General features: G+C 40.7%; 118 protein-coding genes, 1 other RNA gene and 6 other annotated features (2 of these 125 cut by a window edge). Of the genes, 15 read left to right on the top strand and 104 right to left on the bottom strand.

Annotated features, from left to right (window positions below):
- From recD2 to gshAB, 9 genes are all read right to left on the bottom strand, one after another.
- Nucleotides 1–5 carry the start of an SF1B family DNA helicase RecD2 gene (recD2, locus tag ACTVAI_RS01440; protein WP_443473749.1) on the bottom strand. 2410 nt of this gene lie to the left of the window's left edge, so the window shows 5 of its 2415 coding nt (coding positions 1–5); it begins with the start codon at nt 3–5; its stop codon lies beyond the left edge, outside the window.
- A 139-nt stretch (nt 6–144) separates the two neighbouring features.
- On the bottom strand, nt 145–1269 hold the full coding sequence (gene mnmA / locus ACTVAI_RS01445) for a tRNA 2-thiouridine(34) synthase MnmA (RefSeq protein WP_443473748.1): 1125 nt from the start codon (nt 1267–1269) through the stop codon (nt 145–147).
- 105 nt (nt 1270–1374) lie between these two features.
- Nucleotides 1375–1968 (bottom strand): TraX family protein, encoded by a 594-nt coding sequence (locus ACTVAI_RS01450; protein WP_443485723.1) that lies wholly within the window; start codon nt 1966–1968, stop codon nt 1375–1377.
- Between the two features lie 18 nt (nt 1969–1986).
- Nucleotides 1987–2781, bottom strand: a complete 795-nt coding sequence (locus tag ACTVAI_RS01455; RefSeq protein WP_443473746.1) for a formate/nitrite transporter family protein — start codon at nt 2779–2781, stop codon at nt 1987–1989.
- Between the two features lie 270 nt (nt 2782–3051).
- Nucleotides 3052–3252 (bottom strand): hypothetical protein, encoded by a 201-nt coding sequence (locus ACTVAI_RS01460; RefSeq protein ID WP_443473745.1) that lies wholly within the window; start codon nt 3250–3252, stop codon nt 3052–3054.
- Between the two features lie 152 nt (nt 3253–3404).
- Nucleotides 3405–3746: a cysteine desulfurase gene (locus tag ACTVAI_RS01465; RefSeq protein ID WP_443473744.1), complete on the bottom strand. Its 342-nt coding sequence runs from the start codon at nt 3744–3746 to the stop codon at nt 3405–3407.
- A 16-nt stretch (nt 3747–3762) separates the two neighbouring features.
- Nucleotides 3763–4908 carry a cysteine desulfurase family protein gene (locus ACTVAI_RS01470; protein WP_443485724.1) on the bottom strand — a complete coding sequence of 382 codons (1146 nt, stop codon included), beginning with the start codon at nt 4906–4908 and terminating at the stop codon, nt 3763–3765.
- Between the two features lie 24 nt (nt 4909–4932).
- Complete coding sequence (locus ACTVAI_RS01475; protein ID WP_443485725.1) at nt 4933–6021, bottom strand: hypothetical protein; 1089 nt, start codon at nt 6019–6021, stop codon at nt 4933–4935.
- Nucleotides 6018–8297, bottom strand: coding sequence for a bifunctional glutamate--cysteine ligase GshA/glutathione synthetase GshB (gene gshAB, locus ACTVAI_RS01480; RefSeq protein WP_443473741.1), 2280 nt, complete (start codon nt 8295–8297; stop codon nt 6018–6020). The genes ACTVAI_RS01475 and gshAB overlap by 4 nt, the downstream gene beginning before the upstream one ends.
- 152 nt (nt 8298–8449) lie before the next feature.
- Here gshAB and ACTVAI_RS01485 point away from each other — a divergent pair, with 152 nt between their 5' ends.
- The 4 genes from ACTVAI_RS01485 (at nt 8450) to ACTVAI_RS01500 (ending at nt 10909) form a co-directional block, all read left to right on the top strand.
- Entirely contained in the window at nt 8450–9718 is a 1269-nt protein-coding gene (locus ACTVAI_RS01485; protein WP_443485726.1) for a replication-associated recombination protein A, read from the top strand.
- A 97-nt stretch (nt 9719–9815) separates the two neighbouring features.
- A non-coding RNA gene (gene ssrS, locus ACTVAI_RS01490) (6S RNA) lies at nt 9816–10006 on the top strand.
- A gap of 64 nt (nt 10007–10070) precedes the next feature.
- Nucleotides 10071–10355 (top strand): hypothetical protein, encoded by a 285-nt coding sequence (locus ACTVAI_RS01495; protein ID WP_443473739.1) that lies wholly within the window; start codon nt 10071–10073, stop codon nt 10353–10355.
- A 74-nt stretch (nt 10356–10429) separates the two neighbouring features.
- Nucleotides 10430–10909 carry a universal stress protein gene (locus ACTVAI_RS01500; protein WP_443473738.1) on the top strand — a complete coding sequence of 160 codons (480 nt, stop codon included), beginning with the start codon at nt 10430–10432 and terminating at the stop codon, nt 10907–10909.
- 112 nt (nt 10910–11021) lie between these two features.
- Here ACTVAI_RS01500 and ACTVAI_RS01505 read toward each other — a convergent pair whose 3' ends face one another.
- The 22 genes from ACTVAI_RS01505 to ACTVAI_RS01610 all read right to left on the bottom strand — a co-directional run bounded on the left by ACTVAI_RS01505 (nt 11022) and on the right by ACTVAI_RS01610 (nt 32717).
- A complete protein-coding gene (locus ACTVAI_RS01505) occupies nt 11022–12221 on the bottom strand; it encodes an acetate/propionate family kinase (RefSeq protein ID WP_443473737.1) in 1200 nt (399 codons plus the stop codon).
- A 50-nt stretch (nt 12222–12271) separates the two neighbouring features.
- Nucleotides 12272–13276, bottom strand: coding sequence for a class I SAM-dependent methyltransferase (locus ACTVAI_RS01510; RefSeq protein ID WP_443473736.1), 1005 nt, complete (start codon nt 13274–13276; stop codon nt 12272–12274).
- Between the two features lie 113 nt (nt 13277–13389).
- Nucleotides 13390–13674: a 50S ribosomal protein L27 gene (gene rpmA, locus ACTVAI_RS01515; protein WP_443473735.1), complete on the bottom strand. Its 285-nt coding sequence runs from the start codon at nt 13672–13674 to the stop codon at nt 13390–13392.
- 31 nt (nt 13675–13705) lie between these two features.
- Entirely contained in the window at nt 13706–14044 is a 339-nt protein-coding gene (locus tag ACTVAI_RS01520) for a ribosomal-processing cysteine protease Prp (RefSeq protein ID WP_443473734.1), read from the bottom strand.
- A 14-nt stretch (nt 14045–14058) separates the two neighbouring features.
- Nucleotides 14059–14367 carry a 50S ribosomal protein L21 gene (gene rplU, locus ACTVAI_RS01525; protein ID WP_443473733.1) on the bottom strand — a complete coding sequence of 103 codons (309 nt, stop codon included), beginning with the start codon at nt 14365–14367 and terminating at the stop codon, nt 14059–14061.
- A 15-nt stretch (nt 14368–14382) separates the two neighbouring features.
- Nucleotides 14383–14455 (bottom strand) — a sequence feature (ribosomal protein L21 leader region).
- A 52-nt stretch (nt 14456–14507) separates the two neighbouring features.
- On the bottom strand, nt 14508–15731 hold the full coding sequence (locus ACTVAI_RS01530; protein ID WP_443485727.1) for an MFS transporter: 1224 nt from the start codon (nt 15729–15731) through the stop codon (nt 14508–14510).
- Between the two features lie 85 nt (nt 15732–15816).
- The gene (locus ACTVAI_RS01535) at nt 15817–16491 is read right to left on the bottom strand and encodes an amino acid ABC transporter ATP-binding protein (protein ID WP_443473731.1); all 675 of its coding nucleotides are present in this window, start codon (nt 16489–16491) and stop codon (nt 15817–15819) included.
- Between the two features lie 11 nt (nt 16492–16502).
- Complete coding sequence (locus ACTVAI_RS01540; RefSeq protein ID WP_443473730.1) at nt 16503–17138, bottom strand: amino acid ABC transporter permease; 636 nt, start codon at nt 17136–17138, stop codon at nt 16503–16505.
- Nucleotides 17139–17152: 14 nt separating this feature from the next.
- Nucleotides 17153–17920: an amino acid ABC transporter substrate-binding protein gene (locus tag ACTVAI_RS01545; RefSeq protein WP_443485728.1), complete on the bottom strand. Its 768-nt coding sequence runs from the start codon at nt 17918–17920 to the stop codon at nt 17153–17155.
- 19 nt (nt 17921–17939) lie between these two features.
- Nucleotides 17940–18737 carry an amino acid ABC transporter substrate-binding protein gene (locus ACTVAI_RS01550; RefSeq protein WP_443473728.1) on the bottom strand — a complete coding sequence of 266 codons (798 nt, stop codon included), beginning with the start codon at nt 18735–18737 and terminating at the stop codon, nt 17940–17942.
- 123 nt (nt 18738–18860) lie between these two features.
- Nucleotides 18861–19114: a binding site (T-box leader), on the bottom strand.
- A gap of 76 nt (nt 19115–19190) precedes the next feature.
- On the bottom strand, nt 19191–19718 hold the full coding sequence (gene mreD / locus ACTVAI_RS01555) for a rod shape-determining protein MreD (protein ID WP_443473727.1): 528 nt from the start codon (nt 19716–19718) through the stop codon (nt 19191–19193).
- Complete coding sequence (gene mreC / locus ACTVAI_RS01560) at nt 19718–20572, bottom strand: rod shape-determining protein MreC (protein ID WP_443473726.1); 855 nt, start codon at nt 20570–20572, stop codon at nt 19718–19720. The genes mreD and mreC overlap by 1 nt, the downstream gene beginning before the upstream one ends.
- Before the next feature lie 32 nt (nt 20573–20604).
- The gene (locus ACTVAI_RS01565; RefSeq protein ID WP_443485729.1) at nt 20605–21624 is read right to left on the bottom strand and encodes a rod shape-determining protein; all 1020 of its coding nucleotides are present in this window, start codon (nt 21622–21624) and stop codon (nt 20605–20607) included.
- 250 nt (nt 21625–21874) lie between these two features.
- Nucleotides 21875–22075, bottom strand: coding sequence for a cold-shock protein CspD (gene cspD, locus ACTVAI_RS01570; RefSeq protein ID WP_443473724.1), 201 nt, complete (start codon nt 22073–22075; stop codon nt 21875–21877).
- Between the two features lie 141 nt (nt 22076–22216).
- Nucleotides 22217–22903: a RadC family protein gene (radC, locus tag ACTVAI_RS01575; protein ID WP_443473723.1), complete on the bottom strand. Its 687-nt coding sequence runs from the start codon at nt 22901–22903 to the stop codon at nt 22217–22219.
- Nucleotides 22904–22978: 75 nt separating this feature from the next.
- Nucleotides 22979–23623, bottom strand: coding sequence for an HAD family hydrolase (locus ACTVAI_RS01580; protein WP_443473722.1), 645 nt, complete (start codon nt 23621–23623; stop codon nt 22979–22981).
- 2 nt (nt 23624–23625) lie between these two features.
- On the bottom strand, nt 23626–24927 hold the full coding sequence (locus tag ACTVAI_RS01585; protein ID WP_443485730.1) for a bifunctional folylpolyglutamate synthase/dihydrofolate synthase: 1302 nt from the start codon (nt 24925–24927) through the stop codon (nt 23626–23628).
- A gap of 57 nt (nt 24928–24984) precedes the next feature.
- Nucleotides 24985–27630 (bottom strand): valine--tRNA ligase, encoded by a 2646-nt coding sequence (locus tag ACTVAI_RS01590; RefSeq protein WP_443485731.1) that lies wholly within the window; start codon nt 27628–27630, stop codon nt 24985–24987.
- Between the two features lie 95 nt (nt 27631–27725).
- Nucleotides 27726–27950 (bottom strand) — a binding site (T-box leader).
- A gap of 33 nt (nt 27951–27983) precedes the next feature.
- Nucleotides 27984–28475 (bottom strand): thiol peroxidase, encoded by a 492-nt coding sequence (tpx, locus tag ACTVAI_RS01595; RefSeq protein WP_443473719.1) that lies wholly within the window; start codon nt 28473–28475, stop codon nt 27984–27986.
- 71 nt (nt 28476–28546) lie between these two features.
- Nucleotides 28547–29755: a tRNA uracil 4-sulfurtransferase ThiI gene (gene thiI / locus ACTVAI_RS01600; RefSeq protein ID WP_443473718.1), complete on the bottom strand. Its 1209-nt coding sequence runs from the start codon at nt 29753–29755 to the stop codon at nt 28547–28549.
- Nucleotides 29756–29769: 14 nt separating this feature from the next.
- The gene (locus ACTVAI_RS01605; RefSeq protein WP_443473717.1) at nt 29770–30909 is read right to left on the bottom strand and encodes a cysteine desulfurase family protein; all 1140 of its coding nucleotides are present in this window, start codon (nt 30907–30909) and stop codon (nt 29770–29772) included.
- A 71-nt stretch (nt 30910–30980) separates the two neighbouring features.
- Nucleotides 30981–32717 (bottom strand): septation ring formation regulator EzrA, encoded by a 1737-nt coding sequence (locus tag ACTVAI_RS01610; RefSeq protein WP_443485732.1) that lies wholly within the window; start codon nt 32715–32717, stop codon nt 30981–30983.
- Nucleotides 32718–33070: 353 nt separating this feature from the next.
- Here ACTVAI_RS01610 and rpsD point away from each other — a divergent pair, with 353 nt between their 5' ends.
- Both rpsD and ACTVAI_RS01620 read left to right on the top strand, forming a co-directional pair.
- Complete coding sequence (gene rpsD, locus ACTVAI_RS01615; protein WP_443473715.1) at nt 33071–33682, top strand: 30S ribosomal protein S4; 612 nt, start codon at nt 33071–33073, stop codon at nt 33680–33682.
- Nucleotides 33683–33867: 185 nt separating this feature from the next.
- Complete coding sequence (locus ACTVAI_RS01620) at nt 33868–34170, top strand: hypothetical protein (RefSeq protein ID WP_443485733.1); 303 nt, start codon at nt 33868–33870, stop codon at nt 34168–34170.
- Nucleotides 34171–34468: 298 nt separating this feature from the next.
- Here the strand turns inward: ACTVAI_RS01620 and ACTVAI_RS01625 are convergent, their stop codons facing one another.
- From ACTVAI_RS01625 to ACTVAI_RS01635, 3 genes are read right to left on the bottom strand one after another with little or no spacing between them, the layout of a single operon-like run.
- Complete coding sequence (locus ACTVAI_RS01625) at nt 34469–35161, bottom strand: 5'-methylthioadenosine/adenosylhomocysteine nucleosidase (RefSeq protein WP_443473713.1); 693 nt, start codon at nt 35159–35161, stop codon at nt 34469–34471.
- 17 nt (nt 35162–35178) lie between these two features.
- Nucleotides 35179–35373, bottom strand: a complete 195-nt coding sequence (locus ACTVAI_RS01630) for a hypothetical protein (protein ID WP_443473712.1) — start codon at nt 35371–35373, stop codon at nt 35179–35181.
- A 1-nt stretch (nt 35374) separates the two neighbouring features.
- Nucleotides 35375–35926, bottom strand: coding sequence for an NUDIX domain-containing protein (locus ACTVAI_RS01635; protein WP_443473711.1), 552 nt, complete (start codon nt 35924–35926; stop codon nt 35375–35377).
- Nucleotides 35927–36090: 164 nt separating this feature from the next.
- On the opposite strand from ACTVAI_RS01635, the gene ACTVAI_RS01640 reads away from it, so the two are divergent.
- From ACTVAI_RS01640 to ACTVAI_RS01650, 3 genes are all read left to right on the top strand, one after another.
- The gene (locus tag ACTVAI_RS01640; protein ID WP_443473710.1) at nt 36091–36792 is read left to right on the top strand and encodes a 5-bromo-4-chloroindolyl phosphate hydrolysis family protein; all 702 of its coding nucleotides are present in this window, start codon (nt 36091–36093) and stop codon (nt 36790–36792) included.
- Nucleotides 36793–36803: 11 nt separating this feature from the next.
- Nucleotides 36804–38003: a toxic anion resistance protein gene (locus tag ACTVAI_RS01645; protein ID WP_443473709.1), complete on the top strand. Its 1200-nt coding sequence runs from the start codon at nt 36804–36806 to the stop codon at nt 38001–38003.
- A gap of 123 nt (nt 38004–38126) precedes the next feature.
- The gene (locus ACTVAI_RS01650; RefSeq protein ID WP_443473708.1) at nt 38127–38378 is read left to right on the top strand and encodes a GlsB/YeaQ/YmgE family stress response membrane protein; all 252 of its coding nucleotides are present in this window, start codon (nt 38127–38129) and stop codon (nt 38376–38378) included.
- A gap of 112 nt (nt 38379–38490) precedes the next feature.
- On the opposite strand, the gene cspD (ACTVAI_RS01655) is transcribed toward ACTVAI_RS01650, so the two are convergent.
- The 43 genes from cspD (ACTVAI_RS01655) to ACTVAI_RS01865 all read right to left on the bottom strand — a co-directional run bounded on the left by cspD (ACTVAI_RS01655) (nt 38491) and on the right by ACTVAI_RS01865 (nt 80088).
- Nucleotides 38491–38691, bottom strand: coding sequence for a cold-shock protein CspD (gene cspD, locus ACTVAI_RS01655; RefSeq protein ID WP_443473707.1), 201 nt, complete (start codon nt 38689–38691; stop codon nt 38491–38493).
- A gap of 200 nt (nt 38692–38891) precedes the next feature.
- Complete coding sequence (locus ACTVAI_RS01660; RefSeq protein WP_443485734.1) at nt 38892–40082, bottom strand: MalY/PatB family protein; 1191 nt, start codon at nt 40080–40082, stop codon at nt 38892–38894.
- A complete protein-coding gene (locus ACTVAI_RS01665) occupies nt 40075–41169 on the bottom strand; it encodes a PLP-dependent transferase (protein ID WP_443485735.1) in 1095 nt (364 codons plus the stop codon). Before ACTVAI_RS01665 ends, ACTVAI_RS01660 begins: the two co-directional genes overlap by 8 nt.
- 13 nt (nt 41170–41182) lie before the next feature.
- The gene (locus ACTVAI_RS01670) at nt 41183–42100 is read right to left on the bottom strand and encodes a homoserine O-succinyltransferase (protein WP_443485736.1); all 918 of its coding nucleotides are present in this window, start codon (nt 42098–42100) and stop codon (nt 41183–41185) included.
- Between the two features lie 336 nt (nt 42101–42436).
- Nucleotides 42437–43024: a 3-isopropylmalate dehydratase small subunit gene (gene leuD, locus ACTVAI_RS01675; RefSeq protein ID WP_443473703.1), complete on the bottom strand. Its 588-nt coding sequence runs from the start codon at nt 43022–43024 to the stop codon at nt 42437–42439.
- A complete protein-coding gene (gene leuC / locus ACTVAI_RS01680; RefSeq protein ID WP_443473702.1) occupies nt 43011–44399 on the bottom strand; it encodes a 3-isopropylmalate dehydratase large subunit in 1389 nt (462 codons plus the stop codon). The genes leuD and leuC overlap by 14 nt, the downstream gene beginning before the upstream one ends.
- Before the next feature lie 15 nt (nt 44400–44414).
- A complete protein-coding gene (leuB, locus tag ACTVAI_RS01685) occupies nt 44415–45461 on the bottom strand; it encodes a 3-isopropylmalate dehydrogenase (RefSeq protein WP_443485737.1) in 1047 nt (348 codons plus the stop codon).
- A 12-nt stretch (nt 45462–45473) separates the two neighbouring features.
- On the bottom strand, nt 45474–47030 hold the full coding sequence (locus ACTVAI_RS01690; protein WP_443485738.1) for a 2-isopropylmalate synthase: 1557 nt from the start codon (nt 47028–47030) through the stop codon (nt 45474–45476).
- 875 nt (nt 47031–47905) lie between these two features.
- Complete coding sequence (gene ileS / locus ACTVAI_RS01695) at nt 47906–50671, bottom strand: isoleucine--tRNA ligase (protein ID WP_443485739.1); 2766 nt, start codon at nt 50669–50671, stop codon at nt 47906–47908.
- Between the two features lie 61 nt (nt 50672–50732).
- Nucleotides 50733–50950: a binding site (T-box leader), on the bottom strand.
- Nucleotides 50951–50967: 17 nt separating this feature from the next.
- Entirely contained in the window at nt 50968–51597 is a 630-nt protein-coding gene (locus tag ACTVAI_RS01700; protein WP_443473698.1) for a DivIVA domain-containing protein, read from the bottom strand.
- Between the two features lie 25 nt (nt 51598–51622).
- Nucleotides 51623–52405, bottom strand: coding sequence for a YlmH family RNA-binding protein (locus ACTVAI_RS01705; protein WP_443473697.1), 783 nt, complete (start codon nt 52403–52405; stop codon nt 51623–51625).
- Nucleotides 52406–52423: 18 nt separating this feature from the next.
- Nucleotides 52424–52711 carry a YggT family protein gene (locus ACTVAI_RS01710; RefSeq protein ID WP_443473696.1) on the bottom strand — a complete coding sequence of 96 codons (288 nt, stop codon included), beginning with the start codon at nt 52709–52711 and terminating at the stop codon, nt 52424–52426.
- A 44-nt stretch (nt 52712–52755) separates the two neighbouring features.
- Nucleotides 52756–53199 carry a cell division protein SepF gene (locus tag ACTVAI_RS01715; RefSeq protein ID WP_443473695.1) on the bottom strand — a complete coding sequence of 148 codons (444 nt, stop codon included), beginning with the start codon at nt 53197–53199 and terminating at the stop codon, nt 52756–52758.
- A 20-nt stretch (nt 53200–53219) separates the two neighbouring features.
- Nucleotides 53220–53900, bottom strand: coding sequence for a YggS family pyridoxal phosphate-dependent enzyme (locus ACTVAI_RS01720; protein WP_443473694.1), 681 nt, complete (start codon nt 53898–53900; stop codon nt 53220–53222).
- A gap of 2 nt (nt 53901–53902) precedes the next feature.
- Nucleotides 53903–55162: a cell division protein FtsZ gene (gene ftsZ, locus ACTVAI_RS01725; RefSeq protein WP_443473693.1), complete on the bottom strand. Its 1260-nt coding sequence runs from the start codon at nt 55160–55162 to the stop codon at nt 53903–53905.
- A 32-nt stretch (nt 55163–55194) separates the two neighbouring features.
- Nucleotides 55195–56550: a cell division protein FtsA gene (ftsA, locus tag ACTVAI_RS01730; protein WP_443485740.1), complete on the bottom strand. Its 1356-nt coding sequence runs from the start codon at nt 56548–56550 to the stop codon at nt 55195–55197.
- Nucleotides 56551–56735: 185 nt separating this feature from the next.
- Complete coding sequence (locus ACTVAI_RS01735; protein ID WP_443473691.1) at nt 56736–57512, bottom strand: cell division protein FtsQ/DivIB; 777 nt, start codon at nt 57510–57512, stop codon at nt 56736–56738.
- A gap of 23 nt (nt 57513–57535) precedes the next feature.
- Nucleotides 57536–58633 (bottom strand): undecaprenyldiphospho-muramoylpentapeptide beta-N-acetylglucosaminyltransferase, encoded by a 1098-nt coding sequence (gene murG / locus ACTVAI_RS01740; protein WP_443473690.1) that lies wholly within the window; start codon nt 58631–58633, stop codon nt 57536–57538.
- A gap of 1 nt (nt 58634) precedes the next feature.
- The gene (gene murD, locus ACTVAI_RS01745; protein ID WP_443485741.1) at nt 58635–60014 is read right to left on the bottom strand and encodes a UDP-N-acetylmuramoyl-L-alanine--D-glutamate ligase; all 1380 of its coding nucleotides are present in this window, start codon (nt 60012–60014) and stop codon (nt 58635–58637) included.
- Between the two features lie 13 nt (nt 60015–60027).
- On the bottom strand, nt 60028–60993 hold the full coding sequence (gene mraY / locus ACTVAI_RS01750) for a phospho-N-acetylmuramoyl-pentapeptide-transferase (protein WP_443485742.1): 966 nt from the start codon (nt 60991–60993) through the stop codon (nt 60028–60030).
- 56 nt (nt 60994–61049) lie between these two features.
- Nucleotides 61050–63200, bottom strand: a complete 2151-nt coding sequence (locus tag ACTVAI_RS01755) for a penicillin-binding protein (RefSeq protein ID WP_443485743.1) — start codon at nt 63198–63200, stop codon at nt 61050–61052.
- The gene (gene ftsL / locus ACTVAI_RS01760) at nt 63197–63580 is read right to left on the bottom strand and encodes a cell division protein FtsL (RefSeq protein ID WP_443473686.1); all 384 of its coding nucleotides are present in this window, start codon (nt 63578–63580) and stop codon (nt 63197–63199) included. The genes ACTVAI_RS01755 and ftsL overlap by 4 nt, the downstream gene beginning before the upstream one ends.
- A 25-nt stretch (nt 63581–63605) precedes the next feature.
- Nucleotides 63606–64565, bottom strand: a complete 960-nt coding sequence (rsmH, locus tag ACTVAI_RS01765) for a 16S rRNA (cytosine(1402)-N(4))-methyltransferase RsmH (protein WP_443485744.1) — start codon at nt 64563–64565, stop codon at nt 63606–63608.
- A 10-nt stretch (nt 64566–64575) separates the two neighbouring features.
- Nucleotides 64576–65007, bottom strand: a complete 432-nt coding sequence (mraZ, locus tag ACTVAI_RS01770; protein WP_443473684.1) for a division/cell wall cluster transcriptional repressor MraZ — start codon at nt 65005–65007, stop codon at nt 64576–64578.
- Nucleotides 65008–65166: 159 nt separating this feature from the next.
- Entirely contained in the window at nt 65167–66198 is a 1032-nt protein-coding gene (locus ACTVAI_RS01775; RefSeq protein WP_443473683.1) for a glycosyltransferase, read from the bottom strand.
- A gap of 19 nt (nt 66199–66217) precedes the next feature.
- The gene (locus tag ACTVAI_RS01780; protein ID WP_443473682.1) at nt 66218–66595 is read right to left on the bottom strand and encodes a DUF3397 family protein; all 378 of its coding nucleotides are present in this window, start codon (nt 66593–66595) and stop codon (nt 66218–66220) included.
- Between the two features lie 196 nt (nt 66596–66791).
- A complete protein-coding gene (rpmF, locus tag ACTVAI_RS01785) occupies nt 66792–66971 on the bottom strand; it encodes a 50S ribosomal protein L32 (RefSeq protein ID WP_443473681.1) in 180 nt (59 codons plus the stop codon).
- 48 nt (nt 66972–67019) lie between these two features.
- Complete coding sequence (locus tag ACTVAI_RS01790; RefSeq protein ID WP_443473680.1) at nt 67020–67577, bottom strand: YceD family protein; 558 nt, start codon at nt 67575–67577, stop codon at nt 67020–67022.
- A gap of 95 nt (nt 67578–67672) precedes the next feature.
- Nucleotides 67673–68836: a nucleotidyltransferase gene (locus ACTVAI_RS01795; protein WP_443485745.1), complete on the bottom strand. Its 1164-nt coding sequence runs from the start codon at nt 68834–68836 to the stop codon at nt 67673–67675.
- Nucleotides 68837–68858: 22 nt separating this feature from the next.
- A complete protein-coding gene (locus tag ACTVAI_RS01800; protein ID WP_443473678.1) occupies nt 68859–69593 on the bottom strand; it encodes a class I SAM-dependent DNA methyltransferase in 735 nt (244 codons plus the stop codon).
- Complete coding sequence (rsfS, locus tag ACTVAI_RS01805; protein WP_443473677.1) at nt 69590–69949, bottom strand: ribosome silencing factor; 360 nt, start codon at nt 69947–69949, stop codon at nt 69590–69592. Before rsfS ends, ACTVAI_RS01800 begins: the two co-directional genes overlap by 4 nt.
- Nucleotides 69950–69953: 4 nt before the next feature.
- Nucleotides 69954–70541, bottom strand: a complete 588-nt coding sequence (gene yqeK, locus ACTVAI_RS01810; protein ID WP_443473676.1) for a bis(5'-nucleosyl)-tetraphosphatase (symmetrical) YqeK — start codon at nt 70539–70541, stop codon at nt 69954–69956.
- The gene (locus tag ACTVAI_RS01815; RefSeq protein ID WP_443473675.1) at nt 70534–71112 is read right to left on the bottom strand and encodes a nicotinate-nucleotide adenylyltransferase; all 579 of its coding nucleotides are present in this window, start codon (nt 71110–71112) and stop codon (nt 70534–70536) included. Before ACTVAI_RS01815 ends, yqeK begins: the two co-directional genes overlap by 8 nt.
- Nucleotides 71113–71203: 91 nt before the next feature.
- Nucleotides 71204–71515, bottom strand: coding sequence for a ribosome assembly RNA-binding protein YhbY (gene yhbY, locus ACTVAI_RS01820; protein WP_443473674.1), 312 nt, complete (start codon nt 71513–71515; stop codon nt 71204–71206).
- Nucleotides 71516–71529: 14 nt separating this feature from the next.
- On the bottom strand, nt 71530–72645 hold the full coding sequence (gene yqeH, locus ACTVAI_RS01825; protein ID WP_443473673.1) for a ribosome biogenesis GTPase YqeH: 1116 nt from the start codon (nt 72643–72645) through the stop codon (nt 71530–71532).
- Nucleotides 72638–73165 (bottom strand): YqeG family HAD IIIA-type phosphatase, encoded by a 528-nt coding sequence (locus tag ACTVAI_RS01830; protein WP_443473672.1) that lies wholly within the window; start codon nt 73163–73165, stop codon nt 72638–72640. Before ACTVAI_RS01830 ends, yqeH begins: the two co-directional genes overlap by 8 nt.
- Nucleotides 73166–73256: 91 nt before the next feature.
- Nucleotides 73257–74132 (bottom strand): homoserine kinase, encoded by an 876-nt coding sequence (thrB, locus tag ACTVAI_RS01835; RefSeq protein WP_443485746.1) that lies wholly within the window; start codon nt 74130–74132, stop codon nt 73257–73259.
- A 13-nt stretch (nt 74133–74145) separates the two neighbouring features.
- Nucleotides 74146–75363, bottom strand: coding sequence for a homoserine dehydrogenase (locus tag ACTVAI_RS01840; RefSeq protein WP_443473670.1), 1218 nt, complete (start codon nt 75361–75363; stop codon nt 74146–74148).
- A gap of 68 nt (nt 75364–75431) precedes the next feature.
- Nucleotides 75432–75662, bottom strand: a complete 231-nt coding sequence (locus tag ACTVAI_RS01845) for a YkuJ family protein (protein ID WP_443473669.1) — start codon at nt 75660–75662, stop codon at nt 75432–75434.
- 78 nt (nt 75663–75740) lie between these two features.
- Nucleotides 75741–76610, bottom strand: coding sequence for an NAD(P)-dependent oxidoreductase (locus ACTVAI_RS01850; protein ID WP_443473668.1), 870 nt, complete (start codon nt 76608–76610; stop codon nt 75741–75743).
- Between the two features lie 143 nt (nt 76611–76753).
- A complete protein-coding gene (locus tag ACTVAI_RS01855) occupies nt 76754–77950 on the bottom strand; it encodes a glycosyltransferase family 4 protein (RefSeq protein WP_443485747.1) in 1197 nt (398 codons plus the stop codon).
- A 141-nt stretch (nt 77951–78091) separates the two neighbouring features.
- On the bottom strand, nt 78092–79822 hold the full coding sequence (gene ptsP, locus ACTVAI_RS01860; protein WP_443485748.1) for a phosphoenolpyruvate--protein phosphotransferase: 1731 nt from the start codon (nt 79820–79822) through the stop codon (nt 78092–78094).
- Nucleotides 79822–80088 carry a phosphocarrier protein HPr gene (locus ACTVAI_RS01865; protein ID WP_443473665.1) on the bottom strand — a complete coding sequence of 89 codons (267 nt, stop codon included), beginning with the start codon at nt 80086–80088 and terminating at the stop codon, nt 79822–79824. The genes ptsP and ACTVAI_RS01865 overlap by 1 nt, the downstream gene beginning before the upstream one ends.
- 300 nt (nt 80089–80388) lie before the next feature.
- Between ACTVAI_RS01865 and ACTVAI_RS01870 the strand changes: the two genes are divergently transcribed.
- Nucleotides 80389–82584 carry an AAA family ATPase gene (locus ACTVAI_RS01870; protein ID WP_443473664.1) on the top strand — a complete coding sequence of 732 codons (2196 nt, stop codon included), beginning with the start codon at nt 80389–80391 and terminating at the stop codon, nt 82582–82584.
- A gap of 126 nt (nt 82585–82710) precedes the next feature.
- The gene (locus ACTVAI_RS01875; protein WP_443473663.1) at nt 82711–82998 is read left to right on the top strand and encodes a DUF1827 family protein; all 288 of its coding nucleotides are present in this window, start codon (nt 82711–82713) and stop codon (nt 82996–82998) included.
- 421 nt (nt 82999–83419) lie between these two features.
- Here ACTVAI_RS01875 and ACTVAI_RS01880 read toward each other — a convergent pair whose 3' ends face one another.
- From ACTVAI_RS01880 to ACTVAI_RS01890, 3 genes are all read right to left on the bottom strand, one after another.
- The gene (locus ACTVAI_RS01880) at nt 83420–84997 is read right to left on the bottom strand and encodes a peptide chain release factor 3 (RefSeq protein ID WP_443473662.1); all 1578 of its coding nucleotides are present in this window, start codon (nt 84995–84997) and stop codon (nt 83420–83422) included.
- 100 nt (nt 84998–85097) lie between these two features.
- A complete protein-coding gene (locus ACTVAI_RS01885; protein ID WP_443473661.1) occupies nt 85098–86477 on the bottom strand; it encodes a hemolysin family protein in 1380 nt (459 codons plus the stop codon).
- 130 nt (nt 86478–86607) lie between these two features.
- Nucleotides 86608–87993, bottom strand: coding sequence for an FAD-dependent oxidoreductase (locus ACTVAI_RS01890; RefSeq protein ID WP_443473660.1), 1386 nt, complete (start codon nt 87991–87993; stop codon nt 86608–86610).
- A 239-nt stretch (nt 87994–88232) separates the two neighbouring features.
- Between ACTVAI_RS01890 and ACTVAI_RS01895 the strand changes: the two genes are divergently transcribed.
- Nucleotides 88233–88670: a GNAT family N-acetyltransferase gene (locus ACTVAI_RS01895; RefSeq protein ID WP_443473659.1), complete on the top strand. Its 438-nt coding sequence runs from the start codon at nt 88233–88235 to the stop codon at nt 88668–88670.
- Nucleotides 88671–88720: 50 nt separating this feature from the next.
- Here the strand turns inward: ACTVAI_RS01895 and mgtE are convergent, their stop codons facing one another.
- The 5 genes from mgtE to ACTVAI_RS01920 all read right to left on the bottom strand — a co-directional run bounded on the left by mgtE (nt 88721) and on the right by ACTVAI_RS01920 (nt 93494).
- Nucleotides 88721–90112, bottom strand: a complete 1392-nt coding sequence (mgtE, locus tag ACTVAI_RS01900) for a magnesium transporter (protein WP_443485749.1) — start codon at nt 90110–90112, stop codon at nt 88721–88723.
- Nucleotides 90072–91004, bottom strand: a complete 933-nt coding sequence (locus ACTVAI_RS01905) for an RluA family pseudouridine synthase (protein WP_443473657.1) — start codon at nt 91002–91004, stop codon at nt 90072–90074. Before ACTVAI_RS01905 ends, mgtE begins: the two co-directional genes overlap by 41 nt.
- A gap of 63 nt (nt 91005–91067) precedes the next feature.
- The gene (locus ACTVAI_RS01910) at nt 91068–92012 is read right to left on the bottom strand and encodes an NAD(P)-dependent oxidoreductase (RefSeq protein ID WP_443473656.1); all 945 of its coding nucleotides are present in this window, start codon (nt 92010–92012) and stop codon (nt 91068–91070) included.
- A 1-nt stretch (nt 92013) separates the two neighbouring features.
- The gene (locus ACTVAI_RS01915; RefSeq protein ID WP_443473655.1) at nt 92014–92841 is read right to left on the bottom strand and encodes an NAD kinase; all 828 of its coding nucleotides are present in this window, start codon (nt 92839–92841) and stop codon (nt 92014–92016) included.
- Nucleotides 92842–92852: 11 nt separating this feature from the next.
- The gene (locus ACTVAI_RS01920; protein ID WP_443473654.1) at nt 92853–93494 is read right to left on the bottom strand and encodes a GTP pyrophosphokinase; all 642 of its coding nucleotides are present in this window, start codon (nt 93492–93494) and stop codon (nt 92853–92855) included.
- Nucleotides 93495–93650: 156 nt separating this feature from the next.
- Between ACTVAI_RS01920 and ACTVAI_RS01925 the strand changes: the two genes are divergently transcribed.
- The gene (locus tag ACTVAI_RS01925; protein ID WP_443473653.1) at nt 93651–94232 is read left to right on the top strand and encodes a CYTH domain-containing protein; all 582 of its coding nucleotides are present in this window, start codon (nt 93651–93653) and stop codon (nt 94230–94232) included.
- 245 nt (nt 94233–94477) lie between these two features.
- A complete protein-coding gene (locus ACTVAI_RS01930; protein ID WP_443473652.1) occupies nt 94478–95179 on the top strand; it encodes a DsbA family protein in 702 nt (233 codons plus the stop codon).
- 49 nt (nt 95180–95228) lie between these two features.
- Here the strand turns inward: ACTVAI_RS01930 and pepF are convergent, their stop codons facing one another.
- The 5 genes from pepF to spxA form a co-directional block, all read right to left on the bottom strand.
- Nucleotides 95229–97040, bottom strand: a complete 1812-nt coding sequence (gene pepF / locus ACTVAI_RS01935) for an oligoendopeptidase F (protein WP_443473651.1) — start codon at nt 97038–97040, stop codon at nt 95229–95231.
- A gap of 63 nt (nt 97041–97103) precedes the next feature.
- A complete protein-coding gene (locus tag ACTVAI_RS01940) occupies nt 97104–98123 on the bottom strand; it encodes a competence protein CoiA (protein WP_443485750.1) in 1020 nt (339 codons plus the stop codon).
- Between the two features lie 81 nt (nt 98124–98204).
- Entirely contained in the window at nt 98205–98627 is a 423-nt protein-coding gene (locus tag ACTVAI_RS01945; protein WP_443473649.1) for an HIT family protein, read from the bottom strand.
- A gap of 87 nt (nt 98628–98714) precedes the next feature.
- Nucleotides 98715–99371 (bottom strand): adaptor protein MecA, encoded by a 657-nt coding sequence (locus ACTVAI_RS01950; protein WP_443473648.1) that lies wholly within the window; start codon nt 99369–99371, stop codon nt 98715–98717.
- Nucleotides 99372–99543: 172 nt separating this feature from the next.
- The gene (gene spxA, locus ACTVAI_RS01955; RefSeq protein ID WP_443473647.1) at nt 99544–99945 is read right to left on the bottom strand and encodes a transcriptional regulator SpxA; all 402 of its coding nucleotides are present in this window, start codon (nt 99943–99945) and stop codon (nt 99544–99546) included.
- A 329-nt stretch (nt 99946–100274) separates the two neighbouring features.
- Here spxA and trpS point away from each other — a divergent pair, with 329 nt between their 5' ends.
- Nucleotides 100275–101258, top strand: a complete 984-nt coding sequence (gene trpS / locus ACTVAI_RS01960; RefSeq protein WP_443473646.1) for a tryptophan--tRNA ligase — start codon at nt 100275–100277, stop codon at nt 101256–101258.
- 250 nt (nt 101259–101508) lie between these two features.
- Here the strand turns inward: trpS and ACTVAI_RS01965 are convergent, their stop codons facing one another.
- The 14 genes from ACTVAI_RS01965 to coaE all read right to left on the bottom strand — a co-directional run.
- On the bottom strand, nt 101509–101916 hold the full coding sequence (locus ACTVAI_RS01965) for a secondary thiamine-phosphate synthase enzyme YjbQ (protein WP_443473645.1): 408 nt from the start codon (nt 101914–101916) through the stop codon (nt 101509–101511).
- Nucleotides 101917–101928: 12 nt separating this feature from the next.
- Nucleotides 101929–102942 (bottom strand): lipoate--protein ligase, encoded by a 1014-nt coding sequence (locus ACTVAI_RS01970; protein WP_443485751.1) that lies wholly within the window; start codon nt 102940–102942, stop codon nt 101929–101931.
- Nucleotides 102943–102965: 23 nt separating this feature from the next.
- Entirely contained in the window at nt 102966–103688 is a 723-nt protein-coding gene (locus ACTVAI_RS01975) for an MBL fold metallo-hydrolase (protein ID WP_443485752.1), read from the bottom strand.
- 87 nt (nt 103689–103775) lie between these two features.
- On the bottom strand, nt 103776–105200 hold the full coding sequence (locus ACTVAI_RS01980; RefSeq protein WP_443485753.1) for a protoporphyrinogen/coproporphyrinogen oxidase: 1425 nt from the start codon (nt 105198–105200) through the stop codon (nt 103776–103778).
- A 130-nt stretch (nt 105201–105330) separates the two neighbouring features.
- Nucleotides 105331–106800, bottom strand: a complete 1470-nt coding sequence (locus tag ACTVAI_RS01985; RefSeq protein ID WP_443473641.1) for an NAD-dependent succinate-semialdehyde dehydrogenase — start codon at nt 106798–106800, stop codon at nt 105331–105333.
- Nucleotides 106801–106906: 106 nt separating this feature from the next.
- Entirely contained in the window at nt 106907–107266 is a 360-nt protein-coding gene (gene rplT / locus ACTVAI_RS01990; protein WP_443473640.1) for a 50S ribosomal protein L20, read from the bottom strand.
- Nucleotides 107267–107320: 54 nt separating this feature from the next.
- Entirely contained in the window at nt 107321–107521 is a 201-nt protein-coding gene (rpmI, locus tag ACTVAI_RS01995; RefSeq protein WP_166062168.1) for a 50S ribosomal protein L35, read from the bottom strand.
- A 27-nt stretch (nt 107522–107548) separates the two neighbouring features.
- A complete protein-coding gene (infC, locus tag ACTVAI_RS02000) occupies nt 107549–108070 on the bottom strand; it encodes a translation initiation factor IF-3 (RefSeq protein WP_443473639.1) in 522 nt (173 codons plus the stop codon).
- Between the two features lie 26 nt (nt 108071–108096).
- Nucleotides 108097–108231, bottom strand: a sequence feature (ribosomal protein L20 leader region).
- A gap of 57 nt (nt 108232–108288) precedes the next feature.
- Nucleotides 108289–109476 carry an amidohydrolase gene (locus ACTVAI_RS02005; RefSeq protein ID WP_443473638.1) on the bottom strand — a complete coding sequence of 396 codons (1188 nt, stop codon included), beginning with the start codon at nt 109474–109476 and terminating at the stop codon, nt 108289–108291.
- Between the two features lie 426 nt (nt 109477–109902).
- Nucleotides 109903–111837, bottom strand: coding sequence for a threonine--tRNA ligase (gene thrS, locus ACTVAI_RS02010; protein WP_443473637.1), 1935 nt, complete (start codon nt 111835–111837; stop codon nt 109903–109905).
- Between the two features lie 64 nt (nt 111838–111901).
- Nucleotides 111902–112116: a binding site (T-box leader), on the bottom strand.
- Between the two features lie 49 nt (nt 112117–112165).
- Nucleotides 112166–113092 carry a primosomal protein DnaI gene (gene dnaI, locus ACTVAI_RS02015; RefSeq protein WP_443473636.1) on the bottom strand — a complete coding sequence of 309 codons (927 nt, stop codon included), beginning with the start codon at nt 113090–113092 and terminating at the stop codon, nt 112166–112168.
- Nucleotides 113092–114486, bottom strand: a complete 1395-nt coding sequence (locus ACTVAI_RS02020) for a replication initiation and membrane attachment family protein (RefSeq protein WP_443485754.1) — start codon at nt 114484–114486, stop codon at nt 113092–113094. Before ACTVAI_RS02020 ends, dnaI begins: the two co-directional genes overlap by 1 nt.
- Entirely contained in the window at nt 114483–114965 is a 483-nt protein-coding gene (gene nrdR / locus ACTVAI_RS02025; RefSeq protein WP_443473634.1) for a transcriptional regulator NrdR, read from the bottom strand. The genes ACTVAI_RS02020 and nrdR overlap by 4 nt, the downstream gene beginning before the upstream one ends.
- A 54-nt stretch (nt 114966–115019) precedes the next feature.
- A protein-coding gene (gene coaE, locus ACTVAI_RS02030) for a dephospho-CoA kinase (protein ID WP_443485755.1) crosses the window boundary here: on the bottom strand, nt 115020–115343 show its 3' portion. The gene runs 273 nt beyond the window's last position; 324 of the gene's 597 nt are visible here — the last part of the coding sequence; the start codon falls outside the window, past its right edge; the stop codon is at nt 115020–115022.

Here is a 115343-nt window from a genome sequence, read left to right on the forward strand (position 1 = left end):
TCCAATCCATCTATCTCCTTTCTACGTTAATCTCTATGCTCTATCATAACATTTTCTAGAGCTTTGCAGAACAGAAAACTGGATAGTTTGTACAACGTGAATAATCAAAAAGCGTACTTCCGTTACGGGAGTACGCTTTTTGAATTATACATATTGTAATTCTGTTGTCGCTTGGAAAGCTTTATCGATTGTTCCGCCGCCCAAACACTCCAAACCGTCGTAGAAGACAACTGCTTGTCCTGGTGTAATGGCACGAACTGGTTCATCGAAAACAACTGTTGCTTCTGTTTGATCTTCATTCAACGTTACCGTTACACCCGTATCTTTTTGGCGATAACGGAATTTAGCCGTACATTTGAATGTGGTTGGCATTTTTTTATCTGTCGTAAAATGAACATCGGTCGCAAACAAGCTTTCTGCGTAAAGACGCTCGTGGTGGTAACCTTGACCAACATACAATGTATTAGTTTCCAAGTCCTTACCGATCACGAACCACGGATCAGTGGAATCCCCACTACCCCCGATTCCCAACCCTTTACGTTGCCCGATTGTGTAATACATCAAACCGGCATGGTCGCCCATTTTTACGCCGTCCAACGTCATCATAGGGCCTGCTTGAGCTGGCAGATACGTAGATAGAAATTCCGTAAAGTTCTTTTCACCAATGAAACAAATACCGGTTGAATCTTTTTTCTTGGCCGTTGCCAAACCAGCTTCTTCCGCAATGCGGCGAACTTCAGATTTTTGCATACCACCAAGTGGAAAGAGTGTCTTGGATAATTGCTCTTGCGATAATTGATTCAAGAAATAGGTTTGATCCTTGTTATTGTCGAGCCCTCTGAGCATACGTGTTGTACCATCTTCGTTACGTTCAACTTGGGCATAGTGACCCGTTGCCACATAGTCGGCGCCTAAATCAACAGCGTAGTCCAAGAATGCACGGAACTTGATTTCTTTGTTACACATAACATCAGGGTTAGGAGTGCGACCTTTTTTATATTCATCCAAGAAATATTGGAACACTTTATCCCAGTACTCTTTTTCGAAGTTAACAGAATAATAGGGAATTCCGATTTGTTGTGCAACAGCTTGGACGTCTTTATAATCTTCTGTTGCCGTACAGAATCCAAATTCATCTGTATCGTCCCAATTCTTCATAAAAATACCGATCACATCATAACCTTGCTCTTTCAATAATAAGGCAGTAACAGAAGAGTCAACGCCACCACTCATTCCCACAACAACTCGTGTCTTTTCTTTTTCTGTCATTGTCACAGTCTCCTTTCGTTCTTTCTCAATCACTTCTTAAAAATAAGTGATTAATATACAAATAAAGATGATACACTAAAAACGTTTATATTTCAAGCCCTTTACTTATTTGATAAAGGAGCCTAGCCAAAACAGGATAACCTGGTGGATGGGATAATAAAGATAACCAAGCCATTTGGGAAATCTCGGTAATCGCCATTCCATCGGTAACAACATGAAAACAACCGCTATGAGGGCAAAAAATTGAATCGAACCAAAATACAGGCCCAAATGCAAGGCTAGGATAAAAACTATCCCCTGGATTCGATCCTTATCCAGCATGATTTTTATAGCCCAGCCCAACAAAAAGCCATACACGCTATATTCGGTAAAATAACTCAAAAAAAGCGTTGGCAGAAAAAGCCGCTTATCCTTCAAGGAAAGTGCAAATATCGCCAACGAAAAAAGAATATTCCAATAAATACGAATGGGACTCATCAGGATGACACTGATAAGTGCCATACCCAAGAGCCGCAAGAAATACATAGGGAAATTGGCGGTTTGTTTAACGCCTTGAATCGTGGTAAACAAAAAACAGGGAAAAGCCAGCCGACCAATCAAGCGTAAAATAATATATTCCGGAAATACATAATACCCAATATGGTCAATGGTCATGGTTACCATTGCCAGCCATTTAATCGTATTTGTTTTCAGATTCATATTTCCCCTCCTACTCCGCTAATCAAAGTATACCGTTTCACCTTTGTTTAACCAAGCATAGGTACAACCAATTACCAATCCGCCTCCGATGTAATTACCGATAGTGGCGAAGAACCAGTTACTTAAAACAGCCGTTGTCGTCATTTCCGGAACGCCACCTGCGAAGAATACCATTGCAAAGGATGAAAAATTCGCAATAACGTGTTCGTAACCCAGGAAAGCGAAGAATGCGATAATGAATTGGACAGCCAACAATTTACCAGCATCGTCCTTCATACGCGCAGACGATATAATTGCTGTATTTACAATGATATTTGCAAATATCCCTTCAATAATGACCTGAAATCCCGGCTTCAACAACTTGGCCGAGACTGTTTCCGCCAGATAATGGCTTGAAGAAAAGTCCAGAAAAGGACCCGTTTGAACGATTAATAATCCGGATAAAGCACCACCGACTAAGTTACTAAATATACAAACTAATAGAATTTGGAGGGCTCTTCTTGCTTTCAAGGTCTTGCGGTTAACCCCGACGGTTAAGTACATCATGTTACTCGTTCCGAGTTCAGCATCCATATAAATAATCATAATAAGTGCCCAACTGAACAAAATCGCATAAACAAATTTCCCTAAATCGGGATGAATATGGTTGGCCTTTTCAGCTGCTACGACTGAGATTGCCGTTCCTATTGTCAAGTACATCCCCGCAAACATGGAGCGGACAATATACTTCGGGATTGAATTCTCGAATAAATGTGTTTTCTTGATGGCATTTTTATCGATCATCCCCATGAGTCCCTGATTATCAAGTTCCAAAACATTCAACTCCTATAATGTGATTTACTGAACTATTATAGCATGAAAACCAAAGAGGGGGAACGTGAAATAAATTGATTAATTTTATGACAAAAACGACGATTAGCTGTTGAGAAAATAGCCAATCGTCGTTTTTTTATGAGTTCGTGCCTGTTAGCTAACCGCCCATTTCCTGATTGTCGCTTTTTGGCGAAATCACGACGATTAGCTCAACTAACAAAACCTAACAGACGTCCAAGAACTTTTCCAACCTAAAACTTATAATGTTTGTCAGTCACACATGTAATAGAGCTCAAGTTCTTTTATCTTAAATTGCTCCATCAGGGCTCTGATGAATTTTTCATCATTATCTGTTGTGATTTCAAAAACTGTTTCTTGTGTTTCATTTGCAATGATTTTATAGCTGTGAGGGTCTTTCTCATCTTGGTAGTCGAGTTCCATCAGGTTATCTTTCAACATAGCTTTTCTCAACGAATTTACCTCCACGGAGTAAAGTTCATTGAATTCTTTTAATGTAAGTATTTTATTCTTATTGTTCACATATTTTCCTCTTTTCGTTATAATGGCCCTGTCATTTATGGTATTAAACAAAAAAGCTGGATAAAATCCAGCCTTTTTCACCGTTATGCTTTTTCGAAAATATTTTCTTCGATGAAATGGTTCATGATATATTCCAAATGTTCAACCAATTGGCTCATATGCGGATTGCCATAAACATCTATTGCTTTCAATCCGTTGGCGGATGTTGTCGATATTTTGAACCCTGAGAAATCACCTGCTATAACGATTTTTAATAACGCACCTGTTTTATTGTCTTTGTCCGTATTTAGGCTACGAACATATTGGAAGTTTCCTGATTTTGTTTCCTGGAATCCATGGTCACGCAACGTATAACGTTTTACCGTTGGATTAAGTCGATACTGCTTGGTTGCACCTTTTAAACCTGTTACTTGATCATATGCCATTTGAAATCCTCCTGAACTATTTTGTGGTACTTTTATATTTTTCTTGCAAGGCTGCAATCATTGCCACAAATTCATCTACTTCCTCAAGCGTATTATCTGCGCCAAAGGAGATACGGACAGACTCACCAATTCGGGCTTGTCCTTTTCCAAACATTGCAGTTAGCACGTGGCTTGGTTCCAGACTGCCTGCCGTACAAGCGGAGCCTGCAGAAATCATGATTCCCTTTAAATCACATTGAATCAAAAATTTATCGGATTGCAAATAAGGGAACCAAACATTCAAAATATGGGGCACGCCACTCTCTGGGCTCCCATTAAGGGAATAAGTTATCTTCTTTTCTTTTAATGATGTCAAAAAATGCGTCCGTAAAGATAGTTTGTGGGCATTATTTTCATCACGGCCTGCTACCATCTTTTCAACCGCCTTCGCATAACCACGAATATAAGGTGTGTTTTCTGTTCCGGCGCGGTGATCGTTCTCTTGTGTCCCACCATGCAGATAATTTGGTAAGTGTAGGTCGTTGCGACGATACAAGAAACCTATACCTTTGGGACCATTTAATTTATGGGCGGTCGTTGAAAGCATATCTATCTGTTCAGCCACTACATCAATTTCCAAAGTTCCATAGGCTTGCACCGCATCGGTATGGAAGTAAGCGGGATGCTCCGCCACCACTGCTCCTATTTCACCAATTGGATTTATACTACCCACTTCATTGTTGACATACATGATGGAAACTAAAATCGTATCCTCCCGCAAGGCTCTTTTTACTTGGGTAGCTGTAACGCGACCTGTTTCATCAACCGGAAGATAGGTCACTTCAAATCCCAATGTTTCCAAATACTGCATTGGATGCAAGACGGAATGATGCTCTACCTCTGTGGTGATGAGGTGTCTGCCTTTTTCTTGCATCGCTAGGGCTGTTGCGATAATTGCGGTATTATTTGATTCTGTTGCACCACTGGTAACAATCAAGTCAATTGGTTTCGCATTGATTGAACCAGCGAAGATGCGTCGTGCTTCATCCACAATTTGACGGGCTTCCCTACCCTTTTGATAAAGACTGGATGGGTTCCCGTAATTATGGGTTAACGTGTCTGTAATGATTGCTACCACCTCTGGATCGACCGGTGTCGTTGCCGCGTGGTCAAAATAAATCATTTGTTTTCCTTCTTTCTATTATGCCTACAAGCCCATGAAGCTACCAAGCCAATCATGTAGCGTTTTTTGTAGGGCTAATTCTGCCTCATTAAGATTTTGATCGATTGTGTCTGACTTTTGGACAAGAATGGCTTTGGCTTCTTTTACTTTCATCTCAACAAAAAATTTGTAAGCCACTTGTGTGCGTTGGGACCGATTATAATACCCCAACAGAACAGGGTAAGCCTTTATCTGTTCCATCAATGTCTCCGCTGCTTCTTTTCTACCAAAAATAGCATGGCAAAATAGTAACTCACTGGCTAACATCTGTCTATAAGGTGAAGATAGATAATGCCACTTTTCTTGATAAGCACCCAATAGTTGGTCTGCCCTTTCAAAATTCAATTCCGATAAGGCGCGTTGATAAGCAATCAAGAGAACATATTCTCCTAATCTGGATTGGCCGTAAGTACCGTCCTTAACTTCTGAAAAATACTCCTCAGGAATTTCTGAGAAAGTTTTGCCCTCCTCGAACAAAGCGGAAAGTTCTAATTGTTTGAAATACAGCTTTTTTGAAACTTCAGATTTTCTGATTTCGCGAATCACACTGCCATCGGTAAAACCCAGCGGAACAATATTCATCAGGAATAACAGAAACGGCGGCAAACTCAAGGCAAATAAAGTGAAGCTGATTGGAACAGGTAAGATAAATGAACCCAAATAGAATAACATGGCAGTTAGAAAGTTGACAATTAATCCGCCCGCTAAATAAAGAAAATAAGGTTTTTCATTGTAGTTACCTTTTATCGGTGGCTTCATCAGACATTGCCCCATAAGTCCCGGTACACGTGTTGATAATTTTTGGAACTGCTTTGTCTTCACCTCATAACGAAAGTTGGGCATTTGAAAGTAGACGAGTTCGTATCCAGTCATTTTCCCGAACACATAATGTCCAAACTCATGTAAAAAGATATGCACATATCCGGTATACACGGCTATCAAAATCACAATGACCATTTGAACGAACGGAACATTGTCAGCCAAGGTTTGGAAAGTAAGCCCATTCCCATAGAGATAGCCCACACCAAGAGCCAACATCGCAATTAAAACAAAGAGTCTATGGATTCCTCTCATATTGGATCCCCCTTAATATTCATTTCGGGGAATAACAAATCCAATACATCCAATGTCAAACGTTGTCCTTCACCTTCATGCGGGTAAATATGCATCATCATGGCTGGGTTGAAGTTTGCTTCGATTACACCATAACCAGGCGCCTCTTTCGTTGAGGGTTGACGATAGTCAGGAATCATCATATCTACCCCTGAAAACGTCGCGCCTACCGCTTTAGCAATCCCCACCGCAATCTCTTTATAGCTCTCATGCATTGCTGCCGTCATGTCAATGGAATCGCCACCTGTGCTGATATTGGAGTTATCACGCAAATACACAGTCGTGCCTTCAGCCGGAATATCCGTCATCACATATCCCTGTTCCTCCAAAGCCAATTGTTCGATTTTACCAAGCTGAATCAAGGTCAACGGTGTACGATGATTCATCCCGCGTAAGGGATCCTGATTCTTGATTTCAACCAATTCTTCAATCGTATGAGTGCCATCTCCTATTACATTCGCTGGAATACGCAATAGAACCGCTTTGGTTTCATCTCCGGCTACGAAGAAGCGATATTCCGTTCCTGGAACAAAGTCCTCTACTAAAACAGTTGAATCTTCCTCAAATGCGATTTCAATCGCTTTACGATAATTCTCTTCACTTGCGCCCTCTTTGAAAATAGAAATGCCCAGCCCATAATTCGTGGACTTTGGCTTCACAACAAAGCGTTTAGCTTTAAATAGACCATAGTCGCGCAAAGCTTCCGCTACATGATGGTATTCTTTGCTTGCCGGTACAATATAGCCATTATTTGCCAATATTTTTTTGGTTACCACTTTATTCGCCATGACTAATGAAGAAATATAAGTATCTAAAGAAGTCATATTTCCATTCTTTACATACTCTAAATGTTCTTGGTATTTAAGGGACAGGAACTGGTCCTCAACATCCAAAACATCGACTTTCAAGCCTTTTTGGATTGCATCAAAAATCAGGATTTGGGTGGAAAGCTCCATCGTCTCAAAGCCACGTAATGCGTATGGTCGTTCTTGAGCGGCCTTCTTGTAGGCTTTTGCCTGTTCGATCACCCAACCTGTGTAGTCTGCTTCGTAAATTGCGGCTAGTTGCCCTGCCAAGGTCAATTCCGGATTATTAAAAGCGGCTATTTTTTGGTCAATGATTGGTGTTTCCAAATTCAATTGTGTCAACATTTCTTGTATGCCACTAAGAATTGCAAGACCTTCCTCATAGTAAGCCGACTTACTGTGTGGGTGCTCCAATGCTGTGTTGAAGTTCATTTGTTTACCAATTTCCAAATCCGCTACCGTAGCTTCATCATCCATCCAAATTAAATACATTAAGAAATAATGTATAAAATGTATGTCGTCGGCTTCAATACCAAATTCAGCGAAAGGATTCAAGTCCAGCAAACGGAATTCCAGATAAGAAATACCATTTTTGAGTATTTCGCGGGCATTTTTGCCACCGCGGAACCGGACTGTTGAATAAAATTCTTTTTCTTCAATCAGTTTTCCATCTTTAACCATCTGTTCAATCGTCTGAACATAATCTTCCATGGATTCAAAAGAAACTTTTACATCGTCATTATTGACATAACCATGGTGGCTACTACGAATACTGCGAATCAAGCCTTCAGGAATATCACTGGGTCTTTCTTCATTTTTGAAAAATTCCGGCTTCGCTTCAATGGAAGCACCTAATAAATAAGTTAATAGCCATTGATAGCGGAAAAAATTGTGGGCCAGTTTTAAATAAAGACGCGACTGGAAGTCCTTGAAGGCCATCTCGCTGGCTTGTTCTTCATACAAGGCATGTACAAAATCTGGATGGAATTCGAAATTATAATGAATACCACTCACCATTTGTTTTCTCTTTCCATAAACGTCCACTAAATACTCCCGGTAGGCAACGTCATCCGCATTATCTAATTTTGCGACATGGATTTCATCCTCTGTCGGCATAAAAAGTGGTGAACTTGTTGGCAATAAATATTCGTTTTCGGGTATCGTCCGCAAAGAAACATCATGAATAGCTGCAAGCCAATTCATGACTTCTTCGACACTATTTAACGGTGGCGTAACCAGCTCCATCTGGGTTTCTGCGAAATCTGTCTGGATATAAGGATGGAAGTTCCGATTGCCGAACTCATCGGGATGGTCAGTCGTCGTAATCGTACCATCGGCAAGAATTCGTTGCGATTCTTTTTCAATCCCAAAAATTGCTTGGGTAAATAAAGGTTCTAAATTACTGCGTTTAATATTTTCTTTAATGTTCATTCGGTTTGCTCGCTTTCGTCGACAATTTTCACTATTCTCATTATACCTGTATTCCGGTACTTTGATAAGAAGATAGCTTCATTTTACCAAACGAATGTTTGTTCCTTTTTGTTGAATGGATTATAATGGTGAAGACAAAGGAGCGAGTATATATGAAAAAGCCATTAGCCTATCGGATGCGCCCTAAAAACATTGATGAAGTTGTTGGCCAGCAGCATCTTGTTGGCCCTAATAAAATAATTCGCCGTATGGTGGACGCAAAGATGCTTTCTTCCATGATTCTCTATGGACCACCGGGTACCGGTAAAACGAGTATAGCCAGTGCCATTTCGGGTTCGACGCATTCCGCATTCCGACAATTGAACGCTGCGACCGATTCAAAAAAAGATTTACAAATTGTGGTCGAGGAAGCGAAGTTCTCCGGGCAAGTTATTTTGCTCCTGGATGAAATTCACCGATTGGACAAACCGAAACAAGATTTTTTACTGCCCCACTTGGAGAGCGGTCTAGTCATTTTAATCGGGGCCACAACCGAGAACCCTTATATTAGTATCAGTCCGGCCATTAGGAGCCGAACGCAAATATTCGAAGTGAAACCACTCAGTATCGATGATATGGTTATTGCGATTAAACGTGCAATGACAGACGAAGTAAATGGTTTAGGCGCTATGTCCGTTGAAATGGATGAGAATGCGTTGCTTCATTTCACCCGAAGTTCGATGGGCGATTTACGCGGTTCGTTGAATGCTTTGGAGTTGGCAGCTTTGTCCACGCCGAAAGATGAAGACGGAATCGTGCGTATTTCTTTGGAAGTCGCTGAAGAATGCTTGCAACGCAAGGCATTGGTCCATGATAAAGATGGTGATGCGCATTACGATGTGATTTCGGCTTTTCAAAAATCCCTTCGCGGGAGTGATGTAGATGCATCTCTTCACTATTTAGGCCGCCTCTTGGAGGCTGGGGAACTGATTGTGGTTTGTCGGCGTCTATTAGTGATTGCCTACGAGGATATTAGTTTTGGCAATCCGGCAGCGGCAGCGCGGACGGTATCGGCCGTCCAGGCTGCTGAGAAGCTCGGATTACCCGAAGCCCGTATTCCTTTGGCCCATGCAGTGATCGATCTGGCGCTGTCCCCGAAATCAAATTCAGCTATTGAAGCCATTGATGCTGCGATGAGTGACATTCGTGCCGGCAATGCTGGTGAAGTGCCAATTCACTTAAAAGATGCACATTACAAGGGAGCTGAAGCCTTGGGCCGTGGGGTTTCCTACAAATACCCACATGCTTATGAAGGGCATTGGATTGCGCAACAATATTTGCCCGACAGCATCAAAAATGCTTCTTATTATAAACCTGTTGTGACCGGAAAATACGAACAAGCATTAGCCCAACAGTTAAATAAGTTGACAAATAATAATTGATGTGCTCGCTTACAATGCTGGTTTAAGTGCGTTCTTGGTATATTTTTTTGAGTTTATTTGTTGCATAACCGAATACGATATGCTACTATACTTATAAGAAGTTCTGAGGTGTACGATATATTCTCAATGTGTTGACCGAACAAATAATTACTACATTGGGATCCTTGATAAATGCTTGGATAGTAAGCCACAACATTTGGAAACTAGAAAACATTTTGTGGAGCCCACCTGCTTATATCGCGGGTTCAAAACTAGTAGAATACTAAAAACGGCACCACCGGAATTTTAAATAAAGTATTAAACTTTAGAAGCCGCTCATTCGAGCGGCTTTTAATTTTGTAGGTGAAAACAGATGATAAAAATTTTAATGGGACTCTTTGCCCTGTTGTTAGGGATTGTCTCCTGGTTTTTCTTTAATAAGGCATCGGAGGCTTTCTCCGTGTTGTTGCAGAACAAACCAAAACATCGCTTGAATGGTTTCTGCCGATTAAACGGTTGGGTTTATTTAGTCTTTGCCCTTTTCTCTGTTTCCGGTATCGTGTGGGACACAATGCCTTTCATTGCCATTATTTTGGTTGTGGTATCTGTTTACACGGCAAGTGTTGCTTGGCGCTTAGCGGCCTTCCTTAAAAATTAACACAATCCTTTATAATTTTTGTGAATTCGGTTACAATTAGGGTGTAATCAACATTTATGAATGGAGTGGTTAAAATGATGGAAGATTATAAAACAATCCTTTCACCGGTGGATGGTTCAGAAGAATCGGAACTGGCTTTCAGAAAAGCAATCCATGTAGCAAAAAGAAATAATGCTAAATTATTAATCGTGCATGTTATTGATACGCGGGCCATCCAAACGCCTTCCGGTTTCGAGGGGAATTTCACTGATGAAATTATTCGCCAAACTAAAATCATGATGGATCGTTACGTAGAAATCGCACGCGAACGTGGCGTAGAGAACATTGAAACGATTATTGACTATGGCTCTCCAAAAGTTATGATTGCCAAGGAAATTGCTGTTGAGCATCATGCTGATTTGATCATGATCGGGGCGACGGGGCTAAACGCAGTAGAAAGACTATTCATCGGTTCGGTGTCTGAATATGTTATTCGTAACGCACCATGTGATGTTACAGTTGTGAGGACGGATTTAGAAAATCATCGTCTCCATAGTGAAATAAATAAAAAATAGACAAGGGGCGGTCTCACGTAGCATACAAACAACCATTTCCTTTACCAACACCAATTAAAAAAGCCATCTCAAAACCGAATTTCATTCGGATTTTGAGATGGCCTCTTTTTTATTAAGCTAAATTACCTAAACGCAATACATCGCGTAGAATAACTAATTCTTCGTCAGTTGGGATAAGTACAACTTTAACTTTAGAATCATCCGTTGAGATAACGCGTTCTTCACCACGGACATTGTTTTTCTCGTCATCGATTTCACAACCGAACCAAGTCAAACCGTCAATAATAATTTTACGTGTTGGAGCGGAATTTTCACCGATACCAGCTGTGAAGACGATAGCGTCTACACCATTCATAACTGCAACGTACTGACCGATGTATTTTTGTACACGGTTATAGAAAATGTCCAACGCAGTTTGTGCTTGTTCATTTCCTTCTTCAGCTGCTGTTTCGATATCACGCATATCACTGGAAACACCAGACAAACCTAGTAAACCAGATTTTTTGTTTAGGATATTAACCATTTCCTTAATATCTGTGATTTCCAATTTGTCCATCAAATATGGCAACAAGGAAGCATCGATGTCACCAGAACGCGTTCCCATTGTAACACCAGCTAATGGTGTGAAGCCCATTGATGTATCGACAGATTTTCCGCCATCTACAGCAGTAATGGAAGCACCATTACCTAAGTGGCAAGTGATGATTTTTAAATCTTCTAATGGTTTACCTAACAATTCAGCTGCACGTTGTGCTACATATTGGTGGCTTGTTCCATGGGCACCATATTTACGAGCCGCAAAATCTTCATAATATTCCATTGGAATACTGTATAGATAGTTTTCTTTAGGCATTGTTGTATGGAATGCAGTATCAAATACAGCAACACTTGTAATTTCTGGCAACAATTTTTTGAAAGCGCGAATCCCTGTAGCATTTGCTGGGTTATGAAGTGGTGCTAAATCGCCCAAGTCTTCAATTTTAGCTAGCGCATCATCATCAATTAGTGTGGACTCTTTAAAATGTTCTCCACCAGCAACAACACGGTGACCAACACCCGTAATTTCGTTGAAGTCCGTAATAATTCCTAAATCTTTCAATTGCGTCATTAATTTTTCAACGGCAATTTCATGATTATCAATGTCTTCTACCACATTGAATTTTTGGCCTTCACCATATTTAATTGTAAAAATGGAATCTTTCAAACCAATTCTTTCAATAATCCCAGATGATACTGTTACTTCTCCTGGCATTTGGTATAAAGTAAATTTCAAACTAGAACTACCAGCATTAATCGCTATAATTTTAGACATCATTTTCGCTCCTATCAGGTTTTGTTAATACACATAAAATATTATAGCATTTATTTCGCCCAATTGTTGAATTGAGATAGAAATCCTTGCATTTTTCTTGCATCTTTTATGTCCGGAATAGTGCCCAAGAGGACTTCTTTTACTTGTTTCGCACCATTGCCTGTTTTTTGTAAAATAAGGATGGATTTTTGCAATTGCTCGGATTGGAATAATGTTTCAGGAAGTTCCAACATGCCTTGCAAATAAGCATGGCCTTTTAACCATTTCATAAAGACGCCTTTCTTATCGCTTTCAATTAAATTCTTCGGAACGATAAAGAAGCCCCAGCCACCTTCTTTTAGATACTTCACATGTTGTTCAATAAGCAAGAAGTGTGCAAAGGAATGTCCGTCTTCGTAGGCCGTCTGGAATTTTTCAGCCCGATTATCCATTGGATAGTAGCCAATAGGTAAATCGGAAACCGCTATGTCACTGGGTCTGATCAACAATTCTTGTAAACTATCAGAATGAGTAAAAGTTAATGCTTCACCCCACTTTTGCAAGTGGCTACTATTTGAAGCCAAAGCTACCAACAAATCATCGTTGTCAACGGCTTCTGCTGTTACTTTATTACCTCTTTGTTCCAAGTAGTCCATAATGACCATCAACAGATTACCTGATCCAACAGCTAAATCATGGATATGGAGTTCTTCTTTTTTATCTTGTTTAATGGCATCAATGAAATATGCCATCAAGAAAGCAATGGTGTCAGGCGTCATCTGGTGATTGGATTGAATTTTATCCGATTTAATGGCTTTAATAAAACCGAGTTGAATCAATTTACGAATTACTTCTCGCGATTCTTCTTCAAGATGTAATTTACGATAGAATCGATTCAATTTTGCTACAGTCTCATCCGATGGCAAACCATCCAATTGCTGTGCCTTACCCTCATAAGCCAGATTTTGAATTGTTTCTGTCAGTGCTTCAACATATGAAACATCCAAATCATTCTGCAATAAGGTTACAGCTTCATCCAAAATCTGAAATAATTTTTCTAGCTTTGATGTATTCATTACAGAACCCTTCCTTCTGAACGCTTTTACTAAAAAAAAAACTTGCGTTAGGTTAATCCCTTCGCAAGTCTTTGTGTGTATGAAAATGGGTTGATTGGTAAAACCAATCGTTATTATTGAGCTGCTGGGTAAACAGATACTTGTTTTTTGTCGCGGCCTAGACGTTCGAAACGAACGATTCCGTCAACTTTAGCGAACAATGTATCGTCGCCACCTCTGCCTACGTTAACACCTGGGTGAATTTTTGTTCCGCGTTGACGGTACAAAATTGAACCACCGGATACGTGTTGTCCGTCTGCACGTTTAGAACCTAAACGTTTGGATTGAGAATCACGACCGTTTGAAGTAGATCCACCACCCTTTTTAGTAGCGAATAGTTGTAGATTAAGTTTCAACATGAGTTGCACCTCCCTGGTACATATTTTCTGATTAAATGGTCTCAATAGTTACATAATCAGGATAGGTATTAGCCACATCCTCAAGTGAGAAATACAAATGCTTCAACAAAATTTGTGTTACCTGCGCTTGTTCTGCTGAAAGATTTGGCTTGATTTGGGCAAATAGATATCCGCCTTCGTCATCCGCTTCTTTAACAGTCATCTGATGGGAAACCATCTTGTCAATACTGTTCACTGTTTCAATTGCTAAAACTGAAACCGCCGCACAAACAATGTCTTCTCCCGCCTCAGCGTAACCAGCATGGCCAGTAATTTCAAAGGAAAGAATCGCTTCATCTTCTGAATCGATAATAAATTTTGTATTAATCATTGCTTTCACATCTCTTATGCGTTGATTGCGTCGATCATAACTTTTGTATAAGGTTGACGATGACCTTGTTTACGGTGAGAATCTTTTCTTCTCTTGTATTTGAAGGTTGTAACTTTTTTCTCGCGGCCTTGTTTTTCAACAGTTCCTACGACAGTTGCGCCTTCTACGAATGGAGCACCAATTTTAGTGTCATCTCCACCTACGAATACAACTTCCTCAAAAGTTACTTGGTCACCAGCTTCAACGTTCAATTTTTCAACGAAGATTGGTTGTCCAACTTCAACTTTCAATTGTTTTCCACCTGTTTTGATAATAGCGTACATATTCTTGCACCTCCTCATTAGACTTAGACTCGCCGACCAGAGTGTCCTTTGGGAACTTAAGACTCCTTACGTGCGGTTGTAGCTGTGGTGCGCACATTTACAACATGAGTATTATACCAAACCTACTCATAGACGTCAAATTATATTTTTACATTTTCTGGTGTTTGGTGATAACGCGTTTTAGCGAATTCCTTGATAGTCATCATGACTACGAAACTTGCCAAATAGCTGAATGATAAGTAGGTCATAACCGTTGTTACATTCCCAACATCCATCAAGAAACCGATGATAATGGATGAAAAGCCACCGATTGCACGGCCGACATTGATAACGAGGTTATTTGCCATAGAGTGAATATGTCTTGGATAGAGTTTACTGACGATAGCCCCGTAACCAGCGAACATACCATTTACGAAGAAACCAACCAACGCCCCACCCAATAGCATGGCAAACTCGTTTTTAACCAAAGTGAAAAGGAAAACAGCTGAAGCTGAAGCCAGTAAGAATAACCCATAAGAAAAGCGTGGACCAAAGTTATCCAGAATGCGTCCAAAGAATAGCATACCCAATGACATTCCGAGAATTGTGGAAATCATCCATAAAGAGCTTCCGGACACGGATAAACCAAGACTTTGTTGCATGATTTGTGGCAACCAGTTCATCAGTCCGAAGTAACCCCCGATTTGAACGATAGCCATAAACATCAAGGAAACTGTTTGGCGTGCTAACTTTGGCGTTTTGAAAAGTTCCCCGTAGGATGGCTTTTCTGTTTTTTCCACTGTACCGTGTGACTCCAGTGATTTTTCCAATACGTCATCTGTGACATTGAAATGAACCCATGCCACAATCAATAGTGGCAATAGACCTAATAAGAAGAGATAGTTCCAACCTAATGTTGGCAGGATGATGCTGGCCAGTAAGGCTGCGAAAATATTTCCGACCATGCCGGCAACACCGTTATACGCTGACATCTTTCCCATTTTGCTGGCAGGTGTCACTTTTGCCAATAAACTGATGGCGATGCCGTATTCCCCACCGGTTCCGATTCCCGCCAAGAAACGAAGCACATAAATGGTTGTCATATTCGTAGCGAAAAACATGCTTGCGGTAGCCAGGGAAAACAATAACAAAGTAATCTTGAATAATTTCAAAGTCCCGTATTTGTCTGCCAAGTAACCAAAAATAAGTCCGCCTAACAACATCCCAAAGTTCGTGATGGTTGAAATGGATCCAGCCTGTGTATTGCTAATACCCAGGTCAACGATAATTGAAGACAAAGAAAGGGACAGAAACATATTCGTTAAATCGTCTGTTCCTGACCCAATGATTGCAGCACGCTGCACAAGTATTTTATTTTTTTCCATAATAATCTCTCCTTAAAATGAATGCTCTCGTCATTCGTTATTTTAGTTCTTCATCATTATACAAGTATCTGTTTTATTTGCAAGGTTATTTGACAAATTCTGAAGAAGAGATTAATCGGGTTCCATATTTTTCTCCGAAAGGTGTATCATGGGTAACGATCAAAATGCCTGTTCCCTTTTCCGCAATCCCTTGAATGAGATTACCGATGCTGTCAGCTGATTCACGGTCCAAAGCAGAAGTCGGTTCGTCAAAACACAATACTTTAGGATTCAACATCATGGCACGTGCAATCGCAACCCGTTGTTTTTGGCCGCCTGACAATTGTGATGGCATCTTATCCAACTGATCTGCGATACCCATTTCCGCCAGCAATGCTTCTGCTTTGGCATTCAATTCAGCCTTTGTCCCTAACTTTTGGGAGAGTGGCGCTTCCAACAAGTTCTCACGAATCGTGAAATTCGGGAACAAAGCATAGTCCTGGAAAACCATGCCGATTTTACTTTGGTACAATTTACGCTTTTTACGGGAAACATAGGCTGCACCGCGCTCCGTATCTTCAAATAAGGGCGTATCTTCAATAGTAAGACTACCACTATCTGCCGATTCCAAATTATTTAAAATGCGCATCAAGGTCGTTTTACCGGTACCAGAGCGACCAGTCAAAACAACGATGTCCCCCGCATCGATTGTGAAGGAAAAATTTGCAATGACTGCTTGATTATGATATTTTTTGGAAATATTTTTTGCTTCTAATAACATCCGGTACCCTCCTAAAACTTCCTTTTTGCTTCAAGCGTATTTAAGATAATCGTGATAATCCCTGTAACGGACAAGTACAAAACACCAACCCCAAGGAACGGCACGAGCGAGGCATAGGTATTAGCTGCAATTTGCCCTGCCCGTAATAATTCCCCGATTCCCAGGATATAAACCAAAGATGTATCTTTAACCAAGGAAATAATTTCATTACCAACTGATGGCAATACAATGCGGAAAACTTGTGGCACGATAATTCGCACAAATCCGCGTAATTTCCCAATCCCCAAAACCGTGATGGATTCAAATTGATCACGCGGAATTGCCAAGATACCCCCACGGAATATTTCCGCATAATAAGCTGCATAGTTAATAATAAAGGCTAAAATCGCTGCCGTGAACCGATCCATAACGATACCAACAAAAGGGAGGCCAAAGAAGAAAAACATTAACTGTAGCAGCAATGGCGTTCCCCGCATAATGAAAATATAAACTTGAATAAGTGACCCGATCCAACGTGGTGCATATACCCGGATGATCGCAATCAAAAATCCTAAAGGGATACTCGTTATAGCCACGATAAAGAAAATTTGCAAAGAAATGAGGAAGCCGTCCCATAATGATGGCCAAATCGTTTGAATAAGTTCCATTTTAACCCTACTTTCTATTCAGAGAAGAACCAATCATCATATATTTCATCAAAGGTTCCATCTGCTTTTATTTCTGCTATTGTATCATCAATTTCTTGTTTCAATGCTGTATCTTCTTTACGAAGAGCTACAGCCATTTCGTCTTGCCCGAAGTCATCTTCCAGAACGCGGAAAACATCTTCTTTCCCGGCTTGTTTCACATAATAACGCCCATATTCTGAACCGACTACTATGGCATCCACCCGACCTGCTTCCAAATCCATGAAACTATTATTATTCGATGGATAAAGAACCAAATCTCCGCCCAACTTATCATAAATACCGGAAGGATCTTCCTTGATTTTATCGATTGAGCTAGAAGATTGTTGTGTTGATAAAAGTTTACCTTCTAAATCACTCTTTTTTTGAATGTCGCTGTCTTTACGTACAAAGATAGCTTGGGATGATTCCAAATAAGGTTCACTCAACAATACTTTTTCAGCCCGTTCCGGTGTCACAGCATAACCATTCCAAATTAGGTCAATATTTTTCGTATTCAATTCTGTTTCCTTCATCGACCAATCGATTGATTGAAATTCCACTTCGTAACCAAGTCTATTCATTGTTTCTTTAGCCAGATCAACATCAAAACCAATCACTTCATTATTTTCATCCAGAAATCCCATTGGGGCAAACGTTTCGTCCATACCAATTATGATGGTTTCTTTTGTTTCGGCAGTCTTTTGATTGCCACAGCCTGCCAAGAATAGGGATGCCATTAAGAAAAAGATCTTTTTTTTCATCATCATTCTCCTCCTTCGCTTATTCAGCAAACCATTTCGCATAGATTTCATCATACTTGCCGTTTTCTTTCAATTCTGTCAAACCGTCATTAATTGCTTCCTGAAGTGCTGTATCTTCTTTTCTCATACCAACACCATATTCTTCATCACCGAAATCCTCATCCAGAACTTTAAATTTGTCGGAGCCCTTTTGTTTCATGATGTAACGACCTAATACTTCATCAACAACGATGGCATCACTACGGCCACTTTCCAAATCATTGAATACATCATTAAAGGTTGGGTATAGAATCGGCTCGCCACCGTCAAATTCTTGTACAATGCCTGTTTCATCAGCATTCATGGCATCTAAAGTCGCGGAAGCTTGTTGCGTTGCTACTGTCGCCCCTGCCAAATCTGATTTCGTTTCGATATCGCTATCAGACAGTGTTACAATGATTTGAGAATTTTCCAGGTAAGGATCACTGAAAGCAACTTTCTCTTTACGCTCTTCGGTAATCGTATAGCCATTCCAAATCAAATCGATATTGCCAGCATTCAATTCTGTTTCCTTCATTACCCAATCAATCGGTTGAAATTCAAATTCAACACCCATAATTGCGCCAATTTCTTTCGCCAAGTCAACGTCAAATCCTACAATTTCACCATCTGTATCACGAAAACTCATAGGTGCAAAGGTTTCATCCAATCCAACCGTATACGTCTCTTTCAAAGTCTCATTTGTCTCTGTAACAGTTGATGATTCATTTGTTGCAGTTTCAGATCCACATGCTGCTAACAGTGCACTGGATGCTAATAATAAGAATAATTTTTTCATGATTGGTTCCTCCCAGATCTTTCATCATTTTTTATCCCTATTCGAAATGACATGATTTTGCCGACGTTCTGTTGGCTGCAGTCCAACAAAAAAACGCCCCTTGATTCTCTATGATATAGAAAATCAAAGGACGATAGCTTAATTGCTTCGTGGTTCCACCTTTATTTGTAATGCCCTCACGAACATTACCTTATCGCGTTCATTGTTAAAACGCTAGTGCTGTAACGGGCACCCCCGAGTCTACTTACTCGCGAATAAATTCTTTTCAGTAGTCTTGCTCCGAGATGTGTTTTCATTTTCTCCATACACCTGCTTTCACCGACCGCAGGCTCTCTACCGAATGAATGAAAATTACTTTTTCTCTTCTTCGCATTTCTTTTAGGTAAAATCATAATAACACAGAATTTTTTAAAAACAAGTATTTAAACAATTTTTTTTAATTTGTTTCTCATTTTAGACACTGTACATCCATTTGCTCAATTTAAGCAAGGGAACATAAAGCAAAGCTAAAAAGAAGAAATTCAAAAGAACAGTTGGGCCAAGACGGGTGGCGATAAAAGTGCCAAACGACAAATCAGCCATTCCTAATAAGGAATAGACGCCAAACACGAAAATTTCCACATAGCTGATGCTAAGGAAGTAAACAATAAAGACTGCGACCGGTGCAGTTGTCAAAAACCTCTGACTCCGTTTCACTAAATAAATGCATGAAGCAATGGCAGTCACATAGATACCCAGTATTCCCGTGTAGTAACTGTCGTACATAATGCCAAACAATAAAGCATAGAGAAATAATGGTTGTTTGGGAAAAAGTAAAGTAAATACAACAAACAACAGTAACAATATCCTTGGAACTAATACATAGTTTTGATCCAAAAAACTGGCGGAAAAAATATTCATGACAATACCATCCATGACCAATCCCAAAAAAAGAAGGATAGGAATCAGATAAACATGATTAAGCGTACGATTTTGCACCATTACCGGGAAACCTCGCTTCCCCTTTGGATGATAGTCACGTAAAGAATTTCAGCTATATTACCAGCTGGTTCGATTGTAACTTCCTGGAACAAACCAAACTCATCCATGCGCACTTCCTTTACAACTCCTATCAATAAAGATGCCGGTGATACACCACCTAAACCAGAAGTGATGACTTGCTTCCCAACCTCTATTTTGGCTTTTGGATCAATTTCGGACATGATCAATAGTCCATTTTCCGTTTCATAGTCATCCACAATACCATGAACTGGTGTATCGGGCATTTGTATTTCTGCCGACACACGATTTACCGATTGATTGGCCGTAGACAATAACAAGATTTTAGCAGTAGTTGGACTAACTTCGGCTACACGACCAATCAAACCATTGCCGGACATGACAGACATATCGACTTCCACACCATCTTCGCTACCTTTATCAACCACAATTTGATCGATCCAAGTGTCAGGATTTCTGGAAATGACGGTTGCGTTAATATTGGAGAATTCGGACAGACTACTTTGTAATTCTAACTCTTGCTTCATGCTTACATTTTCTTGCTCCAGTTTGGATATTCGCGCTTGCATGTTATCCATAGCATCTATTTTTTGTTTCAATTGTTGATTTTCTTCGTAGGTATGAAGCAAATTATCAACAGAATCGACAAATCCATTTACCGTTTCGGCTGGCTTCGACATAACGTTCGCTGCTAGACCGGTCACATCATTTATGAACAATTGCGGAAGCGATGCGTCCTCACGGTTTCGCGACATAGAAAAGGCAATTGTACTGATAAAAATGATCACGGAAATCAGCAACACAATCATTCTTTTATTATTGAAAAACTGATTCACCTTAAAACCTCATTTCCTTTCCTTTTCCCCCATTAGTAGGTGTTATGTTTCTTTAATTGTTTTATATTTTTTAGATTTTCACCAATGCCTGCTACAATACTATCCAGGGGATTTGTTACAACAGTAACGGAAATTCCCATTGCTTTGGAAATTACTGTATGAATGTCATTTAACAAGGCGCCCCCACCGGTCAAGAAAATCCCATGGGTAATGATATCCGCTGCGATTTCCGGTGGTAAATGTTCCAGGACTGAAGTGATGGTTGCAATAATTTCCTGCAATAATGGCTGGAGGGCTTCGGAAATATCTCTTGCTTCTATTGTAAGTTTTCTGGGGAGTCCTGTTTTTACATCCCGGCCTTTAACTTCTTTATTTTCATAGTAAGAGGCTGCTTTCAAATCTGCTGAACCACTTTTCATCTTGAGGGTTTCAGCAGTGCGAGACCCGATTGCTAAGGCATACTTTTCCCCAATATAGTTACGGATGGCTTCATCCATTTTGTTTCCTGCTATAGGTATCGCTTTACTGGCTATGACTCCTCCCAGAGATAAAACAGCAATACAGGTTGTCCCGCCTCCTATATCAACAATAAAATATCCCGTTGGTGTATAAATGGGCAAACCCGCGCCAATTGCTCCAGCAAAAGGCTCATCCAGTAAAAAAGTTTCTTTGCTCCCTGCTTCCAGTGACGCCTCAATAATAGCACGTTTTTCAATTCCCGTAATACCTATTGGGGTACAAATCATGAGATATGGTCTTTGAAACGAATATTTTGTCGTTTTTTTAATAATATTCCTAAATAGCGCAACCGTCGTATCATAATCAGCAATCATACCTTCTTTTAAAGGCCTTGACGAAACCACATTTCCCGGTTGTTGTTCCAAAAGCTGAATGGCTTCATCACCAATGGCCACTATTTTTCCATCTTGAAGATTACGGGCAACAATTGCGGGTTCTCTATAGACAATACCCTTGCCTTCCATCCAGACAACAATATTTGTCGTACCTAAATCAATACCAATTCTTTTGGCTCTTAAACTTATTGCCGACAAAAGATTCATCCTTCCATATGCTCATCGTATATCTTCAATATTTTACCACAAATTGAAATCCGAAAAAATCGAAAGCTAAAAATATTTGAAAATGTAACATTTTCTTAAAAAAAGGTTCTTGGTTATCTGGAATTGGTGAAGGAAATGCCTACCAACACCATAAATAATAGAACTAAAAAAATAGAAAATGAGATAACAAAAAAGCTGAGACAAATGAATGTCTCAGCTGTTTATTATCAACTAGGAAAAATTAGATTTTTTCTACGTTTGATGCTTGAGGTCCACGGTTACCTTCAACGATGTCGAAAGAAACTGCTTGTCCTTCTTCTAGAGATTTGAAACCGTCACTGTTGATTGCTGAGAAATGTACGAATACATCATCTCCGCCGTCGCGTTCGATAAATCCAAATCCTTTTTCTGCGTTAAACCATTTTACTGTTCCATTTTCCATGAAAAATTCCTCCTCGTGCAATTTGCACAAATATTCTGTTATTGCAAATGGTACGATCGGAATGTTCATGACATAACTTTCTTCCCTTACAAAAACGTACCCTTATTATAACCAGACTTTTAAATTATTGCAAGTCTTTTTCTAAATTATTCCATATTCCTTTAAACTGATGTAATTTTGGTCGCCGATAATAAAGTGATCCAGGAGCTCAATCCCCATCATCTCGCCACATTCGACCATCCTCCGCGTAAATATCAAATCTGCTTCCGAGGGCTCCGGATTTCCAGAGGGATGGTTGTGACCCAAAATAATCCGGGCAGCAGAAAAACGAACGGCTTCCCGAAATATTTCTCTCGGGTGAGCGACACTACTATTTAGACTGCCGATAAAAATGGTTTTCTTTTTGATGATTTCATTTTTAGTATTTAAATACAATGCGATGACATGTTCTTGTTGTAGATCGCGCATTTCTTGTTTAAGCAAAGCCCCTGCCGTTTTAGTTGAAGTAATGACGCCACTCTTTAACTGTGTCGTCTGAGCAAGGCGTAACCCAAGTTCAATGCAGGCTTTGATTTCAATCGCCTTCGTTTCTCCTATGCCATTAATCGTCATTAGTTCCTCAACGGAAGCCATTTTCAAGGAATGGAGGTCTTCGAATTCATTCATCACCCGCATCGCAAGCTGTAAAACGTTACTGTCTTTAGGGCCGGTGCGTAACAAGATAGCTAACAGTTCATGTGTTGCCAAAGCTTTCTCGCCGTATTGTGCGAGCCTTTCCCTCGGTCGGGATGATTTTGGGACTTCTCTTACTAATGTTGTTTCTTGCATACTATCTCTCCTTTTTACTCACTATAGATATATACGCAAAAAAACCGCAAAAGTTTTATTTTATTTCCCAAAACCTTAAAATAATGTTCTAATTTCGTCCAAGTCGTTCACAATTGCGATGGTTTTAGCTCTTGCTTCTTCATTTGGAGCAATTAAATCTGGCACCATGATGACATCAATTCCCGCTGAAAAAGCTGAACGGACACCATTCAGTGAATCTTCCAAAATCAGACAGGCTTCTTTTTCATGGTTTGTCAGTGCGTGTGCTCTTTCAAAAATAGCGGGATGCGGTTTGGCAAACTCAACATCTTCTCCACTAATTTTCCTTGAGAAATAATGAGAAAGCCCTTCTTTCTCTAGGAAAAAGTTTATATCGTAATGGCGATTGGACGAAGCAAGAATTAATTCCTTATCCAACTCTTTAAAATGATGCAGTAAAGCTTCCAAACCCTTTTTATGGGGAACACCATTCAATTCTATCAAACGGTGTAACTCTGCCCGATAATCATTGCTCAACTGGTAAGCAATGTCATAATCACCAAAATCCTCCGTATACTTTACTAAACAGTCTTTATCGGACATGCCTACTGATTCTAAATAATAATCTTCTGTAAAGGGGACACCTAACTTTTTAGCGATACTCATTTGAGCCTGGCAAACTAATTTTTCTGTATCAAACATTAAACCGTCCATATCAAAAATAATAACTTTTTTATCCATGTCTATCCCTCCATAAGAAAGTGGCGTACTTCGGATAAGAAGTATAAGGATCCCGTCACCAACAAAATTTCATCTGAGGCTAATTTTCCTTTTAATTGTGTCAGTGTTTTTTTCCAATCTTCATGGTAAGTTGCATCAGAAACGCCAAGGCGTTCTTTTAAATCTTTCAATGTTGCGACCAGTGGAAAATCAAAGGTCGTTAAATGAATATCGTGATTAGGAATACGCATTAACCAAGGGCCTATTTTTTCAAGTTCCTTGGTTGTGAGTGCCGCAAACAGGACTTTTATTTTTTTATCGGAAAAATTCGTATTGATGGCATCCAGCAATACGGCCATTGCCGGTTCGTTATGAGCGCCATCCAGGATGATAAAAGGATCCTGCGAGATAATCTCCATTCGAACTGGCCAAAAGGCTTGGCGGAAGCCGGCCAAAATCGTCTTTTCTGAATAGTTTAATTTTTGGGCCTTACAGAATGTCATAAAGGCCATGAGTGCTGTTGCTGCATTGTCGATTTGGTGATGGCCCATCAAAGCAATTTCGATGTCATCCAATTTTAATTCGGGCGCTTTAAAATCGAAGTGTTCATGGAAGTCTCTGGTAGTCGGCTGATTCACGGCAATGAAATCATCTTGATAAGCCAAAACAGGACTTTTTTTCTCTTTTGCCATGTCTAAAATGACTTTTTTGGCAGCACCCTGGATATTCCCGATCACCAGTGGTACACCGTTTTTGATGATACCTGCTTTTTGAAAGGCAATTTCTTCTATCGTATTTCCAAGTATCTGCAAATGATCCATTCCGATTGTCGTAATCATGGTCAGTTTCGGTGCAGCTACATTCGTACTGTCGAATAAGCCACCCAATCCTACTTCCAGCAAGACAACATCTGGTTGAATGCGGGCAAAATGAAGAAACATCATCGCCGTCACCACTTCGAACTCTGTTAAAGGACCTAACTCCGTTTCCGAAATTTCAGTGTACAGTGGTTGAATCGCATTCGCCAATTCCAAAACTGCATTGTCGGAAATCTGTTCCCCATTTATACTGATTCGCTCATTGAAACGCATAATATGCGGTGATGTGAAGCTTCCCACGGTGTGTCCAGAGGCTTTAAACAAGCTGGTTAAATACGCAACAGTAGACCCCTTCCCATTGGTTCCGGCAATATGAATGGCCGGAAACTTTTTCTCGGGATGGTCTAATTTCTCCATTAGCCATTCCATTCGTTTTATTCCTGGTTTAGGCCCCATTCCTTTACGGGTATGAATCCAGTTCATTGCTTCTTCATAAGTTGTAAACATGCTTCCACCCTTTGCAAAAAGATGGCTGGGAATACTTCTCAGCCATCTTCATCTTTTTTATAATTGTGCTTTTAAGCTAGCGATGCGTTCGTTGACAGTCGCCAATTTTTCACGGTAATCTTTTTCTTTGGCACGTTCACCTGCAACAACAGCTTCAGGTGCTTTGCTTACGAATTTTTCATTACCCAGTTTTTTTACAACCCGGTCCACTTCTTTTGCAAGCTTCTCTGCTTCGCCTTCCAAACGAATAATTTCGTCTTCCAGTTTAATCAGGCCTGCTAATGGCATCCGAACTTCCCCACCAGAAATAATCGCTGTAACAGCCTCTTCCGTTGTTTCCAGAGTTTGGCCGATTTCTAAACTTTCTGGATTACAGAAGCGGATGATATAAGCTTCGTTCGCAGTGAAAATGTTTTCTGTTGCATCATCATTTACATTGATCTGCATCGGTACTTTCTTCGATAATGGTGTATTCATTTCATTACGGATATTCCGTACCCCACGAATCAAACCTATCAATTTGTCCATGGCCGTTTCCGCTGCATCGTCGACCAAATTTGCATCCGCAACTGGATACTCAGCCACCACGATTGAATCACCTTGATGTGGTGCATTTTGCCAAATTTCTTCTGTAACAAAAGGCATGATTGGATGCAACAAACGCAGAATGTTGTCCAATACATGTGCCAAGATGCTACGCGCTGTCAATTTAGCCGCTTCGTTATCACCTTGAAGCACTTCTTTGGTCATTTCGATGTACCAGTCACAATACTCATCCCAAATAAAGTGATAGAGCAATTTACCGGCTTCACCAAATTCAAATTTCTCAAATAATTCGGTTACTTTCGCAATCGTACGGTTCAATTTAGACAGAATCCATTGGTCAGCCAATGTTTTCTCACCTGTTAAATCAATTTGATCATAGGTTAATCCGTCAAGGTTCATCAATACATAACGGCTTGCGTTCCATATTTTATTGATGAAGTTCCATGATGCATCCATTTTTTCATAACTGAAACGCACGTCTTGTCCTGGGGAGGAACCATTTGATAGGAACCAACGCAAAGCATCAGCACCATATTGATCAATAACATCCATTGGATCAATTCCGTTACCTAGGGATTTACTCATCTTACGGCCTTGTTCATCACGAATCAAACCATGAATCAACACATTTTCAAATGGGCGTTTTTCAGTAAATTCCAAAGATTGGAAAATCATCCGGCTTACCCAGAAGGAAATAATGTCATAACCCGTTACTAATGTGCTAGTCGGGAAATACCGTTTGAAGTCTTCTGATTCCTCATCCGGCCAACCCATTGTTGAAAATGGCCATAGGGCAGAACTGAACCATGTGTCCAATACGTCTGGGTCTTGTTCCCAATTTTCGATATCGGTTGGGTCTTCCATGCCAACATACATTTCGCCAGTTTCTTTATGGTACCAAGCAGGAATACGGTGTCCCCACCATAGTTGACGGGAAATAACCCAGTCATGGATGTTTTCCATCCAGCGTGTAAACGTATTTTCGAAACGTTCCGGGAAGAACGATACTTTATCATCCGTACCTTGATTTTCGATTGCTTTTTCAGCAAGAGGTGCCATTTTTACAAACCATTGTGTCGAAATAAGCGGTTCGACCACCACATCAGTACGCTCAGAGTGACCAACACTGTGGACCATCTCTTCAACCTTAACCAAGAAACCTTCTGCATCCATATCTTTAACAACAGCTTTGCGTGCTTCGAAGCGATCCATACCTTCGTATTTACCCGCTTCTGCATTCATTGTCGCATCGTTGTTCATAACATTGATTTGGGGCAAGTTATGACGCAAACCTACCTCAAAGTCATTTGGATCATGGGCTGGTGTAATTTTAACAACGCCGGTTCCGAAATCTTTATCAACGTAGTCATCGGCAATAATTGGAATTTCACGATTCATCAACGGTAACATAATTGTTTTTCCGATTAAGTGAGCATAACGCTCGTCTTCAGGGTGAACGGCTACTGCTGTATCTCCCAACATTGTTTCGGGACGTGTCGTTGCCAATTCAACGAAGCCAGAACCATCAGTCAGTGGGTAACGGAAGTGGTAGAAAGCACCATTTACATCTTTATGGATGACTTCGATATCCGACAATGCTGTTTGCGCTTTTGGATCCCAGTTGATCAAATAAGCACCGCGGTAAATCAAGCCTTTTTCATAAAGGGTTACAAACACTTTGCGAACGGCGTCCGACAATCCGTCATCCAAAGTGAATCGTTCGCGTTCATAGTCAACGGAAATCCCCATTTTTTCCCATTGGTCGCGGATGAAGCCAGCATAATCTTCCTTCCATTCCCAAACCTTATCGACAAAAGCTTCGCGTCCTAAATCATGACGGGAAATACCGTCTTCAGCAAGTTTAGCTTCAACTTTTGCTTGGGTTGCGATACCTGCATGGTCCATTCCCGGCAACCACAATGTGTCATACCCTTGCATGCGTTTCATCCGAATCAACATATCTTGCAAAGTAACGTCCCACGCGTGACCCAAGTGCAAACGTCCTGTAACGTTTGGAGGCGGGATAACGATGGAGTAGGGTTTCGCATCTTTATTTCCGCTTGGACGGAATAATTTGGACTCCACCCATTTTTTATATTTTCCTTTTTCAACTTCTTGCGGTTGGTATTTTGTAGACATTTGGTCTAACTGTGACATACTTTCATTCCTCTCTCGTGTTTAAATGAAATGCAGTGGTGGCGTCAATTTGGTGGAATAAACGCCGCTTTAAACAAAAAAATCGCCCTGCAAAATTGCAGGACGAATAAATTTCGTGGTACCACCTGAGTTTATGGGCATAATAATCCCATGTCTCGTTTTGATAACGGAGCTATCTCCGAGTAGGACTACACAGCACTGCCTTCATCCCACTTGCTCCTGGGCTACCTTCATCCAGCCGGTTAAAAAAGCTTTCACCATCCGCTTTTCTCGCTATGTAACCGTGCTGCGATTACTCTTCCCAGTTCAATCGCATTTTTCTCTCCAATAGTCTACCATCAAAACCCAAAATTTTAAAGTAAATCTTTTGCAGCTTCTACTGCTGCATCGTAATTTGGTTCTTCAGCCATTTCCGGAACCAATTCACGGTATGCTACTTCATTATCTTCTGTTAAGACAAATACACTACGCGCTAATTTATCCAATTCTGGCATCAAAACACCAAATGCTTTAGCAAATTCACCGTCTGTATCAGTCCACATATCGATATCCAAACCTTTTGCAGCACACCATTCATTTAATTCTTCTGCTGTATTTTTAGAAACATTCACTAAACGAATGCCTTCGATGTTGGATGCTACCTCGTTGAAGGAACGTGTTTGTTGATCACATACACTTGTCGCGATGTCTGGGAATACGCTCAAAATAGTCACTTGACCTTTAATTGTTTCGTCTGTAACTGTTTCACCCTTAATATTTTTCAAAGAGAAAGTTGAAACAACATCCCCTACAGCTGGCAATGGACCTTCTACTAATGTTGGTTTACCTTTTACTGTAATTTCCATCCTTATTCCTCCTATTAATTTGATATCTTCATTATACCAATGTTAAGTGGAAAAGTAAGCGATATGATTTATTATAATAAACTACTGAACAAAGTTTCTTCCTCAATGAGTGTTTCCTGGCTAATGCGGGTTACCACAATGCCAGCAACGGCACGCGCAACCAAACCTTCAATATCCATATTTCCTTCGAACCTGTTAACTTTATCCAAATGCGGTTTCGTTTTTGGAGCAGCCGGTGCAAAAATGGTACAGCAATCTTCAAACGGCTGGATTGATAAATCAAATGTATCGATTTTTTGCGCGATATCGATGATTTCATTTTTATCCATTGTGGCTACTGGGCGGATAATTGGCGTTGAAGTAACGGCATTGATTGCCACCATACTTTCCAACGTTTGTGAAGCAACTTGGCCCAAGCTTTCACCGTTAAAAATTGCCAAGGCTTTCCGTTGTTCCCGGATAGCATCCGTAATACGAAGCATCATGCGACGCGTAACCGTCATACCATATCCCTCAGGAATTTTCGCTTTTATTTCTTCCTGAATTTCGGTAAACGGTACTTCGATAAATTGAATAGAACCTGAAAAACGGGTTAATTTCGCTGTTAAATCTTTAGCTTTTTTCAAAGCTTGTGGACTTGTATACGGAGGGCTGTGGAAGTGAAGAGCTTCAATTTCAACGCCCCGCTTCATTGCTAAATACCCTGCAACTGGCGAGTCAATACCACCCGATAACATTAAGATACCCCGGCCACTCGAACCAACTGGTAACCCTCCTGCTCCTTGGTAAGTTTCCGTACTGATCAGGAAGTTTTCATTTTTAACATCAACGCGAACGGTGATATCGGGTTTTTTCACTTGAACGGTGATATTGGGAATATTTTGCAAAACGGCTGCCCCAAATTCAGCATTCAACCAGTTCGTATCGTGTTCATAAGAATGGTCGGAACGGCGCGTTGCTATTTTGAATGTTTTATTTTCTGTGTCTAGTTTTTTCATTAAATCAATAATGAAAGTACGTGCGGTTTCAAAGTCACGTGGCACGACATAAACTGGCGAGAAATTTTGAATCCCGAAAATATCTTGCAGGCGTTCAATAATTACTGCCTCTTCAGCGTCATTTAAGTTCAAGAAAATGAAATCGTGCTCCGCATGAATTTTAATCTGCGGAAAGTCATGAGTCGCTGCCCGGATATTTTGAGATAATTTTTGGATGAATCTTTTTTTATTTTTACCTTTAGTCGAGAGCTCACCAAAGCGGATTTGAATACGTGTTTCCATGGATAGTTCCTTTCTTATTTCTGAATTTTTTTGAATTTTGTATGTAATTGAGCGAATACGGATTTAAATGTTTCTACTTCTGCCAGCGTATTTTCCGACGATAAACTGATGCGGACTGCACAACGGGACCATTCGCTCGGAACGTGCATGGCTTCCAATGTAGCAGGGACATCCCCTTTTTTACTGGAGCATGCACTGGTCGTGGAAAGAATAATGTTTTCATTCTCAAAAGCATGGACCATGACTTCACCACGAACATCTTTCATGGCAAAGCACAAGATGTGTGATGCACCTTCAGCCGTACTGAAAATTTTAACATCATCATATGATTGTAAAAATGACATTAAATGGTTTTTGAGCGTAAGTTCCGATTGGTGTGCGGTGTTCCGCTTTTCCAAAGCCATGCGCAAAGCTTTGGCGGTTGCGGCAATACCGGGAACATTTTCGGTTGAGCTACGTTCTCCGGATTCCTGCCCACCACCTGTCAAGAGGGAGGCGATGCGCTTCCCAGCTTTATGGTAAACAATACCGACACCTTTGGGACCGCGGAATTTATGAGCGGAAAGAACCAAGAAATCAATACGTGGATGCTGAATGACCGTGTCGAATTCCGTCAACCCTTGTACGGCATCAACATGATAGTGAATAGTGGGATAGTCTTCCAAAATATCTCCGACTTCCCTTATCGGTTGGATGGCGCCTACTTCGTTATTTATTGCCATCAACGAAACCAGGATGGTATCTTCGCGAATCGCCTCTTTTACATCACTTGCGGATACGACACCCGCTTCATCAACCGGAATGACTGTTATTTCAAAACCCAACTTTTTGAGTTGTTGCATCGTTTTGGAAACCGCGGGATGTTCAACGGCTGAGGTGATCAGATGCTTCCCATAGACCGCTTTTTCAATAGCGGTTCCTTTTATGACCCAATTGTCCCCTTCTGTTCCACCGCTTGTAAAAAATATTTCCTTCGGTGTTACGTTCAATAAGTCAGCTACTTGTTTACGGGATTGTTGAAGCAACTGGTCAGCCATCACTCCCAATTTGTGCAAACTTGAGGGATTGCCGGTAATGGCCTGGCTAACTTTTATATATGTATCCAATGCTTCAGGGAAGATGGGCGTCGTTGCGCTGTTATCAAAATAAATCATTATTTCACTCTTTCTGTAATTTTTTACAAAGTTAAAGCTGAGACATAAAATTAATGTCTCAGCCCTATTCATCATTTAGTCGATTGTTGCGGTGTAAAGGAACGACGATTTTTATCTTCCAAGTAGTTATCTTCAACCTTTTTGCTAGCACCTGGTTCCACTTTATTCAATATATTTTTCATGACGTTCATTGCATTTTCGTAGTCATAAGCATTTTGGAATAAGTCGAGTGCTTCACGCGTTGCTGCTTCAACTTCTGGATTATCACGGTAACGATTTGCATATTGAATCAAGGATTCAGTCATGTTAGCTTGGTCGAGGATTTCTTCGGTACGTTTATCCAATAGTTGGATATCCTCTTCACACATGACCACCAGATTTTCGATTTCTTCCATATCGATTTTTACGCGATTTAATTTAGCTGAAATTTCTTCGATTCTTTGGGAAACTGCAAAGAAAAGATCCAGGTAAGCAGGTGCCAAGCCTGGCAAATGTTGTTTTTCCAAAGTACGCTTCATGTTACGCATATCCATCTCAAACAAATCGACAGCATCTTTCGCATCTTTCTCGCGATTCTTTAAATTACTCAATTTCGCCACTAATTCCGATTGTTCTTTATCAATTTGGCTCAGTTTTTGAGTCATTTTTTCATAACGGGCTTTCGTTGCAGAATAAGAAATCTGATGCTCTTCCAATAATTTATCATGGTAACGCAGAGCTTCGTTTTCAGCAAGCAATTGTTCTTCATATTCTTGGGAACGACCAAGCTCGTTATGATTCAAGAAGAAGTTTTGAGAGACACGATCAATCTCTAATAACACATAACGGTTACTTTGCATGACATGTTCCATTTTACGGGATAAGTTCGACTGGTGGCGATCCACAAAATCTTTTGCATCCATTTCCTTTTCCATGATGATGTATGTATTTTCAATCGCGCGTTCCGCTTTATCCATTTTCTTGCGTGCTTCTCCAATATCCGCCAACGCAATAGAATCTTTTGCCTCTTTCAAGATATCTTCGATTTCCACAATTTTCTCTGGGATATTCACATTATCAAAAACGTAGTTTTCTGTAATCAAGCGTTGGTAGCCTTCGCGTAAATCCGCAATTTGTTCTTCATATTCTTCTTTGATTTGTTTATTCAATTCAGGAATTTTTTCGACTACTTCTTCCATTACTGTTAAATCTTGACCAATACGATCGAGAACTTCTTTCGCTTCCATATGATCGCCTTCATTAGTTAAAGAGTTGAATTTTGTGAAATCAAGCTCCATATAATTCAAGTTCTTTTCAAGTGTTTCAACTGCTGGTCCGAAAGTAAAGCTATGAGCCAAGAGTTGTTTACGGATTTTGTTGTAACGTTCTTGATTTTCTTCTAGTTCTTTGCGGTTTTCCTGCGCACTTTCCAAAAGTTTTTCAAGCGCTTTGTTTACCTTGATAACACTCGTTTCAGTTTCTTGGATCAAATTTTCTGCATTTTCAATAGCTTGCTTTGCTTTAATGAAATTGTATTGTTGAATACTTTGCTCTGCACTCACAAGCGCAGCCTCAATTTCAGGATATTGGAAACGCGTGATTGTTTGCCAAGTCGCTTGCCAACTTTCATAGGTACGTTTTGTTTGGCCTGTTAAATTCAAATTTTTCAAAGTATATAAATTGTCCGCAACCGGAATTGCCATCATTTTATGTTTTTTATCATCAATTTCTTTAATACGATTCGCTTGTTTACGGTTCAAATAGTATACGACGCCATATCCAACTAGAATGACAATGAATATACCCGCTAACCAATAAAATAAGTCCATTTAAGAATCCCCCATCTACTCAACTGTTGTCATACTGTCCAAGACATGCTGACCATAATATCATCATTCAGTATAGCACAGAAAATTTTATAAAAAAAGCAAGTCTCAGTGGATTAGGCGAAAGTTTTCCTTAGATGGAAAGCTTGCATCTTATCTATTACTATGTTAAGATGACTGACGTGTAAAATAATGCAGCGGAAATAGTGTACCCGCGTCAACATTTCATCGCCTCCTAGAGGTTCAATTGTGTACCCTTGCGGCTGCATAAGGTGAAGATTGAAGGATGAAATGCACGTACTACAACATTTTCATTATTATTTTACTCCAAAACATATTATTGGAGGAATAAAATTATGTCTCGTTATACTGGCCCAAGCTGGAAAAAATCTCGTCGTTTAGGAATCTCTTTAACAGGTACTGGTAAAGAAATCGAACGTCGCCCTTACGCACCTGGACAACACGGTCCTAACAGCCGTCGTAAAATGTCTGAGTACGGTCAACAATTGCAAGAAAAACAAAAACTACGTTTGATGTATGGCATGAACGAACGTCAATTTGCTACTGCTTTCAAAAAAGCTGGTAAAATCCAAGAAGGTAAACATGGTGAAAACTTCATGATCATGTTGGAACGTCGTTTGGATAACGTTGTTTACCGTCTAGGTTTGGCAACTACTCGTCGTCAAGCGCGTCAATTAGTAAACCATGGCCACATCACTGTTGATGGCAAACGTGTGGATATCCCTTCATACGAAGTTTCAGTTGGACAAGTTATCGCAGTTCGCGAAAAATCAAAAACTATGACAATCATCACAAGTGCTGTTGAAGGATTGTTCGGTCGTCCAGACTTCGTAACATTCGATACAGAAAAACTTGAAGGTTCTCTAAACCGTCTACCAGTTCGTGACGAATTGACAGCAGACGTTGATGAGTCATTCATCGTTGAATACTACAACAAACTTGGCTAATAAGTCATTTGAACAGAATCCTTCGGGGTTCTGTTTTTTTGTGTCAAAAAATCCCCAATTTCGTTGCGCAACAAATTGTAGCACGTTGCTATGACAAGGTTCCTCATTTTTTTGCTCATCTGCTTTCTTTTACTTTGCTATACTAAAAGCATGAAGGAGCTGATGAGGTTGAAAACGAAGCCGGTTTGCGCCCTTCCGACTTGGTGGATTCGACTTGGCAATTGCACCTTGATCCTTCCAAGACCTTCCCGGATTCGTTCACTTCATTCGGGAAACAGGACATGCTTGTCTTGAATGAGTTCAGTGTTTGGATTCTTCCCTTCATGGATCCAGACGAGATTCAGGAAAAGCAGGATGAGTTGGAAGAAAAAGGTCTAGAAAATGGTCTAACCGAATACAAGTTATTGACCATTGAAACCAAAGACAACAAATACATCGTATCCGCCCATGATCTGTTGCACTCCATGGTTGACCAGATGGAATTATGATACTACTCAGCAAGAACTGATTACTCAAATTGGAATTCTACTTTGAGTAATCACTCTCTTCCCAAAAGCGATTACTCAAACCGAAAAACGACTCTGAGTAATCACTTTCTCCCCAATAGCGATTACTCAAACGTAAAAATGACTCTGAGTAATCACTTTCTCCCCAATAGCGATTACTCAAACGTAAAAATGACTCTGAGTAATCACTAGAGGGAAAATAGGCCTAACAAATAGACTGTTATGAAGATTCGAGACAATATAAAACACCTTCGAAATACTTTTTCGAAGGTGTTTCTGGTTATTTTTGATAATTTCGAATAAATGCCAACACTAATTCAGCTGACTTTTTGCCTGCTTCGATAATAAATTCATCGAATGTAACAGATGCTTCCTCATCGGCACTGTCTGAAATTGAGCGGACAACCACAAATGGCACGCCCATTACATGACAAGCTTGAGCAATGGAAGCTCCTTCCATTTCAGTTGCACCCGCTTGCGGAAACTCGGAAATAATACGTTCGACTTCCACTTTATCAGCTATAAAAGAATCGCTTGAAACAATCAATCCTTGATGCGGTGTTAAACCAACTGTATTGGCGGCCGCCATGATTCCGGCAACAGCTCGGGCATCACTTGGATAAGTCGCCGGCATCTGCGGAACTTGTCCTTTCACGTAACCGAATGCCATAGCATCCACATCGTGATAAGCCAATTCATCGGCAACCAATACGTCTCCTACTTTCAAACCAGGCAATAAGCCACCAGCGGAACCGGTATTAATAATTAATTCCGGTTGATAACGATCAATCATGAATCCTGTCGCTAAAGCAGAATTAACTTTCCCAATTCCAGACTGTGCAATTACCACCGCTTGCCCATCAACGAGACCGCTGATATATTCTAGGTGGTGCACCTTTTCAACCTTTTGATCTGTCATATGCGCTAAAAGGACACGCGTTTCCTCTTCCATTGCGCCAATAATACCTATCATCTTTTACCCTCTTTTCATTAAATAACAAATGCTAAAACAAATACCAGAACAATCGCTATTGCTACGATAATAATGGCCCAGTTATAAAAAGTATCCAGCTTGCGACCCTGTTCTTTTTCAAAACTACGCTTGCCCGCTCCTACTTCTTTATCTAATTCATCTTTAGCACTTTGATACGTTTTTCTAGTAATAATTGGTTTCTTTTCAGTCATGTTAACCCATTTCCTTTAAGCGTAGTTGCCAATACAACAACGCATATAATGTTTTGGAATCGCAAATTTCGCCGCTTGCTTGAAGTGCCAAAGCTTCTTCATAAGTGCATTCCAGTACCTCAACAAATTCATCTTCATCCAATGGACGTGGATTCTCCACAATCGATAAATCCTCTGCCAGATAAATAGTGAATTTTTCGTCCAGATAAGCCGGTGTTGGGTACATCGTCACGAGCGCCTCCCATTTTTCAGCATGGTAATGCGTTTCTTCTTCCAACTCACGTTTGGCAGCTTCCAAGGGATCTGTGTCCGAAACTTCCAATTTCCCAGCGGGAATCTCCACAACGGTTCGGTCCAACGGCTTTCTGAATTGGCGCACCAATACCATTTTCCCTTCGTTCGTAAAAGGAATCATTGCCACGGCGCCAGGATGCCGGATAATTTCTCGTACGGAAGTGGAACCATTTGGCAATTCCACATCTTGCCGTTCCAAATGAACCAGAACACCATCGAATATAACTTCTTTAGTCAGCGTTTTTTCTTCAAATTCCATTTCATTAGCCCCTATCCTGATTCTTCTTCAATCATGATACACCATTTATTTAACAGATTACAACCACGTTAACAAAAATCATCCTTTTGACCGATAGGTGCCGCCTCTTCTATTATGCTAAAATAGAGACAAATGAAATCGTAAATTCATGAGGAGGAAATATAATGCTGAAGAACATAATAGAAGTACTGAAATTCACCTTTACCAACGCCATTTGCTTGATTGCGTTAATACTGATGTATTTCTTGTTAGGCTACGATTTAGTTACTTCCCTTATTTTAACAATGGTACTAGGGGCGATTATTTACTATCAAAAAAATCGAAAAAGACAAAAAGGAAATATGGTCCTGAATCGTGTAAGCAGCGATAAAGAAGCATTCTACCGGGAACAAGGTCTTACGAAGGATGAAATGAATCTATTCCGGAATACGATGCATGCAGCACGTAACAACATCCATGATATTGAGGAAAATGTTAAGAGCCGTACAAAACTTACAGCCATCACGAACCGTAACTACACGTTGCCTATCCTGAAAGATTTCTTTAAACATATTGTGGAACAACCACAACGCTTACACGACGTGAACAACTTCCTTTATACACAATTACCAAACTTGAAAGAGTTGACGGATAATTACGTAGAAGTTGACAGTCATGTGACCAAAACAAAAGAAACATATCAGTCTCTGGACAGCAGTGCAAAAGTCATAGATGCCCTCTGCCAAAAAATCCAGCAATCTTATACAGATTTCATGGAGAATGACATCGATAATATGGAAATCGAGATTGAACTTGCGAAACAGGGTGTATCGGGTGATAATGATAATAAGAAAACCGTTACAGAACCTTCGGACACAGAGATATAGGGGGTATTTAATTGGATAACGAAAAAAAAACCGACGTAAATAAAGAACTGGATGACCTACTGGCAAACCCGTTTGCCGATCCATTTGCCAATGCTGCCACAACCCAACCTGATAAAGGGGAGTTGGCGGAGGAGATTCAAAATAACCAATTGATTTCACGTTTGCCTGCAGAACGCCAGGAACAAGCGCGAGCTTTGGCATCACAAATCGATGAAAATAACATGTCTGCCATCATTAGCTATGGAGCAGCCGCTCAAAAACAACTGGGTGACTTTTCCAATTCTATGCTGGATCATGTCCAAAATCAGGACACAGGTGAAATCGGTGATTCCCTGAATGAATTGATGTTCAAATTAAATGAAACCAGCCCTTCTGATCTTCGGGCTGAGGATAATAACATCTTCAGAAAAATGTTTGGAAAAGTTAAACAGAGCGTCTATGAAATGACAGCTAAATACCAACAAATTGGGGCCCAAATCGATAAAATCGCCATCAAGTTAGACCGCGAGAAAAATGGTTTGTTGAACGACAATATCATGTTGGAACAACTTTACAAAAAGAATGAAGATTATTTCAACGCCTTGAACATCTATATTGCAGCGGGCGAAGTGAAGCTGGACGAGCTTAAAACAATAAAGATTCCTGAAGCGATTGCGATTGCTGAGAGAACACAGAGTCAGATGGATGTGCAATCGGTTAATGATTTGAATCAATTTATGGATCGTTTGGAAAAACGGACGCACGACTTACGTCTGACACGTCAAATGACAATCCAGCAAGCACCTCAAATTCGTTTGATTCAAAATACAAACCAAGCGCTAGCTGAAAAAATCCAGGCATCCATTCACACCGCCATTCCTTTATGGAAGAACCAAGTCGCCATCGCCATGACCCTACTCCGTCAAAAAGATGCTGTTACGGCTCAACGACAAGTTTCTCAAACAACCAACGATCTGATGCTGAAAAATTCAGAAATGTTGAAAATTTCTGCTATTGAGACCGCCAAGGAAAATGAACGGGGCGTGATTGATATCGAAACGTTGGAAAAAACACAGCAAGATTTGGTTGAAACCCTTCAAGAAACCATCAAGATTCAAAAAGAAGGCCGTTCTAAACGTCAAGAAGCCGAACGCGAATTATCAGCTATGGAAGGCGAATTGCGCGTCCACCTACTCGAATTGCAAAAAGAAGAATCAAAACTATACGACTAATATTGACCCCTATCCAGATATGGATAGGGGTTATTGTTTTGTTTCAATGAATATATCTATTATAATAAAACCATAGCAAGAGTTAGAGCTATACAAATCATTCTTTTTAAGGAGGAATAAAAGATGGGATTAATTTGGTCTCTAATTGTCGGTGGTGTTCTAGGTGCAATCGCAGGCGCAATCATGGGTAAAGACGTCCCTGGCGGTATCATTGGTAACATCATCGCTGGATTCTTGGGCTCTTGGTTAGGTACTTCTCTACTAGGAGAATGGGGTCCTGAAATTGGTGGTTTCTACATTGTACCAGCTTTAGTTGGGGCAGTCGTTTTAATCTTTATTGTATCGTTAGTGTTACGGAACACACGGTCACGTTGAGGAAGAAATTATTAAGCAGTACTAAGGCCGGGATTTCTCCCGGCCTATTATTATAAAAAAAACAGGCCGGGAGAAATCCCGGCCTGTTTAACTATATAGTTTTAACTTGCTATTATAGTTTGATTACGTTAGCTGCTTGAGGTCCACGGTTTCCATCGACAATGTCGAATTCAACTTCTTGACCTTCTTCTAGAGACTTGAATCCGTCACCTTGGATTGCTGAGAAATGTACGAATACGTCTTCTCCGCCTTCTACTTCGATGAATCCGAATCCTTTTTCGCTGTTAAACCATTTTACTTTACCTTGTTCCATATTATGTAATACCTCCAAAAAATTTGTTTTCTGGTAATCCGTTCATATAAATTCAAATTTATTCTTGTTTTATAACGATAATTCAAAAAATAACTTAACTTTATAATTACAAATTACTAATTTAATTATAAAGAAAATGATAAATAAATGCAAGCCCTATTTTACAAACGTTTTCAAAACATCTATTTTAAATCATTATTTTAATTTTTCAACAACTTTGCCTCACGAATAATAGACGCAATAGCCTGGTTAACCAGTTCGAATTTGGTTGCTAAATTGATGCGGATATACCCCTCGTACTGTGATCCGAACCATTCCCCATAATCAATCGCAACACCGCATTTCTTTTGCATGAACTCTCTTGAAGACATCCCTTTCAAAATCGGGTTCAAATCCATGAACATTAAATAAGTCCCTTGTAAAGGTGCTACAGTCACTTCAGGCAATTCCTTTTTCAGTTTATTTAAAGCACAGTCATAGTTCTCTTCAATTATGGACTTTACTGTATCTAACCACGCTTGGCCACCTTTATAAGCAGCTTCTGTGGCCAGAACCCCCATAATGTTCAACTCTGTCTTAATAACGGTATTTGCATAATCGTCATATATTTTCCGCAGATTCTCATCTGGAATAATAATATGCGCATGTGTTAAGGCAGCTAAATTAAATGATTTAGAAGCAGCATTTGCGGTCACGATTCGATTGCGGAAGCGACCATTTGCAACCATTGCACTCGGGATGTGTTTAGCTCCGCCAAAAGTGAAATCTTGATGTATTTCGTCAGAAATAATTAAGACATCATATTTTTCACAGATTTCAAACAGACGCTGTTGTTCTTCTTCACGCCAAACCCGCCCTGCTGGATTATGGGGGGAACAATGAATATACATTTTCACTTGGTCAGTAATGATTGCTTCTTCAAATGACTCAAAATCTATCCCAAACTGACAAGCTTCATTTTCTAATCCCAATGTGACCAATTTTCTCCCCGTATCCGTCACAGCGTCATGAAACGGGTAGTAAACAGGAGTTAAAATCAAAATTGCATCGTCTGCTTTCGTGAAAGCATGAATAAAATGATGCAAAGCTTGGACAATTCCCGTTGTGTAACGAATCCAATCTTTTTTTAAATTAAAACCAAAATGTTCGGTCATCCAATTGTTGAAAGTATTGAAATAAGCTTCATCGGTGAAGCTATACCCATAAATACCGTGTTCCACTCTGGCCTGGAGCGTTTGCGTAATCGCATCGCTGACCTTAAAGTCCATGTCGGCTACCCATAACGGCAATAGATTTTCATCCTTGAATCGCTTGCCGACTAAATCCCATTTTAGTGAGCGGGTATTGAAACGATCTGTGTAGTATTTTTCGATAAATGTCTGTTTATCCATTGTGACCTCCCAGCGCGTTTTTCAAGTCCATAATTAAGTCCTGAGCATCCTCCAGCCCAATCGATAAACGCAATAGTTCTGGTGTCAGGCCATATGATTCACGTAATTCTTGTGGAATGTCTGCATGGGTCTGAGTAGTTGGATAGGTAATCAAGCTCTCAACACCGCCCAAGCTTTCCGCATAGGTGAAAAGCGTAAGGGCTTCAAGAAAAGGCCCCACTTTCTGCTCATCTGCCAACCGAATACTCAGCATCGCCCCTTTTCCCGGATAAAGAACTTCTTTGACCTGGGGATGTTTTTCTAAAGCTGCCACTATTTCTTTAGTTGTTTCTTCTTGCCTTTTAATACGCAGTGGCAACGTTTTTAAACTTCGGATGAAGAGCCAACAGTCAAAAGGGGATAAAGTGGGACCTGTTGTATTGGCTATCCAGGCTAAGCGTTCGCCAAATTCTGGATTGTTGGTGACAACGACACCGGCTAAAATATCATTGTGGCCCGCTAGATATTTGGTCCCGGAATGGACGACGATATCAGCTCCCAGTTCCAGCGGTCTTTGAATGATTGGGGTTAAAAGCGTGTTATCCACAACCATCACAGCTCCAACTTCTTTGGCCCATGTGGCTATCTTTTCGATGGATACTTCCTGCATCAATGGATTGGTTGGTGTTTCGATATAAACGGCTGTAATTTGCGCCGATAATTTTTCTTGTAGATCTTCTTCAGTTTCAAAATAGTGGAAATGAGCCAATTGCTGGCGTTCGAGTTCCTGAAAATATCGGAATGAACCCCCATATAAATCACGTGAAACCAAAAAATGGCTGCCACTATCAAACAATTGAAAAACCAGCTGGATAGCACTCATACCTGAACTCGTTGCAATGGCATGAGTTCCCCCTTCCAAAGTTGCCAATCCTTCTTCCAGAACAGAGCGTGTTGGGTTTTTCGTGCGTGTATAATCAAACCCGGTGCTTGCTCCTAAACCTGGATGAGCATATGTCGTTGATAAATGAATGGGTAAACTAATCGCCCCTGTTTCTTTGTCCCATCGATTTCCTAATTGGGCTAAATAAGTGTGTAAATGTGTCATGTTCGTCGCTCCTTTAATTTAGTAGTTCACGTAAATCATAGAAAGTATTTTGATATGTTTCGTTCAACCAGTTCTGATAGAGTAAGTACCCATGGCTCTTCCAATTATTTTGTGGCGTTCGCTCCGGATTATTATCCGGGTAATAATTTTCTGGAATTTTGATTAATAAACCCCGACTGGTATCACGATCATACTCTTTCTTCAATGTATCTCGGTCGTATTCCAAATGCCCCAAAACAAATAAATCTCTTTGATCAGTTGAACAGAGAATATCAGGTCCAAATGCTTCGTGGGCAGTCAAGATTTGTAAGTCCCGTTGTTCGGAAATTCCGTCGGTTAAAATTTTGGTATGTCGGGATTGCGGCACGTTATACATTTCATCGAATCCGCGTAAAAATGGGTGTTCCGGCAATCGTGTTTGATAGGGAAAAATCCCGAATAGTTTTTCTCCCAATGCTTCCTTTTCTATACCATATAAAAAGTTGAGGGCGAATTGTGCCCCCCAACAAATATACAAACGTGAATAAACATGGTTGCGGGCCCACTTCATCACTTCAATCAGTTCAGCCAGATAATCAACTTCAGTAAATTTCAATTGTTCAACGGGTGCGCCCGTAATGATTAAGCCATCATAAAAATCATTCTGTATTTCTGAAAAAGTTTTATAATATTTCTGTAAATGACTGGTCGGTGTATTCTCACTCGTGTGCGAAGAAGTGTGCAGAAAATCCACATCGATTTGAAGCGGTGTATTCCCCAACAAGCGCAACAGTTGTAATTCAGTTGTTTCCTTTATCGGCATGAGATTGAGTATTAAAACCTTTAGCGGTCTGATATCTTGGCTGATAGCCCGGGACGCTTCAATGGTATAGACTCCTTCCAGCTGCAACTGCTTTTGAACCGGCAATCCTTCAATTACTTTTATCGGCATTTTTTTCACATCCTATTTTTTATAAAAAAAGAAGCATCCACCCCTCTACCTATTGATTAATCAATAAGTAAAGGGACGAATACTTCGTGTTACCACCCTTTTTCACATTGCCCTTACGGGAAAATGTCTCATCAGCACCTGTTGATGCCTAGCAATCTATCGGTTGCGGCCGTCCGGATAGCGTGAACCATCCGAAAACTCAGAGTTCATCTTCACCAATTTGCGCAATACCCTTTCTCACCATCCGGGCTCTCTTTATTTTTGCTCATCAGCTACTCTTCTCATCAAAGTTTCATATATATTTAATAATATACCCATTAAAAGGTGGAATGTCAATTAGCTGTATACTAAATCCCACTGCGCTTCATAAGCAGAAATTGCTTCTTGATAAGTCATGGTTTCCGTGATGTCATCAATACCATTTATCAATTTATGTTTCCAGGTCGGATCGATTTTGAATGGGAATTCATTGCTGTCGGTCTTGACCACTTGGTTCGGTAAATCAACTTGGATGACGGCATCCCCAGGCAATTGTGCCAGAACGTCACGTACATCTTGCGCCAGCTCAATCGGCAATAACCCATTTTTCAATGCGTTCATATAGAAGATATCACTGTAACTTCCTGCTATGATTACCCGGAATCGGTAATCCTTCAGTGCCCAAGCCGCATGCTCACGGGACGATCCGCATCCGAAATTATCACCCGTAATCAGGATGGTTGCTTCCTGCCTGTCCCCATCATTCAAGGGGAATTCGGGATTGGGTTTGCCATTCTTCAAGAAACGCCACTCATCAAAAACAAATGCGCCAAAGCCCGTTTTTTCGATACGCTTCAAAAATACTTTGGGAATGATTTGATCAGTATCGATATTGTCATTCATAAGCGCGACGGTTTTCCCGTTGTGTACTTTAATTGGCTCCATGCGCCACCCCTACCTTTCTGATGTCCACAAATTTTCCGTTTATTGCTGCCGCTGCCGCCATGGCTGGGCTGACCAAATGCGTCCGCGCCCCTTTTCCCTGACGTCCTTCAAAGTTTCGGTTGGAAGTCGAGGCACAGTGAACGCCGGCTGGTACTTTATCAGGATTCATGCCCAGACATGCTGAACAGCCTGGTTCGCGCCATTCAAATCCGGCTGCGATGAATATTTCGTCTAACCCTAGTTCTTGTGCGGCATCACGCACGCTACGGCTACCTGGGACTACCAAGGCCCGAATATGATCCAGAACTTTTCCTCCTTGGATGTATTTCGCTGCTTCCATTAAATCGGAGAGTCGTGAATTCGTACAGGATCCGATAAAGACATACCCCAAGGGAATATCTTCCGCTGTTTGACCTGGCTTGAGATTCATATAATGATAAGCGCGTTCGTCATTTTGATCCATGGCGGGAGGAAACTGTTCGCCGAAAGGCACACCCATGCCCGGATTTGTCCCCCAGGTCACATAAGGTCCCAAATCGGAAACATCAAGGGAAATAAGCGTATCATAGGTAGCTTCTGGATCACTCTTCAAGGTTTCCCAATCCGTTATGGCTAGCGCGATGTTTTCGGGCGCATACTGGCGACCCCGCAGATAATCATAAGTGGTTTGATCGGGCGCCATCATCCCGATTTTGGCCCCGAATTCGATGGACATGTTACAGATGGTCATTCTTTCTTCCATCGACAAGCCTTCAACCGTTTCACCGAAAAACTCAATCGCATATCCACTCCCAAAAGCCGTTCCGTAGGTCGCAATCAAATGCAAGATAATATCTTTCGCGTAGACGCCAGAAGCTAATTTGCCAGTAATTTCGACTCCAAGCGACATTGGTTTCTTTTGCCAAATGGTTTGGGTCGCAAAAACATGCTCCACCTCAGAACTGCCAATCCCGAAGGCCAAAGCCCCAAAAGCACCGTGCGTAGCCGTATGCGAATCCCCACAGACCACAACTTTTCCCGGCTGGGTTGCGCCTAGTTCGGGTCCGACCATATGGACAATGCCTTGATTGGCAGTCCCGATGTCCATCAACGGGATGGTGAATTCCTTACAATTTTTCTGCAAGGTCTCAATCTGATTTTTTGATATTAAATCCTTGATATTGAAGATATCTTCCGTTGGTAAATTGTGGTCAACGGTTGCGATTGTTTTGTCAGGTCGTCTAACTTTCCGATTCGCTTCCCGTAAACCGTCGAACCCTTGCGGAGAGGTCACTTCATGAATCAGGTGCAAATCCACATAAAGTAATTGTGGTTCACCTTCGATACCGGCTATGACATGTCTGTCCCAAACTTTATCAAAAAGGGTTTTACTCATGCTGTGAATCCTCCTTTAATTTTCTAAAATAGCTTTCACTTGCTCGGTGAAGGCGGTGGTCGTCGTCGTGCCGCCCAAATCCGCGGTCAAATAGTCCGCATCCATCGCTTGTTTCGCTGCTTCCTCGAGTGCTTGCGCTTCCTCGTTTAGATTGAAACTTTGGCGGAGCATCATGGCGACGGATAAAATCATCGACATCGGATTGGCCATATTTTTTCCCGCAATATCCGGTGCTGAGCCATGGATTGGTTCGTATAACGATGGCCCCGAAATGGCATGACTGCCTGATGGCAGCATGCCCAAGGAACCCGTGATGACAGAAGCTTCATCACTCAAAATGTCACCGAACATGTTTTCCGTCACGATGACATCGAAAGCGGTCGGATTTTGAATCAGTTTCATGGAAGCGGCATCCACATACAAATGGTCCACTGTCACTTCCGGGTACCAGGCTGCCAGCTCATTGACCGTCTTGCGCCACAGTTTACTGCTGGCCAATACGTTGGCTTTATCGACGGATGTCATTTTTTTCTTGCGCGTCATCGCCAGTTCGAAAGCCTGGCGGACAATCCGTTCGATTTCGCTCTTTTTATAAAACAAGGTGTCCGTGGCTTCATCATCATTCCAGTACTTCGGTTGTCCGAAATACAACCCACCTGTCAGTTCCCTGACAACGATGAAGTCCGTTCCTTTCACCCTTTCCGTTTTCAACGGAGAAAGATGGGCAATGCTGTCACTGACGACAATGGGACGGATATTTGAAAAAAGGCCCAAGGATTTCCGCAATTGTAAAAGCCCATCCTCAGGGGTTTTTTCCGCCTGTTCCCATTTCGGACCGCCAATCGCCCCTAAGAGAATAGCATCTGCTCCAGTGCAACCCTTGATTGTTTGCGTGGGAATGGGGTCACCCGTCTCGTCAATACCCGCCCCTCCGAAAGGGTAAACTGTCACATTGAATGAATGTTGAAATTTTTTACCGATTGATTCCAACAGGGTCAATCCACTTGCCATAATTTCCGGTCCAATGCCATCTCCGGGCAATGCCGCAATCGTGTAATTCATGTTTTTGCCTCCTTAGAAATAGGTCAGGATTTTTTCATTCACTTGTTTTTTTTTCGCTTTTCCACTTGCTTGAATATATGCTTTCGCAGAAGCTGTTAAAACATCGTAGTCAATGCCTGTACCGTAGTAACGTTTGCCTTCCTCATCTTCAACCACGACATGGACTACAGCCTGAGCATCTTTCCCGCCTGTGATTGCTTCTATATTGTATTCTTTCAAGATGATTTCCTGTTCCAGGATTCGGTTGATTGTATTGTAAATGGCTTCAATACTCCCTGCCCCCGTCGCGGAATCCTGCAGCTGAACTTGTTGGTTTTCTTTGTCACGAATGTCAACGATCGCCGCTTGCACCCCGTCTGTCACATATTGTAGTTGCAGACGCGTCAATTCATATTGAGACTCTTCCTCTATGGTTTTTCCGACCATCAGTGCATGTAGATCCTCATCGGTAACATTTTTCTTTTTGTCCGCCAATTCTTTGAAACGGGAAAACAGCACTTTTATTTCCTCAGGGTTGTTAATGTCATAACCCATTTGTTGAATTCGATCTACAAAAGCGTGGCGGCCTGAAAGTTTACCGAGTGGCAAGCTGTTTTGCGCGACCCCAACTAATTGTGGGGTGATGATTTCGTAAGTCTCAGGATTCTTCAATACGCCATCTTGATGGATACCCGACTCGTGTGCATAGGCATTGCCACCAATGACCGCTTTATTGCGTGGAACGGGCATTCCTGACAGTCGGCTCACCAAGTCACTCGTCCGTTTAGTCTCGTTCAGGATGATGCCACATTCTTTTTGGTAATGGTCTTTACGGATATGCAGCGCCACAGCTACCTCTTCCAAGGCTGTGTTACCTGCTCGTTCTCCGATTCCGTTGATGGTCCCTTCTATCCGTAGCGCACCGTTTTCGATTGCCGCCAATGCATTCGCGGTTGCCATTCCCAAATCATCATGACAGTGTGAGGAGAAAATGACATCATCGAAACGAGACACATTTTCTTTCAGGAACTTGAACAAATTGCCGAATTCGGTTGGATTCGTGTAGCCGACCGTATCCGGCACATTGATGATGGTTGCCCCATTTTCAATCGCGACATTAATCACCTTCACGAGAAAATCCCAATCGCTGCGGGTAGCATCTTCTGGTGAGAACTGCACTTTTTCGAATTTCTTTTTTGCATATGCAACGTGGTGAGCAATTGAATCCAAGACTTCTTCTTGGTTCATTTTCAATTTGTCTCGCATATGAATAGGGCTCGTGGCCAGGAAGATGTGAATTTGCGGATCAACCGCATCTTTTAAAGCTGTATAGCACGTATCAATGTCTTCTTCGTTACACCGGGCCAACCCGGCCACTGTCATCGTTTTTACAGCTTGTGCAATCGCCTGGACAGCTTCGAAATCTCCCTCGGAAGAAATCGGGAACCCTGCCTCGATCACATCGATGCCCCATTTTTCCATTTGCAAAGCGATTTGGACTTTTTCTTTCGTGTTAAAATTTACACCCGGTGTCTGTTCACCGTCCCGCAGTGTCGTATCAAAAAATTGAATGTATTGATTTTTTGTCATTTTCCGTTCCTCCAGTTCGTGAATTTCTATTAGATATTTTTCACAAAAAAAGCACCCATAAATAATGGGTGCTTTGGAAGGTCGTATGTTTTCGCTTCAGCCCCATTATTTATCAATGCTAAACAGGGCCTAAACGACTGGTATGCCAGTGTCCAAGCCCTGCTACAATAATAAGTTGAAGAAAGAAGAAATTGCCGCTTCACATTTAGTTGTTGATTTTATAAACTGTTTCATGACAACCCCTCCTTTTTCTAATTATTTTCTAATAATTTTTAACTTTATCTCATTTTAGAGGATTGCCATTCCTTTGTCAATATCTTTTTTGTATGAGAAGCGCATTCAATTTTATGAGTAGGCTTTTTTTGAATAAAAAGCTCACTCAGGTGAAATATTTATTTTGAGTGAGCTTTATTGTGAAAAAAGGCTCACTCATAGTCGATTTTTTATTTGAGTGAGCTTTTTGAACGACTAGGTTTACTCAGTTCTTTCTAGTGAGCACCCATAGGAAAATTTTGAGCAAACAATCGATGCTTTTTAACTTTCTATGTTGGATACTTCTGAAGAATTAAACTACCAGCAACAATAACAGGCTTTACAATTATGGTGTTGGTAGGTATTCTTCGCGGAAATCCCGAAGGACGGTGTGGTTGCTTGTGGCCGTGTACTGGATGCAATGCGAAAGTAGGGACCGTTGACGCTTCAGCGTCTACGGTCCCTTTGAGGCTTGCAAGCCCGGAGACTGTAGGCTCCGGGCGGTCCCACGGCAGTACACAAGCAAACCCGCAGACCGGAGGGCATTTCCTTCACCGATAACAAAGAAAAAACTATAATAAGAAAAAGAGCACATCCCAGCCGGGACGCACTCTTGTAAAAATTTATTCTACTTCAGGAACCAATGCTTCCGGGAATTCTTGGCGTACGATGTTGGCACAACGTTCACATAATGTAGGTGCATCTTCGATTGTACCTACTTCTGGTTTGATGGCGCGACAACGTTCACAGGTTTCGCCTTCTGCATGTTTTACTTCAACACGGATTGCTTCTTCTTGCTCTCCTTTAAGAACTTCCAATTGTGAAACAATTAAGAGTTGCGCTAAATCGGAGTCTTTGTCAATCAATTCAAGCAATTCAAAGACTTCTTCATTTGCATGAAGCGTCAAGTGTGCTTCAAAAGATTTACCGATTGTTTTTTCATTACGTGCTTCTTCCAATGCTTTCAAGATGTCATCACGGACATCCATGAATTTCTCCCAAACAGTCAAAACTTCTTCTTTGTCAGCTGCAAATGATGCTTCAGGGAAATCAGCCAATTGTGCATATTCTTCTTCCTCTTTCAAATACTCCCAAATTTCTTCAGTTGTGTGAGGAACGATTGGCGTCAACAAGCGTGTAATGGCTGCAAGTGCATCATAGAAAACAGTTTGCATTGAACGACGAACTTTATCATTTTCACTTTCGATATAAACAACATCTTTCGCGAAGTTTAAGTAGAATGCAGATAGTTCCAATGTACAGAAGTTCATGATTGTTTGATAGATTGTTGAGAATCTGTATTCTTTATAAGCAGTCAAACATGTTTCGATCACTTCATTCAAACGGATTACAACGTATTTATCTACGGAACGTAAGTCTTCATAAGCGACACGGTGCTCAGCTGGATTGAAATCTTCGGTATTTGCTACCAGGAATCGCATGGTATTACGGATTTTACGATAAGTCTCCGATACTTGCTTCAAGATATCATCACTAATACGGACATCAGATTCATAGTCAACAGAAGACACCCATAGACGGATGATATCGGCACCCATGTTCTTGATGACTTTTTCAGGAAGAACCGTGTTCCCCACAGATTTACTCATCTTGCGACCTTCACCGTCCAGAACGAATCCTTGAGACAAGACGCTCTTGTACGGTGCAACACCATTGATGGCTACACTTGTCGTTAAACTTGAGTTAAACCAGCCACGGTATTGGTCAGAACCTTCCAAGTACATATCGGCTGGGAACGTCAAATCTTCACGTGTACGCAACACTGCCTCGTGTGAAGAACCAGAGTCGAACCAAACATCCATGATATCTGTTTCTTTAGTAAAGTGACCATTCGGGCTGCCTTCATGCGTAAATCCTTCTGGCAATAATTCTTTTGCTTCGCGTTCAAACCAGATGTTTGAGCCATGCTCTCCAATCAAAGTAGCAACGTGATCAATTGTTTCAGGGGTGATGATTGGTTCATTATTTTCTGCGTAGAAAATTGGTAATGGCACTCCCCATACACGTTGACGGGAAATAACCCAATCGCCACGGTCACGAATCATGTTATGCAAACGGACTTTACCAGATGGGTGAATCCATTCCACGTTTTCAATTTCATCCAGGATATCTTGGCGGAATTTGTCAATGGATGCAAACCATTGTGGTGTCGCCCGGAAGATAACTGGTTTTTTCGTACGCCAGTCATGTGGGTAGCTATGGACGAAGAAGTCCAACTTCAACAATTTACCCTTTTCTTCCAATAATTCAGTAATCAATTTATTCGCTTTATCGTAGAAGATACCTTCAAATCCTGGTGCTTCGCTTGTAAAACAACCACGGTCATCTACTGGTGAAAGGACATCTAAACCATATTTTCTACCGATAATGTAGTCGTCTTCCCCGTGTCCAGGTGCAGTATGGACTAAACCAGTACCAGCATCCAATGTTACGTGATCTCCGATCATTACCAATGATTCACGGTCATAGAATGGGTGTTGTGCAGTCATGCGTTCTAGGTCAGATCCTTGGAACTCTTTCAAGACAGATACATTTTCCCATCCTATTTCAGCTGTAACGGTTTCTAGTAAGCCTTGTGCTACAACAAACTTTTGACCGTCTGCTTCTACTTGTACATATTTAAAATCAGGATGAACGGAAATACCCAAGTTAGAAGGTAACGTCCAAGGAGTTGTGGTCCAAATAACAAATGAAGTATCAGTATCCAACAAACCTTTGCCATCTTTGACAGAGAAGGCCACATAAATAGATGCAGACTTCACATCTTTGTATTCAATTTCTGCTTCTGCTAATGAAGATTCACTTGATGGCGACCAATAAATAGGTTTCAAACCTTTATAAATATAGCCTTTTTCAGCCATTTTCCCGAATACACGGATTTCAGCTTCTTCATATTCCGGTGTCAACGTCACATAAGGATTTTCCCAATCCCCTGCAACACCCAGACGTTTAAATACACTACGTTGGCTGTCAATTTGTTGCCATGCATAGTCTTCACACATTTTACGGAATTCTGCCAAGCTCATTTCTTTCCGATTAACGCCTGTATTTGTTAAAGCTTGTTCAATCGGTAAACCATGTGTATCCCAACCGGGGACATATGGAGAACGGAATCCTGACATCGATTTTGAGCGAACGATGATATCTTTACTTACTTTATTAAGAGCGTGTCCCATATGAACCGCACCATTTGCGTATGGTGGGCCATCATGCAGGACAAAGGTCGGTTTGTCGGCATTTTTTTCTTGTCTCTTGTCATAGACACGATTTTCTTCCCAATCTTTTTCCCGTTCTAACTCACGAACCGGTAAATTGGCTTTCATAGGAAAAGCTGTTTTTCCTAAGAGCAATGTTTCTTTCATTTTCATGAACTGTTTTCCCCCATTAGTTTTTTTATTTTTGAGAAAGCAAAAAAAGACTCCTCCCCGGTAAAGGGACGAAGTCTTCGTGGTACCACCCAATTTTAAGCATTTAAAATATAATTGCTTTCTCTAGAAACTGTTAACGCGGTTCAGGCGATTTTGCTTACTTTTGTTCAGCAAAATATTTCATGGATGATCCGCCGATTATAGGGACTGTTGACCTCACACCTATCGTCAACTCGCTACTAGTATTTAATCTTTGGTTGTTCCAATCGTCAATTACTTAATGTATTTTACTTTGTTTAGGCTAGAATTTCAATAGCTTCTACTTGACCTTCTGATTTCTCTTGTTCAGGCTTGATAACTTCTACATCATCAAAGTTTGAAGTTTTAATCAGATCATCCACTTTATGTGTACGATTCATTAAAACTTCGTCCAAAGTCGGCGTATGAATATCATTCTCGGGAGTGGTATTTAACAAAATATCCCACTCTTCATTATTGATTAAATTCATTTGTGATTCAACCATTAATTGCAATTTTTGTCTGAAATTACGGCTTTCACGACGCACACTTGCTGTTTCTTGATTGATTTGGGCCGCTTTATCAGCTGCTTCTTTCAACAATTTATCAGCACTTTTTTCAGCTTCAAATAAAATGATTTCAGCTTCTTTACGCGCGTTTTCTTTCAAGCGATCAGCAGCATCTTGGGCCACTACAATGGATTTGTTCAGAGCATCTTGAAGCGTTTCAAAATGTTGAAGTTTTTCTTCAGCGAACTTAAGATTCTTTTCAACATCCTTATTATCCTTGATTAACTGCTCAAATTCACGTTTCATCAAATCTAGAAAGTCATCAACCTGAACTTTGTCATAGCCTCTCATTTTTGATTCAAATTCTTTGTGCTGGATATCTAACGGTGTAAGTGCCATGTCTATCAATTCCTCTCGACTGTGTTCATTTACGAAGGACGCCTAATTCTACGCGCCACTTATCTTTCTTTGACTTGCCTTCAATTTCCCTGATCTGGATTCGCCCATATCCTCGTATAGAGAGGATATCACGAATACCCAATTCAAAATCCGGGCGATCATATGCTGCCCAGTTTAATTTGACCTTTCCACCTGCTACCAATTCTTTTGCCCGTTGCCGAGAAATATTGTATACAGCTGATATCACGGTATCAATTCTCAAAGAGCTAACGGTATCATGTTCAATCGTCCAATCATCAATAGGAAGAATCAAATCGGTATATTTTTTTGTTTCCAATCGGACAGTCGTTTTGCCAATTTTTGTTACTTGAGTCAGCACATAGTCCTGAACCGACTGGGCGACAAAAAATTGCCATCTCTGGCCATCGGACATAATATCACCAAACATTTCCCTTTTGATTCCAGACCCTATTAAAGTTCCCAGAATTTGGCCATGAGATAAAGTGGTAAATTTTTCTGGATAATTTATTTCAACCAACTGTAGGTCAAAATCACCATCCTTGGGTTCAAAATAATCCGGAAAGATGAGTGCTCGTTTTCGTTCAGCAGCTTCATATCCGCCGTAAAACTGTGTTCGTACTTCCCCTCTTTTACCAATCAACATTTCAATGATGTACTGTTGACGGGGGTCAAGAAAATCGGTTAAGTAAGGCGCATACTGTTGTTGCACTTGAACCACCCATGATTCGACCATATCGATAAAAGGTTGTTCCTCTTTACGAAAATGTTGATAAACTTGTTCCATCATGTTCCCCTCCATACCTGATTATAGGACTAAGCGAAGAAGATAAATAAGGATAGCCTGTGCACCATACTCCACTAAACGCAGGAATAAAATAGCAAACAGGACGCTGAAGCTCACCATTCCTACTGAAGGAATGAGGCGACGAAATACATTTAAATAAGGCTCGACTAGTCGAGCAACAAATTGCCCGAATCTTGAATTGTAACCATTCGGTAACCATGTTAAAAGTGCATAGACAAACAACAATGTCGTGTAAGCATCAATGACTGTAGGAATTACATCCAAAAGCCAAATAATTATCTGTGCCATCCGCGACTCCTTTCTTACCATGACTTTCAAAACATGGTGGGTAACTAGTAGTAATAACTATCTCGTGGTTCTTCTGTTTCGATTTTGGCGATTTCGACATCGCGTGGTGTGCAGAGAAATATCCCTTCCCCCACTTGTTTCATATCGCCACCAATTGCATAAATGGAACCTGCGATAAAATCGACCACTTTAATTGCTTGATCCTGTTCCATTCTTCTGAAATTCAATAGGACCGACTCATTATTAATCAAGTAATTGGCTATTCTCTCAGATTCTGAATAAACACGGGGCTCGATAACATGAATACTAGCTTTTTGGGTAGTCGGCCGTTTCCCAATCGGGATGACCTTTCCACTTGCTTGATTCAATGCCTTCGAGGATGTGTGAGCGACTTCGGATTCATATTCATAAGAATGTGAATCACAATCTGATGTATCAAATTCCTCATCTAGTCCAAAAAAGGTTCGAAAACTGTCTTTGATACCCATTTTCCTTTCTCACTCCCTGCTTAATTTATTTCTTCAAAAAAAGATGAGCCGATTCGGACGAACGTTGCCCCTTCCTGGATAGCAATCGGGTAGTCACGACTCATTCCCATACTTGTTTCAGCACACGGAGCATAGGACAGTGCTTTGGCAGCAATACCTTCTTGCAAGTGTTTTAATTTTTTAAAACATCCGCGGAGCATATCTTCGTCTGCATCAATTGGGGCCATTGTCATTAAACCGATGACCTTTATCTTGGGATATTTTTCCAGCATTTCAATAAACGCATCCAGTTCATCTGGTGAAATACCATGTTTAGATTTTTCCCCACTGACATTCACTTGCACAAAACAAGAAACTTGTTTTTCTGCTCGTTTATTAATCTCTTTTGCCAGTGACTCCCGATCCAAAGAATGAAAATAGTCGATGGAATTAATGACATCTTTGACTTTACGCGTTTGTAAAGAACCAATAAAATGCCATTTAATGTCTGCCTGCTTGAAATACGCTTGTTTTTCGTGCAGCCCCTCGAGACGATTTTCTCCAAAGTGACGGAAGCCTTCCTCATAAAGAATCTCTGTTTCTTCCAGCGTACGTAATTTTGTAACCGCGACGCATGTGACAGCGTCCCGGTTACGATTTACGGTATTCAATTGTGATTCAATCGTTTTAACGATTTGACGACAATTTGAAACAATGGTCATGATTATCTACGTCTTTTACGGAAGAATGGTGGTGTTTCCAACTCATCATCACCAGATTCATCTTCGTTCGTTTGTTGGTAGCGTGGGTAATTTTCGTTTGATTGTTGTGTATTCGTGTCACGAACGCTGGATTCACGACGAATATCCCAGTCACCAAACAAATCTTTTTCAGGTTCCACGTCATTTTCATGTGCTGATTGGCGTTCTTGTCTTTCAGATTGTAGTGATTGTTGAGGTGCTACTTCTTTACGACCTCTAAATGGGCTTCCGCCACGGTTAGCTGCTTTTTTTTCTTCTTTCTTACGTTCATTATCGATACCTGTTGCAATAACCGTAACAATAACTTCGTCTCCCAAGTTTTCGTTGATAGAGGTACCGAAGATAATGTTAACTTCACTTGTGGAAGCTTGTGCAACGATATCCGATGCGTCTTGTGCTTCAAACAATGTCAAGTCTGATCCACCTGTAATGTTTAACAAGATTTGTTCTGCGCCATCGATGGAAACTTCCAACAATGGAGAAGAAATAGCTTTTTTGGTTGCTTCTGCCGTACGATTTTCACCTGAAGCAATCCCGATACCCATCAATGCGGAACCTTGGTCCTTCATGACAGTGTTAACATCAGCAAAGTCTAAGTTTACATAACCAGGTGCTGTAATCAAATCAGAGATTCCTTGAACCCCTTGGCGCAATACGTTGTCTGCTTCACGGAATGCTTCAAGCATCGGTGTTTTCTTGTCAACAATCTCAAGTAGACGGTTATTGGAGATGATAACCAGTGTGTCCACGTTTTGTTTCATTTCAGCAATACCTTCTGCAGCATAACGGCCTCTCTTAGGACCTTCGAAGCTGAACGGACGTGTTACAACTCCTACTGTCAAAGCGCCTTGACTTTTTGCAATTCTAGCAACAATCGGTGCTGCACCTGTACCGGTACCGCCTCCCATTCCACATGTTACAAAAATCATGTCAGCGCCAGCCAATGCTTCAGCTAATTGTGCTTCACTTTCCTCAGCAGCTTTTCCACCTACATCCGGAATCGAGCCTGCACCTAGACCTTTTGTCAATTTAGGTCCCAATTGAATTTTTGTTTCTGCTTTTGAAGCATTCAAAGCTTGTGTATCTGTATTGGCAACGATAAATTCTACACCTTTAACGTCTTCTTCGATCATACGATTAACCGCATTACCACCGGCTCCACCAACACCGATTACTTTAACGATTGCTCCACCACTCATGATTGAGTCAAATTCCAATTCCATTACTTTTCCTCCTACTTGTCTGTATTCCTGGATTATTCAAAGATAGATTGTATGAATTGCTTAGCTTGTTCGATAAATGATGATTTTTTAGTTCCTTCATTTTCTTTTGGCTGTTGCGTTTGAACCGGCTCTTGTTGTTGATATTGAACCGTTTCTTTTTGAACAGGCTGTTGTTGCTTTTGCTGTTTTTGTTGTATTGGAACGACTTTTGGTGCTTCCTGAACAGATTTTCCAGCCCGTTTTTTTGCAACCAGATTGATTTCATCCTGCTCGCCCATATATTTGATCAAGCCCAGGCTTGTAGCAAATATAGGGTTCCGCATACCCATTTCTTCTGGGATATAGAGTTTTACGTTTACCTCGAAGATTTCTTCAGCTAACTCCATTACTCCAGGAATAGCTGACGCTCCACCAGTCAGGACAATCCCACCCGGTAATTCGCGAGCCTCCACTTGGTCCAACGCTTTTTTGATTGTAGTGAAAATTTGGACAATTCTTGCTTCTATGATTTCTGATAAATATTTTTCATCAACCTTAACGGGATCTTCTTTGCCGATGACAGGTACTTGAAAGTATTCATCATCCGAGGCATCTTCCGGAATAGCATAGCCATATTCACGTTTGATATATTCCGCATTTTCCATCGTCGTATTTAAGATAATCGATATATCTTTGGTCACAAGATTGCCGCCTTCAGGATCGACATAAACGAATTTCAATTGATCATCATGCATGACTGAGGCAGTTGTTTGGCCGCCACCCATGTCAATCAAAATCGTTCCGAAATCGCGCTCGCCCCTGTTCATGGCAATACTTGAGATTGCCAACGGTTGGACAACCATATCTTGAATAACCAAACCTGCACGTTCCACACAACGCTTGATGTTATGGACAATCGTTTTTGGACCTGTAATCATACTTGCATATAATTCCAAACGTACACCTATCATCCCACGAGGATCACGAATTCCGTCAAAGCCATCCACGATAAATTCTTCTGGAATGACGGAAATTATTTCTCTTTCAGGTGGTAAGGATCTTACTCGTGCTGCTTCAAAAACGTTTTGAACATCCCGATCTGTGATTTCCTTATTTTCACTCGCTACAGCATACATACCGTGGCAAGGTTCAATACTGATCTGATTACCCGGGATTCCCACAATAACTTGTTGAATTTTATTTCCTGATTTTTTCTCAGCTTGCTCAACCGCTTTTTTAATCGATGCTACTGTTTCATCAATATCCACAATTATGCCACGGTTAAGTCCTTTAGATATTTCATTCCCTACTCCAATAACGTTCAATTGATTGTTTACATATTCCGCCACAACTACTTTTATTGAAGTGGTTCCAATATCCAGGCTGACAAACGAACCTTGTTTCTTCATTTTTATTGAAACCTCCATTTACTGATGCATGCACAAAACGAAAATGACCTTTGTGATATTGACGGTTCAATGTTGTTTCGTTTTTAAGTTTGCTTGTTTTTGTAAAAATGTTTATACCTTATCCATTTTAGCATAACCGCACACTATTTTTAAGTTTTTTCACAATTAATCAACGAAAAATTCAATTATTCTTGAGAATCTGTTTCGATGTCAATTTCTTCTTGAGCCTTGCTATTGAACGGGGTGAAAAATACCCCTACTTCCATATCAAAAGTCCCTTTTTTTCCATCCAACTTTTGGAGCATATCAGGGTAATAGCCAATTTTTTTTGAAAAATCCGTAATGTTGGCGATAATCTGGTTGCCATCGTTCATCATAATCGAAATTTTGTATGGATTCGTTTTTGTACCCATGTATTTAATCTCAGAAATGCTATTTTGTATATCCTTGCTTATTTCTTTGAAAGTAACAATAAGTTCATTCAAAATTGGACCCTGCTCGAATTTAGTGAGCAGTGGTTTGTTACCGATAGGAATTTTATGTGCCTCATTCACAATAAAGCCGTTTTCCAGAACACTGTTATATTCGTTGGCATCATTTAAATAGGCAATCGTTTCATAATCCTGTATTTCCAGAACTATATCATTCAATTTTTGCCATTGAACTTTTACACTTTTTACTTGCGGCAAGGCAGCTATGATCTCAGCTTCGATTGCTTCTTCGCTGACTAATGTACCGACCACCGTTTGCTTTTGTGTGATTTTTGAAGCATCCAAAATGAGTTGCTCGGGGACAATGCTGTCTCCCTCCACATACATGTCGCCTACTTTCCCATATGGAGAAATTAAATAGGCGGTTGTCATCAATCCGATTGTCAATCCTGCATACAATCCAAGATAATTTTTGACAGGCTGTTGTGGATTTTTTCTTTGATTTTCTTTGTTGGATTTAAACCATTTCAAGCTGCACTCACCTCCGACCTGAGTTACATAATTTCCTGCATGACTTTGAATAGGCGATCGGAAGCATCGGGTACTCCCAGCTCAATGGCCCGAGTAGACATTTTTTCTCTTTTTGATTGACTGGACAACAATTCATCAATCATTTCAAATAAACGATTTCCATTCAACTCGGTTTCTTCCAGAATAAAGGCTGCTCCATTTCTGGCTAAGCTTTCAGCATTTTTTAATTGATGGTTTGCCGTTACGTATGGGCTTGGAATTAAAACGCTTGGAATTCCTAGAGCCGTCAATTCGGTTAACGTTGTTGCGCCACTTCGACAAACGACTAAATCAACCTTGCGAAATAAAGCAGGCATATTATCAATGTACGGAACAACCTTTACATTGGTCGCTTGTGGAACCAAACTGCTGATTTGGGTATTGATTTTATCATAATGGGTCTCACCCGAGACCAAAATAGCCTGCATCTTTTTGCCTTCGAAAGAAGAAGCCGCTTCAATCATCGACTGATTGATTTTCTCTGCTCCTCGGCTACCGCCAAAGACAAGGACGGTTGGCAGAGTATCCTTAAGTCCATAATCCACAAGAGAGGCAATATCAATTCCTTCGGCCACTTCTTGCGCTCGGGGATTGCCCGTGTAAACAACTTTATCACCGTATTTTGAAAAATCATCCCGGACATCCTCGAAACAGATGGCAATGCGGTTTACAAAACGCGCCAAAAATTTATTTGTTACCCCGGCCACAGAATTTTGTTCATGGATAACGGTTGGAATACCCAACCTTGAAGCGGCGTACAAGACGGGAGCACATACATATCCTCCGGTACCTATAACCACATCCGGTTGAAAGTCCTTGATGATTTTTTTTGATTTTTGCACGCTGGTCAACATCAAATAAATCGTTTTAAAATTTTCCAGAGAGAGAGAACGTCGTAATCCCTGAATTTCTACAGACCGGAAAGGGACTCCCGCTTTCGGGACGATTGTGCTTTCCAATCCGCGTTCAGTTCCGACATACAAAAACTCTGCATCCGGTTGGATAGATTTGATGCGACGCATGAGGGCAAGTGCTGGATAGATGTGCCCCCCAGTACCTCCGCCTGATAGTAGAATTTTCACGTCATCTCTCCTCTTGTTTTTGTTTCAATTCAGTCACAGCTTTGATAAATACATCTCCGCGAACTTCAAAGTTTTTATATTGATCCCAGCTTGCACACGCGGGCGACAAGAGAATGACATCTCCTGGTTTACTGCTTGCAAAAGCTTCTGGGACTGCAGTTGCGACATCTTCTGTTTCAATAACGTGAGAAACACCTGCTTTTTCTGCAGCATCACGAAGTTTTTCTTTTGTTTCACCAAATAAAATCATGGTTTTTACGTTTTTTAGACTGGGTACGAGCTCATCAAAAGCATTTCCCCGGTCCAGCCCGCCTGCGAGATAGACAATCCCTTTGTCCGGGAAACTATTTAAAGCGGTTTGTGCAGCTGTGATATTCGTTGATTTGGAATCGTTGTAGAATAATCGGCCTTCTATTTCAGTTACGTATTGAATGCGGTGTTTAACGCCGCCAAATGTTGATAAGGCTGCGATAATGGTTTCATTGGAAGTACCCTTTAACTTTGCAACCGCAATAGCTGCCAAGGCATTTTCAACATTATGAGAACCAGGTACACCAATTGCTTCAACGGGCATTACTTTTTCACCCTGAAAATAAAGCCACTTATCCTGAACATAAGCACCCTTTGTTAATACCTGTGTTCTTGAAAAGGGAATAATCTGTGCCTTCGCATTTTTGGATAATTCCTGTAATTCAGCTTGATCCCAATTCAATACGAGATAATCCTCTGCTGTTTGATTCATCGTAATACGCCATTTCGCTTCAACATATGCTTCCCTGGTTCCGTGATAATCCAGGTGGGAAGAAACGATATTTGTAATCACGGCAATATGAGGGTGATAGGTATCAATCCCCATCAATTGAAAACTTGATAATTCCATAATGATATCGTCATCCATACCCGCCTCATTTGCAATGGTGGAAGCTGGAATACCAATATTCCCTGCCTTATGGGCTTTTCCTTTTTGGCGATCCGCTTTCAAGATTTCGTGAATCATTGTGGTCGTAGTTGTTTTACCATTCGAACCAGTCACGGCAACTAAAGACGCATCCATAATCTCATAGGCTAATTCTACTTCGGTAAAAACGGGGATACCCAGTTCCTGAGCACGCTTTACCATTTCATTGGAATAAGGAATTCCAGGATTTTTGACAATATAAGAAAATGACTCATCCAACAAATCGACTGGGTGATAGCCCGATATAACACGAATACCGGATGCAATTAATTCCTGTGCATCCGGATTATCAGCTAATTGTTTAGAATCATTCACTGTGACCATAGCCCCGAGCTCATGCAACAATTTTGCTGCATGAAATCCACTCAGTGCGAGTCCTAGAACTAATACTTTTTTATTTTCATAACGTGTATGTTTTACCATATGATTTCCTCCATCAAACAACTGTCAACAGACCAATGATTGCTGCTACTAAACCGACCAGCCAGAAAGTGATGACTACGCGCCATTCACTCCAACCACTCATTTCAAAGTGATGATGAATCGGGCTCATCTTGAAAATTCGCTTACCTCTCAATTTAAATGAAGTGACTTGCAAAATCACACTGGCGGTTTCGATAACAAACACCAGACCGATAAGCAACAAACTCCATTCTTGTCGAAGGGCTAAAGCAACAACTGCTAAACTTGCTCCCAGAGCAAGCGAACCGACATCACCCATGAAAATTTTGGCTGGTTTCTTATTGAAGAAGAAAAAGCCAACCAATCCACCGATAATGACTAAACAAAATAACAAAACCTCAAGTTGATTTTGTAGATAAGCGATATAAGCATAAGCGCTGTAAGCAATCGTTGCGGTTCCAGCAACCAAACCATCTAGTCCATCTGTTAGGTTAACGGCATTGGAAAAGCCGGTAATCCAAATCATGGTGAAAATAGTAAATAACACCCAGTTTTGAACGTCTCCAATAAATGGTAATGTGATGACTGGGTCTGCGCCACTCAGGGAAAACAAGAGCACAAATATTGCTGAGCCAACTAACTGTGCCATAAATTTTTGCCTGGAAGTTAAACCCTCATTTTGTTTCTTGAATACTTTAATAAAATCATCCCAAAATCCAATTAATGCAAAGAATAAAAGGACGAACAGTAGCATCATTGTCGTGAAATTAAAGACATCTTTCCAAAGAGCCATCCCAATCAAGATAAGGGCAGCTGCTAATATAAAGATGACCCCACCCATGGTTGGCGTACCACTCTTGACTTCATGCCATAAAGGCCCCTCTTCACGTGTTGTTTGCCCAAATTGGCGCATTTTCAAATAGCCAATAAAGATAGGCATGATACTGATCGTCAACGCAAAACTAAATGCTAACGGTAAAAGCATTTCGGTCCATTGCATACCGATTCCTCCTCGTTTTTAATGTAATTATCCTAAGCATTATAGCTTATCGTTGTTTATTCTAAAATGATTTTAACCGAATCTTCAGGATTTAAAACTGATCCTTGATTTAAGAATTGATGGACGACATATCCTTCTCCCTCGAATTCAAATGTCACACCAGTCACTTCAGAGATTTTTAATACATCATCCTTCGACCAACCACGGATATCCGGCATCGTCATGGCACCTTCCGTCATCAAAATAATTCTTTGATTTAGAATTGAAGTGGTATCTTCGACTGGATATTGTTGGACAACACGACTCCCGTTCCCGATGACTGTGATGGCACTAAACCCATTAGCTTGAAGCTGCTCGACCGCTTCCGTTTTGTTCATATTTGTCACCATGGGAATTTCTATTTCTACTTTATCTTCACTTGTACTCTCACCGAGTTCTGCATAGGAAATCGCCCGGGTCATCAAAGGATTGAAGACATCCGATAAATAATCGACAAATAATTTTTGTTCATTATTTTTAGGCAATTTTAAAGTAACGTACAGAATATATTCGGGATCTTCAATCGGTGCAAAACCTACAGTCGAGTAAAGATATTCATAGGTGCCTGTATAATAGTGCCCAGAGTCAGGATTAACCAATTCAGCTGTACCGGTTTTCACACCAACTTTTGCGTTGTCGATTTGGTAAGCGGACGCTGTCCCATAATCCGCATAGACAACTTCAGTCAAATATTTCAAAACTGTATCGGCCGTTTCTTTTGATATCGGTGATGATACTTCTTCAGGTTCTGTTTTTTTAACTTCACCCGTTTTTGGGTCCACGATTTTATCAATGTAATGTAATTTCATCATTTTTCCATTGTTTGCAATTGCAGTAAAGGCTTGAACCAATTGGAAAGGTGTAATCGTTACGCCTTGTCCAAAAGAAGTATTGGCCTTCTCAAGCGGGTAATTATAGTTGTAACTTCCCACTGCTTCATTTGCTAAGCCAGAGTCAGTAGGCGTTGTAATCCCAAAAGCTTTCATGTAAGATTCCCAAACATCAAAACCCATCTGTTCGATTAGCTTTACAACCGCCACGTTACTTGACCTTGCAAATCCTTCCAGATAAGAAATTTCGCCCCAACCAATCTTGTTATAGTCTGAAATAATGCCGCCTTCAACTGCGATTGAACCGGACTGATAAGTCGCATTCGGATTAAATATGCCCTCTTCAACAGCTGCTGCCACGGTCAAAACCTTAAAAGTGGAGCCTGGTTCAAAGGTTTCTTCCACTAACAGATTTTGCCATTTAAGGTCAATTCCTTCCATGGTGGTAGCGTTAAAGGTAGGTCTTTGCGTTGCAGCCATAATAGCACCGGTTTTTGGATCAACCAGCATGGCAACCATTGATTCCGGTTCTGCTTCTTCATATACTTTTGTCATTAAGGATTCCAGATAAGTTTGTAGCCGACGATCTAAAGTTAGATAAATGTCTTTTCCATCTGTCGGTTCATCTACGACCATCTCTTCACCCGGTAATGCATACCCCAAGGAATCTTGTTGTTGAATAACTTCTCCGTCCACCCCTTTAAGGATTTCATTGTAAGCTTCTTCAACACCCATTTGTCCCGTCAAAACGGCTTCACCTTCTGTTTTAGCTTTTTCATCAATAGTGGCATAGCCTACTAGATGAGATGCAAAAACCCCATTCGGATAGAGACGCGACGGCGTTTCTTCAAAAACAATTCCTGGTAATTTTTCTTCTTCAATTTTCAGTTTGACCCCATAAGATAAATCTGAACCGGCCATACCAAATTCAACTTGGTCAACATTTGGTTGGCTAATGATTCGCAGGATTTCTTCCCGACTCATATCGATATGTTTCGCCAATGCTTCTGCTGTCTTTTCTTTATCAACAATGTGATTAGGTGTATCCTCATCTTCACTCCATTTGTCGGTCAAAACGCCGATTAACGAATAAGAAGTAGCATCTAGAGCAATCGGATTGCCACCAATATCATAGATGGCCCCTCTTTTTGCAGGTAGAATACTACTCCTGGTATACAAGTCATCGATCCGTTCACTTAAGTTTTCACCATTTACCGTTTTTGTCATCATGATAAATGTAAAACGAAAAACAAACAGGAGGAACACCAATCCAGTCAGAAGCATCATCACACGCGTCATGTTGCGTCTATTTTTTTGTGGATTGTTTTGGTTCTTCATCGTGTTACATTCCTCACATTAGCTTCATTCATTTCCAAACCCATTGATTCTGCAATTTCCATAATCCGATTGTAACGTGATAGTTCTTGGACTTCTTGACTTAAGTTGTCATTCTCCGTTGAAACGATCATGTTATGGTCCTGCAAGTCCTGTAGTTGTCTGCTTTGGTTTGAAATCGTTACCTGGGTAATCAAACTAGAAAAAACGAGAATAAGTGCTGTAAACAGGATTACCGCCAAGGTAGCGATTTCTTTGGCCAAAGGACGCGTTTTGATTTTCGGCTCAGAAACGGCTGGGGAATATGGTATCTGCTGGGGATGGGGGTTTTGAACCTCTATCGCTTGGTCAAACAAATCTTTAGCATATTCTGGAGTTGCCACAGACTACACTCCTTTCTGATTTCAATTATTTATCTGATTTATGTCGGCGTTCAATCACACGTAATTTGGAGCTTTGCGAACGTCTATTTTCGTCTAGTTCTTGGTCGCTTGGTAGAATAGGCTTCCGGTTAACCAATTTATAATCCGGTTCCATTTCCGATGGAAGGATCGGCAAGTTTGCGGGAATATCTTCTTTTGAAGACGCTTCTTTAAACATGGTCTTCACAATGCGGTCCTCTAAAGATTGGAAAGTAATGACACTAATTCGTCCACCAATGTTTAAGAGTTCCAGTGCATCTTCCAGCGAGTCTGATATTGCGTCAAGTTCATCGTTTACGGCGATACGTAAGGCCTGAAAAATTCGTTTTCCAGGATGCCCGCCTTTTCTTCTGGCAGGGGCTGGGATGCTATCACGGATGATATCAACTAATTCTCCTGTTGTTTCGATTGGCTTTTCAGCTCTCAATTTTTCTATGCGACGGGCAATTTGTTTCGAGAATTTTTCTTCGCCGTAGCGATAAAATATTTTCACTAATTGTTCATAGGGCCATTCGTTTACGACTGTATACGCTGTCAACGTTTGGTCTTGGTCCATCCGCATATCCAAAGCAGCATCAAAACGGTAACTAAAACCGCGTTCTGCTTCATCCAACTGTGGGGAAGAAACACCCAAGTCATATAAAATACCGTCCACACCAAAGACATTTCGGTCTGCGAGTTCTTCTTTAATATGACGGAAATTTGATTTTATAAGGGTTACTTGCCCTTTTTCAATATATGATTTTAATTCTTTTTCAGCATTTTCAATAGCTACACGGTCCTGGTCAAATGCATACAAATGACCTTCGGAACTTAATTTTTCAAGTATCTTACGGCTGTGACCAGCACCACCAAGGGTACAATCAACATATACCCCATCAGGTTTGATTGCTAAGCCCTCGATAGACTCATCCAACAGCACACTATAATGTTCAAATTCTGACATTCTTTTCCACCTACAATCCAAAGTCAATCATATTTTCAGCAATATCTTCAAATGTCTCTTCAGCCTCTTCAGCGAAAGCTTCCCATTTATCACTGCTCCAAATCTCAATGCGATCTGAAACACCGACAACGCGACATTCTTTTTCAATCTTTGCGTAATCTACTAAATTTTTAGGAATATTGATTCGCCCTTGTTTATCAATCTCCGCTTCTATTGCGGCAGAGTAGAAAAAACGTACAAAAGCGCGGGCATCTTTTTTAGCCAGAGGGAGGTTTTTCATTTTTTCTTCGAGTATTTCCCATTGCGCCATCGGGTAGCCAAACAAACAGCCGTCCAATCCCCTGGTCAGGATAAAACGTGCACCTAACTCTTCACGGAATTTAGCTGGCATGATGATACGGCCTTTAGCATCCATATTGTGCTTGTATTCACCCATTAGCATGAGAAATCACCCCAATCCTCCAACTTGTTTTTAGTCTACCACAATCCCCCACTTCTCACCACCAATTATCTAAAAATTAACAAAAAAAAGCAACTCTGAGTCAATAAAACTCGAAGTTGCTTTATAAAATGCATATCAGCGGTGTTTAAGAGTGGTTGCTTACGTGGTGGGGCCATTTCCCAATACTTCTTCATTTTGAGCGAGTACGTGGACATAAAGTGCTGCCAATTGTTTGCCAACATATGTGATATCACGTTTTTTTACCTCAGCAAAGCCTTGATCAACCAGTGTCGGAATTTCTTTATTGAAAAGTTTTTCAATAATTTTTTCAAATCCCTCAACATTCCGTGCTTTATAGACATGCTTTTGATCCTCGTATTCTTTATAAATAGGAATATCACGAAGCAAAACATTTTGTTTCATCGCTAGAGCTTCCAAGAGGACAATGCCTTCCGTCTCTTCATAAGTGGGGAACAGAAATAAATCAGAGCCGGCGTAAGCGTTACGCAACTCTTCGGCGGGAACATATCCAGCAAAAACCAGGTTAGGTAATTTCGTTTTTACGGCTTCTTGGATTTCTCGGGGAATTTCCATCATACTGGTATATCCAAACCAGATAAACTTAACTTGGGGTAAACGTTTTGCTAAAGCGACAAAATCTAAAATACCTTTTCTCTTGATATAATGCCCAACCGCCATTACCACTTTATCCTCTTCTGTATAGTGATACGTTTCCCGGAAAGTTTGTCTCATTTTAGGAGTTGTTTCATAATAACTCAGGTCAATACCATTGGAAATGGGATAAATAGGAGGCTTAACCCCGGACTGTTCCAATAAATCTTTTGAATACTGGGTTGGGGTCACAACAACATCACCTTGGTTATAACAGTGAACAATCCATTTTTCAAAATAAGGCGCTAACACATTTGAAAAGCGGAATGAATTCCGAAAATCCTGCTCCGTAGAGTGGGCATGATAGACGACTGGGATACCTTTTCTTTTCATTTTACGGGCGAATAATAAGGATTTTGGAAAATAAGTATTGATATGGACCAAGTCAAATTCATCCTTTGACTCGATCGTGTAGGGGATGCCGGCAGAATCGAGTGCTGTTTTTTGGTGCTCGATTGCCTTTCCAAGCCCTGAGTTTTCTATTAAACGCAACCCTTCAGAATACAACAGTACTTTCACTCTAACCCTCCTCCTAAAGTTAACCGCGCGCTAACTGTATCAAGCGTGCAATTACAATAATATAGTACATTACAAACCCAACCACAAAGGCTGCTTTCATAATGATTGAAAAAACTTTCCCTTTAGAGAATTGATATGCGGATTTTTCAAAATAAAGGGCCAGGACTAATCCTAACGAAAATATCGCAAACAAATAATAAGGGAGCAAACTGAACGCTAGCCAACGAACACTGAGAATATGAATACCAACCAAAAGAATGGGGATGAGGGTATCTGCCACCGACAACCTAAAATAATCCTTGTATTGGAGATACGGCCTGAAAAATAATTGAATAAGGACGATTTGTATAATCGGAAAAACGTATAAAAATATTTCGAATAAATCAAAATTGTTCACTCAACCACTTCCTCACATATTATATCTTACTTTCATTTTACAACGAATCAGCCCTAAATTGCATCTTCTAATGTCTAAACCTGTTAAACATGTCCGCTTATATTCATTTGGGAAGTGGAATATCGCAAATTATAAACACAAAAAAGCCGGCAGACGCAATGTCCCCCGGTCCATTTTTTAAAGATTAGAAAGCTGATTAAGCTTCTTTTGAAACAACTTCTTTGCCGTCATATTGACCGCATGAAGCACACACGTGATGGCTTTTTTTGAACTCACCACAATTTGGGCAAGCTGTCATGCCTGGTATTTCCAATTTGAAGTGCGTACGTCTTCTTGCTTTACGTGCTTTAGATGTTCTTCTTTTAGGTACTGCCATTTCCTTACACCTCCCTGTATTGTTTGCCGATTTATCGACATTCAAGCATCAATCTAAGTTTTCTTCGTCTTTCAGAAGAGCTTTCAGGCCCGCTAAACGTGGGTCGATTGTTTCTTCTTTTTCCTTCGCCCTTTGTTGCTCGAGGTCGTCTTCCGTCACAACACTCCAATTACTGCCTTGTGGCATGTGGCTTGATTGGCGCTCTTCTTCACTCAAAACTTGAGTTGGAATATTGAGCAAGATATTATCTTCGATAGCTGGCACTAAGTCCACCATACCGTCCTCAATTGGAATAATGACATCTTCCGGATCATTCGATCCTTCAAAATTCATTTCATCTTCCACATACGTTTCAAAAATTGGAACATTGAACGTTACTTCCACAGGTTCCAAAGAACGAGACGAAGGTAGGGTGATCGTGTAATCGATCTGGAAATTGGCAAGTACGGAACGATTTTCATACAATAGAAAACCAGTTGCTTTAATATCTGAGACTGCCAGGATTTCTTTATCCCTCTCCATCAATGCTGCTTCCCGGTTTACTATTTCAGTGAAATATACCGGTTCACCACGATGTTCTTGGATTTCTTTTAAGGTCCACTTCATTTCCTTCACCCCTAAAATAACAAATTGAATTATACTAGTGAAAAAATTGTTTGTCAATGTATTTTCCTTTACAACCTTATGAAAAGTTTGACAGGTTAAAGAATAATAATTGGCGAACGCCTGAAATTCTGCTCTTTGTCACCTTTTAAGGCATAGACAGCATCACTACGAATTTCCACGACTAATTTTTCAGCTGTTTTTTTATTAATATTTGTAATAAAAGTAAACGTTTCTTGATTTTTTATTTGATTCAAATAACGTTTTCCGATTTCATTAAAACCCAATATCCTTACGGGCGGAATTTCACTAAAATAGTGTTCAACTTCTGCTCGCGTCACACCAAGCAAAATATAAAGACACAGCCTTTGTAACCTTACCCACGTCCAGCGTTTATTTTTAACCATATGCATAAATTCAGCAAAAGACGCAGCTTCCGAAATGAATTTTTTCAAACGGAACTCAATTCCCTCTTCCATTTGATAAATATTCCGCAGCTGATTTGTATCCTGGATAAGGAGCTGGTATTTCAAATACGGCCAGAAATCTTCCCAACTAATAGCTTTTCCCTTCCGCAACAAATGACTGTCAGGAACCCATAAATCCAGGTTACCATAATCATTTTTCAGGAGCAATGAACGGATATGGGTGCCACTTGCTTGTTTGGATTCATCTCCATCCCGATCATTATGCCCTGCCCCCATTCGCTGAATCACAAAGGGCTGCATCGGTTGCTTGTATAGAATATTTTCTTGCAAGTAAGCAAGCGCCAACTGATTATTCGGTTCAGATAAATGAATGTTTACCTTCCCAACCGCTGCTTCAATAGCATCACTCATTTGGGCTGCATAGGTCCGGCCATCATTGCGTAAATCTCGGAATTTTTCATTGATTTGACTTTGTTGTTCAACCAATTGCTTCGCTAACGCATCAAATTCATCCGAGGAACCATTTTCCGCCCCGAACGATATAAAGTTGCATCCTACTTGCTGAAGCAACCGTACGCCCGCTTTGGCAAAGAAATCCGTGGCCTGCACGCTACCGAGGATGGATTGTTCCAAAACAAGATCCGCACCATTTTCCAGCGCCGTTCTAGCACGTTGCCATTTATCGAAAATAGCCGGTTCGCCGCGTTGTGTAAAATTGCCACTCATCGCTACAACCATCACCTCTGCTCCCGAATTTTTCCGGGCAGCTTCTAATTGGAAACGATGGCCGTTATGAAAAGGGTTATACTCTGCAATAACGCCACAACTTTTCATCGCTTCCTCCTTCGTTAATGGTTTATTTTTGACAAGCAAAGAACCAACGTGGACTCGTTTCTGTAACAGCTTCGCGACCAAAGTCAGCTGTTATCTCCACTTTTTTAAAACCGGCTTTTTCAAGTAATTTTTTATAAATTTTTATTTCGAAAACACGTTCTTCATGCAATTCCTGCAACCTTTTGAAAGAGCCGTCCTCGTTCTCAACAAAAAATGTCAGGAGATGTTCAACGGAATGCGCTGTTTCCCCTTCAAAGCTCTCCCAAAGGAAAACGTCCTTTTCATCCTGATAAATATATTGATAACCAGGAAAAACGTGGTCCACCTGGAATAATGAATGAACATCAAACAAGAACAAGCCGTCCTTATTCAAATTCGCATAAACACCCTCAAAAACAGCTTCTAAGTCACTTTCTTCGCTAAGATAACATAAGGAGTCAGAAAAACACGTGCAGACATCGTACTGTCCAATATCAGCCAATTCGCGCATATCTCCCTGTAAAAGTTCAAAAGCAACACCCTCAGTTGTCATCCGTTCTTGCGCCAAGACCAACATATCTTCTGAAAGGTCGAACCCCGTTACATGGTGTCCGGCTTTGGCTAGCTGAACGGCTACTTGACCTGTTCCGCAAGCGAGTTCCAGAATATCCAGTCCTGTCGCATTTGGGCGGTATTTTTCGATATATGCCATCCAATCATCATAAACAGATTGATCCATCACCTTATCATAAAAATAGGAGAAGATTTGGTAACTCATTGTTCATTAGTCCATTCAGAAATATCCACTAATGGTGCGTCACTCCATAGTTTCTCCAAATTATAGTAGGAGCGTTCATCAGAACTGAAAACATGGACTATAACATCATTCAAATCGATCAACGTCCACGCACCTGAATCTTTTCCTTCCTGATTTTTTACTTCGATATTGTTTTTGTGAACGGATTGCACAATGCCATCAACAATTGCGCCCATTTGACGCTCGTTGCGACCATTCATCACGACAAAATAGTCCCCTAAGGAAGTCAGACCCCGTACGTCCATAACTACGATATTTTCAGCCAATTTGTCATCGGCTGCTTTAACGACAACTTCTAAAATTTGTTCACTATTCAAATTATTAACCCTCCATTTTTTGCACCCACTGATTATATACCGTCAAGGTTCCCGGGTAAATTAATTTCTCCTGGTTCACTAGATGAATCAATGTTTGCTTAATTTTATATAATGCTGCTGCATCAAGATTGGTTTCGGCCAGCTCCCGTGCCCGTTCTACGCCCGGGAATGTACGGCCCTCTTCGATGTAATCCGCGATAAACAAGACTTTCCCAACCAGGCTCATCTCAACGCCACCAATAGTGTGTTGATAAATAGCTTCCAGTACTTCAGGATTTTTAATCCCGAAAGTTTCCTTGGCAAAATATGCCCCAGCTGGTCCATGCCAGATCTCACTGCCAAATGCCAACATTTCCTCATCAATCTTGGCATTTTTTTTAATCTCTTCTATTTCCTCACGCTGCATATCCTTGGCGTAATCATGCAATAAAGCTGCTAATTGGCAGGCTTCTACATCAGCCCCGTATTGTTCTGCCAGCGCAATGGCCTTTTCTTCCACACGCAGAATATGCGCATAACGAGATTTTTTTACACGCTTAAAGACTGCCTCCAGAAGCGCCTCACGTTCCCAATTCGTATAACGGTTAGTCAAGGTACAGCCCCTCTTCCATAATGTATTGCTCGACCTCTTCAGGAACGACATAACGAATGGATTGCCCGTTTTTAACCATTTTACGAATTTCCGTTGAACTGATGGCAACTTCCGGGGAATCTACCCAAATAATCGGGTAAGCGCTCGTCTTAGGATAACCTGGTCTAGCCACGCCAACAAAGTTGACCATGGTGACCAATTCATCGATTCGATACCACTTAGGCAAGTATTCAACCATATCTCCACCGATGATGAAATAATAGTCGGTATCAGGGTTTTTAGCCGTCAGTTCTTTCATCGTTTCAAAAGTATAGCTTTTTCCGCCTCGCTTTAATTCGATGTCCTCCAGTTCAAACAAGGCGTTTCCGGAAATACTGCGCCTTACCATTTCAGCCCGGTGTTTCCCGGCGATGAATGGCTTACGATCGACATGCGGTGGCTCGGCATCGGGCATAAAACAGACTTTATCAAGCCCGAGTTGCTTCCCAGCTTGTTCAGCCATGATAAGATGACCAAGATGAGGCGGATTAAACGTCCCTCCCAAAATGCCGACACGTCTCCGTTCAGGCATTATCTCAAGCGGTTCGGTCTCGGCGAGTACAAAGAAATCAAGCTTATCGACCACGTTTAATAGATTGACCATGCCATTCACCTTTCTGATGTTAGATCTTTTTAACTTTTACAGAAATATTTTGATATTTCTCTTTAGTAGATTCACGGAAGAAAATGATTGTTTTACCGATTTGTTGTACGACAGTCGCATCAATTCGTTCCGCAACCTCAGAAGCGACGTCAGAAGCAACTTCATCTGTATTTTGCAATAGGTTAATCTTGATTAATTCACGTTTTTCCAAAGCTTCATCAATCAAACGAATGATTTCATCGGACAAACCTGCTTTTCCGATTTGGATAATAGGTTGTAGATGATGCGCTTCTTTCTTTAAAAATTGTTTTTGCTTTCCTCTTAATTCCATAATTTTCCTCAATTCTATATAATTGGTTCGCGGATAACCGCGTCAACGCCTTCCGGTACCCAAACGGCTATTTTTCCTGGTTGATGGACTGAAATCCATCCTAATCCTGAGTAGACGATATCAGATGGTTCTTTAATGAAAAATTCACGTCTAACCAATTTAGGGAAATCATCAAGATCCGCTTCACTTGGTGGCTGCAGTAAGCCACCTTTATGCTTAGCGTAGAATTCATCCGCTTTTTCCAATTTGGTACGATGGATTTTCAAATCATTTGAAAAATAGCTGGTGAATGAAGCCCGCTCTCCGGAAATATAATCAAAACGTGCAATAGCTCCCAAGAATAAAGTTTGTCCTGGATTTAATTGATAATTCATAGGTTTCAATTCTTTTTGAGGAGACACAAGATGTAAATCCTTTTCAGATAATACATGGGCCATTTGATGACGGTGAATAATCCCCGGCGTATCAATTAAACTCGTGCCATCATCCAATGGAATACGAATTTGATCTAAAGTAGTCCCTGGGAATCTGGATGTCGTAATAACATCTTCATTATTTCCAGTGGCCGCTTTAATGATTTGGTTCATAATCGTCGATTTACCAACGTTTGTAACGCCAACAACGTAAACGTTGCGTCCTTCGCGCAAATCCTCAATCATTTTCAGCAAGTCATCAATATAAGTTGCCTTTTTACCACTCACCAACATGACATCAACAGGTCTCAAACCAGCGGCATGTGCTTGTTTCATCATCCAATGTTTAACACGTGAATGTTTGACCGATTTTGGCAAAACATCCACTTTGTTCCCTACCAATAAAATAGGGTTTTTACCAACAAAACGATGCAAACCAGGAATCATACTGCCGTACATATCAAAAATATCAACAACTTTAACTACCAACGCATCTTCATCACCGATACTATTTAGCATCGCGAGGAATTCATCGTCTGTTGCTTCAACTTTTTCAAGTTGATTATAGTGACGGAGACGGAAACAACGTTGGCATAATATTTGACCTGTTTCCAAACCTTTTGCGAGCGCACTTTTAGGAGTGTATCCTCGTTCATCAGAGTTTTCGGTTTGGATTTTGGCTCCACAGCCAATACAAAATAATTCTTCTTCAGTCAAGTTCGTTCCTCCATTTCATATCAGGGTCTTTATGTAACAAATGCCGCATAATAAACCGTTCGAAAAATCTGTTAATACTGGTATTCCATGCATCCGATTCAATGATTGGTCGAACCAGAATGCTGCGGACCCCTGCGCGGTTGGCACCTTGAATATCCGTGATTAACTGATCACCAACCATAACGCAGTTTTCCAAGGGGAAATTAACTTTCTTGGCAGCTCTCCTATACCCAATTTTTGAAGGTTTAAATGCCCGGGCGATATAATATAAGCCCAAATGATCTGCTATTACCTTAATTCTCTTGTCTTTGTTATTTGAGACAATCACAACTGGAATTCCGCTTGCTTTTACTTCCTCAATCCAGGCAAGCAACTCAGGCGTCCCATTCGGATTATTCCAGGCAACCAAGGTGTTATCCAAATCTGCAAATACAGCTTTAATTTGGTGTTTCTTTAGTTTTTCTGGTGAAATTTGATAGATACTTTCCACCATCCATGTTGGTTTAAAATTTTCTAGCATATACTCTCCTCTGTCATTTCACATCAAGCATTTTATTTTACCTTTATTATAGAAGAATAGCAAAGAAATACAAGGAGAGTGAACGAAACGTTTACTCTCCTTGTACGATGCGAACGCCTTCTTTATCCACTGTCGTTTGTTGTACGAGGCAGTCAGGCAATTCATTTTTCACACGTTTTACAAATGCTTCCGTGTATTCTGGAGCAACAACCGTCAAAACCGTTGTGCCTGCACCACTCAAGTACGTGCCAAAAGCTTTTTCTTCATGACCTATTTTTCTGATATGCTCTACTTCCGAAATTAAGGTACTACGGTATGGTTCATGGAACATATCATGCTCCATCAGTTTCCCTGCCATAGCCAAATCCCCTTGTTGGAGGGAAGCCAATAAAATATTGGCAATACTGCTCGCTTGAACAGCATCCCCGAACGCTAAGTTATTCGGTAGGACCGATCTGCTTTCAGTGGTCTTTAGCTCGCGATTTGGAATGGTTGTGACCATTACCGCTTCTGGAAATGAAATTTGTTTCCAATAAACATGTTTTTCAATAATCGCTCCCACAACAAAGTCCCCCACGATAGCAGGCATGACATTGTCAGGATGTCCTTCGATTCTAGAAGCAATCTGAATTTTTTCGTCTGCTGACATATTCAGGCCATCAAGATGGTTAGCCAATTCGATCCCTGCTACAATGGCAGCTGAACTACTCCCTAATCCACGAGCTGAGGGGATTTCCGAAGTCATTTTTAATTTATGCGGTTGTAAATCCGGTGCGATTTCCAATGCAGTCTGGATAATGAGATTCGTAACATCTGTTGGAATATCACCTTCCAATTCATGAGCGATGTGCCATTCATCAGCAGGCTCCAGTATCTCAAGTTCCAAATATAAAGAGACAGCTACTCCAAACGAATCAAACCCAGGGCCCAGATTAGCAGATGTTGCCGGTACAAGAATACGTGTCATAATATCATCCTCTTTATAACTTTCTAAAAATAGCTTCTATTTCATCTAAATCCTGTAAATCTGTTAATTGGCTTTCGGAGATGCCAAATAACATAAGATAATGTTTACCGTGAGGTTTAAATGAAAGATGCGCAGATTGCAAAGCAGCAAGCAAGCTTTCATTATTTTTTACCCTTAGTAAAGCATCCAAAAATAACGTTTCCGGTTTGTGCCATTCGTGATTTTCAGAAATTAGGGGCATAAACTTCCCTGTCTGATGGCCACTTATATGATCGCTCACGGTTAAAATATCGGAGACGACACTATTGGCTGTGGGTAAACTTCCAGCACCAGGTCCGTAAAGCATGGTTTCTCCAATAGCTTCACCTTTTACAAAGACACCATTATACTCATTTTTAACCATTGCCAAAGGATGCGAAGTGGGAATCAAATGCATACCCACCCGTGCCTGGAAGTCGTTGTTCATTCTCTTCGCGGTTCCTATCAATTTGAGGGTATAGCCAAGTGCCTCTGCCGCTGCAAAATCCTCCAGGGTAGCATGCGTGATACCTTCGATGGGAAAATCGCTCATGGCTAAACGGTACCCGAACGCCAATTTAACCAAAATAATCAACTTGCGGGCTGCATCCAGCCCCTCTACATCGCCTGTCGGGTCTGCTTCCGCAAATCCGCGTTCTTGAGCTAATGCCAGCGCTTCTTGGTAACTTTCTTTTTCGTCATTCATGCGGCTGATAATAAAATTTGTCGTGCCATTAATGATGCCACTGATTTCTTGGATATTATCAGCAATGTAGCTGTCTGTTAAGGTCCGGATAATGGGAATTCCACCAGCAACACTGGCTTCAAATAATAAATCTTTTCCATTTTCTTTCGCAATTCGAGTCAACTCATCACCATATAGTGCCAAGGCGTCTTTATTGGCCGTCACCACATTCTTGCCGGCCTCAAGCGATTGAATAATATACTCCCGTGCGGTTTCTGCACTTCCCATAACTTCTACAACAATTTCGATACTGTTGTCTGCCAGAATTTCGGAAAATTCTGTGGTAATGGGTAACCCTTTTTCGATTTCTGATTGATATTTGGATATATTTCCCACTAAAATTTTACTGACTTCAAAACATACATGTTTTTTTTGCGCAATTTTTGTTTTGTTTTCAGTCAGCATGTGATAGACACCACTTCCCACTGTTCCAAAACCTAATAAGCCTATCTTTATCGTCGGTACCATGTGCATCCCCCTCCACTTTTGTATATTAAAAGGAGCGGAACCTTCGTTCCACCCCTCTTTCCAATAGTTTAGTCTTGCAACAATTCGAAAATTTCAATTGCGACTAAATCTAAATCATCAAATTGATACGTTTGATCACTTGCATGCTCTTCTAGTTCAAACATTTGGGATTCACGGTTATATTTTACAACGCAGCGCTCGTTGCCGTCTTTCTCAAAGCGACGAACTTCAATTTCTCCGTCGTCTTCCATCATCACTTCTAGTCGTCGGATGATTGCTGATAATTGTGAAGGTTTCATAATTTTTCCCCTTTCCAGACTGACTTCTTTACCATTCTAGCATTAATTCTCGGGTATCGCATTAATTTTTTTCAAAAATCACTCATCCCACCAGAGTTTAATTAAAGCTTGTGTACCGTCATTTTCGAATCCTTTGTCAGCTAATCTTTCATAGAGGTCTTTTGCCAATTTCGTGCCCGGCAAATCAACCCCTAATGCTTCAGCTTCCTCAAGTGCAATCTTGAGGTCCTTGATGAAATGTTTTACGAAAAAACCTGGTGAATAATCATTGCTTAAAATACGTGGGGAATAGTTTTCGAGTGACCAGTTTCCCGCCGCACCCGACCCCACCTGTTCAATAACACGTTCCACGTCCAAACCGGCAGCCTTCGCATATACCATCAGTTCGGTCATTCCTGTCATGGTACCGGCAATCATTATTTGATTCGCCATTTTTGTATGTTGACCACTTCCTGCTGGTCCTTGCAACATAACTTTGCTGGAAAAGACATCCAAAATATCTTTAACTTTGTCAAAAGCTGACTCATTACCACCGACCATCGTTGTCAAGGTTCCGTTCTTAGCCCCCTTATCACCACCGGAAACCGGGGCGTCCAATGATTCGACTTGTTTTTCTTTAGCAGCCTCATGAATTTTAACCGCCAAACTCGGCTTACTCGTTGTCATATCAATCAGGATGTCACCGGGTTTAGCGGCTTCAATAATGCCGTTTTCCCCAAAATAAGTCTCTTCAACATCTGTTGGATATCCCACAATCGTGATAATCACATTGGTTTGTTTCATGACCTCGCCCGGTGAATCTTGCCAGACAGCTCCTGCTTCAATCAGTGAATCCGTCTTACTTTTGGTGCGATTGTAAACATGGACTTCGTGCCCAGCATTTAGGAGATGACGAACCATCGAAGAGCCCATCACACCTGTACCGACAAAACCTATTTTTTCTCCCATCTATCCTTACCTCCTGTTAACATCTCTCATTTAGCTTTAGTATATCATTAGAGACGATGGCATCCCAACATTGATGGCCAAATAAGCATAAAAGTGTCAACTCATGGCCGCTTCCCGACCTGAGTTGACACTTCGTTTGATATTTAGCGATTAAATTGATTAAACTTCCGGAATTTAAGAATCGGCTTCTTAATTTCCGTTTCAAAGACTTCGTTTTCAATGGCGCTTCGATAATAACTAAGAACGCGCTTAGAAAAAGTTGGTGCAGAAATCTCACGGAGAAGATTTTCTTCATCCCACTGACTGTCGTGGCTGACTAGATATTGAACCATTTGTATAATGTGGTCGGCCATATCTTCATCTTTTTCAAAGAGGGATCCTAAAGCAGGGTTACGAATAATTTCGGATAAATAGTCATTACGCTTCGCCACAACCGGGCAGCCATTCGCGATACTTTCTAAATAGGTTAGCCCCTGTGTTTCTGATTCCGATGCATTGACATAAATATCCGCCATTTGATAGTAACGGGGAACGTCTTGATAAGCGACCTCACCCACAAATCTTACATAATCCTGGATATCATAGTCTTGAACCATTAATTCCAGACTATCCCGAGCTGGGCCATCGCCCACAAAAACAAGCTTTGCATGTGGATAATTTTGTAAAACTTGCGGAAATGCCTCTATGGTTTTATGCAGATTCTTCTCGAAAGCGAGACGTGACAAAGAAAGTAAAACCAAATCATTATTATCCAGACCAAGTTGGGGACGGATTGTTTCCCGAATATTCGGGATTGTTGCTGGAATCGTAATACCCGTGGGGATGACGCGAATTTCAGTCTTTACCCCGTATTCAAGCAGCATGTCTTTCATCAATTGGCTCGGTACGATAATACCGGACGTACGGTTACAGAACATCCGGGTCAGTCTTCCGACATCACTTTTACGGATGATTTTTCCTTTTGCAAAGTAATGAACATATTTTTCATACATCGTATGATAAGTATGGATGTTGGGAATATCCAGAACTTTTGCGACGTATTTTCCAGCCAAACCCAAACTGAACTCTGTATGGGTGTGTATAATATCTATTTGATATTTACGCGCTTCTTTTAAGGCCTTTGAAAACCCTTTAACAGCAATACGTCGTTCTTTAAAGGAAAAGAACGGTATACTTGTCAGACGGACTATATTTTTTTCTTCGACAGCGTTGGGATCCGTTGTTGTGAAAATTATTACTTCGTGGCCTCTTGCTTCTAACTCATCCTTCAATATTTTAATTGAAGTTGAGACACCACTTATTTGGGGGAAATACGAATCAGTGAACATCCCGATTCTCATGTTGTCACCTCAATCTCAAATTAGCAATACCATTTGTTTAAAGTATAATCAATAATTTGAAATTTGTCATTGAACTTTAGTCCCAAAATCGTATATACAAAAAAGGGTAAGACATTATGTCCCACCCTCTTTGAACTATTATCAGCTTATTGCTGCTTTTACTTCTTCAACTAAAGCAATGACTTCTTCGACTGTAGCGCATTCATTAATTGCTTTATCTGCCAATTTTTCCATTTCTTTAGAGTCCAGTTTAGCAACCAGGCTTCTTGTCTTCAAGACACTTGAAGCACTCATTGAGAACTCGTCCAAGCCAAGTCCCAATAGCAATGGCACAGCAGTTTGATCGCCTGCCATCTCTCCACACATACCAACCCATTTACCTTCTGCATGGGCAGAATCGATAACATGTTTCAATAACGTCAAAATAGATGGGTTATATGGTTGGTATAGATAAGAAACGCGTTCATTCATACGGTCTGCAGCCATAGTATATTGAATTAAGTCGTTTGTTCCGATACTGAAGAAGTCAACTTCTTTGGCAAATTGATGTGCCAAAACAGCAGCCGCTGGAATCTCAATCATGATACCCACCTGGATGTCATCAGAAACTTCAATACCATCAGCCAACAAATTAGCTTTTTCTTCTTCCAGGATGGCTTTTGCATCACGGAATTCGTTTAGAGTTGCAATCATTGGGAACATGATACGTAATGTACCATAGACAGAAGCACGCAATAATGCACGCAGTTGTGTCCGGAACATTTCTGTTTCAGCCAAGGAAATACGAACGGCACGGTAACCCAGGAATGGGTTCATTTCTTCCGGTAATTGCAAGTATGGTAATTCTTTATCGCCACCGATATCCATTGTACGGACAACAACTGCTTTACCATTTATCCCTTCCAAAACCGTTTTATAAGCTACAAATTGCTCGTCTTCAGTTGGAAAATCCTCAGAGTCCATGTACAAGAACTCAGTACGGTACAACCCGATTCCTTCCGCACCATTTTCATTGACACCGGTTAAATCTTTTGGTGTACCAATATTGGCTACGATTTCAATTTGTTTACCATCTTTAGTAAAGCTCTCAGCATCTTTCAACTTCGCCCATTCAGCTTGTTGCGCTTTGAAATCAGCTGCTTTTTGTTTATAAGCTGCAATCGTTTCTTCGTCTGGACGAATAACAATATTACCTTCTAAACCATCGATGATGACCATGTCGCCTTCAGCAACAAGTTGGGTTACTTCTTTTGTTCCAACAACAGCTGGAATTTCCAAAGAACGAGCCATGATAGCAGAGTGCGACGTACGGCCTCCGATATCGGTTACAAAACCTTTAACGAATTGACGATTTAGTTGTGCTGTATCACTCGGCGTCAAATCTTTGGCTACGATTACAACTTCTTGGTTGATTGTAGCGGGGCTTGGAATTTTAACTCCCAATAAGTGCGCCATTACACGTTCAGTTACATCTTTAATGTCTGCTGCGCGTTCTTTCATGTATGGATTGTCTTCCATAGCTTCAAACATGCTGATATACATATTAGCAACAGTGGACAGTGACGTTTCCGCATTTACCATGTTTGTTGTAATATCATTTTTAATTCCATCAAATAATTCAGGGTCTGCTAATACCATCAAATGGGCGTCAAAAACTTGCGCTTCTTCTTCCCCTACAGCCATAGCAACATGCTCACGGATACCTTGGATTTCATTTTTTGATCGCTCAAAAGAATCCAGAAGGCGTTTGATTTCGCCTTCTGGATCTGTAATTGAAACTCTATCAAAAGACAAGTTTGGCTCCGTTAGCAGATATGCTTTTCCGATTGCGATTCCATCACTAGCGGCAATTCCTACTAACTGTTTAGTCATTACTCAGCCAATCCTTCCTTTTTAAGCGTTTCTACGATACCTTCCATTGCTTCAACTTCGTCTTGTCCATCAACAGTGATTGTTACTTCAGCGCCTTGGCCTACACCAAGAGACATAACACCCATGATAGATTTTAAGTTGACAGATTTACCTTTATATTCAAGGTTGATGTCAGAATTAAATTTGCTAGCTGTTTGAACTAACAATGTTGCAGGTCTCGCGTGGATTCCTGTTTCAGCAATAATATGAAAGTCTTTTTTCTCCATTATGTTGATCCCCTTTGTTATGAATTTGGAAAGTATTCCTAAACACTATCGATTATACATCAAACGATGACTTTTAGATATAATAAAGTACGCGTGAAAACCACTATGTAAAGGAATAGAACCCTTTCATAGACTTAGATTACCATTTTTTAAGGTTGAGAACAACTGTTTTAAGATTTTTTAATACCTTACCAAGAATTTGACTATTATTAGACCAAAACGCTTGAAAGTCAAAATTGGTCAATGTATAATAATGGTGCAAGTAAAAATAAAACTTGGTACAGAAAGGATGTTTATTATATGAAATGTATGAATTGTGGGCAAAACGAAGCATCCATCCATTTATATGCATCATTGAATGGTCAAACTCAAAAAATAGACTTATGTCAAAATTGTTATCAACAACTTAAAGCATCACGTGGCCAAGGTCGCAACCCGGGATTTTTCGGAAATCAAATGAGCGGTGATCCATTTGGCGATCTCGACCAATTGTTCCGTCAAGCACAACAACAAAATCGTGGACAACAGCAACCTAATGCTCCTCGCCCTCAGCAAGGAAATGGCGGTGGAAAAGATGGTGGTTTATTAGGCCAATACGGTGTGAACTTAACTGAATTAGCACGTCAAGGCATGATTGACCCCGTCATCGGTCGTGACAGTGAAATTTCGCGTGTCATTGAAATCCTGAACCGTCGTAGTAAAAATAATCCTGTTTTGACAGGTGAAGCTGGTGTGGGTAAAACAGCGGTTGTCGAAGGTTTAGCTCAAAAAATCGTTGATGGCGACGTTCCCCAAAAACTTTTGGATAAGGAATTGATTCGTTTGGATGTGGTCTCTCTTGTACAAGGTACAGGAATTCGTGGTCAATTCGAAGAACGGATGCAACAATTAATGGATGAAGTCCGTCAAAATGACAAAATCATTTTGTTCATTGATGAAATCCATGAAATTGTAGGTGCTGGTAGCGCTGAAGGAAGCATGGATGCCGGTAACATTTTAAAACCTGCTCTTGCTCGTGGTGAATTGCAATTAGTTGGTGCAACCACTCTAAACGAATACCGCAAAATCGAAAAAGATTCGGCTTTGGAACGTCGTTTCCAACCAGTTCGTGTCAGTGAACCAACTCCAGAACAGACATTGATCATTCTGCAAGGTCTCCGTCCTAAATACGAAGATTACCACCACGTAAAATACTCGGATGAAGCTTTGGAAGCAGCAGTCAAACTTTCACATCGCTATATCCAGGATCGCTTCTTGCCCGATAAAGCCATTGACTTGTTGGACGAATCCGGTTCGAAGAAAAATCTGACTTTAAAGATTGTTGATCCAAAAGAAATAGACGAACGCATCGAGACTGCTGAAAAAGAAAAAGAGGCGGCTCTAAATGCTGAAGACTATGAGAAAGCTGCTTACTACCGTGACCAAATTGTTAATCTTCGGAATATGAAAGAAAATCCAACTTCCGGAGATGATAATAATTTAGTAACGGAAAAAGACATTCAGGTGATTGTGGAAACCAAAACCAATATCCCGGTTGGTGAATTGCAAGAAAAAGAACAAGCGCAGTTGAAACACTTGGATAGCGATTTGAAAGCTCATGTTATCGGGCAGGATGAAGCAATCCATAAAGTAGCCAAAGCGATTCGTCGTAACCGTGTAGGCTTTTCACGTAAAAACCGCCCAATCGGGTCTTTCCTATTCGTGGGACCTACTGGAGTTGGTAAAACAGAGTTGGCACGTCAATTAGCGAACGAAATGTTCGGTACCGAAGATTCCATCATTCGTTTCGATATGAGTGAATACATGGAAAAACATGCCGTTTCTAAATTAATTGGCTCCCCTCCCGGTTATGTCGGTTACGAGGAAGCTGGACAATTGACGGAACGCGTACGCAGAAATCCTTATAGCATTGTGCTCTTAGACGAAGTGGAAAAAGCTCACCCTGATGTGATGCACCTCTTCCTGCAAATCTTGGAAGATGGCCGTTTAACTGACTCACAAGGTCGTGTCGTCAGCTTTAAGGATACAATTATCATCATGACGAGTAATGCCGGAACGGGTGACCAAGAAGCGAGTGTCGGATTCGGCGCTGCCCTTTCAGGAAAGACACATTCCATTACAGACAAGCTGGGAAATTACTTCAAACCAGAGTTCATCAACCGTTTTGATGCCATCGTGGAATTCCAGTCTCTTTCTAAGACGGATTTAACAAGTATCTTGAACTTGATGCTCAATGATGTAAATAAAGCCCTGGCCGATAAAGAGATTGTTATCAGCGTAAGCGAGAAAGCAAAAGAAAAACTAATCGACCTAGGATACAATCCTGCTATGGGAGCACGACCATTACGTCGTATCATTCAGGATCAAATCGAAGATCGCGTGGCAGATCACTACCTTGACCACCCTTCTGTAAAAAATATCGCGTTTGATGTCAATGAAAACGGCGAGATAGAAATTAAACAAGCGTTGGAAGTACAGGTCGAAAAGCAAGATTGAAACTAAAAATCAGTCTCTCCATTTCGGAGGACTGATTTTTTATTATCAATATCTTTTTATTATATTGTTTTAATCAACAAAAAAGGTTTATAATGAATATAATTCCACAAGTTAAGGGGGCTTATCATGAAAATGATCGATGTAACAAACAGCCATCCGGATCTGGTCAGGGAGCAATTAGCCAATACTGACGCTAATTTCGTCAAGGTTTATTCGCTTGGCCAGACTACCGTAATCTTTACTGGTGCCCCGACACACGAAGACATTATTTTATTAAACCGTAATCGGCGGGTAAAACAAAATGAAATCGATTTTGTACTTTCCAAATTGACGGTTTGGCCTGATGATGATGTTGAAGTGATGCCTGGACACAACTTTGTCGAATTATCTTATATTAAAAAAGCTGTGCGCTGATAATCAGCACGCAGCTTTTTTATTTTAAAAGGTTCTATTATTTATGGTGTTGGTAGGTATTCTTATCGGAAATCCCGAAGGACGGTGGGGTTGCTTGTGGCCGTGTCAAGGATGCAATGCGAAAGTAGGGGGAAGTGGGACAAAAGGCGTTTAGCCCCGAACCACTGGAGCGAATAAGCGCAAGATGGTCGCAGGCCATCTGAGCATTATTCGTGAAGTGGACGTCGGGGCTGCCTTTTGTCGCACGTTTAGAATACAGATATTCGTATACAGGAAAGAGGGTGAGACTTTTGTCTCACCCTCCCCTTTGAGGCTTGCAAGCCCGGAGACTAAAGGCTCAGGGCGGTCCCACGGCAGTACACAAGCAAACACGCAGGCCGAAGGGCATTTCCTTCACCAACACCAGATAACCAAGAACCTTTTAAAGTAAGGCTCTCAGTTTCACTTCTGGATACTTGTCTTCAAACCAACGCATTGCAAATTGGTTCTCAAATAAGAATACTGGATTGTCAAAACGGTCCTTACATAACAAGTTACGGCTGGATGACATATTCACATCCAAGTCCTCTTCCTCAATCCAGCGAGCAATTTTTGAGCCCATAGGAGTCATGTCCACTTCAGCATTGTATTCATTCAACAGACGGTACTGGAATACTTCAAACTGCAACTGACCTACAGCACCCAAAATAAATTCCTCAGTATGATAAGTTTTATACAGTTGGATTGCTCCCTCTTGTACCAGTTGTTGAATCCCTTTATAGAACGATTTTTGTTTCATAACATTTTTAGGTGTTACTTTCATGAACAATTCGGGTGTAAATTGTGGCAGTGCTTCAAATTGAACATCTTTCTTTCCTTCAAAAAGAGTATCCCCGATTTGTAAATTACCCGTATCATACAAACCAATTATGTCACCCGCTACCGCACTTTTAACGGTCTCACGCGAGTCAGCCATAAATTGGGTGGTATGTGATAATTTCAATTTCTTACCAGAACGATGAATGGTCACATCCACACCTGGCTCAAATTCACCGGAACAAATACGCATAAATGCAATACGGTCCCGGTGAGCAGGATTCATGTTGGCTTGGATCTTAAAAATGAATCCTGTTAAATCCTCTGCAGCAGGCGAAATAACTTCACCCTCTTCAGTCTTTTTACCAGCCGGACTTGGTGCAAAATCGATATAGGCATCCAGGAAAGTCTGTACGCCAAACCCGGTCAACGCAGAACCAAAGAATACTGGTGTTAATTCTCCGGCCAAAATAGCTTCCTCATCAAACTCATTTCCTGCCTCTTTCAATAAAAGCACATCTTCCATCGCTTGCGTATAAATAGTAGATTCTTTGATTGGAAAATCGCCGCTGATTTCGCCCTCTTCGTTCAAAGGTAAATAATCATTGTCACCATTTTGTTCAGGATGGGTTAACTCCACACGGTTGTTATAAATATCATAAATTCCCAGGAAGTTCTTACCCATCCCCATTGGCCAGTTCATCGGATAAGCATCAATTTCCAGTACTTCTTCCAATTCTGCAATCAGATCCAGAGGTTCGCGACCATCTCGATCAAGTTTGTTAATGAAAGTAAAAATCGGAATCCCACGCATACGACAAACTTTAAAAAGTTTCTTGGTTTGTGGTTCAATCCCTTTACCGCTATCGATAACCATGACAGCACTGTCAACCGCCATTAAAGTCCGGTAGGTATCTTCCGAGAAGTCCTCATGACCAGGGGTATCCAAAATATTGATTTGTAGCCCATCATAGTCTACTTGCATCACGGAACTCGTTACGGAAATACCCCGTTGTTGTTCGATTTTCATCCAGTCTGATTTAGCGAATTTACCGGATTTTTTCCCTTTTACTGTACCTGCTTGACGGATTGCGCCTCCAAACAATAGCAGTTGCTCCGTTATAGTTGTCTTCCCCGCATCCGGGTGAGAGATGATCGCAAATGTTCTTCTTGTGTTTACTTTATCTTGTAATGTTTGAGCCATGATTATTCCTTTCTCTGTTCGTATTCTCGTGAATCGCCTTTGCCATTATAAACGTAAATAACAACTCCGGCAACCGCGAAGAGTTAACCGGAGTCTATGCTTATTCTTTTAGTTTGTTTGTTTTCTTGGGAATCTCTTCCACAACCAATCTTTCTGGTGTTTCATGATGGGAACCATCGATGTACCGAACACCCACTTTAGCCAATCGATTATTTTCAAATTCCAAAGTCGAAATTTCCATCCCATTCACTTCAATGTTTAAAGACTCACCATTTTCAGGAAGCATCCCAACTTCAGTTAGCAAATACCCTGCGATGGTATCCACAAACGTTGATTCAAGCTCGGTATGGAAAAAATCATTAAAGCGATAAAGTGGTGTAGCACCATCTACTTCGAAATAATTATCACTTTTTCGTTCTATCAATACATACGTCTCATCGTATTCATCTTCAATATCCCCGACAATTTCTTCCAGAATATCTTCCAACGTCACAATCCCAACCATTCCACCATACTCATCATGTAAAATGGCTAATTGATTATGACTACGTTTCAAAACAGCCATCAACTGATCCGTCGTGATGGTTTCCGGAACAAACAAGGGGCGATTAAGAATTTTGCGTAAATCAATTTTTTCTAAAGGTGTACGTCGTGATTCTTTTAAAAGATTTTTTAAATGTAATAAACCAATGACCTCATCTTTATCGTCATTGTAAACAGGAATCCGAGTATAAGGGGAATCCAAAGCTATTTGGATATTTTCATACGTGTCATCGGTTATATCCAGCATAAAAGTATCCGTCCGCGGTACCATGACTTCTCGCGCAAGTTTGTTGTCCATTGCCAAGACGCCTTTAAGCATATTAAACTCATCTGCTTCAATGGTCCCTTCACTGCTACTTTGTTTCAGCAAGCTTTGAACTTCTTCACGGGAATAATTTTCGGTGTTATCACTAAAATCGAGTGGTGTAATTTTTTCTAGAAGGCTTGTAGAGAAAGAAAGCAAGCGCACAAAAGGTTTCATGAACTTTTGAACAATCGTGATAACCCCTGCTCCCCGATAGGCAATTTCCTCCGAATTTTGCATCGCGACTTGTTTTGGAAATAACTCACCGAATACAAGTGAGATATAGGATAACAAGATGGTCACAATCAATACTGCCAGTTGTTTTGCGCCAGGGAGGAATGTTAAGTATGGTTCCAGGACATTCGCAAAAGAATTTGCTGCCGAAGCACTCGATAAAAAACCTGCCAATGTAATAGCTACTTGAATCGTTGCCAAAAAATCATCCGAATTATCAAGTAAAGCAAGTACTTTCCGTGCGTCTTCATCGCCTTTAATGGCCTCGGTCGCTACTTTATTTTTATTCAAAGACACAAAAGCCATTTCTGCTGAAGCAAAAAAAGCATTTACCCATGTTAATAAAGCCACCAATAACAACTGCCACACTAAATTCTGACTGTCGGGATCTGCGTTCATTTAATTTTTCTCCTTTTAAAACAATTTGTATTTTTTTAATAGCTTTATTATTACTTGTATTCAATAAAATTACAAGCGTTTTTTAGGTAAAGAAAGAGGTGAAGCAATTGCTTCACCTCACTCAATACGTTTATTTTGCGTCGTCAAATGATTCAACGTCTACATGTTCAATCATGTTCTCTTGTTCCAAAGCTTTTTGGGCTAACAAGTTCAAGTAGTTCCATGGACGGTCGAAGTGTGGTTGGAAGAAGAAGTCTACCAAAGCCAAATCTTCAATAGTCATACGCGCTTGAATAGCCACTGATAAAGTGTTTGCTGATTGTGTAGCGTCATATTTGGACATGATTTGTCCACCAACGATACGCAATGTATCTTTTTCATAAACAAGCTTCATAAGAATTCTTTCGTTTGTCGGCATGAACTCTGGGCGGTAGAAATCTTCAAATAAGACAGATTTCGTTTCCAATCCGAAAGCTTGGCTGCTTGAATCAGTCACACCAGTTGAACCAATATTGAATCCAAACAAGTGCAAACCTGAAGTAGATTGTGTTCCGCGGTATTTCATTTTTGGTCCATTGATGTTTTTACCAACCAAGAGACCCATACGGACAGCATTTGTTGCCAATGGAATATAAGCATGACCGCCGTTTGGATTATAATTAACGGCACAGTTATCACCAGCTGCGTAGATATCTGGGTTACTTGTACGCATGTAATCATCCACAATGATTGCACCGTTTGGTAACATTTCCACTTTGTCTTTCAACAATTCTGTGCTTGGACGGAAACCAACACATAAAATAACAAGCTCAGCTTCATAAGCGCCACCACTTGTTGTAACTGTTGTGATATCGCCTGCTTCATTGTCTTCAAAACCTTGAACAAGTTCGTTCAATTGGATTTTAACGCCACGGTTACGTAATTCATCTTCCAAAATATCAGTGAATTCAGAATCCAGATATTTGTTCAAGATACGATCCAAACCATCAATCAAAGTTACTTCTTTGCCATCGTTAGCAAAAGCTTCAACTAATTCGATACCAATGTATCCACCACCAACAACAGTGATTTTAGTTTTATCTGTTTTACGAGCGATGATTTCTTTAGCTTGGTTGTAGTTTTTACATAGTACAACGTTTTTGCTGTTAATTCCTTTGATTGGGGGGATAATTGGCCATGAACCTGTTGTCATAACTAATTTATCGTAAGATTCTTCAAAAGTTTCACCTGTTTGTAAGTTTTTCACAGAGATAACTTTATTTTCAGTATCAATGTTTGTTACATCATGTTCCATATTTACTTTAGCGCCTAGAGATTTTAGCTCTTCTGGGTTTGAGTAGAACAAGCCTGCTGGATCTTTAACGACTCCGCCGACGTATAATGCAATACCGCAAGATAAGAAAGACACGTTATCGTTACGTTCGTAAACAATAACATTTGCCCCTGCATTTTCTGATAGGATCGTTTTAACCGCTGCTGTTCCCGCATGCGTACATCCAACTACTACTACTTTCATTCGTAAATCCTCCTAAAATATTATACGATTATGAACAATTATCTATGTCATGAATCAATTTGCATTAATGAATAAGTGAACAATCATTTACAACCTAATTGCTACTATATAAATTCTACTCGTATTTATAACAAATGCAACCAAAAAGACTTAAAAATTGTTAATTGATTTCAAATATTTAAATTGGTAAAATGGTGTATAATAAAAAGATACAAAATTTGATAGAAAAGAGAAGCACAATGCTACAATTTCAACAAACAACTGATATAGAATCTGCGATTTATCGAGATGCACTGGAAATTCGCATGAATGTATTTGTAATCGAACAAAACGTCTCCCCAGCAATCGAAATTGATGAGAAAGAATCTTCATGTATTCATGTGGTGGGTTACGATGAGAACAATAATCCGGTTGCTACAGCCCGTTTGTTTCCTTTAGACAAAGAAAACTACAAATTACAACGGGTTGCTGTTTTGCAAAGCGAACGTGGAAAGCAGTCAGGTAAAAAGTTAATGGCAGAAATGGAACGTATTGCACGAGATGCCGGTGCCAAACGCATCGTACTTGGTGCCCAAAACCATGCTTTACCTTTCTATGAGAAACTCGGCTATGCTATCTGTAGCGAAGAATATGAAGAAGCCGGCATTCTGCATCACGATGTAGACAAAATGCTTTAAGCTGTAAAAACGCTAGTCTCCCCTCAAAACGGTGGGAAACTAGCGTTTTTTTATAATACATTTTCCAGAAAATATTTGGCGATATTAAAATAAATCAATACCGAAGTTAAGTCACTGAACGTCGAAATAAAGGGACCACTGGCAACAGCCGGATCAAACCCAATCCTATCCATTAAAATCGGAATCAAACTTCCAGCTAAATTCGCGACCGTGATTGCCATCAACATTGAGAAACCAATAATGCCTCCCAGGACGAAATTACTTTGCCAAATACCAACGACAAGCGTTATCGCCAATCCCGTTACAACACCGGAAATTAGACCTGTCATTGTTTCTTGAGTCAACATTGCCATCCAGTTTCGTTTTTCTGATTCCGGCTGACCAATCTTGCGAACTGCAACCGCCAAGGATTGCGTACCGGCATTTCCGGCCGTTCCCGTAATCAAGGTTACAAACACAGAGAGAATCGCTGCTTCTGAAATAAGATCTTCATAATTACTGATTAAACTGGATGTACCCATTCCTAAAAACAATAAAGTAATCAGCCAAGGAAGCCTTTTACTGGCTGCTTTAAAGGGATTTGAGGTGGTTTCATCAACGTCTACCGCCGCCAAACCTGAGTAGTCGCTCGTGGCTTCTTCGTGGAGAACGTCCAAAATATCATCGACCGTTATAATACCTAGCAATACATTATTCTCATCGACAACAGGTAAAGCCAGGAAGTCATAATCCCGGGCAATATGGGCAACATCTTCTTGATCATCATCCACATACACTGTCACGACCCGATCACTCATGATGTCGTGAATCATGCGGTCTTCATGTGACATGATTAAATCACGCAAAGATAAAACCCCGACCAATTGGCCTTCATTATTGACAATATATAAATAGTAAATCATTTCTGCATCAGATGATTTACTTTTCAACAAAGCCATCGCTGAGCGGACCGTCTGATTGGCCCTCAAGGAAATGAATTCGGTTGTCATGATGGATCCAGCGGTTTCATCTTCGTAATGGATGATATCGCGAATTTGGGCAGCTTGTTCTGCATCCATCAAACGCAAATAAGTTGGTATGACTTCTGCTGGCAATTGTTGTAACATGTCGACCGCGTTATCCGTATACATGTCCGCCAACATATCAGCCGCATATTGTTTGTTCATTTCCATCAAATATATTTCGATGGATTCTACGTCTTCCTCCAAAATCTCGAACATATCCGACATTTCTTTGGGTGATAAATAGTGGTACATACGCATCCGATCTTCCTGATCCAGACTCAAATAAATTTGTGTTTGGTCGTAGAGAGGATAGGATAGGAAGTTTTCACGGAAGGCATCCAAGTCTTCCTCCAATAAAATTTCCTTTATTCGCGCTGATTCTAGAGCAATATCAAAATCATATTGTTGTTCTTGCACCTGGTATTCCCCCTTTTGCATGTTGCAAGTCTATCCAGTTCTCAAAATCTTCCGGAAATGGCGAGGTAATCGTGAATGGCTCATTGGTAAAAGGATGAATGAACGAAACCATTCGGCAGTGAAGAGCTTGCCGTTTCATGGTTTCATCCACTCGACCTCCATATAGGCTGTCTCCCAGGAGCGGTGCCCCCATGTGTTCAAAGTGAACACGAATCTGGTGCGTTCTGCCGGTATGCAATTTCACCCGCACCAACTCTCCTTCAGGGAAGGACTCTTCAATCCAGTACTCCGTTAAGGCCGGCTTACCGTCTTCCCTTACCATCCGATTAATGATGGAATCTTCCGTTCGGCCAATCGGCGCGTCTATATAGCCATGATCAGAAGGAAAATGCGCCGTCTCCGTTAAAATGGCATAATAAATTTTTTCAATCGTTTTATTTCTTAATTGTTGGTCCATCAAAGCATGGCTGTATTTACTTTTAGCAAATAACATCACGCCTGTTGTATCCCGGTCCAAACGCGTCACAATATGAATGACCTGGTCTGCATAATTTTGCGACTGGTAATACCCTTTAACGCGATTCGCCATCGACATGTCAGGTTGTTGACGAGAAGGAATGGAAGCAACACCATACGGCTTGTCCACCACTAAAAAGTGATCATCCTCATATAAAATTGAAATGGGAATCATACTCGGAACAGTTGTTTCATGCTCCCCTTCATCCGGCACGTGTAACTGGATGAAATCCCCTTGTTTCAAGTGCGCTCGCATGTACGCTGTTTCTCCATTAATGCAGGCTTTTCCCCCATGGTGGCGGACACGGGCCAACAACTTCCGTGAAACACCTTTTTCTCTTAAAAAAGTTCGTAGCAGGATATCTTGATCCCGTTCGACATACCATTCATAAATCACTTAACTTGCTCCAATTCTTTTCAACAGAAAACCTGCCGAAAGATTCCGCAGGTTTCTTGTATCTTAATAACTTTTACCGTAGTCTATCACATTCAAGCTTGGTTTTCCATTAAGAGCGTAAGCTTCCATATTCGGGCCAATAATGGTAAACAAAGCATCACGGAAGTGTGCAACTGTCCCTGAGTTATGTGGCGAAATCAAAATTTTATCATGTTGCCATAAAGGACTGTCTGCTTCCAATGGTTCCTGTTCAAAAACATCCAAAGCAGCAAAAGCAAGGGTGTCATTTTCCAAAGCCTCTACCAATGCTTCTGCATCTACTGAACTTCCGCGTCCGACATTCACGAACAATGTACCCGGCTTCATCTGCTCAAAAATTTCCTTATTGAAGAAATGAATTGTTTCAGGTGTTTGCGGGAGGATACTCACGATAATATCTGCTTCTTTCAAGCGGCTTTTACTCGCCTCTTGAGCAAGCGTTTCATCCACTTCCGAAACGGTTCTCCCACTCGTGTTTACCCCAATGACAGTCATGCCAAATGCTTTGGCAACGGTCGCTAATTGCCGACCGATATTACCAATGCCAAAAATCATCATCGTTTTTTCATGGAGCTGTTCAACCCGCACATCCAGACTCCACCTGTTCTCGTGTTGGTTTTGTTTAAGTTGTTCGTAGTCCCTTAAATAATAGAGCAAAGCACCCATCACATACTCCGTAATTGTATATTTGTGGATCCCACTTGCATTGGTTATAATAATGCCTTTTTCTTGCAGTTCCGCAACAGGTAAGTAATTGATACCCGCTGAAATTGCTTGCACCCATTTTAACTTGGGGAACTTTCCTTCTTTCCATAAGGTATTGATCGTTTGGGGCCAGTGGATAATAATTTCCGTTTCGGCTAATTTACCTTCTTCAGGTTCTGTCAGAATCTCGTAATCAGGTAAACATTCTTGAATAAAAGTATGGTGCTTTTCTTTCAATGGCTTAGTAATGAGTATATTTGGCAATTTAACGACTCCCATCCTGGTAATCTGTTTCCCCTTTTTTTCCGATAAATGCATTCTCAACCCGGCTCCAGAAGTGCGTATGCCGGTAGCGCGCAAAATGAACCCGTTCTTTTGCGATACGATAGATAATTTTTTCGATACGTTGATTTTCGAAGGTCAAATTATCCACGTTTAAAATCAAACCATTTTGATCTTCCAGGTCCACGACAATCCACTCATCTTTAGCAATAACCATCGGTGAACTTAACGTTCGATAGACCCTATTATTGACAGAGGCCAGCTCGGTCAATTGAATCGCTTCAGTACGGGGGTGAATGACAGCCCCTCCCAGTGACTTACTTATTCCGGTCGATCCGGTCGGAGTAGCCACACAAATACCATCCCCCCTGAACGTTTCAAAAAGCTCATCTTTGACAAAAATATCGCAAACCATCGTGCCATTGATTTTTTTCAAAACCACTTCATTTAAAGCTAAAAAACGTCGGGGTTCTTCCTGGTCTCTGTATTTAACCCTGACATCCAATAGTGGATAGCTGATGCTTTCGCCCTTGTCTTGCTTCAAACCTTCCAACATATCATCCAGCTCATAATCGCGCCAGTCAGTGTAAAACCCCAGATGGCCTGTGTGGATACCTATAAAACGAACGGTATTTAACAAGTGGCTGTATTTATGGAAAGCAGAAATCAATGTTCCGTCACCACCAATGGTAACAATCAAGTTGGGGTTTTCCTCGTCGATAACGACGTCAGTTCCGGCAATTTTTCGCAAAAATTCCTCTGCTAATGCAACTGTTTGAGGTTTGTCATAACTGACTAAAGCTACGCGCATAATAAGCACTCCTAATCGACATTCTTCTTTTTATCTGAAAAGTAATAATTTGCTTCCATGATTTCTTCACGTATTTCGGACATTTCCTTATCCAAAAGAAACGCTGCTTCCGCTGCCCTGATCAAACGATTATGCAGCTCTTGTGGGTATTCACCCTGATACTTATAGTTTAATGTATGCTCTATAGTGGCCCAAAAGTTCATAGCCAATGTTCTAATCTGAATTTCACAGATTACGATTTTTTCTCCTTCAATCCTTTGAACCGGATACTCGATAACGAGATGATAAGAGCGATATCCACTTGCTTTTTTATTGGTGATATAGTCCCTTTCGATGACAATATCAAAATCTTTTCTAGCCCGAAGAAGCCGAACTACTTCATGTATATCTTCAACGAACTGACACATGATCCTGATACCGGCAATATCTTGAACATCTTCTTCCAGTCGGTCTAAAGCGATTTTACGGATTTCTGCTTTTTCCAGAATACTTTCCTTGGTCTTTACCCTTCCCGTAATGAATTCTATTGGTGCATGTGAGTTTGTTTCCCGATATTGTTTCCGAATGCCTTTTAATTTGATTTTTAATTCTTCAACCGCTTGTTCATAAGGAGCCAGAAAGACACCCCAGTCTTTTACAAATTCATTTTCCATACCCAACACCCATTCTTACAATTAGATTATAAGTTTATTTTAGCATAATTATGTTTAATAGTGAGTCAAAACACCCGATTTTTACTTTGGTATGATACTATTAAGATACAATGAGAGTGGAAACCTCCACTCTTTTTAAAGAAAGGTCGTGACGACATGAGCCAACAAATCGAAACTGAATACAAAAACCTCCTCACGAAAGATGAATATGAAGATTTACTTATTCATTTCAACTTGGAGGATACTGAGCCTACTCACCAAGCAAATGTATATTATGATAGCGAAGACTGGAAATTACGCCATCTAGGAATGGGATTGAGAATTCGTATTTATGATGATTTTGCTGAGCAAACGCTTAAATCACCTATTCGCGAACATGAGATGTTGGAAACAACGGATCATCTGACAAAAGAAGAAGGTCAAAGTCTGGTTGAGTCTGGGCAACTTAAAATGGATGGTCTGGTCGCCGTGAAATTAGGAGACAATGGTATTTCGCTGAGTGAATTGAAACAAGTCGGTCAACTTTCCACTGTGCGCTATGAAATACCTGCAGAAACAGGCACTTTTTTCCTGGATGCCAGTTATTACCAAGATCAAAATGATTATGAGCTGGAATTCGAAACAGACGATCCGAAAAATGGGCTGCAGATTTTCGAACAATTTCTTGATTCGCAAAACATCAATCGCCGTGAGACCGTGCAAAAAATATCCCGAGCCTTGAAATATCCAAATAAATAACATTTGTTTGTTTGTTTCTGTATTGCTCTATCTAACTGTTCATTTTCTATTCCCAATCATTTATGACGAATTATTGAACATTTGTAATTAATAAGATGCCTTCAATAGGCATCTTATTTTACTTATGGTCTTTTTTTAGCTTATAATGACTAATGAATAAAGTAAAAACGTTTAGATGTGAGCTCTAGCTCCAAAGGTCATCATCTACTAGTCCAGGAACACAATGAGTCTAAAGAAGGGATATTATGCAACCAAATAACAATACAATACGTAAATTAAATCCCTCTCAACAAGTTTTCGAGCTTTACTTATTTGTTAACCCAATTGGTTTAAAATGCCTTAACTCTGAACAAGAAGTTTTGCGTTTTATAGAAAGTCTTGAAATACATGAGGGATATAAAGTCCATTTCCGTTTCCTTACATTCCATAATTTCAACACCGTCACCCAATACATGAAACGTTTGAATATGCCAACCAGTGACTTACAGTTGCGCAACCAAATCTATCAAACCATTTATGATGCCAGCCTAGCCTACAAGGCTGCGTTAATGCAGGGCAAAAAACGTGGCAGAAAATTCTTGATGCTCCTTCAAAAAGAGTTAAATATTAACCTATCAGAATACTCAACAGAGTTAATAAAGGAAGTAGCTAAGGGTGCAAATCTCGATGTTGAAATGTTTCTTGAAGATAAAGCATCACCATTTGTGAAAAATAGTTATGAAGCGGATCAAAAAACAGCCCAAGAGATGAATATTTCCAATAATCCATCACTGGTCATTTTTGATAACCTGAACCAACAATTTGGTGTCTTACTGGAGGATATCATTAATTGTGAATTGATTGAAAAAGCATTCAGCAATGCTAATTCACTGGACCAAAATTCACAAGTTCCACATCGCAAGAAAACACGTACAGTAGGAAAAAGTTATCTACAGATTTTAAAATAGTTATACAAAAGGAGAACATCATCATGATGTTCTCCTTTTTATAACAATTCTATTTTACTTCTAGTAATTCTTCTAATTCGTTCAAACGTGCTTCAAAGACTTTCATGGCATCTTCAAGATAGGCTGAATCAGTCATATCCAAGCCTGCTTTTTTCATAACCTCGATTGGGTAATCGCTACTACCTGATTTCAGGTAGGTCAAGTATTTATCCAACGCCCCTTCTTCACCATCCAAAATACGTTTAGACAGAGCAGTTGCTGCTGCAAATCCCGTTGCGTATTGGTAAACGTAGTGGTTGTAATAGAAGTGAGGAATACGTGACCATTCCAAAGCAATGTTCTCATCACGTTCCACGGCATCACCATAGTAGCGTGCATTAAGATCTGCATAGTATTCAGTCATGAATTCTTGCGTCAAAGGAATACCTTCCTGCGCTTTTTGGTGAATGTAGTGTTCAAATTCCGCAAATTGTGATTGGCGGAATACGGTTCCTTTGAAACCATCCAGGTAATGGTTCAAGACATAAATACGGATCGCTGGATCTGTTTGTGTTTTCAAAAGGTAGTCCGTTAAAATGTTTTCATTTGTTGTTGAAGCAATTTCCGCCAAGAAAATGGAGTAATCACCGTATGCATATGGTTGATTATTACGTGTATGATAGCTGTGAACACTATGTCCCAATTCATGAACCAAGGTATAAAGTTGATTCATCGAATTTTGCCAGTTCATCAAAATGTAGGGATTTGTGTCATAAGCACCGGAAGAATAAGCACCTGAACGTTTCCCTTCATTTTCGTACCAGTCAATCCAACGGTTATCAAATGCTTCTTTCAGAATCCCTTGGTACTCTTCGCCAAGCGGTTTCAATGATTTCAACGTTTCTGCCGTTGCTTCTTCAATTGTATATTCGATTGGTGCATCACCTGTCAACGGTGTATACATATCATACATATACAACTCATCCACGTTCAGTAATTTTTTACGTAACGCAACATAACGATGTAGCAATGGTAAGTTTTTATTGACTACTTCCAACAAAGTATCGTAGACGCTCTCGGGAATATGGTTGTTTGCCAAAGAAGCAGCACGAGCAGAACTGAAATTCCGGATTTTCGCGTTAAAATTATGTGACTTCACATGAGTGGACAACGTAGAAGCGAACGTATTTTTTAGTCCACGGTATGTTTTGTAAAGTGCTTCATAAGCACCTTTACGCACTTCGCGGTTTGAGCTTTCCATTAATTTACCGTATAGACCATGAGAAAGTTTTACCTCATTACCCTCTTCATCTTTTACAGTTGGGAATTCAATATCCGCATTATTCAATATAGAGAATGTACGACTGGAAGCAGAAAGAATTTCAGATGCTCCTGCCAACAATTCCTCTTCACGGGCACTCAAAATGTGCTCACGTTGCGATGTTAAATCATCCAACAAATGTTCGTAAGCTTTTAAGTCTTGATTTTCCTGCATGAAGGAAGTCAGTTTTTCTTCCGGAATTGCAAGAACTTCAGGATTGAACCAAGATGACGCTTCGCCTAGTTGTGTAAGAACGGCAACGGAACGGTCATGTAATGTTTGATAGGTATTGTCTGCTGTATCTTGATCATTCTTCAAATGTGAATATACATAGACACGCTCAATTTTCTGGTTTGCTTCCAGCACTTTTTCTATTGCTGTCAAAAGTGCTTCACTGCTCTCTCCTACAGTCCCTTGTAGTGCTTTTACTTCTTTAGCCAGTTCACTCACTTCACCTAAAGCCGTTTCAAAAGCTTCGTCATTTTCGAAAATGGCTGTTAAGTCCCATGTCATTTCTTCGGTAAGTTCATGCCTTTTTGGTAATGCTTTGATTTCTGCCATGTATAAGCCTCCTATTTGGTATTTCACATTAATAATCTTAACATAATCTCATTTATTTAGAAGCTAAAATGAACGGATATGCCAATTTTTATCATCAATGCGTCGCAAAACACCGCGTTGTTCTAATTCAAAAATAAAATCCTTAAGAGGTTCAGTTTCAGAGTTGGGGTAAAGAAAATCATAGCGGGGAAGTTTTTTCGAGAAATTATCAATATCTTCCAAAGTTAGGTTATTTTTCAGTTGCTCTAAAAACCTATATTTCCAGATATAATTTGGCAACCGATAAGCTGGATTTTTAGTCGGCATGTCAAATAGAAATGATGGTAAAGTTTGAAGCGTTTGACCATTTAGATAAACTTCCAAAAGAAAGTCCCGATGCAAAGTATCCTTCCGTTGTAAAATTGCCAGTTGATTTCGGTAGCTCATCGGAACAGATTTATATGTGCGTTTGGGTTGGGGTTTGTTGAATAAAATTTCCAATGCTGGCATTGTGAGTTGTGACAAGTTAACCGCATAACATTTCCAAGCGAGTTTATTCCAGGTATTGAAGTGTAAATCATAGTACATCAGCACAGTGTTGGTTACACTATCGAAGCAAACCACGGTACCGTTAGGTTGTCTAAAAGCAGAGATCTTTTCCGTATAGGTTACTTGGGGAATATAATCTATCCCACAAATCCAATACACCTCATACCCGTTTTGTGTGTAGCCATCGGTGCGTTCTTTCAGTCGTGTAAAAGGAATGGGACTGCATTGATATTCAAGAGCAATTTTTCGGTCACCAATCGTTACCAACAAATCGGGTCGCTGCTTCAATTCCGGCAACCAAGCTTCCATTTCTACGTCTAAATTTTGTGTCTTTAACCAACCATGTAATTTCTGTTTTCCCAGCAAATGTCGTTCTGTCTCCCCTTCTGAAAATTGTTGGCAATCCGAATAGGCATAATGGGAAAAATGGGCCATGATTTTATTGCCTTTTTTAAGAAAAACAGGTGCCAGACATCCGGGGCAAGTAACTGGTAATCCAGCTGGGCAATCTGAAGCATTTATTTTAGTACCATTTTTTGTGCAAGCAAAAAACATCTCATCAACCTCCTATCTATAGATAAGCAAAAAAAGCCGAAAAGCTTTTTTTTGCTGGAAGTTTTGAGATGTTTTTTTTAATTAGTTTAAGTTTTTGCGAATTTCTTCGGCAAGTGCTTCGTATTCTTCATCCGATAGCAATGTTTTACCAGGATTCATTGCAAATGGTGCATTCCATTCAAATTCATCTTTGTATTTTGGTACGAGATGGAAATGTAAATGGTGACCAGAATCGCCGTAAGCGCCGTAGTTCACTTTATCCGGGTTAAAAGCCGCGTGTTGTGCTTTAGCAACTTTCGCTACATCTGCGAAGAATCCATTACGTTCTTCTTCGGATAGATCTGTCAACTCACTAACATGGTGTTTTGAAGCAACAATGACTCTTCCTTTATGACTTTGTTCCTTGAATACGTAAACCTTTGTATAGTCCAGTTCGATACATGGGTATCCAAACGCCGCTAATAGTTCACCTTCCACACAGTAAGCACAGTCTTGATTTTTCATTTTTACATTCCTCCTAGCCTTTTTCCCATTATAACATTGAAAAAAAATCGAGACAGAGTTTTTTTATACTCTGTCTCGATTTATAGGTTATTTGAAATAGTGACGGGCACTTTCAAGTGCATCTTTGTGCATAATCAATTTGCCGTATTCTCCCAAAACTTCAGCTGAAATACTGGATTCTTCACCAAATTCAAGAATGACCGCTATTTGTGTTTCTAGATTCGTCTCAGTCATTTCTTCAATGAAGAAGTCGATTGCCAAGTAATAAGCATCTTGATAATGATACAGTGTCGAATTTCCACTCTCAAGGTAGAAGCGTTTGGATGCTTCGATAAAATCTTCAAATTCATTGAATTTGATCATCATATCAAGGATACCCAGTTCATTTTCTTCTAGTAGTGGTTCAGTTTTATCTTCGCTTATATTCTCAGTATGTTGATTCATGATATCCAGGATATGCTCTGTTGGATCAAAATCATCTTCATCAAAAGTGTCTATTTCATCAGTGTCACCTTTACTAATGAATAATTCAAGGCCACTTCCTTTAGGCAGCACTTGGAAAGTGATGGCATCTGTTTCCAGAAACTGATTATCAACATCCACTTCTTCTAATATACTATAAAAGAAGCTTTCGATTTGTTTTTGATTCCCGAGTAAGTCCAAGAAAGTGATCCCTCGTTCTTCCAGGTCGGAACTTTCAATGACTACGCGAATCGTATTCTCGTTAACGTTCTCCATTTCCATGATGCTACACCTCTTTTCTGTACTATCATTGTAACAGGATGAATACTTTAACACCATCCATCCGTCTCCAAATTATACCGCAATAGGTAACGGTTTGCAATGCGATGGATGCTGGTTTGCGAGCAAAAAAAGCACACCCCTTCGGGTATGCTCGAATTGTTGAAAGTCGAAATTAATAGAAGTTAGCTAGCTCTTGTGCTTTCTTAAGCTCAACAGCACGTACTTCTCTTGGTAAGAAGCGACGAATTTCGTCTTCATTATATCCCACTTGCAATCTTTTATCGTCTAGAATAATAGGTCGACGTAATAGTCCGGGATTTTCCTGAATAAGTGTGAACAAATTGTTCAGTGGTAACTCATCGAGATCCACGTTCATTTCCTGGAATGCTTTAGAACGGGTCGAGATGATTTCCTCTGTACCTTCTTCAGTCATTTTCAAAATCTCTTTAATCTCGATTTGAGAGAGAGGTTCTGAGAAAATGTTGCGTTCTGTGTATGGAATGTTATTTTCTTCCAGCCACGCACGCGCTTTACGGCAAGAAGTACAGCTTGGTGAAGTATATAGAGTAACCATAAATGGATCTCTCCTTTCCTGTAAGCGATTGTTCTTCTTTTACTAAGGGTTTGCCTTATAAATAGAATTATACACCATGTATATTTAATTGGCTAGCCCTTTTCGAAAGTTTTTTCAAATTTCCGCCACAAGTTGTTCATAAACATTTGTTTTGTTTTTCTATAGAAACCCAATTTTACAGCCATTCGCGCTTTTTTCGCCTTTATACCAACATTTTTAAATTGTAATTATTATAAATAAGGGAGTGCGATATGAGGGTTTTTTTATTGTGTCATGAAGTGAAAAAATACGCTATAATGAATGAGTAGAAAATAGGAGTGTGATTTTAGTTGAAGAAAAAAGTCTTTTCAGGCGTACAACCAAGCGGAACGGTAACCATTGGTAATTACATCGGCGCAATTAAAAACTTTGTGGCTTTACAAGATGATTATGACTGTACATACTGTATCGTTAACCAACATGCAATAACGGTGCCCCAAGATCCAAAAGAATTAAAAGAACGGACACGCGGTCTGGCAGCTCTGTATATTGCCTGTGGTGTTGATCCGGAAAAATCAATCATCTTTGTTCAGTCCGAGGTTCCTGCGCATGCACAGGCTGCATGGATCGTTCAATGTAATACATACATTGGCGAATTAGAAAGAATGACGCAATTCAAGGACAAATCTGCTAAACAAGATGCTATTTCGGCTGGATTGTTGACTTATCCGCCTTTGATGGTAGCGGACATTGTGCTTTATGATGCTGATTTAGTTCCAGTAGGCGAAGACCAAAAACAACATTTGGAATTGACGCGTGATTTCGTCCAACGTTTCAACAACCGTTATGAAGGTGAGTTGGTTATGCCTGAACCCTTTATTCCTAAAGCCGGCGGTCGCATTATGAGCCTACAAGACCCGACAAGCAAGATGAGTAAATCTGATAAAAATCTAAAAGGCTTTATATCAATGTTGGACGATCCAAAAGTTATCCGCAAAAAAATCAAGAGTGCTAAAACAGATTCCAGTGGTGTTATCGAATATGATAAAGAAAACAAACCCGGTATATCCAATCTGTTGACCATTTTCGCTAACTTCAGCAACAAATCGATTCCAGAATTGGAACAAGAATTTGCTGGCAGTGGCTATGGTGATTTCAAGGAAAAACTGGCAGACGCTGTGATTGCTGTTCTTGAACCGATTCAGGAACGCTACTCCAAATTGATGGAGTCGGACGAACTGGATCATATTCTTGACAAAGGTGCAAAGCGCGCAAATGAATATGCCAGCAAAACACTGGACCGCATGGAGACAGCCATGGGATTGAAAAGATAATTGAGAGTGGGACAAAAGGCGTTTAGCCCCGAATCACTGGAACGAATAAGCGCAGGATGGTCGCAGACCATCTGAGCATTATTCGTGAAGTGACGTCGGGGCTGCCTTTTGGAACACGTTTACGGGGCAGATGTACGTATACAGGAAAGAGGCTGGGAGTTTTGTCCCAGCCTCTTTCCTACGTTTAGTCAAGTGATAGGCATCAGTCTGCACAACTTTTGCCTATTTAGCATTAGTTATGCAGACTCCTTTAGCCTTCAATAATTTTTACATAAAATGTCCGATTTCTTGGTCCGTCAAATTCAGCAAAGTAAACACTCTGCCATGTTCCTAAAATCAATTCCCCATTAGCCAGAATTAACGTTTCACTAACTCCAACCACTGATGATTTCATATGCCCATCCGAGTTTCCCTCCATATGGACATAATCAGCCCGATTAGGGAAAGTTTCATCCAAGCCCAGTTTCAAATCCGTCTTAACATCTGGGTCAGCATTTTCATTAATCGTAATCGCAGCTGTTGTGTGTGGACAATAGATCAACACGATTCCATCGAGAACCCCACTATCGCGAACCGCTTCATTCAAATAATGGTCCAAGTTAGTAAAAGACTGCCTCTGATGCGTCTTGATTTGAAACTTAAAAAGATTTTTCGCCATGCCCATCAACTCCTATTCAGCAAAAATAGAGTCAACCAATTCTTCTGCAGTTACAGAACCAAAATATTTTTTCAAGTTAAGTGAGTCAAATTTCTCACGTAAATCGGTTTTGGTATATTTTGTGCCTACCAAAGCTTCTTCCACATCAGAAATTTCGCCCAAACCAAAGAAGTCACCGTATACTTTTGCTTCAGCAATTTTCCCGGATTTGATATTGAATAAGAAGTCGATTGTCCCGATTGGGAAACGACGACGTACTTCGATTTCAAACTTCGGTGATTTACCGTAATTCCAGTCCCATTTTCCGAAATACTCTTCACGAATTTCATAAACCCGTTTCCAGTCTTCTTCCGTTAAATGGTACTCTTTCACATCTTCACGATTTTCCACCTCAAAAATATGTAAGAGTAATGCGTCCCGGAATTCTTCTGTTGTCATGTCTTTGTAAGCATCATCCACAAACGGTTTGATATTGGTCACACGACTGCGGACAGATTTAATCCCTTTTGACTCAATCTTATCCTTACGCGGTTTTAATGCATTTGAAACAGCATCAAGGTCCGAATCAAATAAAATCGTTCCGTGAGCGGTCATACGACCATTCGTTGAATACATCGCATTGCCGGAGAACTTTTGTTCACCGATTGTTAAGTCATTGCGGCCTTTAAGAGCAGCATCTTTTACGCCCGCTTTATGTAAAAAAGCAATAACAGGTTCTGTAAATTTAGCAAAATCACGGAAAGAGTCTCCATCGTCTTCAGTTATGAAGCAGAATGAGAAGTTCCCCAAATCATGATAAACCGCCCCGCCACCAGACATACGGCGCACAACGTGAATATTATTTTCTTCTACGTATGCTTGATTAATTTCTTCAATCGTATTTTGGTTACGCCCGATGATGATGGATGGTTCATTAATATAAAAAAGCAAAATTGGCTCATCCAAAACTTTCTCTTTCAATAAATATGTTTCCAAAGCAATATTCACACTTGGATCAAAGTGATTTTGATTATCTACAAAATACATGCAATACCGTCTCCTCTACCTATTTAAATAATGATTTGTAAATCTTTTTCAGCAAGTTGCACTGATATATGTGGGGCTGAGGCCTGTGCGTCCTCAAGTATCTGCGACCAATTTCCACCTGGCGGTAAATGGGTTAAAATCAATTTCTGGACATTTGCAGCTTCAGCGATCTTTCCAACTTCCAGGGGAGTCATATGTACCTTATGACCTTCTTGCCCACGGAAAAAATTCGTATCGGCCAAAAGGACATCCGCATTTTTTGAAAAAGGGATGAATGCTTCCAAGTAACCAGAATCAGCGGTAAAGACTAACTTTTTACCCGTTTCCTCTTCCGTTATTGCTAGTGCATAACACGGGACAGGATGAGCTGTTTTTAAGAAAGAAATGCGGAAAGGGCCAATCGTAATTGGTTCGTTCCCTTCGTAATCTCTTCCTTTAGTGAAAGTATGGTCCCGTAATTGATGCAATGGGGACTCAGTATGTCCGTAAATAGGCAACACTTTGTCCGGTTCTTTAAGTTGAAAGATATGTTGCAACACACCCATATCCGCAATGTGGTCTGGATGATAATGCGTTAAAATGAGTGCATCCAATTTTTTCGGATCAAGATGCTTTTCCAGTGCCAGGACCGCACCGCTACCAACATCCATCAATAAGTGGAAACCGTGTGATTCGAGGAGATACGCTGTCGTACCCACTCCATCAGCCGGATATCCGCCCATAAAACCCAAGATTGTTAACTTCATAAAGTTATCCCCCTTACAGGTTAAATTGTCTATTATTAGTATAACATTGTTAGGTAGCAAAAGAACTTTAGAAATCCTTTTCGATTTCTAAAGTTCTTTTATGTGTGATTTCATATAGGTGATTGCTTCATGTGCCAAACGTTGCCCTTCTTTAATGGCATTGGGCATACCATAGCCATGGAACCCATTACCTCCCAAAAAGAACCCGCGCGTATTCATATTTCCTTTCTGCTTTTCCTCATTTTTATAGAGTAATTGTCTTTCACTTGGGGTTAAGTGGGGTACTGATTTTAACCACCGGTATATTTTGGCAGAAACATAAGTCCCCTTCAACGCTAAAATTTCCTTTAATTCAGTACTGATGATCGTCAGTAGTGCTTCATCGGGCAATTGAATAATCGTATCTTCTTGGCGTCGACCTATTTCCACCAACACTAAATCATATTCCGCATCCTTTAAAGAAGGCCATTTACGGTTCAACAGCGTCGCTTTAGTGACATGGAAAGAACTTCGTTTCGGAACCACAAAACCATAACCATCCGGATAACGATTAATGGCGCCTTTTTCAAAACGAAGCAGAATCGTTGCCATCGAAGCCGTTTGTGGCCTTGGAATATCCAGTAATGACTCTTCGCCTTGATTAATCAGTGTAAAGGCATCAGACAAAGACATTGTCGAAATGATAGCTTTGGCCCGGAGGCTCTCATTATGATTTAACGTCATCAAAAAGACATCATCATCCATTTTCGAGAGATTACTCACCGTTTTTCCGGTCAAAATATTGTCTGGCATTCTATCAGTTAAGGCCTGCACAAGCGTGGACATACCACCCTTTAAATTGAATTCCGTTGCCTCACCATCCATTACATGGTCTAATTCAACTTCTTTTAAGGTATAACGGCTATCCGTGTGTTCAAAAAGTTTGATTAGATTATGGTCAAAAAATGTAGGCGGACACAACTCCATGGACCCAAACACATTTTCAGGATAATGGGGATAAGCAATCATCGTACTGACCGCTTTACAAAAACGATATTCTAAAAACTCTGCGGTGGTCGCTTCCGGATTTCGTTCCAGTTTCATGCTGTTGAAAGAATGATTAATTAATACAGAAAGCTTATCGCTTAAAGATAATTCTTTTTCGTGCAGAATATCGGTTAGTTGAATCGGAATCCCATGATAACTTGGTTTATTTGAACTTACAAATTCACCCGCACTGAAACGGTCCAACTTACCGCCAGTACTGAACTGGATTTCGTCTTCCAGACCTAATTCACGTAAAAAAGGGCGAATATCGTCTCTGCGAACATCAAAGCTACTGGCCCCCACATCCACAGGTCCATCAGAAGTATTAACGGTTTTAATGATACCGCCAATCCGGTCTCTCTTATCAAGCAAAATAAATTCGAACGGTAATTGTTCCGCTTCAATTCGTTTATTTACTTCATAGGCCGCTACAAGCCCGCTCAAGCCACTACCTAAAATAGCGATTCTCTTTTTTCCACGAAGCACTTTCTCACCTTCTCTGCGCAGTTAGTCACCCCTATCATATCCTATTTACCAATATAAAGCAGTGAACAATTTGTGACAAAAATAAAATAAAAAAGAACCGGATTAAATGATCCGATTCTAATTATTATCATTAATCTTGAAAGTATGCGGTATGGACAAATTTTATTTCGAGGAATTCGGCAATACCCTGTCGTCCATTTTCACGACCCAGACCGGAAAACTTAACGCCTCCAAAGGGAGTTTCGGAATGAGAGACCGCCACATTGTTAATAGCCACTAAGCCATATTCCAACGCATGGCTGATTTTTTCAGCGCGATACAGGTCTTTGGTGAATACGTATGAAGCCAAACCGAAATCAGAATCATTAGCCATTTCGATGACTTGATCCTCACCTTTAAACGTTATGAGAGGAATGATGGGCCCAAATGTTTCTTCATAGAATATGGTCATTTCTTTGGTTACACCGTCCAGGACAGTGGGTTTATAGAAGAAACCATTGGCATACTCCCCTTCCTCCAGGCGGCTACCACCCGTTAAAACTTCTGCTCCTTTTTTCACGGCATCTTCAAGTTGGGCGTCAATCGTTTCCCGAGCCTCATCATTAATCAGGGGACCAGTGACTACACCCTCGTCCTGGCCATTTCCAACCTTTACTTCATTAACAGCCGCGACTAGTTGCTTTGTAAACTCTGCTTTTATTCCATCTTCAATAAATATACGATTTGGTGATGTACACGCTTGACCGTTATTACGGAACTTCATCTTAATGAGCATTTCCACTGTTTCTTTAATAGGAGCATCTTTGAAAACGATGAAAGGTGCATGCCCTCCTAGTTCCAATGATATTTTCTTCAACGTTTTACCGGACTGATTATAAAGGATTTGACCTACTTCAGTTGAACCCGTAAAGGTTAATTTACGAACATCTTTGCTTTCAGCGAACGTTTCTCCGATTTCACTGGCGGATCCCATCACCAAGTTGGCAACCCCCGCTGGCAATCCCGCTTCTTCGAACAATTCAAAAAGCGCTATAGCTGATAAAGGTGTATTACCAGCTGGCTTAAGTACGACTGTACATCCGGCTGCAATCGCAGGTGCGATTTTACGGATAATCATATTGGATGGGAAATTCCAGGGGGTTATGGCTCCGACCACACCTACTGGTTGTTTGCGGACCTCAAATTTATGCTGGTTGGGTGCCGGAATGATTTCCCCATAAATACGACGTGCTTCTTCAGCATTCCAATGCATATTATCCACGTTTGTTTTTATTTCACCTTTTGCCTCTTGAAGTGGTTTACCTTGTTCAAGCGTCATGATCAAGGCTAATTTGTCCGCATTCGCTTCAATTAAATCCCCAATATCATGCAATATTTTGACACGTTCCTGAAGCTCCATCCCGGACCAAAGCGGGAACGCCTTTTTCGCAGCAGTGATGGCTCTATTGACATCTCCTTTGTCACCTTGTGAAACATCTATAAGCGTTTCCCCGGTAGCCGGGTTGATGACTGATTTTGGTTCTTTAGAACCCTTTTCCCATTTTCCATCGATGAACATTTCGGTATGAATAGCGGGTAAGGATTTTCTTTCTTTATGCATAACAAGACCTCCAGTTGTGATTTCGCTTACAATATTAACGTATCACAATTTCGGGATAAAACAAAAAAAGTTATCCCCCGAAGGAAATAACTTTTGAAAGTTTGAATTATTTATTCAAAGCTGTTTTAGCTTGGTCAGCGATAGCTGTGAAAGCTGTTGAATCGTTAACTGCTAGTTCTGCTAGCATTTTACGGTTCATTTCAACACCAGCTAGTTTCAAACCGTGCATCATTTGGCTGTAGCTCAAACCGTTCATACGAGCTGCTGCGTTGATACGTGTAATCCATAGACGACGGAAATTACGTTTAGTTTGGCGACGGTCTCTATATGCGTACATATAAGATTTCATCACTTGTTGTTTAGCTGTTTTAAATAATGTATGTTTTGAACCATAATAGCCTTTAGCCAATTTTAGAACTTTTTTGCGGCGTTGGCGTGTTACTGTTCCACCTTTTACACGTGGCATGGTAATTCCTCCTTATGAGAACATCTTGTTCTCTACTGATTTTCTGATTTTAAATTATTTCATTTGTGACAATTGTTGGCTGATACGTTTCATGTCAGATGCGTGTACCATTGACGGTTGACGCAATTGACGTCTTTGTTTTTTAGTTTTTCCGTGGAATCTATGGCTTGTGAAAGCACTGTAGCGTTTCAAACCACCATTACCAGTTCTTTTGAAACGTTTAGCAGATCCGCGGTGTGTCTTTTGTTTTGGCATTAGTCTTCCTCCTAAAAAAATAAATTGTTACTTCTCTTGTGTTGGTGCCAGCATCAAGAACATACTTCTACCATCCATACGTGGTTTGCTTTCAACTGAGGATACATCTGCTAGTTCAGATGCTAGGCGGTCCAGGACTTTTTGTCCGATTTCTTTATGTGTGATTGCACGTCCTCTAAAACGAATCGATGCTTTCACTTTGTCGCCTTTTTCCAAGAATTTACGTGCATTACGCAATTTCGTTTGGAAATCATTCTCATCAATGGACGGACTTAGACGCACTTCTTTGATGTTGACCACTTTTTGGTTTTTACGAGCTTCCCGTTCGCGTTTTTGTTGATCGAAACGGAATTTCCCGTGATCCATAATACGGGCTACAGGCGGTTTTGCATTTGGCGACACGATTACGAGATCCAAGTTTTCGGCTTCTGCCAATTGCAGAGCTTCGGCTTTTGTTTTAACTCCTACTTGTTCACCATCGCTACCGATTACACGAAGTTCGCGTGCTCGGATTCCGTCATTTACCATCATATCTTTAGCTATGGTCATTCACCTCCATGATTTATGAGAGAAAAGCGCAGAAAAATAGGCGGATATCTCCGATACCCGCCCAATAATGTCACAGCACAATGACTGCAACAAACTTGTACATATCTGGCCCAAGGACAAGCGTCAACTTAGGCGAGAAGCGGGTGCTTCTGCTTGTATTTTCTCAACTGCTATATCTTACTACTTTTTTCATGACTTGTCAAACTTTTTCAGAAAAATTATTTTCCAAGTGCACTTAGGGTAATGTCCCCAACTGTTTTAGCCGCAACCAGCAGCGCTTTTTCATCGATATCGAACTTCGGATGGTGATTCATATAGATTTCATCCGTATCCGGCTTCGCCCCGATATTGATAAAGGCTCCCGGGATTTTCAGTAAATATTGACCGAAGTCCTCTGCCCCGTTGTTAGGAGGTGTCAGGACAGCTTTCGTCAAATAATCACCAACGCCGCGTTCATTCATTACTTTGGCAGCTGCCTCAGTCTGTTCGGGGTGGTTGTAGACCGGTGGGTAATCCCAAGCGTAGTCTACTTCGGTTTTAACGCCGTAGCCTTCTTCCAATCCACGAGCCAATTTACGAACTTCTTCTTCAATTTTCTTTCCCACTTCGATATCCATGTAACGGGCATCCCCGTACAAGGTCAAGCTATCTTTAATCACATTGCTGACGCCTTGGCCTTCGAAAGAACCGATTGTGACAACCGCCATGTCAAATGGATTGATGCGACGCGATACGACCGTCTGTAAATTCATCACGAATGAAGAAGCCGCTACGATGGCATCGTTACTCATATGTGGCATTGAACCATGGCCGCCTTTACCTTGAATCTTGACTGTTAACTCGCTACAGCCGGCATAAGCCCAACCGTTCGCATACTGAATTTCGCCCGTTTCAAAGTCCGGATAAAAATGCACGCCATAAATCTCATCAACATCATCCAATTCACCGGATTCGACCATGCTCTTCGCACCACCCGGTCCTACTTCCTCAGCATTTTGATGAACAATTTTAATCGTCCCTGCCCATTCATCTTTTAATTCAATAAAACAATCCGCCAACGTCATTAAATAAGCCGTATGGCCATCATGTCCGCATGCATGCATCACGCCTGGTTTTTTTGAAGCAAATGGAAGATTTGTTTCTTCGTTGATCGGCAGAGCATCAAAGTCAGCTCTCAGTGCAATGGTTTTTCCTGGTTTGTTTCCTTTTATCGTTACAACGATGCCATAGCCGTTTCCGACATTACGTTTTACTTCAACATCTTTATCTTCGTAAAATTTAGCGATTGTATCTGCCGTTTCCTTTTCCTGAAAAGAAATCTCTGGATTTTCGTGGAAGTGACGACGCAATGCAATCATCTCTGCCTCTTTTTGTTCCAATAGGGTCATTAATTTATCACGTAACATGTTTCGTCCCCTTTCAAAAATACGGTGGTTCCATTTAATAATTTATTTTAGCACAAATGAAGATAGATGGCGTATAAAAATATTGAAGTGCGACGTTCGTGAGTCTCGTTCGATGCTAAACGCCGCTTTTTTGCTGAAAATGCGGCGTTAAATTATTTCCTGAGCTCGCATCGCCGCTTTTTTGCTAAAAATGCGGCGTTCCAGATTATTTTTTCTTCTGAACGCCGCATCCAGTCCAAATAAACAAGGGTTTGGCAAATAACTCCCGGCCCCGCCTATTTAACCGAATATTTGCTTCGTAAACGTGCTCAAAAAGGCAGCCCCGGCGTCACTTCACGAATAAAGCTTAGATGGTCTGCGACCATCTTCCGCTTATTCGCTCCAGTGATCCGGGGCTAAACGCCTTTTTTTCCACTCTACTGTTTGTTATTTAAAGTTCTTGATTTCGTCTTCAACGGACGCTAAGTACGCGTCTGATCCCATCGTATTCATTTCTTTTGAACCGTAACGGCGAACAGTCAAAGTATTTTCAGCAACTTCCTTGTCCCCTATTACGATTTGATAAGGAATTTTTTGTGTTTGGGAGGTACGGATTTTGTAACCCATTTTCTCGTTACGATCGTCCACTTCCACACGCATCCCCATGCGGTCCATTTGTGCTTTCAATTCATAAGCGCGATCAGCATGGTGTTCCACACTTACTGGAATGATGGTTGCTTGGACCGGCGCCAACCAAGTTGGGAATGCCCCTTTGTATTCTTCAATCAAGTACGCTACAAAACGTTCCATTGTCGAAATAACGCCACGGTGGATAACAACCGGACGGTGGTTATTTTCACCATCTTCACCCACATAAGTTAAATCGAAACGTTCTGGCAATAAGAAGTCCAATTGGATTGTGGACATCGTTTCTTCCACCCCAATGGCTGTCTTGAATTGAACATCCAATTTAGGTCCGTAGAAAGCTGCTTCGCCGACAGCTTCGAAATATTCCAAGCCCATGTCGTCCATCGCTTCTTTCAACATGCTCTCTGCTTTTTCCCACATTACGTCATCATCAAAGTATTTTTCTTTGTCTTCTGGATCACGGTAGCTCAAACGGAAACGGTAGTCGGTAATCTTGAAGTCTTTATAAACATCCAGCACCAACTGCAATGTCCGCTTGAATTCGTCCTTGATTTGGTCAGGGCGAACAAATACGTGCGCATCATTCAATGTCATTTCACGCACACGTTGTAAACCGGACAACGCGCCACTCTTTTCGTAACGGTGCATCATACCCAGTTCCGCGATACGGATTGGCAATTCACGATAGCTGTGAACATCATTTTTATAAATCATCATGTGGTGCGGGCAGTTCATTGGACGCAGTACCAACATTTCCCCGTCACCCATATCCATTGGTGGGAACATGTCCTCATGGTAGTGATCCCAGTGACCAGAAGTTTTATACAAGTCAACGTTAGCCATGATTGGTGTGTATACGTGTTGGTAACCCAAACTCACTTCTTTATCAACGATATAGCGTTCCAATGTACGACGGATTGTCGCACCTTTTGGCAACCAGAATGGCAAACCTGAACCGACTTCAGGAGAAATCATGAACAAGTCCAATTCTTTTCCTAATTTACGGTGATCGCGTAGTTTTGCTTCTTCACGCATTTTCAAGAATTCTGCCAAAGCTTTCTTGTCGAAAAATGCCGTTCCGTATACCCGTTGCATCATTTTGTTGTCGGAGTTTCCGCGCCAGTATGCCCCTGCCAAAGACAATAATTTGAATATTTGGATTTTACCGGTTGATGGCACATGGATACCACGGCACAAATCGATGAAGTTTTCTTGTTGGTAAACAGTGATCACTTCATCTTCTGGTAAAGCAGTAATCAATTCCACCTTATAAGGGTCTTTACCAAAGATTTCCAAAGCTTCAGCACGTGAAACAACACGGCGAACAATAGGATGGTTTTCACGGACGATTTTTTGCATTTCTGCTTCAACGTCTGTCAATTGTTCTTCTGTTAGTTGGTTTTCCATATCCGTATCATAGTAGAAACCTGTTTCTATTGCCGGACCTACCCCGAAATGAACATCCGGGAATAAACGTGTCATCGCATGTGCCAACAAATGCGCACTTGAGTGGCGCAAAATACCCAGAGCATCTTCGTGATCTGGAGTAACGATTTCCAACGTGCCATCTTCTTCCAACGCACGCTCAAAATCAACCAATTCTCCGTTGAATTTACCGGCTAGCGCTTTTTTAGCCAAGCTGTTGCTGATGCTTTTCGCCACATCCTGGACAGTAATCCCTTTTTCAAATGCTTTTACATTTCCATCAGGGAAAGTGATTTTAATTTCTGACATCCTAATTCCTCCATATAAATCATAATAAATACAAAAAAAGTCCCATTTCCAGAGACTCCTCCAGAAATGGGACGTACAAATTGACGTGGTTCCACCCAAATTTAGCTTCCGATAATATCGAAAACTCTTCAGCGCGTTAACGGTGCGGACCGGAACAACATACTAAATTCCGCTGTTCTCTCGAAAGGGGTACAATCAAAAGGTCATTGAGATGTTCCACCAACCCATCTCTCTCTAAAAATGCTCACTTTGGATGCATGTCTTTCTCATCGATTTCATTAATTTCTAGTACATTAAAACACGAACCCACATGAAATGCAAGTCAGGATTAATCATTTAGGCGACGATTTTTGCCCGTCATCTGCACTTCCTGTGCCAAGAAGCGAATCCGTTCCATCAAGCGTTTTGCTTTAATCGGTTCATCATCACCACGGTTGCCCATACGCAAATGTTGTTCCAACTCGGAAAAATTCAAATTCGACGTGAAGAAAGTGGGCAAATGTTCCTGCATCCGATGTTGTAAAATAACACCCAAAATCTCATCACGCACCCACGTTGAATTGATTTCTGCCCCGATATCGTCCAGCATCAAAATATCGCTCTTTTTGATAAGGTCCAATTTCTCGGGAACCGTATTGTCGGCAATCGCTGCTTTCATTTCCTGTGTGAAGGTTGGATAATGCATCATCGTCGTTACAAATCCTTTAAGGGACAATTCATAGGCGATGGCACCCAGCAAGTACGTCTTTCCAACCCCAAACGGCCCATGAATATATAAAGCCTTGTGGAAAGAAGACGGATTCTCTGCATAAGCTTCGATAAAATCAAAAGCGTCACCCAGTACTTCCAAACGTTCTTCCGTTTGTAAAAATTGTTCCATCGTCGCTTTACGGGCTTCTTTGGAAATATTAATTGATTTGATCCGGCTGCGTAATTCTTTTTCGCGCTCCCGTTTAATGGTTGCTTGGTCTGGAACATACACCACATCGATATAGCGTGCGTTGATAGCCAGTTCAGGTTGATAGCCTGGATTTTGACCACTTTCGCCACGTGCGATTTTCCGTTTTTCCTGAACAAATTCATATAACTTCGAATAGCTGTTGGAAATCATCTCCTGTGAAATGATTTCTTCGTTTGCTTCAAGAAAATGACGGACTTCTGGATCAGCTAAAACCGAGCGAACCATTTCCTCATATTGTTTGGAAACATTCGGTTGGTTCATAAAATTTCGAAAACCTTTTCCAATGTGATCCATTAATCATCACCGGCCTTTCTACCACCCCTGAATTTCTTCAGACGTTCATTAAATCGTTTCTGTTCTTCTTCGGAAAGCAACCGCTCGCTCTGGGGTTGCGGTTGTGTACGCGTCGCCCACTCCGGTAATTTTTCAACTTTACGGACGACATTCCGGCCATATTGGCGTACAGTGCGTTTCTCAGCAGCCGCACGTTTTTGACCGACAAACTGCTTCGTTTTATTTATCGCCTCTTCAGGCAGGGAAACCCCGGATTGAACCCAGTCATTCGCGATTCTCTCCGCTACACCCTTGTTCATGGTCGGTTCACCTTGAATCACCAACATGTAATAAGTCAGCATATTCAAAACGCCTGATGATAATTCATATTGGCTGAGCAAAACATTCAACAGATGTTTCTCATTGGAAGTCACCTGTCCATTTTTTTGCGCTTTGATATCGGCGATAAATTGATAAGGTGTCAGCTTTTCCGTCATTAATACCAACTGTACTTCTTGTTCGGAATACCCACCCTTTCTAAGGGCAGCCTCGCGATTCGCGTTTTGTTTTGCGGAAGCTTCAATGGATTGTTCGACCTTATCTTTAATGACCCTTTGGGATAGTCCCTGGCTTGTACTGTCAGATGCCAAGGTTTCCAACTCCTTCGTATCGACAGCGCCCGTTTCCAGGTTCGTTGCCCGCAACAAAAGATTAGCCATCTCCTCTTCTTCAATCCCATAGAGCTTGTTAAGCACCTCAATTTGCTTGCGCAAATCTGATGTCAAAGCCTCGGGACGGAAAAATTGCGTGCCGAGCAATTGCTTCAAGTAACTGAAGTTAAAGCTCGAAATTTCTATTTGTGGTGCTTTGCCTTTCTTCGCCTCCAGCAAAGAGGAAGGTTCCAACGGCACAATCGTTCGGGCCACATCATAAACACCCACAAAAGATTGGGTGATTTTTTGCATATTGATCATATCCGGTTTTTGGAAACTGAATTGCTCTTGCAATCTTTTTAATCGGCTCTCACCCACGTGTTCCCGCAAGAGCATACGCAGTAAATCCTCTTCGAAAAACTGCTGACTGGTTACCGGCATCAAAGGTTCATAAACATATTCTTTTAAGTTATCAGATTCCCGGACATACGTATTCAACAAACCGATTCCTTCCAAACGAACCCGTGCTTGATAAAATTCGGGTATTCCGACATTTAACGTTGCCAGCAATTCCGAATGCATTTTCGACTGCTGTTTCATTTCAAAATCGCCTAACAACGTCATGTACAAACTATAGGCATGCGAGCCAATTATCGGTTGATAAAGGAAAGTAATCACGCGTTTATCTACATCTGAGATAAAACACGTTTGCTGGGTAACAAAGGAATCCTTTGGGCTTAAATTTTTCCAAGGGGTATTCATTCATTACGCTCCTCTACATCTGGGCGGTTCTTTTTCTCAAGATTTTGTAATTCAGCCAGGAAGGTTTCCCGATCGGAAAACTGACGGTACACACTCGCAAAGCGGATGTAGGCGACATCGTCAATTTTAGCTAAATGATCCATTACATGTTCGCCAATAACCATGCTTGGAACTTCATTCTCTCCGGTCGCTCGCAATTCACGTTCGACTTGGTCGACTATCTCTTCTAATTGTTCCAATTTGATTGGACGCTTTTCACTTGAACGTATCAGACCACGTAATAATTTTTCGCGGCTGAATTCTTCACGGGTACCATTTTTCTTGATAACGAGAAGTGGCGTTTGTTCAATCCGTTCAAATGTCGTAAAGCGATGATGGCATCTTTCGCACTCACGACGGCGGCGAATGGAATTATTTTCTTCCACGGGGCGGCTGTCCACAACTCGAGATCCATTATATTGGCATTTTGGACATTGCATCTTCTCCATACCCCTTTCTAGTCATTTTCTGTAGCTAGTATACCACAATAATGGCTATTTATTTTGATTTTTAAGCCACTTATCAACTTGTTCATAGGTCGCTTCAAGTGAACCATTATTATCAATCACAATGTCAGCCAGATTTTTTTTATCATCAATCGCGATTTGACTGGCCATTCGGTCTTTGGCTTCTTGTTCCGTTAAATTGTTTCGTGCCATCAAACGTTTTTTTTGTACCTCCGGCGTCGTGTATACGACCATAACAGCATCACAATTCTTGTCATACCCAGATTCAAACAGCAAGGGAATATCCAGAACAATTAAAGAATATTTTTTGTCCAATAGTTCCTGTGTTTCATTATGAATTTGTCTCTGGAT

This window comes from Jeotgalibaca sp. A127 (assembly GCF_052266745.1).
Lineage (GTDB): Bacteria > Bacillota > Bacilli > Lactobacillales > Aerococcaceae > Jeotgalibaca.

What these genes read in the sequence shown, in the direction of transcription:
- mnmA (WP_443473748.1), bottom strand. Translation starts at nt 1,269, where the DNA reads ATGACAGAAAAAGAAAAGACACGAGTTGTTGTGGGAATGAGTGGTGGC.
- ACTVAI_RS01450 (WP_443485723.1), bottom strand. Translation starts at nt 1,968, where the DNA reads ATGAATCTGAAAACAAATACGATTAAATGGCTGGCAATGGTAACCATG.
- ACTVAI_RS01465 (WP_443473744.1), bottom strand. Translation starts at nt 3,746, where the DNA reads ATGGCATATGATCAAGTAACAGGTTTAAAAGGTGCAACCAAGCAGTAT.
- ACTVAI_RS01470 (WP_443485724.1), bottom strand. Translation starts at nt 4,908, where the DNA reads ATGATTTATTTTGACCACGCGGCAACGACACCGGTCGATCCAGAGGTG.
- ACTVAI_RS01475 (WP_443485725.1), bottom strand. Translation starts at nt 6,021, where the DNA reads ATGAGAGGAATCCATAGACTCTTTGTTTTAATTGCGATGTTGGCTCTT.
- gshAB (WP_443473741.1), bottom strand. Translation starts at nt 8,297, where the DNA reads ATGAACATTAAAGAAAATATTAAACGCAGTAATTTAGAACCTTTATTT.
- ACTVAI_RS01485 (WP_443485726.1), top strand. Translation starts at nt 8,450, where the DNA reads ATGAAAAAGCCATTAGCCTATCGGATGCGCCCTAAAAACATTGATGAA.
- ACTVAI_RS01495 (WP_443473739.1), top strand. Translation starts at nt 10,071, where the DNA reads ATGATAAAAATTTTAATGGGACTCTTTGCCCTGTTGTTAGGGATTGTC.
- ACTVAI_RS01500 (WP_443473738.1), top strand. Translation starts at nt 10,430, where the DNA reads ATGATGGAAGATTATAAAACAATCCTTTCACCGGTGGATGGTTCAGAA.
- ACTVAI_RS01505 (WP_443473737.1), bottom strand. Translation starts at nt 12,221, where the DNA reads ATGTCTAAAATTATAGCGATTAATGCTGGTAGTTCTAGTTTGAAATTT.
- ACTVAI_RS01510 (WP_443473736.1), bottom strand. Translation starts at nt 13,276, where the DNA reads ATGAATACATCAAAGCTAGAAAAATTATTTCAGATTTTGGATGAAGCT.
- rpmA (WP_443473735.1), bottom strand. Translation starts at nt 13,674, where the DNA reads ATGTTGAAACTTAATCTACAACTATTCGCTACTAAAAAGGGTGGTGGA.
- ACTVAI_RS01520 (WP_443473734.1), bottom strand. Translation starts at nt 14,044, where the DNA reads ATGATTAATACAAAATTTATTATCGATTCAGAAGATGAAGCGATTCTT.
- rplU (WP_443473733.1), bottom strand. Translation starts at nt 14,367, where the DNA reads ATGTACGCTATTATCAAAACAGGTGGAAAACAATTGAAAGTTGAAGTT.
- ACTVAI_RS01530 (WP_443485727.1), bottom strand. Translation starts at nt 15,731, where the DNA reads ATGGAAAAAAATAAAATACTTGTGCAGCGTGCTGCAATCATTGGGTCA.
- ACTVAI_RS01535 (WP_443473731.1), bottom strand. Translation starts at nt 16,491, where the DNA reads ATGTTATTAGAAGCAAAAAATATTTCCAAAAAATATCATAATCAAGCA.
- ACTVAI_RS01540 (WP_443473730.1), bottom strand. Translation starts at nt 17,138, where the DNA reads ATGGAACTTATTCAAACGATTTGGCCATCATTATGGGACGGCTTCCTC.
- ACTVAI_RS01545 (WP_443485728.1), bottom strand. Translation starts at nt 17,920, where the DNA reads ATGAAAAAAAAGATCTTTTTCTTAATGGCATCCCTATTCTTGGCAGGC.
- ACTVAI_RS01550 (WP_443473728.1), bottom strand. Translation starts at nt 18,737, where the DNA reads ATGAAAAAATTATTCTTATTATTAGCATCCAGTGCACTGTTAGCAGCA.
- mreD (WP_443473727.1), bottom strand. Translation starts at nt 19,718, where the DNA reads ATGGTGCAAAATCGTACGCTTAATCATGTTTATCTGATTCCTATCCTT.
- cspD (WP_443473724.1), bottom strand. Translation starts at nt 22,075, where the DNA reads ATGGAAAATGGAACAGTAAAATGGTTTAACGCAGAAAAAGGATTTGGA.
- radC (WP_443473723.1), bottom strand. Translation starts at nt 22,903, where the DNA reads ATGCAAGAAACAACATTAGTAAGAGAAGTCCCAAAATCATCCCGACCG.
- ACTVAI_RS01580 (WP_443473722.1), bottom strand. Translation starts at nt 23,623, where the DNA reads ATGGATAAAAAAGTTATTATTTTTGATATGGACGGTTTAATGTTTGAT.
- ACTVAI_RS01585 (WP_443485730.1), bottom strand. Translation starts at nt 24,927, where the DNA reads ATGTTTACAACTTATGAAGAAGCAATGAACTGGATTCATACCCGTAAA.
- ACTVAI_RS01590 (WP_443485731.1), bottom strand. Translation starts at nt 27,630, where the DNA reads ATGTCACAGTTAGACCAAATGTCTACAAAATACCAACCGCAAGAAGTT.
- tpx (WP_443473719.1), bottom strand. Translation starts at nt 28,475, where the DNA reads ATGGAAATTACAGTAAAAGGTAAACCAACATTAGTAGAAGGTCCATTG.
- thiI (WP_443473718.1), bottom strand. Translation starts at nt 29,755, where the DNA reads ATGGAAACACGTATTCAAATCCGCTTTGGTGAGCTCTCGACTAAAGGT.
- ACTVAI_RS01605 (WP_443473717.1), bottom strand. Translation starts at nt 30,909, where the DNA reads ATGATTTATTTTGATAACAGCGCAACGACGCCCATCTTCCCTGAAGCA.
- ACTVAI_RS01610 (WP_443485732.1), bottom strand. Translation starts at nt 32,717, where the DNA reads ATGGACTTATTTTATTGGTTAGCGGGTATATTCATTGTCATTCTAGTT.
- rpsD (WP_443473715.1), top strand. Translation starts at nt 33,071, where the DNA reads ATGTCTCGTTATACTGGCCCAAGCTGGAAAAAATCTCGTCGTTTAGGA.
- ACTVAI_RS01625 (WP_443473713.1), bottom strand. Translation starts at nt 35,161, where the DNA reads ATGATAGGTATTATTGGCGCAATGGAAGAGGAAACGCGTGTCCTTTTA.
- ACTVAI_RS01630 (WP_443473712.1), bottom strand. Translation starts at nt 35,373, where the DNA reads ATGACTGAAAAGAAACCAATTATTACTAGAAAAACGTATCAAAGTGCT.
- ACTVAI_RS01635 (WP_443473711.1), bottom strand. Translation starts at nt 35,926, where the DNA reads ATGGAATTTGAAGAAAAAACGCTGACTAAAGAAGTTATATTCGATGGT.
- ACTVAI_RS01640 (WP_443473710.1), top strand. Translation starts at nt 36,091, where the DNA reads ATGCTGAAGAACATAATAGAAGTACTGAAATTCACCTTTACCAACGCC.
- ACTVAI_RS01650 (WP_443473708.1), top strand. Translation starts at nt 38,127, where the DNA reads ATGGGATTAATTTGGTCTCTAATTGTCGGTGGTGTTCTAGGTGCAATC.
- cspD (WP_443473707.1), bottom strand. Translation starts at nt 38,691, where the DNA reads ATGGAACAAGGTAAAGTAAAATGGTTTAACAGCGAAAAAGGATTCGGA.
- ACTVAI_RS01660 (WP_443485734.1), bottom strand. Translation starts at nt 40,082, where the DNA reads ATGGATAAACAGACATTTATCGAAAAATACTACACAGATCGTTTCAAT.
- ACTVAI_RS01665 (WP_443485735.1), bottom strand. Translation starts at nt 41,169, where the DNA reads ATGACACATTTACACACTTATTTAGCCCAATTAGGAAATCGATGGGAC.
- ACTVAI_RS01670 (WP_443485736.1), bottom strand. Translation starts at nt 42,100, where the DNA reads ATGCCGATAAAAGTAATTGAAGGATTGCCGGTTCAAAAGCAGTTGCAG.
- leuD (WP_443473703.1), bottom strand. Translation starts at nt 43,024, where the DNA reads ATGGAGCCAATTAAAGTACACAACGGGAAAACCGTCGCGCTTATGAAT.
- leuC (WP_443473702.1), bottom strand. Translation starts at nt 44,399, where the DNA reads ATGAGTAAAACCCTTTTTGATAAAGTTTGGGACAGACATGTCATAGCC.
- leuB (WP_443485737.1), bottom strand. Translation starts at nt 45,461, where the DNA reads ATGAATTACACGATTGCGGCATTGCCCGGAGATGGCATTGGACCGGAA.
- ACTVAI_RS01690 (WP_443485738.1), bottom strand. Translation starts at nt 47,030, where the DNA reads ATGACAAAAAATCAATACATTCAATTTTTTGATACGACACTGCGGGAC.
- ileS (WP_443485739.1), bottom strand. Translation starts at nt 50,671, where the DNA reads ATGAAAATGAAAGAAACATTGCTCTTAGGAAAAACAGCTTTTCCTATG.
- ACTVAI_RS01700 (WP_443473698.1), bottom strand. Translation starts at nt 51,597, where the DNA reads ATGGCACTTACACCGTTAGATATCCAGCACAAAGAATTTGAATCAAAA.
- ACTVAI_RS01705 (WP_443473697.1), bottom strand. Translation starts at nt 52,405, where the DNA reads ATGATGGAACAAGTTTATCAACATTTTCGTAAAGAGGAACAACCTTTT.
- ACTVAI_RS01710 (WP_443473696.1), bottom strand. Translation starts at nt 52,711, where the DNA reads ATGGCACAGATAATTATTTGGCTTTTGGATGTAATTCCTACAGTCATT.
- ACTVAI_RS01715 (WP_443473695.1), bottom strand. Translation starts at nt 53,199, where the DNA reads ATGGGTATCAAAGACAGTTTTCGAACCTTTTTTGGACTAGATGAGGAA.
- ACTVAI_RS01720 (WP_443473694.1), bottom strand. Translation starts at nt 53,900, where the DNA reads ATGACCATTGTTTCAAATTGTCGTCAAATCGTTAAAACGATTGAATCA.
- ftsZ (WP_443473693.1), bottom strand. Translation starts at nt 55,162, where the DNA reads ATGGAATTGGAATTTGACTCAATCATGAGTGGTGGAGCAATCGTTAAA.
- ftsA (WP_443485740.1), bottom strand. Translation starts at nt 56,550, where the DNA reads ATGAAGAAACAAGGTTCGTTTGTCAGCCTGGATATTGGAACCACTTCA.
- murD (WP_443485741.1), bottom strand. Translation starts at nt 60,014, where the DNA reads ATGGTAAAACATACACGTTATGAAAATAAAAAAGTATTAGTTCTAGGA.
- mraY (WP_443485742.1), bottom strand. Translation starts at nt 60,993, where the DNA reads ATGCAATGGACCGAAATGCTTTTACCGTTAGCATTTAGTTTTGCGTTG.
- ACTVAI_RS01755 (WP_443485743.1), bottom strand. Translation starts at nt 63,200, where the DNA reads ATGAAGAACCAAAACAATCCACAAAAAAATAGACGCAACATGACGCGT.
- rsmH (WP_443485744.1), bottom strand. Translation starts at nt 64,565, where the DNA reads ATGTCAGAATTTGAACATTATAGTGTGCTGTTGGATGAGTCTATCGAG.
- mraZ (WP_443473684.1), bottom strand. Translation starts at nt 65,007, where the DNA reads ATGCTAATGGGTGAATACAAGCACAATATGGATGCTAAAGGCCGTATC.
- rpmF (WP_443473681.1), bottom strand. Translation starts at nt 66,971, where the DNA reads ATGGCAGTACCTAAAAGAAGAACATCTAAAGCACGTAAAGCAAGAAGA.
- ACTVAI_RS01790 (WP_443473680.1), bottom strand. Translation starts at nt 67,577, where the DNA reads ATGAAGTGGACCTTAAAAGAAATCCAAGAACATCGTGGTGAACCGGTA.
- ACTVAI_RS01795 (WP_443485745.1), bottom strand. Translation starts at nt 68,836, where the DNA reads ATGAAAAGTTGTGGCGTTATTGCAGAGTATAACCCTTTTCATAACGGC.
- ACTVAI_RS01800 (WP_443473678.1), bottom strand. Translation starts at nt 69,593, where the DNA reads ATGAGTTACCAAATCTTCTCCTATTTTTATGATAAGGTGATGGATCAA.
- ACTVAI_RS01815 (WP_443473675.1), bottom strand. Translation starts at nt 71,112, where the DNA reads ATGCCTGAACGGAGACGTGTCGGCATTTTGGGAGGGACGTTTAATCCG.
- yhbY (WP_443473674.1), bottom strand. Translation starts at nt 71,515, where the DNA reads ATGGAATTAAGAGGAAAGCAAAAACAATTTTTAAAGAAAGAAGCGCAT.
- ACTVAI_RS01830 (WP_443473672.1), bottom strand. Translation starts at nt 73,165, where the DNA reads ATGCTAGAAAATTTTAAACCAACATGGATGGTGGAAAGTATCTATCAA.
- thrB (WP_443485746.1), bottom strand. Translation starts at nt 74,132, where the DNA reads ATGACACGTATTCTTGTACCGGCAACATCTGCTAATCTGGGCCCTGGG.
- ACTVAI_RS01840 (WP_443473670.1), bottom strand. Translation starts at nt 75,363, where the DNA reads ATGGTACCGACGATAAAGATAGGCTTATTAGGTTTTGGAACAGTGGGA.
- ACTVAI_RS01845 (WP_443473669.1), bottom strand. Translation starts at nt 75,662, where the DNA reads ATGAAACCTTCACAATTATCAGCAATCATCCGACGACTAGAAGTGATG.
- ACTVAI_RS01850 (WP_443473668.1), bottom strand. Translation starts at nt 76,610, where the DNA reads ATGGGAGAAAAAATAGGTTTTGTCGGTACAGGTGTGATGGGCTCTTCG.
- ACTVAI_RS01855 (WP_443485747.1), bottom strand. Translation starts at nt 77,950, where the DNA reads ATGAGAATCGGGATGTTCACTGATTCGTATTTCCCCCAAATAAGTGGT.
- ptsP (WP_443485748.1), bottom strand. Translation starts at nt 79,822, where the DNA reads ATGACTAAACAGTTAGTAGGAATTGCCGCTAGTGATGGAATCGCAATC.
- ACTVAI_RS01865 (WP_443473665.1), bottom strand. Translation starts at nt 80,088, where the DNA reads ATGGAGAAAAAAGACTTTCATATTATTGCTGAAACAGGAATCCACGCG.
- ACTVAI_RS01870 (WP_443473664.1), top strand. Translation starts at nt 80,389, where the DNA reads ATGAAATGTATGAATTGTGGGCAAAACGAAGCATCCATCCATTTATAT.
- ACTVAI_RS01875 (WP_443473663.1), top strand. Translation starts at nt 82,711, where the DNA reads ATGAAAATGATCGATGTAACAAACAGCCATCCGGATCTGGTCAGGGAG.
- ACTVAI_RS01880 (WP_443473662.1), bottom strand. Translation starts at nt 84,997, where the DNA reads ATGGCTCAAACATTACAAGATAAAGTAAACACAAGAAGAACATTTGCG.
- ACTVAI_RS01885 (WP_443473661.1), bottom strand. Translation starts at nt 86,477, where the DNA reads ATGAACGCAGATCCCGACAGTCAGAATTTAGTGTGGCAGTTGTTATTG.
- ACTVAI_RS01890 (WP_443473660.1), bottom strand. Translation starts at nt 87,993, where the DNA reads ATGAAAGTAGTAGTAGTTGGATGTACGCATGCGGGAACAGCAGCGGTT.
- ACTVAI_RS01895 (WP_443473659.1), top strand. Translation starts at nt 88,233, where the DNA reads ATGCTACAATTTCAACAAACAACTGATATAGAATCTGCGATTTATCGA.
- mgtE (WP_443485749.1), bottom strand. Translation starts at nt 90,112, where the DNA reads ATGCAAAAGGGGGAATACCAGGTGCAAGAACAACAATATGATTTTGAT.
- ACTVAI_RS01915 (WP_443473655.1), bottom strand. Translation starts at nt 92,841, where the DNA reads ATGCGCGTAGCTTTAGTCAGTTATGACAAACCTCAAACAGTTGCATTA.
- ACTVAI_RS01920 (WP_443473654.1), bottom strand. Translation starts at nt 93,494, where the DNA reads ATGGAAAATGAATTTGTAAAAGACTGGGGTGTCTTTCTGGCTCCTTAT.
- ACTVAI_RS01925 (WP_443473653.1), top strand. Translation starts at nt 93,651, where the DNA reads ATGAGCCAACAAATCGAAACTGAATACAAAAACCTCCTCACGAAAGAT.
- ACTVAI_RS01930 (WP_443473652.1), top strand. Translation starts at nt 94,478, where the DNA reads ATGCAACCAAATAACAATACAATACGTAAATTAAATCCCTCTCAACAA.
- pepF (WP_443473651.1), bottom strand. Translation starts at nt 97,040, where the DNA reads ATGGCAGAAATCAAAGCATTACCAAAAAGGCATGAACTTACCGAAGAA.
- ACTVAI_RS01940 (WP_443485750.1), bottom strand. Translation starts at nt 98,123, where the DNA reads ATGTTTTTTGCTTGCACAAAAAATGGTACTAAAATAAATGCTTCAGAT.
- ACTVAI_RS01945 (WP_443473649.1), bottom strand. Translation starts at nt 98,627, where the DNA reads ATGAAAAATCAAGACTGTGCTTACTGTGTGGAAGGTGAACTATTAGCG.
- ACTVAI_RS01950 (WP_443473648.1), bottom strand. Translation starts at nt 99,371, where the DNA reads ATGGAAATGGAGAACGTTAACGAGAATACGATTCGCGTAGTCATTGAA.
- spxA (WP_443473647.1), bottom strand. Translation starts at nt 99,945, where the DNA reads ATGGTTACTCTATATACTTCACCAAGCTGTACTTCTTGCCGTAAAGCG.
- ACTVAI_RS01965 (WP_443473645.1), bottom strand. Translation starts at nt 101,916, where the DNA reads ATGGCGAAAAATCTTTTTAAGTTTCAAATCAAGACGCATCAGAGGCAG.
- ACTVAI_RS01970 (WP_443485751.1), bottom strand. Translation starts at nt 102,942, where the DNA reads ATGTATTTTGTAGATAATCAAAATCACTTTGATCCAAGTGTGAATATT.
- ACTVAI_RS01975 (WP_443485752.1), bottom strand. Translation starts at nt 103,688, where the DNA reads ATGAAGTTAACAATCTTGGGTTTTATGGGCGGATATCCGGCTGATGGA.
- ACTVAI_RS01985 (WP_443473641.1), bottom strand. Translation starts at nt 106,800, where the DNA reads ATGCATAAAGAAAGAAAATCCTTACCCGCTATTCATACCGAAATGTTC.
- rplT (WP_443473640.1), bottom strand. Translation starts at nt 107,266, where the DNA reads ATGCCACGTGTAAAAGGTGGAACAGTAACACGCCAACGCCGCAAAAAA.
- rpmI (WP_166062168.1), bottom strand. Translation starts at nt 107,521, where the DNA reads ATGCCAAAACAAAAGACACACCGCGGATCTGCTAAACGTTTCAAAAGA.
- infC (WP_443473639.1), bottom strand. Translation starts at nt 108,070, where the DNA reads ATGACCATAGCTAAAGATATGATGGTAAATGACGGAATCCGAGCACGC.
- ACTVAI_RS02005 (WP_443473638.1), bottom strand. Translation starts at nt 109,476, where the DNA reads ATGTTACGTGATAAATTAATGACCCTATTGGAACAAAAAGAGGCAGAG.
- thrS (WP_443473637.1), bottom strand. Translation starts at nt 111,837, where the DNA reads ATGTCAGAAATTAAAATCACTTTCCCTGATGGAAATGTAAAAGCATTT.
- dnaI (WP_443473636.1), bottom strand. Translation starts at nt 113,092, where the DNA reads ATGGATCACATTGGAAAAGGTTTTCGAAATTTTATGAACCAACCGAAT.
- ACTVAI_RS02020 (WP_443485754.1), bottom strand. Translation starts at nt 114,486, where the DNA reads ATGAATACCCCTTGGAAAAATTTAAGCCCAAAGGATTCCTTTGTTACC.
- nrdR (WP_443473634.1), bottom strand. Translation starts at nt 114,965, where the DNA reads ATGCAATGTCCAAAATGCCAATATAATGGATCTCGAGTTGTGGACAGC.